Here is a 115343-nt window from a genome sequence, read left to right on the forward strand (position 1 = left end):
GATCTTATTCACTGGATCTGTGATCAATTGCTGGTGATCTGACTTATCAACAGGTAAAATTAACGGTCATTTCATATAACTTAAATAGAGTGGGGCACCGTGTCATCTTCGCTTTGGTTGCAATGCTTGCAACAGCTTCAAGAAGAATTACCAGCTACAGAATTCAGTATGTGGGTACGTCCGTTACAAGCGGAGCTCAATGGTAATACTCTAACTCTATTTGCACCAAACCGATTTGTACTCGATTGGGTGCGCGATAAGTACCTAAATAGCATTAACCGTTTGCTACAAGAATATTGTGGTAATGATATTCCACATCTTCATTTTGAGATTGGAAGTAAACGAGTTACTGCTCCAAAATCTGAGACTATCGCCCCAGCTCGTACCCGTACAGCAGCCGATGTAGCCGCTGAGTCATCTGCACCTGCGCAATTGCAGGCTCGCAAGCCTGTCCACAATATCTGGCGTGATGAAGAACCTGTAGCGGTTGACCTTAACCACCGTTCAAACGTCAACCCAAAACACAAGTTCAATAACTTTGTTGAAGGTAAGTCGAACCAACTGGGTTTGGCTGCGGCTCGTCAGGTTTCTGACAATCCAGGAACAGCCTACAACCCGTTATTCCTATACGGCGGCACTGGTTTAGGTAAAACGCACTTGTTGCATGCGGTGGGTAACGCCATTGTTGATAATAAGCCGAATGCGAAAGTGGTTTATATGCACTCAGAGCGTTTTGTTCAGGATATGGTAAAGGCACTGCAAAACAACGCGATTGAAGAGTTTAAGCGTTACTACCGTAGTGTTGATGCATTGCTTATCGATGACATCCAATTCTTTGCGAATAAAGAGCGTTCTCAAGAAGAGTTTTTCCACACATTTAATGCGCTGCTTGAAGGCAACCAACAGATCATCCTAACGTCTGACCGTTATCCCAAAGAGATCAACGGGGTAGAAGATCGTCTGAAATCTCGCTTCGGTTGGGGTTTGACGGTTGCGATTGAGCCGCCAGAGCTTGAGACTCGTGTTGCGATCTTAATGAAGAAAGCAGAAGACCACCAAATTCACCTTGCGGATGAAGTGGCATTCTTTATTGCTAAGCGTTTACGCTCTAACGTTCGTGAGCTAGAAGGCGCATTGAACCGTGTTATCGCGAATGCAAATTTCACTGGTCGTCCGATCACGATCGATTTCGTGCGTGAAGCTCTGCGTGACTTACTTGCACTGCAAGAAAAGCTGGTCACCATTGATAACATTCAAAAGACAGTCGCTGAATACTACAAAATCAAAGTTGCTGATCTATTATCTAAACGTCGTTCTCGTTCTGTTGCTCGTCCACGCCAACTGGCGATGGCACTGGCTAAAGAGTTAACTAACCACAGCTTGCCTGAGATTGGCGATGCATTCGGTGGCCGTGACCACACGACCGTACTGCATGCTTGTCGTAAGATTGCTCAGCTGCGTGAAGAGAGCCACGACATTAAAGAAGATTATTCGAACTTGATTCGTACCCTTTCTTCTTAATACACAGTATTCTTAACCTTAATAAGCAGAATCTTGGCCACGTACTATTACGCAGTGCCATTTAGACCGTAAGAGCAAGATATGAAATTTACCATTGAACGTAGTCACCTGATTAAGCCATTACAACAAGTCTCTGGCGCACTCGGTGGCAGGCCAACGCTTCCAATTCTAGGAAATCTACTGATTAAAGTAGAAGATAACGTGTTGTCGATGACAGCAACGGATCTAGAAGTTGAACTGATCAGCCGTGTAACGCTTGAAGGTGATTTCGAAGCGGGCAGCATTACCGTACCTTCACGTAAGTTCCTAGATATCTGTCGCGGTTTGCCTGATAGCTCAGTGATCACCGTGGTCTTGGATGGTGACCGTGTTCAGGTTCGTTCTGGTCGTAGCCGTTTCTCATTAGCAACATTACCTGCGGCAGATTTTCCAAACATTGAAGATTGGAGCAGTGAAGTTGAAGTGTCAGTGACACAAGCTGAATTGCGCGGTCTTATCGAGAAAACCCAATTCTCAATGGCGAACCAAGACGTTCGTTACTACCTCAACGGTATGTTGTTTGAGATTGAAGGTTCTATCTTACGTAGTGTTGCAACTGATGGTCACCGTATGGCGGTATCTCAAGCGCAACTGGGTGCCGATTTTGCTCAGAAGCAGATCATTGTTCCTCGTAAAGGTGTGCAAGAGCTAGTGAAGCTACTGGATGCACCAGAGCAACCGGTAACGCTTCAAATTGGTAACTCTAATGTGCGTGCTGAAGTGAACAACTATGTCTTCACTTCTAAGCTGGTTGATGGTCGTTTCCCTGATTATCGCCGCGTAATGCCGCAAAATACCACCAAGACATTAGAAGCTGGCTGTGATGAGTTACGTTCAGCGTTTTCTCGTGCTGCGATTCTGTCGAATGAAAAATTCCGTGGTGTTCGCGTTAATCTTGTAGATAGCGAGATGCGCATTACCGCGAATAACCCAGAGCAAGAAGAAGCGGAAGAAGTGCTAGACGTAACCTTTGATGGTGACGCACTAGAGATTGGCTTCAACGTAAGCTACGTATTGGATGTATTGAATACGCTGCGTTGTGAACAAGTTCGCATCTCAATGTCAGACGCCAATGCGAGTGCTCTTATCGAGAACGCTCAAGACGACAGCGCGATGTACGTTGTTATGCCTATTCGCTTATAAGCTGTCATATGTTGACCTATCGAGTCGTGATTGAAGATTAATATGAAGACGTTATGCCTTTATCGCGCTTAATCGTTAAGCAGTTTAGAAATATAGAAGCCTGTGACATTCAACCGTCATCAGGCTTTAACTTTCTTATAGGGGCTAACGGAAGCGGCAAAACCAGCGTCCTTGAAGCGGTGTATCTGCTCGGACATGGTCGCTCATTTAAGAGTTCACTCACCGGTCGTATCATACAAAACGAGTGCAGTGAGCTGTTTGTCCATGGCCGTTTTATGACCTCGGATCAATTTGAGCTGCCAATTGGCATTAATAAGCAGCGCGATGGCACAACAGAGGTTAAAATAAGCGGTCAAACTGGGCAAAAATTGGCTCAGTTAGCTCAGGTTTTACCTTTGCAGTTGATTCACCCGGAAGGGTTTGATTTACTAACCGATGGACCTAAGCATCGCCGCGCATTCATTGATTGGGGAGTCTTCCACAGTGAGTCGGGTTTTTATGATGCATGGGGTAGGGTGAAGCGCCTCAATAAGCAGCGAAACGCCTTATTGAAAACGGCAACACACTATCAAGAGCTGAGCTATTGGGATCAAGAGTTGGCCCGTTTAGCTGAAAGCATCAGCCAGTGGCGTGCCACTTACGTTGAACAGCTTAAAGAAGTCGCCGAAGAAATCTGTGCGACCTTCTTACCTGAGTTTGAGATAAAGATTAACTATTATCGAGGTTGGGACAAAGACACCCCATACGCCGAGATATTAGAAAAGAATTTTGAAAGGGATCAGCAGCTTGGTTACACCTTTAGTGGGCCAAACAAAGCAGATCTAAAGATAAAAGTGAACGGCACTCCAGTGGAAGATGTCTTGTCACGAGGTCAGTTGAAGTTGATGGTGTGCGCGCTACGAGTAGCACAAGGGCAACACCTCACTCAAATGACAGGTAAGCAATGCATCTATTTGATAGATGACTTCGCTTCCGAATTAGATAGCCAACGCCGAGCACGTCTTGCTGAGTGTTTAAAGGCGACCAAGGCTCAAGTTTTTGTAAGCTCTATTACCGCTGATCAGATTGCAGATATGCATGACGAAAATAGCAGGATGTTTCATGTGGAACATGGCAAAATAGAGCAAGGATAATTAGTCAGAGAGTAACTATGTCAGATAATTACGATTCATCGAGTATTAAAGTACTGAAGGGTCTGGATGCGGTACGTAAGCGTCCTGGAATGTACATTGGCGACACGGATGATGGTACCGGTCTGCACCACATGGTTTTTGAGGTGGTAGATAACTCTATTGATGAAGCACTCGCTGGTCACTGTAATGACATCATCGTAACTATCCATGAAGATAGTTCTGTGTCAGTAAGCGATGACGGCCGTGGTATTCCAACTGAATTGCACCCAGAAGAAAAAGTATCAGCAGCAGAAGTAATCATGACGGTTCTTCACGCTGGTGGTAAGTTCGATGATAACTCGTACAAAGTATCTGGTGGTCTGCACGGTGTTGGTGTTTCAGTAGTTAACGCACTTTCTAAGCAAGTTACTCTTACTATCCATCGCGGTGGCAAAATCCACACTCAAACATACTGCCACGGTGAGCCTCAAGCGCCACTAGCGGTTATCGGTGACACGGATAAAACAGGTACAGAGATTCGTTTCTGGCCGAGTGAAGAAACCTTCACTAACATCGAGTTCCATTACGACATTTTAGCTAAGCGTCTACGTGAGCTATCATTCTTGAACTCAGGTGTATCAATTAAGCTAATTGATAAGCGCGAAGAAGATAAAATGGATCACTTCGAATACGAAGGCGGTATCCAAGCGTTTGTTGAGCACTTAAACACCAACAAAACACCGATTATCCAGAAAATATTCCATTTCGATCATGAGCGTGAAGACGGTATTACCGTTGAAGTTGCGATGCAATGGAATGACGGTTACCAAGAAAATATTTATTGTTTCACCAACAACATCCCTCAACGTGATGGTGGTGCTCACTTAGCGGGTTTCCGTGGTGCACTAACACGTACATTGAACAGCTTCATGGATAAAGAAGGCTTCTCGAAGAAAGCGAAGACTTCAACATCAGGTGATGATGCTCGTGAAGGTTTGACAGCGATTGTTTCGGTGAAAGTGCCAGATCCTAAGTTCTCAAGCCAAACTAAAGACAAGCTAGTTTCTTCAGAAGTGAAATCTGCCGTTGAGTCTACAATGGGTGAGAAACTGTCTGAGTTCCTAATTGAGAACCCAGGTGAAGCGAAAATCGTTTGTTCTAAAATTATCGATGCAGCGCGTGCTCGTGATGCAGCGCGTAAAGCTCGTGAGATGACACGTCGTAAAGGCGCATTAGATTTAGCGGGTCTTCCAGGTAAACTTGCTGACTGTCAGGAAAAAGATCCTGCACTGTCTGAACTATACATTGTGGAAGGAGACTCTGCTGGCGGATCAGCTAAGCAGGGGCGTAACCGTAAGAACCAAGCAATCCTACCGCTTAAAGGTAAAATCCTTAACGTAGAGAAAGCACGTTTCGATAAAATGCTGTCTTCTCAAGAAGTTGCAACGCTCATCACAGCACTTGGTTGTGGTATTGGTCGTGACGAATACAACCCAGATAAACTGCGTTACCACAACATCATCATCATGACCGATGCCGATGTCGATGGTTCTCACATCCGTACTCTGCTACTGACATTCTTCTACCGTCAAATGCCAGAGTTGATTGAACGTGGTTACATCTACATTGCTCAGCCACCACTTTACAAAGTGAAGAAGGGTAAGCAAGAGCAGTACATCAAAGATGAAGATGCGATGAACCAGTATCAAGTATCTTTGGCTTTGGACAATGCAGAATTGCACGTAAACCCTGAAGCACCTGCGTTTGCTGGTGAAGGCTTAGAGAAGCTTGTTCATCAATACAATGCAGGTATTAAGCTGGTTGATCGTATGAGCCGTCGTTACCCACGAGCATTGCTTCACGAACTGATTTATGTACCTCGCCTAACCGCTGAGCAGTGTCATGATGAAGCGGCAGTTGAAGCTTGGGGTAAGCAGCTTGTAGAGCAGCTAAACGGCAAAGAAGCGGGTGCGAGCCAATACTCTCTTGAAGTTGAAAAACACGAAGAGCTAGGTTTAAGCGTTCCTAAGATTGTAGTACGTACACACGGTGTTACTCACGAACATGTACTCAGCATTGACCTTATCAACTCGAAAGAGTTTGGTAAGCTAGCAGACCTTTCTGAAGCGCTTGACGGCTTGATTGAAGAAGGCGCTTACATCAAGCGTGGTGAGCGTACTCAAGCGGTTTCTAGCTTTGTTGAAGCTCTGAACTGGTTAGTGAAAGAGTCTCGTCGTGGCCTGAGCCTACAACGATACAAAGGTCTAGGTGAGATGAACCCTGATCAGCTTTGGGAAACAACGATGGATCCTGAAACTCGTCGTATGATGCAAGTAACGATTGAAGATGCTGTTGGTGCTGATCTGTTGTTCACAACGTTGATGGGCGACCAAGTAGAACCGCGTCGTAACTTCATCGAAGAGAATGCATTGAAAGTAGCAAACCTAGACGTTTAGTATCTTTGATACTTCGCTCTTTCGCTTAATTTCTGTGTCAGAGGTGCTCACATACATTCGTATGCTACGCGCCTCTTCCTTGAACTAAAACGAAATAGCTTCGTCTCAAAAAACTAAATTTATAATTAAAAAGACTGCCAGAAATGGCGGTCTTTTTGTTTTTAAGTTACTGAAAAATATTGAGTTGAAAAAATAATTGAAAATAATCCCTTGAAACTATTTTGCTCAATCCACATATCTAGTTGTGAAGAGGATGACTGTCTTGCTCTACAAGAGAAGAAACAGAACCTTCATAACCGTTGCTAGAGTATCGCTCAATAGAGGATAACTTTGGCAGCACACAATTTAAAAATTGATTCATTGTCATGTCCCAGCGTTGTCGCCAAAAGAGGCGAAACCCGAGGAATGCAAACTGAATCCCTTAGCTGTTTACTGGGTCACTCACAAGTTCGATCTTAGTAAAAATCACAGCTAAGACTATTGCTTACTAAAAGGATAGCATTATGAGAACTGTAGACTTCACTCCACTTTACCGCAACGCAATCGGCTTCGATCGTCTATTCAACATGATGGAAGCGAACACATCGAAAAATACTTCTGGCGGTTACCCTCCTTATAACATCGAGCAAAAAGACGAGAATAACTACCGTATTACTATGGCAGTCGCTGGCTTTGCAGATGACCAATTAGATCTGACTCAAAAAGAGAATACGCTAATTGTGAAAGGTGAGCGTAAAGAAGAAGTAGAGAAAACCTTCGTATATCAAGGTATTGCAGAGCGCGATTTCGAACGTAAATTCCAACTGGCTGACTATGTAAAAGTGGTAGGCGCAAGCATGGAAAATGGTCTCCTTCACATCGACCTAGAACGCGAGATCCCAGAAGCGATGCAACCGCGTAAGATTGCTATCAACGGTAATAGCCTACTAGAAGGCTAATACCCGTCATACTTGAAGCTACAGCGTTGTTGACGTCGTAAATTCCCCCTAATTACATAGGTTCCCTATGCTCATAGGGCTGAATTTTCTAGTCGCCTAGCTGAACCCCCAATTATTTAGGGTATTCAAGTGACAAACATTATCGGGAAGTAAAAGTGAAAGAGCACCAGTACCTTGAAGAAGGTCGGTGCTCTTTTTTGTTTGTCCTATCACCGTCATTCCATAGAGGGAGGAACGACCGAGTAGGGAATCTCTATTTACTTTCGCTGTAAGCCTTTTTCACTTCTTCAGCGATGATAGTGATACCTTTCTGCATCGCTTCATCATCTTGTACGTAGTTCATACGCAAGCACTGATGAGCATGATCCCACTCGTCTTCTTGACCGATAAAGAAGTATTCACCCGGAACAATTAATACGCCACGAGCTTTGAGTCGGTTGTACAGCTCCATGGTGGTAATCGGTAGCTCATCAAACCATAGCCATAAGAAAATCGCGCCTTCAGGCTTATGGATACGGAAACGTGGATCATCAATAGCGTCTTGAAGCAGCTCAACCGCACGTAGAGATTTGTCTTTATAGAAAGGTTTGATTACCTCGCTGCTTAAGCGTAGTAAATCGCCTTTTTCAATCATGTGGTTAGCAATCGCAGGGCCAACACTATTGGGTGCCAAGCTGATAATGCCATTCATGTTGGTCAATGCTTGTGTTACTTCTTCGCTCGCAATCACGATACCGCAACGCACACCCGGCAAGCCGAGTTTAGATAGGCTCATGCACAGAATCGAATTTTCATTCCAGAACGGTTCCACATCTTCAAAGATGATGTTTGGAAATGGTAGGCCGTAGGCATTATCGATCAGTAGCGGGATGTTGTTTTCACGCGCCAGCTTATCCAGTTTACGCACTTCTTCGTCGGTCAGTACGTTACCCGTTGGGTTGGTTGGACGAGAGGCACAGATAGCCGCAACTGAGTCATCAACTTTTAGCTGTTCAAAATCGACGTGGTATTTGAACTGTCTGTTTTCAAGCAGCTCGATCTCTGGGTGGTAAGAGATAAAGATATCGTCGTCAATGCCCGCATCGCCGTAGCCAATGTATTCCGGCGCGATCGGTAGCAAGATTTTCTTATGTGAGCCATCAGGCTGTTGGCCTGCTAGTAGGTTGAATAGGTAGAAGAAGCCACTTTGGCTGCCATTAGTTAGGCTAATGTTCTTCTCACTGATGTCCCAGCCGTAAGTATCTTTTAGCATTGTAGCTAACGACTTGATGAAGCTGTCTTTGCCTTGCGGACCATCGTAGTTGGCGAGGGCGGCGATGAGTTCTCCACTGGCGAGCATGTCGGCACTGGCTTGGTTAAAGTAATCGAGCATGGCTGGGATAGCGGCTGGGTTACCACCACCGAGCATGATTGCACCAGGAGTGCGCAGGCCATCATTCAAATCATCCATTAAACGAGTGATTCCAGAGTATCGATTAAACTTTTCACCAAACTTTGAGAATTGCATTGCTTCGTATACCTAATTCATTGTGATTATTATTCGTAGATTATGATCAATCTTATGAACCCGAGCGTGGCGGGTTACAGTGGGTAATATTCGAACATACCGCAATGTTTTTGCGGCGCAAAGCACGAATTGCCCTCACACGAAAAAAAACTCAACAATGTTTATCTAATTACTTACCGATTTCTTATTGAATGCGCTTTGATAATAACGAAGATGCTTTATATTTTTGTTTAGTTTCTGCTGTTTCAATCATTGAGCGCTTACTTCGAGTTCGTATAAATAACCAATATCTGTCTCAAAAAATGCTTGGTTAACAAAAACAAAAAGGGAAGCTTTCGCTTCCCTTTGGGTATTTACCTAAGTCGTACTAACCAATCGGAAGAACAACTTCTTTCTGCAATATTGCTTATTTATGTAAAAGAGAAATATCAGCAATCTGTAGGAACAGGTTACGTAGGTTGTTCAGTAGCGTTAGACGGTTCTTCTTAAGCGCTTCGTCATCAGCCATAACCATTACGTTGTCGAAGAATGCATCAACGGGTTCACGTAGATCAGCAAGTTTACTTAGGGCTTCTTGGTAGTTGCCTGTCGCGAATGCTGGTTCTAATGCTTCTGTCATTACTTCAACGTTTTCAGCCAGAGCTTTCTCTGCGTCTTCTTGAAGCAGAGCAAGATCGATTTCAGCTGGTAGCTCGCCATCGAATTTCGCAAGGATGTTACCTACACGCTTGTTCGCTGCTGCTAGTGCTTCTGCTGCTTCCAATTCACGGAAGTGAGAAACGGCTTTAACACGTTGGTCAAAGTCAGCTGGCTTAGTTGGACGACGTGCTAGTACCGCTTGGATGATATCAACGCTGAAACCAGCATCTTGGTACCATGCGCGGAAACGACCTAGCATGAAGTCGATAACGTCAGCTTCAACGTTGTCGTTAGTTAGCTTGTCGCCTAGTAGCTCTTTCGCTTTACCTATTAGATCGGTTAGGTCTAGGTTGTAGCCGTTTTCAACGATGATACGTAGCACACCCAGTGATGCACGACGTAGAGCGAATGGGTCAGAACCTTTTGGAGCTTGGCCAATACCGAAGATACCTACGATAGTGTCTAGCTTGTCTGCCATTGCTACTGCAGAAGAGATACCAGTGCTTGGCAGTGTGTCACCTGCGAAACGAGGCATGTACTGCTCGTAAAGTGCTAGTGCTACTTGCTCGTCTTCACCATCGTGAGTCGCGTAGTGCATGCCCATCACACCTTGAGTATCCGTAAATTCGAATACCATAGATGTCATTAGGTCACACTTAGCCAGTAGGCCTGCACGCTTAGATTTTTCAACGTCAGCATCGATTTGCTCAGCAATGTAGCCAGCAAGTTCTGTGATGCGGTCTGTTTTGTCTTTGATTGTACCAAGTTGCTTTTGGAAGATAGCTTGGTCTAGTTCAGCAAGACGGTCGATAAGCGGACGCTTACGGTCTGTGTTGAAGAAGAACTCAGCATCAGCAAGACGTGGACGTACAACCTTCTCGTTACCTTCGATTACGTGACGAGGCTCTTTAGACTCGATGTTCGAAACGAAGATAAAGTTCGGTAGTAGGCTTCTTTCAGCGTCACCAATCTCATGCGAATAAACAGGGAAGTACTTCTGGTCGCCTTTCATGGTGTAAACCAAAGCTTCAGAAGGCACTTTTAGGAACTCTTGCTCAAACTTAGCTGTAAGCACTACTGGCCATTCAACCAAAGACGTCACTTCTTCAACAAGGTCGTCTTCTAGGTCAGCAATACCGCCAACAGCTTCCGCTGCCTTTTTAGCATCAGCAAGAATGATCGCTTTACGCGCATCGTAATCTGCCATTACTTTACCGCGCTCTTCTAAGATCGCAGGGTATTGGTCAGCAGAGTCGATTGTGAACTCTTGTTCGCCCATGAAACGGTGACCACGGATAGTACGAGCAGAAGCTACGCCTAGGATTTTGCCTTCAACAAGCTCATCGCCTAGTAGTACTGTCAGTGTTTTCACTGGACGGATAAATTGAATGTCTGAGTTACCCCAGCGCATTGCTTTAGGAATTGGTAGGCCAGCCAGTGCTTTCGCAGCGATGTCCATCACCAATTCTTGAACAGGTTTGCCAACTACTTCTTGTTTGAAAAGAAGCCACTCGCCTTTGTCTGTTTTCAGGCGGTCAGCTTGCTCAACAGTAATACCGTTACCACGAGCCCAACCTTGTGCAGCTTTAGTCGCGTTGCCTTCCGCATCGAATGCGACAGAAATTGCAGGACCGCGCTTCTCAACGACTTTGTCTGCTTGGCCTTCAGCCAGTGCCGTCACTTTTAGTGCTAGACGACGAGGTGCTGCGTACCACTTGATGCCTTCGTGAGAAAGCTCAGCCGTTTTAAGACCCGCTTCAAAGTTAGAAGCAAAGGCTTCAGCTAGAGAACGAAGTGCCGTTGGTGGAAGCTCTTCCGTACCCAGTTCAATTAGAAAATTCTTCGCCATGATTATTTACCTTCCTTTTCTTCTACAGATCGGCACATTGGGAAGCCAAGTGCTTCACGTGACGCGTAGTACGCTTCTGCAACAGCTTTAGTCAGGTTGCGGATACGAAGGATGTAACGTTGACGCTCTGTTACAGAGATAGCTTTGCGCGCATCAAGGATGTTGAATGCGTGGCCTGCTTTTAGAATGCGCTCGTAAGCTGGAAGCGGCAGTGGCTTCTCAAGCTCAAGTAGCTCTTTACACTCTTTTTCGCACTGGTCGAAGAAAGTGAATAGGAAATCTACGTCTGCGTGCTCGAAGTTGTATGTTGATTGCTCAACTTCGTTTTGGTGGAAGATGTCACCGTAAGTCACGTTAGAACCGTCTGGTGCTACGTTCCATACAAGGTCGTAAACAGAGTCTACTTCCTGGATGTACATTGCTAGACGCTCGATACCGTAAGTGATCTCACCCGTTACTGGCTTACACTCAAGACCGCCAACTTGTTGGAAGTAAGTGAATTGAGTCACTTCCATGCCGTTTAGCCATACTTCCCAACCAAGACCCCATGCGCCTAGCGTTGGGTTTTCCCAGTTGTCTTCTACGAAACGAATATCGTGAACAAGTGGGTCGACACCAAGAACTTCAAGCGAGCCTAAGTACAACTCCTGGATGTTATCTGGAGAAGGTTTTAGAGCTACTTGGAATTGATAGTAGTGCTGCAGGCGGTTCGGGTTTTCACCGTAACGACCATCGGTCGGACGACGAGAAGGTTGAACGTATGCCGTAGACATTGGCTCTGGGCCAAGTGCACGTAGACATGTCATTGGGTGAGAGGTGCCAGCACCTACTTCCATATCTAGTGGTTGAACAATGGTACAACCGTTTTGTGCCCAGTAATCCTGCAGCGCGAGGATCATTCCCTGGAAGGTTTTGATATCGTATTTTTGCATAGTCAGGTTCGCGCGATTCTTTTAAATGAATGATAAAAATAACCTCTGAGTATACCGAGATATTGGTAAAGCGAGTAGGGGTAATCTTGTTTAATTAGTGGTCTAAAATGTCGTTTAGTGGATTTTTTTGCCTTTAATGTTTGTTTTTCGGCACAAGTGGATATTTTGATAACTTTGACACTTGTGTTTGAAAGCGTGGGTGATTAAAATCTCGCGGTCTTTGGGGAGTAGCTTACTTATTCATATCCTATTGAATGAGTTCGTCCGTCAACATAATTGATGCAAAATCATCATGGCGTTCGAGGCAACCACCACCTTGGTGGCGCTTAGCAAGACCTTAGACAAGCATCGTGAACCGGGATGGGGCGCGAGGTTTGTCTTTGGTTAAATATAATAATCTCCGTCCCAAATGAGCATGTCGTGAGCGTTTTAGCAATTTCAATTACAACTGTCGCCTTAGCCGAGATCGGTGATAAGACTCAGTTGCTATCCCTTTTATTAGCCAGTCGATATCGAAAACCGATACCTATCATCGCGGCTATCTTCTTTGCCACTATTGCCAATCATGCCCTTGCCGCATGGCTTGGAGTTGTGGTCGCGGATTATTTATCTCCTGAAGTGTTGAAATGGGTGCTGGTGGTCAGTTTCATTGCGATGGCAGGCTGGATTCTGATTCCTGATAAATTAGACGATGATGAGCAGATCTCGAATCGAGGCCCATTTGTCGCCAGTTTTATTGCTTTCTTCATTGCTGAGATTGGCGATAAGACTCAGATTGCGACCTCCATTCTAGGGGCTCAATACTCTGATGCATTAACGTGGGTGATTCTAGGTACTACGATCGGTATGTTGCTGGCGAATGTGCCAGTGGTGATCATCGGTAAGCTTTCTGCGGATAAGATGCCTCTTGATCTGATTCGTAAGATCACTGCTTTGTTATTTGTGGGTTTGGCTATCGGAGCTGCTTTCTATTAAGCGGTGGTATTGAGTCTTATTATACTCAACCAGTAGAGTAATGTGTTGTAGGTCATACTCTTACAGTATTGTGGGGTTTATCGAGCGAATGGACATATAACTGTCATACTTGTCATGATATTTTAATCTTGTGAGTTAAGAACACGAGGGCATGATTATGTTGACGCGTTATATGGGTATTACTCCACAAAGCCAAAGCTATCTATTTACCTTTGGTCTTGCACTTACACTATTAGGCATGGTGTTGACGGACATGTGGTTACCGATGGTGGCCGGTTCGATGATCATGACTGGGCTTGCGGTAGAGGCTTGGATTCGGGTCGCGCATATTATTCCGATGCGCAAAGATATTCGAGAAATTCAGCATCAGCTTGAGCATCTGCAAAACAAGTCTAGAAACGAATAAACAAAAAGCCGCTCGTACTCTGAGTTCTGTTTAAGAACATCAGGTACGAGCGGCTTTTTTGATGCTTGATATTTAGGTGGGGCGTTACGCCTCCAATCCCTTTCTGATCAAATACTGGTAAGGTAAGGTTTCTGTCGCTTGGCCTACCAACTGATGATCCATGAATCGACAAAAGCTCGGAATATCACGAGTTGTCGAAGGGTCGTCAGCTTTTACCAGTAACACATCGCCATCCTGCATGTTTCTAATTGTCTTCCTGACCATCATTACTGGTTCTGGGCAACGCAGGCCTTCAGCTTCTAAAGTATGGGTTGCCAGTTCAGGTTTGAATGTCATGGTTTGTATCTCTATATCTATCTAACCTGTGAATAATACGTCTGCAGAAAAAATATGCAATAAGTGCTTGGCAAGTGGAGTCATTTCCTATAACTTAATTAACAAGTTGATAACAACCCGAAACAAAGGCAACTAGCTAAGGAGTGGCGATGTTGACAGGATTAGATAGATTAACAATTTATTCAGTTCTCTGTTTTATTTCTTTTTGTGCGTTAGTACTACGCTCATCGACAGAGACCTCACTGATGCCAATATTTGGCATAATAGCAACGATTATTGGTATTTGGGTAGAGATGCGCCGTTGGCAAGGCATAGCCGAAGAGCAAGAGCAAGAACACTAACCCGAATACAACAGCGAATTCCGATACGACAACATTCCGACACTATCCCCAGATTTTCTTGGGCTTCCCCGCATAATTGCGGGATTTTTTTTATCTAAAGCATGCTATAAACAACTTAGTAACTAATGACAGTTGTATACAACTAGGTAAGTGGCGTGGAATTAGAAGACATCTATCGTAGAGACCTTAATTTATTGGTCGCCTTAAAAGTATTGATTGAAGAGGGCAGTGTTAGCCAGGCTGCGCTTCGTCTTAACTTAAGTCAATCCGCAACCAGTCGAGTGTTAGGGCGCTTAAGAGAACTACTCAACGATCCCCTGTTTACACGTCAAGGTCAGCACCTTATTCCCACCAAGAAAGCACTCGAGATCAGCCAGCGTATTGATCAACCGTTAGAGTCTTTCCGTCAACTGCTTAGCCCTAGCGATTTTGACCCTTACTATTGCAGTGAGCGTTTTTTAATTGCGACCACTGACTACGCGATGCAAACCATCTTGCCTTATGCGTTGCCTAAGATTTATGAACAAGCGCCGAACATCTCTTTGGAGTTTGCGCCACTGCAGCATGAGCATTTGTTTAAACAACTCAGTACCGAACGTGTTGATATGGCGATCTGTCGACCGAGTAGCAGCGTTGCTCCACTTCATCAAGAGGTATTGGGGCCAGTCGGCGTATCATGTTTGTTATCTAAAAATCATCCGTTAGCCGATCGATCGTTAAGTCTCGAAGATTATGTTTCGTTGCCTCACGCGATGATTGCGATCAGTGATGGTGTTAAGGCTTTACTCGATAACGCTTTAGCTAATCAACAACCTCGTAAAATGGTGCTGCGTGCTTATCACCTTGAAGCCGCATTGGCGATTGTCGATAGAATGCCGTTGGTGATCACAGTACCTGCTGATTTAGCTTACTTGGTGGCTGAGCGTTATGACTTAGTCGTTAAACCGCTGCCATTCGAGTTTATGCCGTTTGATTACTCACTGATTTGGCACTCGCGCTGCGATTCTTCTGCCTCGCAACAATGGTTAAGAAGGGTGGTTAAAGAGGAGTGTGGCGAATTGATTCAAAAGCGTATTGCGGATGTTGGCTTAGGTTAACTGGGACTTAGCTTTGGTTTACTCGATCCTAATGACAAAAACACAAAAGGGCTGATTACTATCAGCCCTTTGTTATTTTGGGTTATCCAAATCTAAAGCTGTTGCTTAAGGTTTGATAACTTTATGTTTGAGAATCTATAGTTTAATGACTACGCGACCAGTGATTTGACCGTTAGTGATGTCTTCTGCTGCTTGAATTGCACCGTCTAAAGACACTTCTTTGGTTGCTTGCGCGTAGAAAGATTCAGGTAGCAATTCCGCTAGTTGTTCCCACGCTTTAATACGTTTTTCACGAGGGCACATTACCGAGTCCACACCCTGTAGGCGAACGTTACGCAGAATGAATGGCATTACCGTGGTTGGTAAGTCAAAACCGCCTGCTAGACCACACATTGCAACCGCACCGTTGTAGTCAATTTGCGCCAATACTTTTGCAAGTACTTTGCTACCTACAGTATCGATAGCACCAGCCCACAGTTGTTTTTCTAGTGGCTTAGCTGGTTCTTCAAGTTCAGCACGCTCTACAATGCGTGTAGCACCTAGTGATTTAAGTAGTTCACCGTTTGCAGAAGCACGGCCAGTAACCGCTGCTACTTTGTAGCCTAGTTGGTTTAGTAGCGTAATAGACACGCTGCCTACGCCGCCACTTGCACCTGTTACTAGGATTTCACCGTCTTCTGGTTTGATGCCTGCATCTACGATAGCTTGCACACAAAGCATTGCTGTGAAACCTGCTGTACCGATCGCCATTACTTTCTTAGCGTCTAGACCCGCTGGCATTGGCACTAACCAATCACCGTTTAGGCTCGCTTTCTCAGCCATGCCGCCCCAGTGACCTTCACCCACACCCCAACCCGTTAGAACAACTTCGTCGCCCGCTTTGTAGCGTGGGTCATCAGATTGTGAAACCACACCTGAAAGGTCGATACCAGGAACCATAGGGAAGTTACGAACAATGCGCCCTTTACCTGTAATCGCCAAACCATCTTTGTAGTTCAAAGAAGAGTAGCTCACATCAACCTTCACGTTACCTTCTGGTAATTGAGATTCATCAATTTGAGATACTGATGCGATAGTTTTTTTATCTTCTTGGTTTAGTACAAGTGCTTTAAACATGATCTGCTCCGTGGGAGGAATATTAGGAAACTGAAGTAACTTTAGTTGAATCATCGAAGAAAAAATAATGAAACATCAACATTGAATCTATGCGTTTTGTGCATAGATGTGAGTGGTGCTTTTTCTCTCGCTAAGTTCGCTGAACGAATCGATACATTATTGGACGCCGAGCAATAAAAAGTGCAGCTATATAAATATAGCTGCACAAAATATTACTTTACAAGTATTACAACCAACGACCGCTATGGGCGTTCAAATACCGTTGCAATACCTTGGCCTAAACCAATACACATGGTCGCTAAACCGTATTTCACGTCTTGTGCTTCCATCAGGTTGATTAGGGTCGTCGAGATACGAGAACCAGAACAGCCCAGTGGGTGACCAAGAGCAATCGCACCGCCGTTAAGGTTTACTTTCTCGTCAACTACATCCAGTAGACCTAGGTCTTTCGCACATGGAAGAGATTGAGCCGCAAACGCTTCGTTGAGTTCAATCACACCCATATCTTCAATGTTCAGACCTGCACGTTTAAGTGCTTTCTTGGTTGCTGGTACTGGGCCGTAACCCATGATAGAAGGGTCGCAACCTGCAATAGCCATAGACTTCACGCGAGCACGAATCTTAAGGCCAAGCGCGTTGGCTTTCTCTTCGCTCATGATCAGCATTGCCGATGCACCATCAGACAATGCTGATGAAGTACCTGCTGTTACCGTTCCGTTTGCTGGGTCAAATACCGGGCGAAGCTGAGACAGGCCTTCAACCGTAGTTTCTGGACGAATGACTTCATCGTAATCCAGAGTGAACAGTGAACCGTCTGCCGCGTGAGCTTCTGTTGGCAGGATTTCGTTTTTGAAACGACCTTCAACTGTTGCTGCTTGAGCTCGAGCATGTGAGCGTGCTGCGAATGCATCTTGGTCTTCACGGCTAATGCCGTGCATTTTACCTAGCATTTCAGCGGTTAGACCCATCATACCCGCTGCTTTTGCTACGTGCTTAGACATGCCAGGGTGAAAATCAACACCGTGGTTCATTGGTACATGGCCCATGTGTTCTACACCACCGATCAGGCAGATTTCAGCATCGCCAACCATGATAGAGCGAGTCGCATCATGCAGAGCTTGCATAGATGAACCACATAAACGGTTGACCGTTACCGCACCAATCTCAATCGGGAGACCAGCAAGCAAAGCAGCGTTACGTGCGACGTTGAAGCCTTGCTCTAGCGTTTGTTGTACACAACCCCAGTAAATGTCTTCAATTTCGACAGGGTTTACTTCTGGGTTGCGCTCTAAAATGCCTTTCATCAAATGTGCCGACAGATCTTCAGCACGAGTGTGACGGAAAGCTCCACCTTTGGAACGTCCCATTGGGGTACGAAGGCAATCAACAACAACTACATTATTCATTTTGCTATTCCTTTTCCAAATGTGGGTTACAGAGAACTGGCTTGTTGGCCGTCGTAAAAGCTTTCGCCTTTCGCTGCCATATCAAGCAATAGTTGAGGAACTTGGTACATTGCACCTAAGTCTTGGTAGCTCTTCGCCATTTCAACGAAGTTACCAATACCCACACTGTCTAAGTAGCGGAATACGCCGCCTCTGAATGGAGGGAAGCCTAAACCGTAAACCAGTGCCATATCCGCTTCTTGTGGTGTCGCGATGATGCCTTCTTCTAAACAAAGCACCACTTCGTTGATCATAGGAATCATCACACGTTGGATAATTGTCTGGTCATCAAAGTCTTGTGGCTGTTGGCATACGTCAGCCAAGATAGGAAGAATGTCTTCAGAGAAGGTTTTCTTCGGACGACCGCGTTTGTCTACGCTGTACGTGTAGAAACCGCTGCCGTTCTTCTGGCCGTATTTTTCAGCGACGTAAAGTGCGTCAATCGCATCACGACCTTCTTTACCCATGCGCTCAGGGAAACCTTGCGCCATTACTGCTTGTGCATGGTGTGCTGTGTCTAAACCTACAACGTCTAGCAAGTAAGCTGGGCCCATTGGCCAACCGAACTTGCGTTCCATGACTTTATCGATCTTAGTGAAATCAGCACCGTCACGTAGCAACATGCTGAAACCGCCAAAGTAAGGGAAAAGTACACGGTTAACGAAGAAGCCTGGACAGTCGTTAACAACGATAGGGGATTTACCCATCTTCGCTGCGTAAGCAACCACGCGATTAATAGTTTCTTCTGAAGTATGCTCGCCACGGATGATCTCAACCAAAGGCATGCGGTGTACTGGGTTAAAGAAGTGCATGCCACAGAAGTTCTCTGGGCGCTTCAAAGATTTCGCTAACAGGTTAATCGGAATCGTTGAGGTATTTGATGTTAGAACCGTGTCTTCACCAACTAGGCCTTCAACTTCACTCAGTACTGCTGCTTTTACTTTCGGGTTTTCTACAACCGCTTCCACAATCACATCAGATTGTTCAACACCAGCATAATGCAAGCTTGGAGTAATAGAAGACAGAATACCTGCCATCTTGAACCCATCTAGGCGACCGCGTGATAAGCGTTTATTCAACAGCTTAGAAGCTTCGTTCATACCAAGATCAAGAGACGCTTGTGCGATGTCTTTCATCATCACTGGCACGCCTTTCAATGCTGACTGGTAAGCAATACCGCCACCCATGATGCCAGCGCCAAGTACTGCTGCGCGTTCAGTTGCTTTATTCGCAGACTTACCAGCTTGTTTTGCTAAGCCTTTAATGTATTGGTCATTCAAGAATAAACCGACAAGGGCTTTCGCTTCTTCAGATTTTGCTAGCTTAACGAAGTGTTTGCGTTCGATGTCTAACGCCGCATCGCGATCGCTGCGCGCTGCTTCTTCGATAGCAATCACCGAAGTGATGGGTGCTGGGTAATGAGGTCCTGCTTTTTGAGCCACTAAGCCCTTAGCCATGGTAAAGCTCATCATCGCTTCTAGTTTGCTTAGTGAAAGCGCTGACGTTTTTTGTTTGCGGCGTAGCTGCCAATCAAGTTTCTCATTGGCTGCCAAAGAAACAGTGTTGATCGCTGATTCTAGTAGTTGGTCTGTTTCAACAATCGCATCTAACAAGCCAACTTTAAGCGCTTCATCTGCACGGCATGCTTTGCCTTGAGTGATAATTTCCATCGCGCTGTCAGCACCGATAACACGTGGCAGGCGCACACAACCACCAAAGCCAGGCATGATGCCAAGTTTGGTTTCTGGTAGACCTATGCTAGTGGTCTTGTCACCGATACGGAAATCGGTAGCGAGTACACATTCACAGCCGCCACCAAGGGCATGGCCACGCATCATTGAAAGAGTTGGGACAGGAAGGTCTTCGAGCTTGCTGAAGATTGAATTAGCGAATCTTAACCATTCATCAAGTTCTGCTTCTGGCTTAGCAAATAGGCCAAGAAATTCAGTGATGTCTGCGCCTACGATGAACGCGTCTTTGTTTGAAGTTAAGATTAAACCACGTAATCCAGCGTGAGCATTAAGAGCATCTAACGCTTTATCCAGTGATTCTAAAGTAGCAAGGTCGAGTTTGTTTACAGAGGCCGGAGCACAGAAGCTAAGTTCTGCAATACCATCTTGTAATTCCTTTACCTGTAAGGTGTTAGCTTGGTAAATCATTGTCTATCTCCATGACATACAATCCACGATTGTTTGAGAGAATCTTGTTATCTTTCTATTATTGTAGAGCACCTGGTAAGACCAGTTATTCTAGTCTGTACCTCTGCTTGATTAATTTCAATACATTTTTTAAACAATTGTTTAACATTGTGCGACAGCACAGATCCTCTAACCCTTATTATTCACGCGTGATACACTTCGCCGCTCTTAATAATTAAGTTAACGATATGAATGAACAGCCCTATTTAATACCGTCAGCGTCGGCTCTGTTTGAAGAAGAGATAAAAAAGAGCGTTTTTATTACTCATCTTGCTCATACTCCAAGTGTAGAAGCTGCTAAGCAGTTCGTTGAACAGGTAAAAAAAGAGCATTCTTCAGCGCGACATAACTGTTGGGGCTTTGCTGCAGGGCGACCGGAAGACTCGATGAAATGGGGTTTTAGTGATGATGGCGAACCCTCGGGTACTGCTGGAAAGCCTATCTTGGCGCAACTGTCTGGTTCGGGTGTTGGCGAGTTAACGGCTGTAGTCACTCGCTATTCAGGCGGAATCAAGCTCGGTACTGGTGGTTTAGTTAAGGCTTATGGTGGTGGAGTACAACAAGCTCTCAAGCTGCTTCAAACTATCGAGAAAAAAATAACCACAAAATTACGGCTAGAGTTAGACTATGGCTTTGTGCCGATTGCACAATCCATCATGGCTCAGCATCAGGCTGTTGAAGTCCAAGCGGATTATGGTGTTCAAGTTGAGCTTATTATTGAAATAGAGCTCCTTCAGGTAGATTCGTTTACCCAAACCATGATCAATAAAAGCGGTGCTAAGGCACTGGTAACGAAAGTCAAAGACAACTAGGAAGTGTGAAGCATTTCGCTTCGTTCAATAGCTCATGCAATTTCGCTCAATTATTCGAATCGTCGGATTATTATTAGCACTTTTTAGTGTATCAATGCTCGCACCTGCTCTCGTCGCTCTGATCTATCGAGATGGTGCGGGTGTGCCATTTGTGACGACCTTTTTTGTTCTCTTATTCTGTGGAGCAACCTGCTGGTTTCCAAACCGACGTTATAAGCATGAATTGAAAGCGCGTGATGGCTTCTTGATTGTTGTTTTATTCTGGACGGTAATCGGCAGTGCTGGTGCGCTGCCGTTTTTGATCGCCGATAACCCCAATGTATCGGTAACCGATGCTTTCTTCGAATCCTTCTCTGCATTAACAACCACGGGCGCGACCGTTATTGTTGGTCTCGATGATCTGCCTAAGGCGATTCTGTTTTACCGCCAGTTCCTGCAATGGTTTGGTGGTATGGGTATCATCGTATTGGCGGTAGCCATCCTTCCGGTTCTGGGCATCGGTGGTATGCAGCTATATCGTGCAGAAATCCCGGGCCCTGTAAAAGACAGTAAGATGACTCCGCGTATTGCTGAAACGGCAAAAGCGCTTTGGTACATCTATCTGAGCCTAACGATTGCTTGTGCGGTGGCGTTTTGGCTTGCAGGCATGAGCTTCTTTGATGCTATCAGTCATAGCTTCTCTACTATTGCGATTGGTGGTTTCTCGACTCACGATGCGAGTATGGGCTATTTCAATAGTCCGGCTATCAACATGATTACGGTCGTGTTCCTTCTTATCTCTGCGTGTAACTATTCGCTTCACTTTGCTGCATTTGCTTCGGGTGGTGTGCATCCTAAGTATTATTGGAAAGATCCTGAATTCCGCGCCTTTATCTTTATTCAAGCGGTTTTGTTCTTAGTTTGTTTCTTATTACTGCTTAATCACCACTCTTATGACTCGTATTACGATGCCTTTGATCAGGCCTTGTTCCAGACGGTATCTATTTCAACAACCGCAGGCTTCACTACCACTGGTTTTTCTGAGTGGCCATTGTTCTTACCTGTTCTGCTTCTGTTCTCTTCTTTTATAGGGGGCTGTGCAGGTTCAACGGGCGGTGGTATGAAAGTTATTCGAATCTTATTGCTTACTTTGCAAGGTGCTCGTGAAATGAAGCGCCTTGTCCACCCGCGTGCTGTCTATACCATCAAGGTTGGAGGTTCTGCGTTACCACAACGTGTTGTTGATGCGGTTTGGGGCTTCTTCTCTGCATACGCATTGGTTTTTGTGGTTTGTATGTTGGCTCTTATTGCTACTGGGATGGATGAGCTGAGTGCTTTCTCTGCCGTAGCGGCAACATTGAATAACCTTGGCCCTGGCTTAGGTGAAGTGGCAATGCACTTCGGCGATGTGAATGATAAGGCCAAATGGGTGTTGATCGTATCTATGCTGTTTGGTCGTTTAGAGATATTCACCTTATTAATTTTATTGACCCCTACGTTTTGGCGTAGCTAAGGACAACATTGTGGCAAAAGCTCTATTTTTGTATTCAAGCCGTGAAGGGCAAACCAAGAAGATCTTGAACTATATAAAAGAAGAAATGAATGAGTTCGAATGTGAGCTTCAAGATCTGCACACTATTAGTAATGTCGACTTTGCTCAATATGACAGAGTGTTGATTGGTGCATCTATTCGTTACGGCCACCTTAATAAGAAGCTATATAAGTTCATTGATGCCAACCTTGCTCAGTTGCAATCCAATAAGGTTGCCTTCTTCTGCGTTAACTTAACGGCTCGTAAAGAAGACCAAGGCAAAGACACCCCTGAAGGTAGTGCCTATATTAAGAAGTTTCTTCTTAAGTCACCATGGCAGCCGACTCTAATCGGTGTATTCGCTGGTGCCCTCTATTACCCACGTTATAACTGGTTCGATAAAACCATGATTCGCTTCATTATGAATATGACAGGCGGAGAAACGGACACAACCAAGGAAGTTGAGTATACGAACTGGGAAAAAGTCTCTTTATTCTCTAAGAAATTGCAAGAGATGTAAGAGAAAAGCCTACTTTTGAGGCGTTTTGTGCTCTTTTTAATCGAACGAATAAAAAAACGAGAAAAACTTCAAAAAGGGCTTGCCAGTGTGATCGAAATCTCTATAATGCGACCTCGTTGAAACGGGAAGGCTTCGTAAGAAACCAAAACGAATCAGCAGGTCAAATTAGCCAAGCTAAGCGCTTGAAAAAAGTTTTGAAAATAGTGGTTGACACTAAAACTTAAATCGCTAAAATGGCCGTCCGATTTGAGCGAAGCTCAAAAAGGAAAAGCTCTTTAACAATTTAAACCTATCAATCTGTGTGGGCACTCGTTGATGAATATCAAAACGTTATTGGTTCTTTTTCGAAAGAGCGTAATAACAGTTACTTCGGTAACAAACTTGATTTCAATGAACTGAGTGACCAATACGTTTAACTACTTGTAGTTATTCGGCACAGTCAATTTATTACCATTCTGTTGGAATGGTAATAGCTTTAAAATTACACTCTTTATTTATAAAGAATAGTTTTGAAGTCAGTATTCGTTGAGTCACAAAATCTTAAATTGAAGAGTTTGATCATGGCTCAGATTGAACGCTGGCGGCAGGCCTAACACATGCAAGTCGAGCGGAAACGACACTAACAATCCTTCGGGTGCGTTAATGGGCGTCGAGCGGCGGACGGGTGAGTAATGCCTAGGAAATTGCCTTGATGTGGGGGATAACCATTGGAAACGATGGCTAATACCGCATAATGCCTACGGGCCAAAGAGGGGGACCTTCGGGCCTCTCGCGTCAAGATATGCCTAGGTGGGATTAGCTAGTTGGTGAGGTAATGGCTCACCAAGGCGACGATCCCTAGCTGGTCTGAGAGGATGATCAGCCACACTGGAACTGAGACACGGTCCAGACTCCTACGGGAGGCAGCAGTGGGGAATATTGCACAATGGGCGCAAGCCTGATGCAGCCATGCCGCGTGTATGAAGAAGGCCTTCGGGTTGTAAAGTACTTTCAGTTGTGAGGAAGGGTGTGTAGTTAATAGCTGCGCATCTTGACGTTAGCAACAGAAGAAGCACCGGCTAACTCCGTGCCAGCAGCCGCGGTAATACGGAGGGTGCGAGCGTTAATCGGAATTACTGGGCGTAAAGCGCATGCAGGTGGTTCATTAAGTCAGATGTGAAAGCCCGGGGCTCAACCTCGGAACTGCATTTGAAACTGGTGAACTAGAGTGCTGTAGAGGGGGGTAGAATTTCAGGTGTAGCGGTGAAATGCGTAGAGATCTGAAGGAATACCAGTGGCGAAGGCGGCCCCCTGGACAGACACTGACACTCAGATGCGAAAGCGTGGGGAGCAAACAGGATTAGATACCCTGGTAGTCCACGCCGTAAACGATGTCTACTTGGAGGTTGTGGCCTTGAGCCGTGGCTTTCGGAGCTAACGCGTTAAGTAGACCGCCTGGGGAGTACGGTCGCAAGATTAAAACTCAAATGAATTGACGGGGGCCCGCACAAGCGGTGGAGCATGTGGTTTAATTCGATGCAACGCGAAGAACCTTACCTACTCTTGACATCCAGAGAAGCCAGCGGAGACGCAGGTGTGCCTTCGGGAACTCTGAGACAGGTGCTGCATGGCTGTCGTCAGCTCGTGTTGTGAAATGTTGGGTTAAGTCCCGCAACGAGCGCAACCCTTATCCTTGTTTGCCAGCGAGTAATGTCGGGAACTCCAGGGAGACTGCCGGTGATAAACCGGAGGAAGGTGGGGACGACGTCAAGTCATCATGGCCCTTACGAGTAGGGCTACACACGTGCTACAATGGCGCATACAGAGGGTAGCAAGCTAGCGATAGTGAGCGAATCCCAAAAAGTGCGTCGTAGTCCGGATTGGAGTCTGCAACTCGACTCCATGAAGTCGGAATCGCTAGTAATCGTGAATCAGAATGTCACGGTGAATACGTTCCCGGGCCTTGTACACACCGCCCGTCACACCATGGGAGTGGGCTGCAAAAGAAGTGGGTAGTTTAACCTTTCGGGGAGGACGCTCACCACTTTGTGGTTCATGACTGGGGTGAAGTCGTAACAAGGTAGCCCTAGGGGAACCTGGGGCTGGATCACCTCCTTATACGAAGATAGTCACGATGAGTGTCCACACAGATTGATTAGGTTTAGAAAAGCAAAGAGATGAAGAACTCCCAAGTTCTTCGAAGTTTGTTTCTACTTTTTAACATAGAGATAAATTAGCAGTGTCCCGTTCGTCTAGAGGCCTAGGACACCGCCCTTTCACGGCGGTAACAGGGGTTCGACTCCCCTACGGGATACCATTGGGTCGTTAGCTCAGTTGGTAGAGCAGTTGACTTTTAATCAATTGGTCGCAGGTTCGAATCCTGCACGACCCACCATTCTTTCTCCGCGAAGGAATTAAAACTTTTAGTGGGCGATTAGCTCAGTTGGGAGAGCACCTGCCTTACAAGCAGGGGGTCACTGGTTCGAGCCCGGTATCGCCCACCATTCTCTAAAAATTCTTGGTTATCATCATATCCAAACCACTTCTTTTGTCGTTGGTTGGTATGTTTGACCCTGAGAGTCTTTAGAAAATGTGAATTTTAGAACACTGGTTCTTAAAGTCTCATGCTCTTTAACAATTTGGAAAGCTGACTGATTGATTACTTACGAGTAATTCAATCAAATTTAAAAGTTCTCAATGTTTATCTTTCATTAGATAAACACAACAAACACATTCAAGTGTCTTGTATTCGAATCAAACTTAGTTTGATTCACAATTGAGTCCGGCAAACAGTCATCAAGAATTAACCCTTCTTGATGACAACCAAAAACCTTGGTTAGTTGCCATACGCTTATTTGTCTTCACTTTTTAAAGTGAAAGCAAATAGAAACCCTTTCGGGTTGTATGGTTAAGTGACTAAGCGTACACGGTGGATGCCTTGGCAGTCAGAGGCGATGAAAGGCGTAATAACTTGCGATAAGCCCAGATTAGGTAGTAATAACCTTTTGAGTCTGGGATTCCTGAATGGGGAAACCCACTTACATAAGTAAGTATCCTGTTGTGAATACATAGCAACAGGAGGCAAACCGGGGGAACTGAAACATCTAAGTACCCCGAGGAAGAGAAATCAACCGAGATTCCGAAAGTAGCGGCGAGCGAAATTGGATTAGCCCTTAAGCTTTTAATGATGCAGGTGAAGAGTCTGGAAAGTCTCGCAATAAAGGGTGATAGCCCCGTAACCGACACATCATAATCAGTGAAAACGAGTAGGGCGGGACACGTGATATCCTGTCTGAATATGGGGGGACCATCCTCCAAGGCTAAATACTACTGACTGACCGATAGTGAACCAGTACCGTGAGGGAAAGGCGAAAAGAACCCCTGTGAGGGGAGTGAAATAGAACCTGAAACCGTGTACGTACAAGCAGTAGGAGCACCTTCGTGGTGTGACTGCGTACCTTTTGTATAATGGGTCAGCGACTTAATTTTAGTAGCAAGGTTAACCGTTTAGGGGAGCCGTAGGGAAACCGAGTCTTAACTGGGCGTACAGTTGCTAGGATTAGACCCGAAACCAGGTGATCTAGCCATGGGCAGGTTGAAGGTTGAGTAACATCAACTGGAGGACCGAACCGACTAATGTTGAAAAATTAGCGGATGACTTGTGGCTAGGGGTGAAAGGCCAATCAAACCTGGAGATAGCTGGTTCTCCCCGAAAGCTATTTAGGTAGCGCCTCGGACGAATACTACTGGGGGTAGAGCACTGTTAAGGCTAGGGGGTCATCCCGACTTACCAACCCTTTGCAAACTCCGAATACCAGTAAGTACTATCCGGGAGACACACGGCGGGTGCTAACGTCCGTCGTGGAGAGGGAAACAACCCAGACCGCCAGCTAAGGTCCCAAAGTATAGCTAAGTGGGAAACGATGTGGGAAGGCTCAGACAGCCAGGATGTTGGCTTAGAAGCAGCCATCATTTAAAGAAAGCGTAATAGCTCACTGGTCGAGTCGGCCTGCGCGGAAGATGTAACGGGGCTAAGCTATACACCGAAGCTGCGGCTACGTATCTTAGGATATGTGGGGTAGGGGAGCGTTCTGTAAGCCGTTGAAGGTGGTCTGTAAGGGCTGCTGGAGGTATCAGAAGTGCGAATGCTGACATGAGTAACGATAAAGGGAGTGAAAAACTCCCTCGCCGGAAGACCAAGGGTTCCTGTCCAACGTTAATCGGGGCAGGGTAAGTCGACTCCTAAGGCGAGGCCGAAAGGCGTAGTCGATGGGAAACGGGTTAATATTCCCGTACTTCTTACAATTGCGATGGGGGGACGGAGAAGGCTAGGTGGGCCTGGCGACGGTTGTCCAGGTTCAAGTATGTAGGCGGGTGGTTTAGGTAAATCCGGACCACTACTAACGCTGAGATACGATGTCGAGCTACTACGGTAGTGAAGTCATTGATGCCATGCTTCCAGGAAAAGCCTCTAAGCTTCAGATTGTAAGGAATCGTACCCCAAACCGACACAGGTGGTCGGGTAGAGAATACCAAGGCGCTTGAGAGAACTCGGGTGAAGGAACTAGGCAAAATGGTACCGTAACTTCGGGAGAAGGTACGCTCTTATCAGTGAAGTCCCTTGCGGATGGAGCAGACGAGAGTCGCAGATACCAGGTGGCTGCAACTGTTTATTAAAAACACAGCACTGTGCAAAATCGTAAGATGACGTATACGGTGTGACGCCTGCCCGGTGCCGGAAGGTTAATTGATGGGGTTAGACTTCGGTCGAAGCTCTTGATCGAAGCCCCGGTAAACGGCGGCCGTAACTATAACGGTCCTAAGGTAGCGAAATTCCTTGTCGGGTAAGTTCCGACCTGCACGAATGGCGTAATGATGGCCACGCTGTCTCCACCCGAGACTCAGTGAAATTGAAATCGCTGTGAAGATGCAGTGTACCCGCGGCTAGACGGAAAGACCCCGTGAACCTTTACTACAGCTTGGCACTGAACATTGAACCTACATGTGTAGGATAGGTGGGAGACTATGAAACCGCGTCGCTAGATGTGGTGGAGTCGTCCTTGAAATACCACCCTTGTAGTTTTGATGTTCTAACGTTGGTCCCTGAATCGGGATTACGGACAGTGCCTGGTGGGTAGTTTGACTGGGGCGGTCTCCTCCCAAAGAGTAACGGAGGAGCACGAAGGTGGGCTAAACACGGTTGGACATCGTGTGGTTAGTGCAATGGCATAAGCCCGCTTGACTGCGAGAATGACAATTCGAGCAGGTGCGAAAGCAGGTCATAGTGATCCGGTGGTTCTGAATGGAAGGGCCATCGCTCAACGGATAAAAGGTACTCCGGGGATAACAGGCTGATACCGCCCAAGAGTTCATATCGACGGCGGTGTTTGGCACCTCGATGTCGGCTCATCACATCCTGGGGCTGAAGTCGGTCCCAAGGGTATGGCTGTTCGCCATTTAAAGTGGTACGCGAGCTGGGTTTAGAACGTCGTGAGACAGTTCGGTCCCTATCTGCCGTGGGCGTTGGAAAATTGAAAGGGGCTGCTCCTAGTACGAGAGGACCGGAGTGGACGAACCTCTGGTGTTCGGGTTGTCATGCCAATGGCATTGCCCGGTAGCTAAGTTCGGAATCGATAACCGCTGAAAGCATCTAAGCGGGAAGCGAGCCTTGAGATGAGTTTTCCCTGGCACTATAAGTGTCCTAAAGGGTTGTCGTAGACTACGACGTTGATAGGCAGGGTGTGTAAGTGCTGCGAGGCATTGAGCTAACCTGTACTAATTGCCCGTGAGGCTTAACCATACAACACCCAAGGGGTTTTGTGGACTCAATAGAAAGACAGACCTTGAATGCGTTTGAAGAGACTTTTAAATCAGTTTTCCGAATTATTAATTGCCGCTAATGCGTCAATTAAACAAAATTTGCTTGGCGACCATAGCATTGTGGACCCACCTGATTCCATGCCGAACTCAGAAGTGAAACACAATAGCGCCGATGGTAGTGTGGGGTTTCCCCATGTGAGAGTAGGACATCGCCAGGCTTTAAATTTGAACACTTGTCAGCGACGATAAGTATTCCACTGCGGAGTGGTAGTTCAGTTGGTTAGAATACCGGCCTGTCACGCCGGGGGTCGCGGGTTCGAGTCCCGTCCACTCCGCCACTTATTCGATAACCTCGCCTAGTGCGAGGTTTTTTCGAATCTGAAGTGATAAAAAGTTTTAGGGGTGTAGCTCCAATTGGCAGAGCAGCGGATTCCAAATCCGCGTGTTGGGAGTTCGAATCTCTCCACCCCTGCCATATTTAAGGCTCTAGCAGAAATGCTAGGGCCTTTTTGCTTTCTGAATCATACCAATCCGGAAAATTAACTGATCAGGTTTATCCAATCCCTTCTGCTCATTTTTGTGACACGATCTTTGCACTCAAGAAATTCATTCCAAGCGCGACAAACCTTGGAAACAATGTCGTTATAATCCGTGAAACTTTGATTCGCTAGATAATGTTGTCGCAACCAACTCCAAACTTGCTCTATAGGGTTAAGCTCTGGCGAGTAGGGAGGAAGCTTAATAGTACTGACGTTATTAAATTCTCTCGCAATATCATCGGTATGCCAGCCTGCACCATCCATTATAACGACAGCATGACGTCCTTTTTCTGTAGCCTTAGATATCAGCTCTAAGTGATTTGTCATTATGTCCTTGTTAACCCAAGGAACCACTATGGCTTCGCCAATTCCTCTTTCAGGGCATACCGAACCAAACAAATAAGCGTATTCAAATTGCTGTTGTTTTACCACGCGAGGCCTCGTTCCACGAGTCGCCCAAAGACGTGTCGTTGTGTTCTGCTGACCAAACCTAGCTTCATCTTGAAACCAGACATCAACACTCTCTAGCCCGATATGGCCGGGGATCTTAAGGATCGTTTCTATTTTGAATTTTTTTAAAATCGTCTTGGATTTGCTGTGATTGTTTAGGGTGTTTGGAGCGAGAAGTTATCCAAGAGAAGCCCATGTGGTCGAGGAGATAATAGATAGAATTAGGGTGGTAGTATTTATCAAAGTTTTTCACGATGTAGTCATGTATATCGCTCCCGACAAGGCGCCCGCCTGAAGGGGACTCTGCTTCTTTCTTAATGAATGCACTGAGTTGTTTTCGTTGTTCTGCATTGAGGTATGCAGGTCTGCCTGTGCGAGGTTTTTCTTGAAGCCCTTCCAATCCTTCTTCAAGAAATACTTGAACCCATTTGTTTACACTAGTTCGACTGACTTTAAGGTATTTGGCAATTTGAGTGCGCGAGTGACCTTCTTTGAAGTGGGCTAGTGCTAGCAAGCGAACCTTCATTTGAATGGTTTTTTGTTGGCTTGCTAGCTTTTTAAAATCAGTATTATTAAGGCTATCCATGACGATTTTCTGTAAGAGTTCGACGGCCTTAATTAGATCACATTTTTACTTTAATTGGTATTACCTACCTTGAATAGAATATTGTCTTAGAAATGTAAGTGCTTACTTATCTCAGTCTCTTTTATAATCAATTAACAACACAATCCACACTTCTTTATGAGAATTATTCTCAATATTTTGTTACATTTTGGTCGTTATTACTAAAAGGCAACAAATATGGATATCTCCCGTCGTAAGTTTATTCAATCATCTATCGCTATATCTGCACTCACTGTACTGCCCGCTTGCTCAATGAAACGGTCGACTGATGAGCAAGGAAAGTATGTTTATGACTTAACTGCTGAGCCTTCAACAGCTGAGTTAGTCGCGGGACTTGATACTAATGTTTTGGCCTTTAATGGACAGATCCCTGCTCCGACAATTCGATGTCGACAGGGTGAAAAGGTCACAATTCGTTTTACTAATAAGCTATCAGAGCCGACGACTATTCATTGGCACGGTCTAAGGATTCCTATCGGAATGGATGGAGTACCTTTCTTAAGCCAACCACCGATCATGCCTGGTGAAACATTCATTTATGAATTTACGCCACCAGATGCTGGTACGTTTTGGTATCACCCACATATGAACAGCGTTAAGCAGCTTGGTATGGGCTTGGTTGGTCTTATTATCGTAGAGGAGAGTATTCCAGTGCAGTTTGATGAAGAACACGCACTGATGCTTAAGCATTGGCACATCGATAAACAGGGTCAATGGAAAGACTTAATGATTCCACGACTAAGTGCTCGTATGGGTACTCCAGGAGAGTGGAGTAGCGTCAATGGTGTTCATGAACCTGTATACCAATTAAAGCAGCACGCAACGACTCGACTGCGTATCGCGAATGTCGATAATACGATCACTTATCCTATTGCTGTCGAAGGGGCTGAGGCATGGGTGATTGCCATTGATGGTAATCCTGTAAAGACGCCATATAAACTGACTCAACATAAAATCGGCCCAGGGATGCGCGTGGATATTGGACTGATAGCGCCCAAAGTAGGCGAGCGAGTTAATGTTCTTCAAATGAAGGGCCGCTTTCCTTTCTCTTTATGTGAGTTCGAGGTAGTAGATTCCCCCCTTACTGAAGGGCGTTTATTGCCATTGTTGCCTCTTAACCCTGTACCTAATCTAGATCTTGCTAATGCTGAAGAGATCGATTTTGTGTTCGAGTGGGAAGGTGCGGTATCACCAGTTTCTAAAGATGGGAAATCGATGCCTAAGTTTTGGCTTACTAATAAAAGAGCATGGGAAGGAATGAGCAAAGACAATATTCCTGAACCGTTGACGACTTTAGAGTTAGGTAAGACTTACATATTCGATCTAAAGAACGTCACCCAATACCATCACCCGATCCATATTCACGGTCATACATTCACTGTATTGGAACTTGATGGTAAAAAAATTCAAGAACCTTTCCATACCGATACCGTGCTACTTGGAAAAAACGGCCGAGCGAAAGCCGCATTTGTTGCAGACAACCCTGGCCGCTGGATGTACCACTGTCATGTTATAGAACACATGAAAACGGGTTTAATGGGATATATTGAAGTTAAGTGACACCTGTAACGTTTAATATTTGCGCATGCATTCTTAGTTTCTACCCTCGCTTTTATCGGTGGTAAAGCTAGAATATAGGGACTATTGTTTGGGAGGATTCATGGGTCAGTTATCTATTTTAGGTTTTATTGCCATTGGTGGCGCGTTTGGTGCTTGTTCACGTTACTTGATTTCAGAGTTATGCGTTGTGATGTTAGGACGTGGTTTTCCTTACGGTACGTTGACCGTTAACGTGATTGGTTCTTTGATTATGGGATTGCTCATCGCCGCGTTTGAAAACGAGATGGTCGCGACGGAACCGTGGAGGCAAATTATCGGTCTTGGTTTCCTAGGAGCACTGACTACATTTTCTACATTTTCGATGGATAACGTACTTCTTATGCAGCAGGGCGCTTTCTTTAAGATGGGACTCAATGTGCTACTCAACGTGGTACTCAGTATTTCAGCCGCATGGATCGGCTTCCAACTTTTGATAAAGTCTTAAAACTTTCTTATGATTTGTTAACAACTCGGCTTGGTTTATCCAAGCCGTTTTTATATACTCGATCGAACTTGTCGGAGTGCCATATGGCTGAGACCGTTAACTCGGGATCCGTTGAACCTGATCAGGCTAATACCTGCGAAGGGAACAAGAGTAGATATCTAACTAGAATCCTTCTAGAGATCTATCTCCAGATCACAACTGTATTTCTTACCGTGATCCCTCTTGTAGCATCTAATCCGTCAAGCATTTTTATCCCTATAAATAATGGCTAAAAGCCAAGGAAAAATGCTATGTCGACTCGTAAACAAGCAAGACTGGAAGCGAAGAATTTCATTGATTCTTTATCCGTACAACCCTATCCAAACTCAAAGAAAGCTTACATCCAAGGATCTCGAGAGGACATTCAAGTCCCTGTCCGAGAAATATCACTCGCTGATAGCCTTGTTGGTGGTAGCAAAAAAGAGCCTGTATTCGAACCTAATGTACCCATTCAAGTTTACGATACCTCAGGTGTTTATACAGACCCTACACATCAAATAGACCTGTATAGCGGTCTTCCTAAGTTGCGAGAGCAATGGATTGAAGAGCGTGGTGATACGGAACTGTTAGACGACGTAAGCTCTGTTTACACCAAAGAACGTTTAGAAGATGAAACTCTAGACGACCTTCGCTACGGCAACCTGCCTAGAATTCGTCGCGCGACAGACAACCAATGTGTTACTCAGCTGCACTATGCTCGTCAGGGTATTATCACACCTGAAATGGAGTACATTGCCATACGTGAGAACATGGGACGTCAGAAGTTCGCTGATGAGCAGCTTAACCATCAACATCCTGGCCATAACTTTGGTGCAAATCTGCCGAAAGAAATTACTCCTGAGTTCGTGCGTAAAGAGGTTGCTGAAGGTCGAGCTATTATCCCTTCAAACATCAACCACCCAGAATCAGAACCGATGATTATTGGTCGAAACTTCTTAGTGAAGGTGAACGCTAATATCGGTAACTCTTCAGTAAGCTCTTCGATTGAAGAAGAAGTTGAGAAGCTAGTATGGTCGACTCGCTGGGGTGGCGATACCGTGATGGACCTTTCTACTGGTCGTAATATTCACGAGACTCGCGAATGGATCCTACGTAATAGCCCAGTACCAATTGGTACGGTTCCTATGTATCAAGCGCTTGAAAAAGTGAATGGCGTTGCGGAAGACCTTAACTGGGAAGTGATGCGCGATACCTTGATTGAACAAGCAGAGCAGGGTGTTGATTACTTTACTATCCACGCAGGCTTATTGCTTCGCTACGTTCCTATGACCGCTAAACGTGTGACTGGTATTGTCTCTCGTGGCGGCTCCATCATCGCGAAATGGTGTCTTGCACATCACCAAGAGAGCTTCCTATATACACACTTCCGCGAGATCTGTGAGATCTGTGCGAAGTACGACGTTGCCCTGTCATTGGGTGATGGCCTACGCCCGGGTTCTATTGCAGATGCCAATGATGAGGCTCAATTCTCGGAGTTACGTACTTTAGGTGAGTTGACTAAGGTCGCTTGGGAATACGACGTGCAGGTGATCATTGAAGGCCCAGGACATGTGCCAATGCACCTAATCAAAGAGAACATGGACGAGCAGTTAGAACACTGCCATGAAGCGCCTTTTTATACTTTAGGTCCATTGACGACAGATATTGCCCCTGGTTACGACCATATTACCTCTGGTATTGGCGCGGCTATGATTGGTTGGTACGGTTGCGCGATGCTCTGTTATGTAACCCCTAAAGAACATTTAGGTTTGCCAAACAAAGAAGATGTAAAGACCGGCCTGATTACTTACAAGCTGGCTGCACACGCTGCAGACTTGGCAAAAGGACACCCAGGCGCACAAATCCGAGATAATGCATTATCTAAAGCACGTTTTGAGTTCCGTTGGGAAGACCAATTTAATCTAGCTTTAGACCCTGAAACAGCACGTTCTTTCCATGATGAAACTCTGCCACAAGAATCCGGTAAGGTTGCTCACTTCTGCTCAATGTGTGGACCTAAATTCTGTTCGATGAAGATTTCTCAAGAAGTTCGAGAGTATGCGAAAGACACCGAACAAGTAGCCGCGGATCAGGCTATCGAGATTAAGATGCTAGATAACCCGTTGGAAGGGATGCGTCAAAAATCACAAGAGTTCCGTGATACTGGCTCTGAACTTTACCACCCTGCAGTAGGTGCAAAAGAAGCTCAATTAGAGGAATAATGACAGTGAAGATTCTCATCCCATCTCAAAATATTGAGTTAACGGGAGAGGTGCAGAACTGTCTATTGGTTGCTAATCGACAAGGCTTGGCAACAGATGCAGTTGAGTTGGGCGTAAGTCCAACTCAATACTTCTCTATCGTTGATTCTCAGCAGGCGTTATCTATTGGCTTCGCTCATGATCTTGATTCATTGACGGTGTGTCAGCTAGCAGAACTGAACCATGTTGTTGATTACAGCAATTCAGTCGCGCTAGCTGACGTTTGTGATGCCTTTACACAAACTCCGAATGTCATCTATATCGGTGTTTCAGATGATTCAGCTGTACTGGATATCTGGTCACACCTGGATGCTAATCGTGCTATCAAGAGTGACACAACAGCTCATCAGGAGTTAGATAATCGCGGCCACTTTGCTTGGTTACTTACTTTGTTGGCGCTGGAATTCCCATTAGAGGACGCATTGGTTTTAGCTCGCGCATCGTCCAATGTTTCACGTGGAACATGGCCAGCACATTACCAAAACTTTCCAATTCCAACTCTTGAAGATCAACGATTGAATATAAGCGTTGGTTGGGCTAATCAAGGGACAGTGCTTTCTTTTCCTGAGCTGAGTAAGAATAGTCTAGGTTTATACCCAGTGGTTGATGATGTTGAGTGGATCGAAAGGTTGCTCAAGCTTGGAATCAACACTGTTCAACTACGTATTAAAAACCCGCAGCAAGAGGACTTAGAACAACAAGTTGCGCGATCAATCGAGCTTGGTCGAGAGCATAACGCTCAGGTTTTTATCAATGATTATTGGCAGCTTGCACTCAAGCATGACGCGTTTGGTGTTCATTTGGGGCAAGAGGATATTGAAGAATCAAACCTCTCACAGTTGAGCCAAGCAGGTATTAAGATCGGTCTCTCGACTCATGGCTATTACGAGTTGCTACGCATTGTTCAAATCAACCCAAGCTATATTGCGCTAGGGCATATCTTCCCAACAACAACTAAACAGATGCCATCGAAACCTCAGGGTTTAGTTCGTTTATCTCTGTATCAACAGCTGATTGATACTATCCCATACACAGAACAACTTATCGGTTATCCGACGGTTGCTATTGGCGGTATTGACCAATCGACAGCTGAGCAGGTGTGGGAGTGTGGGGTATCGAGTTTGGCGGTGGTACGTGCGATTACATTGGCGGAAGACCCACAGAAAGTGATCGAATTTTTCGAAAAACTGATGGTACCTAAATCTCCAACTATCAAGGAAGAGGTTATACAGGAGCCTAGCTATGTTGAGTGACTTTGAGTTTATTCGTTATCAACGACAAATTGCGTTACCTGAAGTGGGTGAGCAAGGGCAACGCAACCTACTAAATAGTCATGTGTTGATCATCGGTTGTGGTGGCTTAGGTAATGCTGCGGCTCTTTACCTGGCTGCTTCTGGTGTTGGAAAGATCGTGCTGGTCGATGATGATTGTGTCGATTCATCGAACCTGCAACGACAGGTCGCGTTCAGGGAAAATCAGTTAGGTTCGCCTAAGGTTGAAGCGTTGAAGCAACAACTGAGTGAGCTCAATGGTCGCAGCCAAGTAAGAACCATCAATCAACGAATGAGTGAAAGTCAGCTTGAGCTTGAAGTGATGCTAGCTGACTTAGTGTTGGATTGTACTGACAACTTCGAGTCACGCCAGCAGGTTAACCAAGCATGTTTCAGCACGAAGACCCCTTTGATTTCTGGTTCTGCAATTGGCTGGAAAGGCCAGTTTATTGTATTTGATTATCAGAATCAGAAAGGGTGCTATCACTGCTTGTTCCCGTTTAGACATCATCCACAAACGACTCGTTGTAGCGATAGCGGCATCATAGGCCCAGTTGTTGGCACTATAGGTAACCTTCAAGCTTTGGCTGCTATTCAACGTCTAACTCGTGGTGAGTTTCAAGTCGCAACACACCAGCTCAAACTGTTCGATGGCCAAACGATGAACTGGCAAAACTTAATGGTCACTCAAGATAGTGAATGTTCCGTGTGCAGTGCGTCTGCAATTAAGCATTTAGAAGAAGAAATCCAATGAGTCATATAACGATCTCTATAAACGAGCAACCAGAACAGGTAGCGCACTCGTCGTCTCTAGCGGACATTATCCAATCTCTATCATTACCTGATCTAGGTTGTGTATTTGCAATCAATAATGCGGTTGTACCGCGCAGCCAGTGGCAACAAACGGTCGTTAATGAAGGCGACGCTATTTCTCTTTTCCAAGCCATTGCAGGAGGCTAACCATGTTAACTATCGCTGATAAAACGTTTCAATCTCGACTCTTTACTGGTACTGGTAAGTTTGCCAATAAGCATTTGATGGCGAGTGCAATCGAGGCTTCAGGTTCGCAACTGGCAACCATGGCGCTGAAGAGAGTTGATATTCGCTCTGAACAAGACGATATCCTACAACCGATCATGGATGCTGGCGTGAATTTATTGCCGAATACCTCTGGTGCGAAGAACGCGAAGGATGCCATCTTTGCTGCACATTTGGCTCGTGAAGCGCTAGGCACAAATTGGCTCAAACTGGAAATTCACCCAGATCCAAAGTACTTGATGCCAGACCCTATTGAAACGCTTAAAGCCGCTGAGCAACTGGTCAAAGATGGCTTTGTTGTGTTGCCTTATTGCCACGCCGACCCAGTTTTGTGTAAGCGCTTGGAAGAGGTGGGTTGTGCTGCAGTTATGCCGTTGGGTGCGCCGATTGGTTCAAATAAGGGTATTGCGTCTGCAGACTTCTTAGAGATCATTATCGACCAAGCGAATGTCCCTGTGATTGTTGATGCGGGCATTGGTGCGCCATCTCATGCTACTCGTGCAATGGAAATGGGCGCAGACGCTGTGTTAGTGAATACGGCGATTGCGGCTTCTAAACAACCCGTTGATATGGCGATTGCCTTTAAGCTGGCAGTTGAAGCGGGTCGTATGGCTTACCTTGCTGGGCTTGCAGGAAAAGTATCTCACGCGGTTGCTTCGAGCCCGTTAACTTCATTTCTAGACGAGTAGTGTCCCTATGACGTTTGTTGATCGATTTAAACAGCTCAACTGGGATGACATTGGTATGTCTATCTTCAGTAAAACGGCAGCGGATGTTGAACGTGCTCTGAGTAAACCCAAACGTGACTTAGAAGACTTTAAGGCTCTGATCTCTCCGGCGGCAAAACCTTACTTAGAGCAGATGGCACAACAGTCGTTGGCGCTAACTCGTAAGCGATTTGGCAATACAATGTCGCTTTACATTCCTTTGTACCTCTCGAATCTATGCGCTAATGCATGCACGTATTGTGGCTTCTCAATGGAGAACCGTATCAAACGTCGCACGCTTACTTTGGATGAAATTGATGCCGAAAGTGCGGCTATCAAAAAGATGAAGTTCGATAGCGTTTTGTTAGTCACCGGTGAACATGAAACTAAGGTCGGGATGAATTACTTTCGACAGGTGCTCCCGAATATCAAAAAGCAATTCAACTACCTTGCGATGGAAGTGCAGCCACTTGATCAACAAGATTACGCCGAACTTAAAACTCTCGGTTTAGATGCGGTGATGGTTTATCAAGAGACCTATCAACCAAGGACCTACGCTGAGCACCATCTACGTGGCAATAAAATGGATTTTGAATATCGTCTTGAAACTCCTGATCGCTTGGCAAAGGCGGGTATTGATAAGATAGGTATAGGTGCTTTGATTGGTTTGGAAGATTGGCGAACCGACTGCTTCTTTGTTGCTGCTCACTTAGATTACTTAGAGCGTACTTATTGGCAAACACGTTACTCGATTTCATTCCCACGTCTTCGCCCGTGTGAAGGTGGGGAGTCTAGTGGAGGATTACAGCCTAAATCAGTCATGAGCGATAAACAATTGGTTCAGCTTATCTGCGCATATCGACTCTTGAATCCTGAAGTCGAGCTATCTCTATCTACTCGTGAGTCTGCAACCTTCCGCGACAATGTGTTGCCATTGGGTATCACGAGTATGTCGGCGGCTTCTAAAACCCAGCCTGGTGGTTATGCTTCCGGTGAAGAAGAACTTGAGCAGTTTGAGATCAGTGACGAGAGAACTGCTGCTGATGTCGAGTCAATGATTCGTCAGCGAGGTTTCGATCCAGTGTGGCGAGACTGGCACAGTGCCTATTCTGGTTAATCAATGTTTGGTTTATGTTCCACGTGAAACATCTTAATGATGCAGGCAAATAAAAACGGCTACCTTTGGGTAGCCGTTTTGCTATTTAACTTATTAACCTAGCAAGCTCGTTTTGGTTCAGTTAATAGCTTAACGAAGCATTATGCGTGAGCTAATGGTGTGGTTGATTGGCGTAGCCATTCCAGCGTATCACCTTCAACTAATGGGCTAACATCGTTCCATACTTTCTGATGGTAGTCGTTCAGCCACGCCAGTTCAGGTCGTGTTAGCAAATCAACATTGATGTTGCGCTTATCGATAGGGCAACGTGTTAGCGATTCAAACGTCAATACTGCGAAGTCACCTTGAGTTGGAAGTTCAACAACCAGTTCTAGGTTCTCGATACGGATACCAAATTCATCAGCACGGTAGTAACCCGGCTCGTTTGATAACACCATACCTTCAACTAGAGGTACGTCGATCAGCTTCTTAGAGATACTTTGTGGGCCTTCATGAACACTTAGGAAATGACCAACACCGTGACCAGTACCGTGGTCATAGTCGAAGCCTTCTGCCCATAAGTGCTGACGCGCTAGGATATCAAGTTGGAAACCACGAGTGCCCTGTGGGAAACGCGCACGTGCAATGCCGATGTGACCTTTAAGCGCTAACGTGAACTGCTGGATCATTTCGTCGCTTGGCTGACCAATTGCGATAGTACGAGTGATGTCGGTTGTACCATCTAAATACTGGCCGCCTGAATCGACTAGGTAAAGAGTATTCATCTCTAACTGACCGGGTTCAGGTTGGTTCTCGTGGTTGTAGTGACACATAGCTGCGTTACCGCCTGCAGCTGAAATCGTATCAAAACTTAGATCCATCAGTGTTGGGTCTTGTTCACGGAATGATTGTACTTTGTCAGCCAATACTGCTTCGTTGTGTAGGTTGCCTTGCGCGACTTCGGCATCAATCCAAGATAAGAACTTCGCCATCGCAACGCCATCACGAATGTGACACGCTTTCATACCTGCAATCTCAGTTGCGTTTTTAGCGGCTTTTGGCATTAGGCATGGGTCTGCTGCTTCAATGATGTGAGCGCCAGCGTTTTGTAGAACAAGCGTGTACCAAGCATTGCTCGTGCCTGAATCGACAGACACATTGTTACCTTCTAGAGACTGAAGGCGCGCTTCAAGCTCTGATGGGTGAGAAACTCGAATGCCATTACCAACGTGAGCGTCAAAGCCTGCTGGGATGCGTGCTGGGTCTAGGAAGAAATCGACACTTTCATCGGCGTGGATTATCGCATTGGATAACACAACAGGTAGGCGAGATACGTCCAAGCCACGAATGTTAAGCAACCAACAGATTGAGTCTAGCTCGGTAAGGATAGCGGCGTCCGCACCTTTTACTTTTAGTAAGCCAGCAATCTCCGCGCGTTTGCTCTCGCTTGATTGACCAACGGCGTCTGTTGCCATTAGGCGAACATCAGACACGACAGGCTCAGGGCGATCAGACCAAAGCTCATCAATTGGATTAGAAGAGAGTGTCGTTAGCTCAACTTTCTCTGCCAGTTTTGCTTGTGCGCCTTTCAACCAAGCTGCTGTGTGCATGCGTGGGTCGAATGCAACCTTACTGCCTTGTGGCAATGAATTGATGATCCAATCTAAAGCCGGTTCTTCAATAAGGTGGCGATACTCAAATAACTCTGCTGGTACCTGCTTACGAACCTGAACGGTGTAGCGACCATCGACAAAAATAGCAGCAGTATCACGAGTGATAACAGCGGCACCTGCAGAGCCAGTGAAACCTGTTAACCAGTGAAGTCGCTCGTTATGAGCTGGAACGTATTCACCTAGGTACTCATCTTCATGTGGAATGATAACGGCATCTAGGTTATTTGTTTCAAGCCAAGCTCGAACCGCAGCAACGCGTTCAGCAGTGATATTGTGCATCTGTGTTTATCCTTATTGTTAGGGTCCTTGTTAACACTCACAGTCGATATACATGCGAGGGGACTTATTAGGTCAATAAGCTAGCGCTTTTGTTCGTTTGCTGCAAACGCTGTACGCCATTTTTATCTAAGGTGCAGAGTTTTTTCTTTGATGATATCTCGCAACCAAGTTAAGGCTGGGTCATTTTCTCTGTCACGGTGCCAAAACAAAGTGTATGCCATCGGTGGGAATTCCATTGGTAAAGGAACAACCACTAAGTCGAGTTGCTTAGCGACGAGGTAAGTAAAGTGGCTTGGTGCGGTAAACACAAAGTCGGTGTAAGTACACAGGCTTGCGGCGCTATTGAAGTCTGGAACAGAAATCGCGATATCACGTTGGTGACCAAGGTCGGCAAGTTTGTAGTCGAGTAGCCATCGATCATTCCCATCACACCTTACTTGTACATGACGCTGCGCAAGGTAGGTTCCCAAATCCCATTTACCACTTAGAGCAGGGTGGTTACGCCTTAACACACACATCTGTGCATCACGGTAGATCTCTTGTTCGCAGATGTCGTCTGGCGGCAGCATGGTTAAGCGCGCGTCGTTGATGTCGATGTCTTTGCCTGTGAGTCCGATATCTAACTCACCAAGCTGTAGCTTCTTAAAGGTTTGTTCGGTCCACGCGTGGGTGTTGATATTGACCTTAGGTGCTTGTCGAAATATCGCCGGTAAGAAGTGAGGAAGAATCAGCGGGTAAACACTCTCAACGGCAGCAATGTGAAAGCTGTGGTCGCTGTTGTTGGGAATGAATGTCTCAGGCTGAGTGAGAACATCAAGTTGGTTGATCAACGTTTCTAACCGAGGCTTAAGGAAAACAGCTTTCGGTGTTGGACGTAGGCCATGAGCACTTCGTGTGAAAAGGGGGTCATTAAATTGTTCACGAAGCTTGGCTAGCGACTTACTCACGGCCGATTGGCTCAAGCATAATCGATGTGCGGTGCGAGTGACACTCAGCTCTTCCATCAGCACCTGCAAGCAAACCAATAGATTGAGGTCGAGGCGTGATAGTTTCTCGATATTCATGTGAGTTTCCTATTTGGAATAATGCTAATGAGTATATGCCATTTTTGTTCATATCTTTAGTTGGTTATTATGCACCTAAATTAACTCATTCGGAGAATCTTGTGCCTTCTAACGCGCTTCCAACCCCTAGTAAACTGCAGGTTGCTTTATTGGCAATGCTGGTTCTATTTAGCCCTCTGGCTATAGATATTTATCTTCCAGCTCTGCCACAAATTTCAACAGCGTTTCACGTGGAACACGCACTAGCACAAGATACAATTACTTGGTTTTTATTCGCCATGGGTGTCGGGCAGTTATTTGCAGGCCCTTTGGCTGATAAGTTAGGACGTCGAACCGTTGCATTGGGAGGTGTTAGTATCTATGCATTGAGTGCTTGCTTGGCGTGGGCAGCTCAATCGATTGATATGATGCTAATAGCTCGGCTGCTACAAGGCTTAGGAGCTTGTGCGACTTCTGTAGCAGCCTTTGCGACGGTTCGCGATCTATTTGGCCCTGAGAAGAGTGGCCGTATGATCAGTTACCTCAATGGTGCCATTTGCTTTATTCCTGCACTAGCACCGATTCTGGGTGCTTGGTTAACTCAACAGTTTGGCTGGCGCTCGAACTTTAGCTTTATGGCTGTGTTCGCTGTCGTGGTTGGCACCATTTTGTTTTTCCAAATGAAAGAGTCTAATCCGGCGACAGAAAAGGTCGCGGTGTTCAAACTTGAGCGTTACTGGTCGGTATTGAAAACACCATCATTCATCTTCCATGCAACCTTATGCTTGATGGCGATGGCGGTCATTCTTGCTTACGTTACCTCTGCACCTGTTGTGCTGATGGAAAACCTAGGTTTGACGATGAATGAGTTTACGTTCTGGTTTGGCATCAACGCGGTTATCAACATCACGGCTGCATTTACTGCGCCGAAGTTTATGGACCGTTTTGGTACTTACAAAGCATTGGTTGTCGGTATTTCAACGCTTGGATTAGCGGGTGTGGTTATGTTGGTGCTTGCTGAGCATGCTAGCGCGATCGCATTCATGCTGCCGATTTTCCTATCTTCAGTTGGCTTCGCTTGGATTCTTGGTGCTGCAGCCGGTAAGGCACTTGAACCTTTTGGTGACCGTGCGGGTACCGCAGCTGCGTTGCTTGGCTTGTTCCAAATGAGCGGTTCTGGACTGCTTGTTGGTACGATGCAACGTCTTGATTTAACGTCTCAAGTGATGATTGCGCTGCAAATGTTCCTTATTGTTCCTGCATTGTTAGTGCTTGCGAGCAAAGCGGGTAAGTCATGGCACACGACGTTTGCTAAGGCATAAGTCTCAAGGGTGACAAAATATACAAATGGCGGTTTGCGAAACGTTAAAACATGGTATATTTGTCACTCATTGAAACGTTAGTCCCCAACGGAAAATACTGTAATGTCATTAACAACCTACGAAATGGCGCGCATCTTAGAACAAATGGAAGATGCACCTGAAAAGGTCATGTTTGGTAAATTGCTTAAAGAGCTAGGAAACCAAAGTGAAGAGCGTATTCGCAGTGCGGCAAAACAAGTTCCAATTGATACTTTGCGAGATATCATTTACCAATTTCAACGCGTGGTTGAATCTCGTAAAGGTGAACAAGTTCAGCTACTAGCAAAAGAGCTAGCCGAGCAAGGTATCTCTGCTGAAGAGCTACAAGCTTTTCTAAACAAGTAGTTTATTCCAGATAAAAAGAAACCACTCAATTGAGTGGTTTTTTGCGTTTTGGACCTATGTAAATTTAGAGACCATGGAAAAGAGGTTTAGTTTTTGAACTGCGCTTTTAAGATTCTATCCAATGAAAATGGTCCAGCTCCCCATACCACGACGATAAGAATCATTAATCCCCAAAGCTGATGATCATAGAAGCCTTGTGCCCACAATACAGGGTATGACACGACGGCCATGATATTGAAAACGAACAGCACTGCAGCCATTGGTCGGGTTAACAAGCCAAGCGCTAAGAATACCGGCAGAATCAATTCAGCTGCGGTACCCATGTAAGCGGCCAATTCCCAAGGCAAAAGAGGCACTTGGTATTCCAATTCAAACAAGTAAAGGGTGCTATCCCAAGTGGCTATCTTGGTGAGTCCTGAATTAAAGAAGACCCACGCCACCCATAGGCGACAAAACAGAAGTAGTACGGGAACAAAAAGTGCCTGTGATTTCTCAATCAAACTGTCGTATTGAGCCATCATGTTCGTGACTGTGTTGTTATCCATATTATGTCTCCAATTCGGCATTGATTGAAAAGCCTGAGATGACGTTAAGTGCCATGACAGTATTCAGATGTTGTAGTAGTAAAGGGTCTATCGCTGAGAGCGTTTGACCCGATTGCAATTCAGTTAATAGTTGGTGGCATTCTTCTGTCACACAATGGCTCTCAACCTGTGAATTCTCGGCGCGGATTAACACCCCAAATTCAGGTTGGTTGATGTCTAACCCGTCGAATTGTTGCTGATAGATAGCTTGCTCAAGCGCGATCATCGTATAGCTAGAATTGACTAGCGTTATTGAATCTTGGAGATGGAAGACCAAAGCGCCTTGCTGTTCTTGTGGCACATCAGCTAAACAAGAAAGGGGGCGTTGGTCGACATGTGACTCTGAAACGCATCTCATCAAGCTATCTTTTTTCCATTCATACAAAGCCACTTCAGCGAGATAAGGGGCAGCCTCAATAACGGCAGGAAAGGCTTGGATAGTCTGTTCAAAATGTTCTCCGTAACCACTGACATCACCAGAGGTTGATGGATAACTTAAGACATGTCGACGAGCCATCTGTTGGAAGCATTCTTCACCAACCAGCATTTCAGTGAGTGGATACGTAGCAGCCAGTACTTCGCTCAAGCTAATCACAAAGTTATTACGGTAAATTTGAATGCGTTGCTCATCAGTAAAATGGTCGCTCACTATGTCGCAATGCTCACCACTGTTTTGGTAGCGTAGGGCGTTAGCAAACTCCAATTGAACATCTGCTAGGGAGTGGCTCATGATGCGCGACTCCTTTGGTTGAACTTGTCGTGTTGATACAAGATATCACTGGCTTTGGTTGCTTCAGCCAATAAGACTTGTGGTTCTGGGATATCTAGATCCCACTCAATCAAGGTATGGCGCGAACCATGTTGTGCGATCCATTGCGTGTAGAGTTGCCACACTTCGTCACAGACAGGTTTGCTGTGTGTATCTATCCAGATCTCACCTTGTTCAAGCTTCTTTTTGGTAAAACCTGCCAAGTGAATCTCTTCCACTTTGTCTGCATGAATTCCGCTTAAGTACTCTTCACAGCTGAAGCCATGATTAAAAGATGAGACAAAAATATTATTGAAATCGAGTAATAATCGACACTCGGTGCGCTTCTGTACCTCGGCCAAAAATTCCCACTCTGGGATAGTTGAATGCTTGAAGGCAAGGTAACTGGATGGATTCTCAATTAGCATAGGGCGTTGTAAGCTATCTTGAACCTCTAACACGTTACGGCAAAAGACTTCTAACGCCTCTTCGGTATAAGGCAGCGGTAATAAGTCATTGAAGTAATGACCGCCAGTTTGGCTCCAGCTTAGGTGATCAGAAACCAAGAACGGTTCGATGTCATCGATGAGTTCTTTCAACTGCAGCAAGTGATTGGGGTTGATGCGATCAACTGAACCTAGAGACAATCCAACACCGTGACAACTTATGTTGTGGGCGTTACGTATTTCTCTGAGTTGTTGGCGTTGCGGTGATTGAGCTAAAAAGTAGTTCTCGCTGTGAACCTCTAACCAACTCACTAAAGTTGGATTTTGGCTAAAGAAGTCCAAGTGCGGTGTTCTAAGGCCAACCCCTGCATTGGGATGAAGAGTGTCAGTCACAACGGTTCTCCTAATAGGAAGTGGAGGTGAGCTGAATGTCAGCTCACCATACTTAGCAGCTCAATTATGATGATTGAGTGTCACCACCTGATAATTTGCCACACAGTCCTTTAGGAACGACCACGAATGCATCGGATTGGTTGTCTTCTTTTGCTGTACCCGCACATGAGCTTGTTTTGGTTGCACAATCATTTTGGCCAGCTTTTGCCACGCCGTAGCATTTTTCTTTTGCTGCTGCCTCTGCAGGCGCTGATGTAAGAACTGCACCGCCGAACGCTAGTACACTTGTGATTGCAGCTGTAACAGCAAGATTAGAATTTTTCATAGTCATTCCCTCTAGGACTTAATAGTATTTTTATATCGCAGGTTAATAAGTTGTTAACTTGCTTACTAAAAAGGATAGGAAGAACTCGGAAATAATTTCACTGCATTATAAAAAATATCAATATTAATGATGTGTTAGCTATTAAGTTACTGATTGTATGATGTTATTTTTTGATTGTTTTTTCTTCTTATTATCCTAAACGCAGCCTAGTGTTTAGGTTATAATCAGCTTTTATGTATAAATACCCAGTAGTGAGCATATCCAATGATAGATCCTTCGCTTTTACTCGATGGCCTAAACGATAAACAACGTGAGGCGGTCGCAGCACCTTTAGAAAACCTACTTATTCTGGCAGGTGCTGGCAGTGGTAAAACGCGAGTGTTGGTGCATCGCATCGCTTGGCTGCAAAGCGTAGAGCAAGCATCGCCGTTCTCTATCATGTCGGTTACCTTCACCAACAAAGCGGCAGCAGAGATGCGTGGTCGTATTGAAGAGTTGATGATGGGTAGCTCGTCAGGCATGTGGAATGGCACCTTCCATGGTATCTGTCACCGCATCCTTCGTGCTCACTACCTAGATGCAAAACTGCCAGAAGATTTCCAGATTATTGATTCTGATGATCAGATTCGTTTGCTACGTCGCTTAATCAAGGCGCAAAATCTTGATGAAAAGCAGTGGCCTGCCAAGCAAGCTTCTTGGTGGATCAATGGCAAGAAAGACGAGGGATTACGCCCAAATCACATCGACGCCTACCATGATCCAATAACTCAAACGTGGTTAAAGATCTATTCTGCTTACCAAGAAGCATGTGACCGTGCTGGCTTGGTCGACTTTGCGGAAATCTTGTTGAGATCGCATGAACTATTGCGCGATAAGAAACACATCCGAGAGCACTACCAAGCTCGCTTCAAGCATATCCTTGTCGACGAATTTCAAGATACCAACAACATCCAATACGCTTGGTTACGTATGATGGCGGGCCCGGATTGTCGCGTGATGATCGTGGGTGATGATGACCAATCTATCTATGGCTGGCGTGGTGCCAAGATTGAAAATATTCAGAAGTTCTTGGATGAATTCCCAGGTGCTTCAACGGTTCGACTCGAACAAAACTACCGTTCAACCAAAACCATTCTGCAGGCGTCGAATGAGCTTATCTCGAACAACACCGAACGTATGGGTAAAGAGCTTTGGACGGATGGTAATGATGGTGAGCCTATCTCTGTTTACTCAGCTTATAACGAGTTAGATGAAGCGCGTTTCACGGTTAGCAAAATCAAAGAGTGGCAAGAGAAAGGCGGTGCGTTAGAAGATACCGCGATGCTTTATCGTAATAACGCCCAATCGCGTGTGCTTGAAGAAGCTTTGATTCAAGGTGGTCTACCTTACCGAATCTACGGCGGCATGCGATTCTTCGAGCGTCAGGAAATCAGAGATGCCTTGAGCTACCTGCGTTTAATGAGTAACCGCAGCAATGATGCGGCATTCGAACGTGTCGTCAATACGCCAACGCGTGGCCTGGGTGATAAAACGTTAGAAACGATTCGTCTTGCGGCGCGTGACCGTGGTGCAACCATGTGGCAAGCCAGTATTGCTCTGATAGAAGAGCAAGTGCTTCCAGGCCGTGCTGCGGGTGCATTGAGCCGCTTCATCGAGCTTATCAATGCGCTTGAAGATGACACGATAGAACTGAGGCTTCATGAGCAAACCGACCACGTGATCAAATCGTCGGGCTTGTTTGCGATGTACGAGCAAGAGAAGGGCGAGAAGTCGAAGGCACGTATTGAGAACTTGGAAGAATTAGTAACGGCAACGCGTCAGTTTGAAAAACCAGAAGAAGCGGATGAAATGAGCATGCTAACAGCATTCTTAACTCATGCGGCTTTGGAAGCGGGTGAAGGCCAAGCTGATGAGTTTGATGATGCGGTTCAGCTCATGACCCTGCACAGTGCCAAAGGCCTAGAGTTCCCAATGGTCTTCATGGTGGGTGTGGAAGAAGGTATGTTCCCAAGCCAGATGTCAGCAGAAGAAGCAGGGCGCTTAGAAGAAGAGCGTCGCCTGTGTTACGTAGGCATGACGCGTGCGATGGAGAAGCTTTATATCACTTACGCAGAGATGCGTCGTTTGTACGGTCAAGACAAGTATCACAAGCCATCTCGTTTTATTCGTGAGCTACCAGAGACATGTCTGGATGAAGTGCGTATGAAAGCGCAAGTGAGCCGCCCTGCAAGCAGTGGTCGCTTTAGTCAAACCGCCGTGAAAGAGAACTTTAACGAAACAGGCTTTAGCTTAGGTTCTCGCGTTAAGCACCCTAAGTTTGGTGAAGGTACCATCATCAACTTCGAGGGAAGTGGCCCACAGAGTCGAGTTCAAGTTGCGTTTAACGGTGAAGGGATTAAGTGGTTAGTAACGGCTTACGCTCGATTAGAGCAGCTTTAATCTGCTATTTCGGCATCTAAAAATCGTTCATTATTAAAAACAAAAAGAGCAGCCAATGGCTGCTCTTTTTATTGCTATGTACCGACCTAAATTAGGTTAATACGAGCTTAAGGCATTTCTGCATAAAGTGGGACTTACAATGCTGCAAGCGCCGCTTCGTAGTTTGGTTCTTCAGTGATCTCTGCAACTAACTCGCTGTGTGTTACCACACCTTTTTCATCAACAACGACAACTGCGCGTGTTGTTAGGCCTGATAGTGGGCCTTCAGCAATCGCTACGCCGTAGTCTGATGCGAATGCAGGAGAACGGAAAGTTGAGGCGTGTTGAACGCCCTCAATGCCTTCTAGTTCGCAGAAGCGACCCGCCGCAAACGGTAGGTCAGCAGAAATACAAACAACAACTGTGTTCTCAAGATCTGCTGCTTTTGCGTTGAACGTACGTACGCTCGTCGCACACGTTGCTGTGTCGATGCTTGGGAAGATGTTTAGAACCACTTTCTTGCCTTCAAGAGAAGCAAGAGTCAGTTCAGAAAGGTCGCCTGCAGTCAGTGCAAAGCTTGGTGCTTGTTCGCCAGTTTGTGGGAATGTGCCTGTTAGTGGTACAGCAGCGCCTTTGAAGGTAACGTGTGACATGAATTTGTCCTTAGTTTAATTATGGTTATGAAACTAGTTGAGCCTAGTAAGACTTACGTTACTCGGAAGTGGTTAAGAAGTGAATGCTTTAAATGTCAGAATTGTAATTAAAGGTCTTTGATTTATTTGTTTGAGAGAGGAATAAGTGAAACGACAGATAAAGAAAAACCCCGAGAGCTTGCGCTCATCGGGGTCTGTAGTCTTACTCGCAGCAATCCGGCTACTAAGTGTGCTCCATTCATCAAATCCATGATAGTGTGCTGTTATCCTTCAGCGTATTCCTTTCGTCGCCTTCCTAGCGGTGTCCTTGATCTTATCCTGATCTGCCAACAATCCTCGTTAGCGCGCGTCACTTGTTCCTTGAGCGGTGTCCTTTACATCATCCTGATGTTCAGTCCTTTCCTCGTCCAGAGGTGTCCATTGTCTTTCCTTAGTAGCAACCATCCTAGTTACTATTGCGTCCATTCAATGTCCATTTCGCTATCCATGCCGATTATTCATCCTGAGTAATCGAATCTTCATCCTGAAGATAACCAAGTCCTTGGCGTTTCCTGTTCCGTGTCAGCATCCTTCCGACACCATTCATATTACCGATTCCTTATTTATCAGCAATGGTGCATAAGCGAATTTCTATATAATTATTTGAATGATAAATGTACGTATCGTTTTATTTCAATTGGTTACGATATCTAGGTGACTAGTTTCGTCATCAAATATCGATATTTACTCACTGCCTTGTGAGAGATCTCGCACAAGGCAGCGAGTAAAAAGGGAGGATTATTCCCTACTGACCAATGGCTGCACCTTCACGACGAGGGTCTGCAGCGCCTTCTAAACCATCTTTTGTGATGCGAATCGCGTGTAAACCAGAGTTAAGATCGCGAACGTTGACCTCAAATCCCATCTTTTCTAGCTCAGGTTTGAAGTTTTCCGCTGATGTTCCTTTTTCTAAATCTAAGGTACCGAAGCGGTTTAGGAAGTGTGGTTGATTGATGGCTTGCTGAATATCCATGTCCCATTGGGTATGAGCAATGATCGCTTGTGCTACATAACCTATGATACGGCTGCCTCCCGGAGAGCCAATTGCCATGTAAGGTTTATCGTCTTGCATGATGATGGTCGGTGCCATTGAAGAGCGCGGACGCTTACCCGGTTCAAGTCGGTTGGCGATAGGCTTACCATCGTTGTGGGTCTTGAATGAGAAATCCGTCAGTTCATTGTTGAGTAGGAAACCTCTAACCATCAAACGCGAGCCAAAGGCATTCTCAATGGTGGTGGTCATCGAAACGACATTGCCATCGCTATCGACAATATTGAAGTGGCTGGTGGACGGCAATTCAATAGAAACATCTTGGCTTCTCTGCATCGCGTGATCCCACGGCGGTGTGCCTGAAGGTGCGCTTGCCAATGCCTTACCTGCGGTAATTAACTGAGCGCGTTCCTGCAAATAGTCAGTATTCACTAACCCTTGGGTAGGCATTGGCACATAATCTTGATCCGCCATGTACATACCACGGTCTGCAAAAGCTAGGCGAGAAGCGTCTGCTAACACCTGCCAAGACTTCGCATCGTTTGGTCCCCATGATTTGAGGTCAAACTGCTCGGTCATCGCTAAGATCTGCCCAACCGTTAACGCACCAGAGCTTGGTGGCCCCATTCCGCAAATATCGTAGCTTTCATAAGCAGAACAAACCGGTTCGCGCTGCTTGATCGAATAAGCGTCGAAGTCTTTCTGTGCTAATACGCCCGGGTTACCTTTCGCTGCTTGTACTGTGTTAATGATGTCGGTAGAAATCTCACCTTGGTAAAAGGCCTTAGCACCGTTCTTAGAAATAGCGTTTAACGTTGCCGCGTACTCTGGGTTCTTAAGTTGCGTGCCAGCTGTTTTCGGGCTGCCATCGGCATTGAAGAAGTAGGCTTTGGTAGTGGCAAAGCGGCTTAGTCGCTGTTGGTCATTTTCAATCAAGGTGGCTAAACGTGGACTAATAGTAAAACCTTCTTCAGCCAGCTGAGCAATAGGCTTAATCAGTGATGCCCATTCGAGCTTGCCGTACTTCTGGTGAGTGTCCCACAGTAATTGCACCGTGCCTGGTGTCGCAACGGAGCGACCGCCAACAACGGCATCATAAAACTTAAGCGGCTGGCCGTTTTCGTCTTGGAATAGATGTGGTGTGGCGTCAAGTGGCGCAGTTTCACGACCATCGTAGGTTTTGAGTTGCTTGTCCTTGCCATCAAAATAAACAAGGAACGCGCCACCACCAATACCTGATGACTGAGGCTCAACTAAGCCAAGCATAAGCTGGACGGCAACCATGGCATCAATGGCGTTACCACCACGAGCAAGTACATCAGCACCAGCTTGCGTTGCTAATGGGTTGGCTGCGGTGACCATCCAATCATTGGCTTTAACGAGTTGTTTGGTTTCTAAACCACTACTTTGTTCGGGTGCGACGGAATCGGCAGCTTGATTTGCCCAACTGACGTGAGAGGCAAAAAGTAGGGTAGAAGTGGCGAGGGTTGTTAGTTTTGTTTTCCACTGCATGATCTTCTCCTTGTAATATGCAGAGCTAGATTGGCAGTGGAAAGATGAGATAGCCAGAGTGTTGTTAACGAATTGTAATCTTGATTCGAATTTAAGCGATTAAACCGGACAGCGACTGCCAAAGAATACTCACGCCAATAAGGCTGAATACCACGCCACATAAGCCATCGATGTATACCGTTGCTTCGCTGAGTTTCTTTTGCAATGCCTTAGTCGAAAGCATCCACGCCAGTAGTGAGAACCAAAACAGAGACAGACCAAATAGGATGATAAGCGCAAAGCCTTTACCTGATAGAGACATGTCGGCAGGCACTAGGCTCGACATCAAGCTGATAAAGAACACCAAAGCCTTTGGGTTGAGAATATTGGTCGCAAACCCTTTCGAAAATGCCTGACGCTTATTGGTGAGAATCAGATCGTTGGAATTAACGATATCGGCATCATCATCGTGGTTCTGAATGATTTGCCAGGTTGCTTTAAGTGCACCGTAGCCTAAGTACAGCAAGTAGCTACCGCCGGCTAGTTGGATAATGGCAAATAATGTCGGTTGTTGGTGGACTAGGTAACTGATTCCCGTCAGGCTTAGCAATGAGTGCAGCAAGATCCCGCAAGATAAACCAAGCGCAATGTACAAGCCTGTCTGGCGTCCGTGACGCGTCGCATTTTGCACGACTAACGCAAAATCAGGGCCGGGGCTCATCAAAGCGATGAAGTGGATAGAGGCTAGGGTGATCAGTATGGTGACTTCGTTCATCGTCAGTTCTCAATAACGTTGCCGCTATTTTTTAATAAGTAATCGTATTGAGCGTAGCTTACCGTGATTTGAAATCGAGCAATTGTAAATTATCAACACTTAGTTGATTTGTGACGGTGGGACGCCGAACGTGGTTTTGAAAGCCTTAGAGAAGTGTGCTTGATCATAGAAGCCTACTTGATGCGCGACCTTGGTACCGCATATCCCAGACTTAATCAGACGCATGCTCTGTTCCATACGTAAACGGCTCAGCCATGCATAAGGCGTAATGCCCATTCTGTTTTTAAAATGGCGTTGGAATTGAGTCGTGGTTAAACCACACAACTCAGACAATTGTTCTAATCGCACTGGTTGATCCAAGTTTGCCATCAAGTAGTCTTTTAGCGTATCAATCGATTGATTACCCAGTTTGATGTCACTCTTCGATCCAAATTTCGCATAACGATCGACAATCGTCGAGAACCCTTCGAAAGGTAAGCAATCTTGAGCGAGCTGGCTGATGTTTTGATGGATTAATAGGCCGTGTAAGTTGCGCAATTGTGAAAATGCAGCTTGATCGGAGAGGATCAACTCAGAAAAGCCTAATGTGTGACCATTTTGCTTGGGATCGGCAAGATCTTGAAACCATTGGGGAGACACGGCAAACACACTGACTTGATAACCCGAATCGAGCTTGGAGTGCCCATCATGCAACTCATCGGGTGGCATGATAACAACTTGGCCAGCACCAACATTATGGCTCGTCCCTTTATAGACGAATTTCTGCTGTCCTTGGGTAATTAAGCCAATGTGAAAGTCCAAATGATAGTGGCGCTGAAAGGCAAACTCTTGGTACTGAGCTTGGATCAGGCTGATATCTTCTGTTGGGGTAGAGTAGTAGTGGACTTTATCCATGGTACAAAAAAGCTTGGTCAAATAGTCATCAATTCAACCAAGCTTATCTTCGTATTAAGGGATTGTCTTGTAAAAAACGATCAGTGTTATTGCTTAGCGCGTTTGTTCTTCTTGTTGTTACGTAGGCCATCAAAGCTGAAAATCACCAGAGCGCCCCAAATAAAGGCGAAGGTAATCGCTTTATCTGAAGTAAAGGCTTCACCGTAAATCAGAACCGCCAGTAAGAACATTAAGCTTGGGCCGATGTACTGGAAGAAACCGAGTGTCGATAGCTTCAAGCGGGTTGCAGCGCCAGTAAAACAAAGCAGTGGAACCGTGGTGATCACACCTGCTGCAACCAATAATAGATTGAGTTGCATTGGGTTCATCGAGAAATCTGACGTTGCGCTGTCTGCGATAAACAATAAGTACGTTGCAGCGATAGGCAGCATCACCAGCGTCTCAATGAATAAGCCAGTTTGAGCTTCCAAGCTCACCTTTTTACGTAACAAGCCATAGAAACCAAAGCTGAAGGCTAGGGCAATGGCAACGATCGGCACAGAGCCAAACGCGATCAATTGAATTATCACGCCAATCGCAGCAAGACTAACGGCAAACCATTGAAGCTTGCGTAAGCGTTCGCCAAGGAAGAACATCCCGAGCAACACATTAATCAGCGGGTTGATGTAATAGCCTAAGCTGGCATCTAGCATGTGATTGGAGTTCACCGCCCAAATGAAAATAAGCCAGTTGGCGCCCACTAAAATCGAAGTGGCGACTAAATAAAGCATTTTGGGCTTGGAGGTGAGGGTGTCTCGAACCTTACGCCAGCCACGACTCATGTGCAGTAGAAAAGCGAGTAGGAAAAAAGACCATACTACACGGTGGCTAAGAATCTCAAATGGGGATACTTCACTTAAAGATTTGAAATATATGGGAGCGATTCCCCACATGGTGTAAGCGCCGACGGCAAGCAAAATTCCCTGTCGCGTACGTTGTTGTTCTTCCTGTGTCATGTAACTTTCTCTAGCCCTGAGTGCTTATTAATAAGATTTATAAAGAGAGTTGGTCAGTATAGGAGCGTTAACCCTTTTCACCTAACAATTTGCGGTTTAATTCGCCAGCGTTCCCCTCTACAATGTGCGCCTTGCTTGCCAATGCTGCAGGCTGACTTTATACCTTGATTAGGAACCACAATGACCGCCACTCTGATTGCTGAGCAAACACCAACTCCCGCGAATGATGCGCAAACCATCTTGCAAGATGTGTTCGGCTATCAAAGCTTTCGCGATGGTCAGCAAGAGGTCATTGATTTGGCCGTTGAGGGCAAAGACAGCTTGGTGATTATGCCAACCGGTGGCGGTAAATCTCTGTGTTACCAAATCCCGGCTTTGGTTCGTGAAGGGCTGACTCTGGTTATCTCACCGCTGATTTCGTTGATGAAAGACCAGGTTGATCAGCTGAAAGCTAACGGTGTCGCGGCAGAGTGCATTAACTCGTCGATGCCGCGAGAGAGCCTGATCTCGGTCTTTAATCGTATGAACTCAGGTCAGTTGAAAATGGTGTATGTCTCGCCAGAGCGCGTGTTGATGCGTGACTTTATCGAGCGTCTACAAGGTTTACCGCTTTCGATGATTGCGGTCGATGAAGCGCACTGTATCTCTCAGTGGGGACACGATTTCCGCCCTGAATATGCATCATTAGGCCAGCTTAAACAGTATTTTCCGCATGTGCCTTATATGGCGCTAACGGCAACCGCTGATGATGCAACGCGCAAAGATATTATCTCGCGTTTGCAGTTGGTGGATCCGCATACGCATTTAGGTAGCTTCGATCGCCCTAATATTCGTTACAACTTGGTTGAGAAGCATAAGCCCGTGTCACAGGTGGTTCGCTACCTAGAAACACAGAAAGGCAATTGCGGCATCATCTACTGTGGTAGTCGCAAGAAAGTGGAGATGGTGACCGAGAAGCTGTGCAATAACGGTATTCGCGCTGCGGGTTACCATGCTGGCATGGATACCGACGAACGTGCTTACGTTCAAGAAGCTTTCCAACGTGATGATATTCAGATCGTGGTAGCGACTGTGGCCTTCGGTATGGGTATCAATAAACCCAACGTGCGCTTTGTGGTGCACTTTGATATTCCACGCAATATCGAATCTTACTATCAAGAGACTGGCCGTGCGGGTCGTGATGGCTTGCCTGCAGAAGCGATGATGCTGTTTGACCCGGCTGATATGGGTTGGCTACGTCGTATGCTGGATGAGAAAGAAGAAGGTCCGCAGAAACAAGTTGAGATGCATAAACTTAACGCGATGAGCGCCTTTGCCGAAGCGCAAACGTGTCGTCGTCAGGTACTGCTCAACTACTTTGGTGAATATCGTGATAAGCAATGCGGCAACTGTGATATCTGTCTAGATCCCCCCAAGCACTTTGATGCGACCCAAGAGGCGCAGAAGGCGTTGTCTTGTGTGTATCGTGTTAATCAGTCATTTGGTATGGGCTACGTGGTGGAAGTGATGCGTGGTATGCAAAATATCCGCGTCCGAGATAATGGTCACGATAAGTTGTCTACTTACGGTATTGGCCGCGATCATAGTCACGACTACTGGATCAGTATCTTCCGTCAGCTGATTCACAAGGGCTTGTTGTTCCAGAACATCACTCGTAACTCGACGTTACAGTTAACCGAAGAAGCACGTCCGTTACTGCGCGGAGAGATGTCTTTGGAGCTGGCTGTGCCTCGTTTAGATACAGCAGTGCGTAATGCGAAGTCCGATAAACTGAGCAGTAAGAACTACGATAAGAAGCTGTTTGCCAAACTGCGTAAGCTGCGTAAGTCGATTGCTGATGAAGATGGCTTGCCACCTTATGTGGTATTCAGTGATGCGACGCTGATTGATATGGCTGAAATCCTACCCACATCTTATGGTGAGATGCTGGCAGTGAATGGTGTCGGTCAACGCAAACTCGATAAGTACGCTGATCCATTCTTAGATTTGATTCAAGAACACATCACCACACACGGCTAATTGGCTGATTGCTAGTTTTCAGAAGCGTTTAGCTTATAAGAACGGTTAGTTCATAGAAAAAGAATAAGGTTGATAGGGACATGACAACACCAACAGAATTTGGCTTAAGAGAATATTTGGCTGAGGAAGGACGTTTATTGATTACGTCTCCAAGTTTTGATTTTGATTCTTACGAAGTGTTAGGTGAAAAGCTGGTGGCATTGCTGTCCGCTTCTGTTGTTGAAAAACAATGGGACGCTGACATGCACTCTTGGTTGATTGATTTTGAAGACTGTCGAATGTTCTTAAAGTCTGAGCATTACAGCGAATCAATTTGGTTTGAGTCGTTAAACGCTGAAGAAAGCCGAGAAGAGTTCGATTATCTCGCGACGCTTTTCAAGCGTGGCTTCTAACTTCAAGCATGGTTTCTAACGTTTAGCATAGCTTCTAAAAATATCGCTTTAAAAAACAGATCTTCTAGTGTCATTCACTAATTAAAGTGAGGATAAACGTTTGCGTTTGTTCTCACCATTGCAGCCAATAGTGATTAATGTATAATCGCCCGCCGCTCAATAGAGCAAATTATAGAAACATTTTTAATTCACATTATTGGTAAGAGCTTTCTTAGTTTATTTGAAGAAATGACTCGATTTGGGTTCCCTCACCCCCAAACCAAACTAAAAAGGTACAGCATGAGTAATTTTACCCCTGCGCAACAGCGCAAAGCCCTAGCACTATTAGTTTTGTTCCATTTGGTGATTATTGCGTCAAGCAACTATCTGGTTCAGCTACCTTTTACCGTCTTCGGTATGCACACCACTTGGGGTGCTTTCACTTTCCCGTTTATCTTCCTAGCGACCGATCTCACAGTACGCATTTTTGGCGCGCAGCTTGCTCGTAAAATCATTTTCTTAGTGATGTTGCCTGCACTGGCCGTTTCTTATTTATTGTCTGTTGTGTTCTTTGAAGGTTCATTCCAAGGCTTTAGTCAACTAGGCGAGTTCAACCTGTTTGTTGCACGCATCGCAGCGGCAAGCTTCATGGCTTATTTGCTCGGTCAGATTTTGGATGTGCATGTGTTCAACCGCTTACGCCAAATGAAGCAATGGTGGGTTGCGCCAACGTGTTCGACACTTTTTGGTAATGCCATTGATACCATCGCGTTCTTTGCGATTGCCTTCTACCAAAGCCCAGATCCATTCATGGCTGAGCACTGGACTGAGATTGCGTTGGTTGATTACGGATTCAAACTCATCATTAGCTTAGGTTTGTTCGTGCCTATGTACGGTGTGCTTCTTAATTACGTGGTTAAGAAGTTAACCGCAGTGAACCCTGATTTTAAAGCGACAGGTGTTAACGCTTAAGTTTGAGATTTGTAACACAAAGCATTAATGCAGCGATAAGAAAAAGCCCAAGTTAGTCTACTAACTTGGGCTTTTTTAATTTCTAGCATCAGATACTAATATCAGAGGCATTCAATATTCAATGGCCAGCCAATATCGGTTTGGCGGTTCGATTCGATCTCTAGCTCAGCAGCGGTCAGCGGGTTGTCTGCTAGCCATTGCTTAGAAAGCGTTAAGGTCAGGTTGTTACCATCGGTTGCAAGCTTAAATTCAGGCTCTAGCGCTGGATTGCGACGGTGAGTCAGCAAAATAGCTAAGCGCAGGATTCGCAAAATACGCTTGCTACTGGTGCCTGAGACTGCATGTTGCTCAGGCAATGAGGTTAACTGTTCACGGTAGCGGCGAGTTAACTCACCCAAGTAGTGCTTTTGCGCTCGAGTAAAGCCAGGCAGGTCTAAGTTCTGCAGTAGGTAAGCGCTGTGTTCGCCGCCTTTTTTGAAATCAATGGTTAAACCAATCTCATGAAGCTTAGCCGCAGTTTGCAATAGCACACCTGCTTGAGGTTCAAAAACCCATGTTTCGGCGCCCGCTTGCTCTAATAGAGTTTGTGCGACTACAGCAACTTGTTCGCCGTAGCTTACGTCCATTTGATAGCGTGATTGAACACTCTTAATGGTGCGAGCACGAATATCTTCTTGGCGAAGTTCATCCACCATCTCGTAGGCTAGGCCTTCACGGAGTGCACCGCCTGCGAGTGTCATTGAATCGATTTCAAGCAGCTCAAAAATCGCGATAAGAATAGAAAGACCACTTGGGAACACGAGTGCGCGCTCAAGGGTTAAGCCTTCAATCTCAAGCTCTTCTAAGCGCTCGGTAATCATTGCTTGTTTTTGTAGACGCTTAAGTTTGGCATGAGTAATGACTTCATCCATGCCTTGCGCCAACATGATTTCTTGCAGTGCTTGAACGGTACCACTGGCACCAACACACACATCCCATCCGATATCAGTGTAGCTATCTAGGATAGGAGCCAACGTAGACTTAGCCGCTTCAATGGCATTGTTGAAGTTGGTTGCGGTTAATTGGCGATCTTTAAAGTGGCGTTCAAGCCAAGTAACACAACCCATCTTTAGGCTGGTTAAGGCTTTGGCTGAGAAACCTTCACCGATGATCATCTCGGTACTTGCACCACCAATATCAACCACTAGTCGGCGGCCGCTGCCACCAGAAGTGTGTGCTACGCCTTTATAGATAGTCGCAGCTTCTTCTTCACCAGAGATAACATTGATGTCGTAACCAAGGATCTGGTTCGCTTTCTCGAGAAATATATCCACATTGATAGCGGTACGTAGGGTCGCTGTACCAACAATGCGGATATTTTCTTTCGGAATATCTTGCAGTCGCTCTGCAAAGAGACTCAAACAGTCCCAACCGCGCTGCATGGCTTCAGTACTAAGCGCATTATTTTCATCTAAGCCTGCTGCTAAACGCACTTTACGCTTAATCTTAGCCATGGTTTGTACGCTGCCATCGATGTGACGCACAACGAGCATATGAAAACTGTTCGACCCGAGGTCGATTGCAGCATAAAGCGGGGGTGACACTGTTTGACTCATAAGCGACTAAGCTTCCTTGTTATGACGCGGTTGGCGTGGGCGACGGTTCTGGTTTGGTTTACGGTTACCGTTGCGTGGGCCATTGTTGTTCGAGCGGCGTTGTTGAGGGTTACGTGTACGTAAGCGCATCGGTGCTGGCAGATCTTCTAGTAGTGCAGAAGCATCGTAGTCAGACATTGGGATAGCATGCTCAATGTATTCTTCGATTGGTGGCAAGTTGATTGCGTAATCTTCACAAGCAAAGCTGATCGAGTGACCGCTTTCACCAGCACGACCTGTACGACCGATACGGTGAACGTAATCTTCGCAATCATCAGGTAGGTCGAAGTTGAATACGTGTGTTACTTGAGGAATGTGTAGGCCACGAGCTGCAACATCAGTTGCGACAAGAAGGTCAACATCACCTTTGGTGAACTGCTCAAGAATCTTCTCACGTTTCTTCTGAGGAACATCACCAGTTAGCAGGCCTACACGGTGACCATCGGCAGCCAAGTGGCCCCAAACTGATTCACATTTGTGCTTCGTGTTAGCGAAGATGATTGCGCGATCTGGCCATTCTTCTTCGATTAACGTTTGTAGAAGAGCCATCTTATGTTCGTTAGAAGGGTAGAACAGCTCTTCTTGAATGCGGTGACCTGTTTTACGCTCAGGCTCAACAACCACGTGCTCTGGGTTGTGCATGTGCTCGAACGCCAGCTCTTGTACACGGTAAGACAGCGTCGCAGAGAACAGCATGTTCAGGCGATCTTTAGGCTCAGGCATACGGCGGAACAAGAAGCGAATGTCTTTAATAAAGCCCAGATCAAACATACGATCGGCTTCATCAAGCACAACAGCTTGAATGTGGTTAAGGTTAAATACCTTTTGCTTGTAGAAATCGATGATACGGCCAGTAGTACCAATTAAGATATCTGCGCCTTCTTCGATCTTACCTAGCTGCTTGTCGTAGCTTTCGCCACCGTAAGCGAGTGCTGCTTTGATACCCGTGCTTTCAACCAGAGAGTCAGCATCGTTGTAGATCTGAATCGCGAGTTCACGCGTTGGTGCCATAATAATTGCACGTGGTTGGTTAGGCTTACGCCCTTCATGCTCAGGTGTTTTTAGCAGGTGGTTAAAAGTAGCAGTTAGAAACGCAAGCGTTTTACCAGTACCCGTTTGGGCCTGGCCTGCAATGTCTTGGCCGGTGAGCAGTACCGGGATCGCCAAGGCTTGGATAGGGGTACAATAATCGAACCCTTTTTTCTCCAATCCTTCAATGACTTGCGGAAGTAAATCCAAGTCGGCGAACTTTTGCTCTGTGATATGCGTCTTTTTCATTGCTATAGAATATCAGCTTAAGCTTGCAATACGAAAGTAAATACATTCCAATAGGGCATCTATTTACTGGTTATCATCCAACCAGTTCTAAAAAATACATTGGAGTGGAAGATGAGTGATAAGATTTTGCAGCTAACTGATGACGGTTTTGATAACGATGTAATCAATGCTGCAGGCCCTGTTCTTGTTGATTTTTGGGCAGAATGGTGTGGTCCATGTAAAATGATTGCGCCGATTCTTGATGAAATCGCAAACGAGTACGAAGGCAAGCTCACAATCGGTAAATTAAATATTGACCAAAATGCTGGAACTCCACCAAAATTTGGTATTCGTGGCATTCCAACTCTGCTTCTTTTCAAAGATGGCGGCGTAGCAGCAACTAAAGTTGGTGCATTGTCTAAAACTCAACTTAAAGAGTTCCTAGACGCTAACCTATAATCAGGTCAGCATTTGAAAAGAAACCGCGCAGTTAACAAATGCGCGGTTTTGTTTTTTCTAAGCTATGGACTAGTCTTAGTTTTAGTGCTAATTTATCGCACGTTAATTGAACAAATTCTCTTCTTGGTCGAGCCTGTGACCAAATCCTTCTTAACTTAAGAAAACAGATCCTATTTTGACTAAACAAACTTCCACCACTATGAATCTTACTGAACTGAAGAACAGACCTGTGTCTGAACTTGTTAAACTTAGCGAAAGCCTAGGTCTTGAAAATCAAGCTCGCCTAAGAAAACAAGACATTATCTTCTCCATCCTTAAAGCGCATGCAAAAAGTGGTGAGGACATCTTTGGTGATGGTGTTCTAGAAATTCTTCAAGACGGTTTTGGCTTCCTACGTAGCGGCGACAGCTCATACCTTGCTGGCCCTGATGATATTTATGTATCACCGAGCCAGATTCGTCGTTTTAACCTACGTACAGGTGACTCAATTGGCGGTAAAATCCGCCCACCTAAAGATGGCGAACGTTACTTTGCACTGCTTAAAGTAAACACGGTTAACTACGATAAACCTGATAACGCTCGCAACAAGATTCTTTTCGAAAACCTCACTCCTCTTCATGCCAACGAACGTATGGTTATGGAAGCGGGTAATGGTGCAACTGAAGATATCACTGCTCGTATTCTTGACCTTGCTTCTCCAATTGGTAAAGGTCAGCGTGGTCTGATTGTTGCTCCGCCAAAAGCGGGTAAGACAATGCTTCTGCAAAATATTGCTCAAAGCATTGCTCGTAACCATCCTGAGTGTGAACTAATGGTTCTACTTATCGATGAGCGTCCAGAAGAAGTAACAGAAATGCAGCGCCTAGTTAAAGGCGAAGTAATCGCATCGACGTTTGATGAACCAGCATCTCGCCACGTACAAGTAGCAGAAATGGTAATTGAGAAAGCGAAGCGTCTTGTTGAACATAAGAAAGACGTGGTCATCCTGTTGGATTCTATTACTCGTCTAGCTCGTGCTTACAACACTGTTATCCCTTCATCAGGTAAAGTTCTTACTGGTGGTGTTGATGCGAATGCTCTACATCGTCCAAAGCGTTTCTTCGGTGCGGCACGTAACGTAGAAGAAGGCGGTAGCTTAACTATCATCGCAACAGCACTAGTTGATACTGGTTCTAAGATGGATGAAGTTATCTACGAAGAATTCAAAGGTACAGGTAACATGGAACTGCACCTTAACCGTAAGATTGCGGAAAAACGCGTATTCCCAGCGATTGATTTCAACCGCTCAGGTACTCGTCGTGAAGAGCTTCTTACTAAGAGCGATGAACTACAGAAGATGTGGATCCTGCGTAAGATTGTTCACCCTATGGGCGAAACTGATGCAATGGAATTCCTTATCGATAAGTTAGCAATGACTAAAACGAACGATGAGTTCTTTGACGCAATGCGTCGTCAGTAGTCTTGATTAGCTGATAGTTATTAAAAAGCGCTGCCTTCGGGTGGCGCTTTTTATTTGCATTTTATGGCGACAGCTTGCAGAATGAGCAAAAGTGTTAAAAGGAAGTTAAAATGCAACATGGACTGTTGTCATCATTACTCCTGTCTACTTCACTGTTACTTTCCCCGGTCGGTATGAGCTATGCCACCGAGATGTCTCCAATTACAGTAGAGTCTTGGCTTGAGAATGATCAAGTAAAACTGAAAACTGCTGAATTACTCGAATTTGTCGTACGTGACGAAATTAATTCGCTGCGCTTCGCGCTTGAGCGTCTGACATTTCCCCAACAAGAAGTGGCTCGTTACCAACTCTTGAAGAAGCTCGAACAGCAAAAAATTGTCCTCACCCCCAAGATGTCTATCTTCATTGAGCAGCAACTCGCTATCACGCCAACTTACCAAGTTTTAGAGCGTGGAGATGGTTATGAGTTTACGGTACCTGCCTTTAATTACCCTTCGATTGCCAACCGGCTCATCAAACAGTGGCGCCAAGACCAGAAGACGCTGGTGTTTGTGTTAGATGCAGAGAAACAAGAACTCGACCTAAAAGAGTGGTTATCTGGATCTGAGCATCAAGTTCAAACACGAGAAGCATTGTTAATCAGAAAGCTAGACAGTTTGTCTCCTGAAGCGGTTGATTATCTGACTAAGCAACTCACGGCCTCCTCGATTGTTAGCTGGCTACCTTCTACTGAGGTGGTGGTTCGATTAGCGCAAGTGAGCGAAGACCCAGAGGTCTACAAGATTCTATGGCGAATGAAGGCCGATTATCATAGCCAAGCTGAGCTAGTCCGCCTTGCTGAAACCAAACAAGCGTTCGCACTTGAACAAGTAATGGCTGCGACTAAGAACCCTCGTTTGAAAGATGAAGCGATTACTTTGCTTACCAAGGTTAACCCGCTATCAGAAGAGGTGAAGGAGTTTCTTGTCTCTAGGATGGCGATTGCCGATGAAGCGCCATTAGTCGCCCGTGAATTAGCCAAACAAGGTCATACGCGATGGTTGCAAGATCTTGTAAATGATAACCCTCAGGTGAAGAGCTCTTTGATCGAGCAAGCATTACCGTAAAGTGGATTTTGCCTCTCAATAACCACACTAAAAAGGGGGATCTCAGCGTCACCCTTTTTGATATACTGAGCGCAGAATAATCAGCATGTAGAAGTCCTATGAGTTTTAAAGATTTACGTGATTTTATCGACCATCTTGAAAGTATTGGTCAGTTGAAACGCATTTCTCACCCAGTCGATCCAGACTATGAAATGACCGAGATTAGCGACCGTACTCTACGTGCTGGTGGCCCGGCTCTTTTATTTGAAAATCCAATAGGCTATGACATGCCTGTTTTAACCAATCTATTTGGTACACCTAATCGTGTGGCTATTGGTATGGGTCGTCAGGAAGTGAAAGAACTGCGTGAAGTGGGTAAGTTGTTAGCTTACCTAAAGGAACCTGAGCCACCAAAAGGCTTTAAAGACGCTCTCGATAAACTGCCGGTGTTTAAACAAGTCTTAAATATGCCAGCTAAACGTCTTCGTAAAGCGGCATGCCAGCAAGTGGTGTGGCAGGGGGATGACGTCGACCTAGATAAAATCCCCGTGATGAGCTGTTGGGCCGACGATGTCGCGCCATTGCTAACATGGGGATTAACGGTTACTCGCGGTCCTAATAAGAAACGCCAAAACTTAGGCATCTATCGCCAGCAAAAGATCGGTAAGAATAAAGTCATTATGCGTTGGTTAGCCCACCGTGGTGGAGCGCTTGATCTGCGTGATTGGATGGAAACTAACCCAGGTAAACCATTCCCAGTTTCTGTAGCGTTTGGAGCAGACCCTGCCACCATTCTTGGTGCGGTTACGCCAGTGCCGGATACTTTATCGGAATACGCGTTTGCAGGCTTACTACGCGGTAGTAAAACTGAGGTTGTTAAATCAATCAGCAATGATTTAGACGTTCCTGCAAGTGCGGAAATCGTGATGGAAGGTTACATCGACCCGAATGAGTTCGCGGACGAAGGGCCTTACGGAGATCATACTGGTTACTACAACGAGAAAGAAAAGCACCATGTGTTCACTGTTACTCATGTAACCATGCGCGAAAACCCTATCTATCACAGCACCTATACTGGCCGTCCACCTGATGAGCCTGCGGTATTGGGTGTTGCGTTAAATGAAGTGTTTGTTCCTATTCTTCAAAAGCAGTTCCCAGAGATTGAAGATTTCTATCTACCGCCTGAAGGTTGTTCATACCGAATGGCAGTAGTAACCATGAAGAAGCAATACCCAGGTCACGCTAAGCGAGTGATGATGGGTGTATGGTCTTTCTTACGCCAATTCATGTACACCAAGTTTGTATTGGTGTGCGATGAAGATGTGAATGCACGAGACTGGTCTCAAGTGACCGCTGCTATGTGTGAACATATGGAACCGTCACGCGATAGCTTGATGATAGAGCACACGCCAATCGATTCATTGGATTTTGCATCACCCGTGGTTGGGTTAGGCTCTAAGATGGGCTTAGACATCACTAAGAAGTGGGATGCCGAGTTAGCACTATCGCCAGATATCGAATCAGCACCTGTAAATAGTGAACATATAGAGGGCAGCTTAGCTGAGTTAACCAAGACTCAACCTGAAATTATTGATATTCACCTGCAAAACGATAATGCCAACATGGTTGTGGTGTCTATTGATAAGCAAGCTGCAGGTAATGGTAAGAAAATCATGGAAGCGGTTTGGTCTCAATTTGATGAGAACAAGTTTGTTATCGTGTGTGACGGCGATGTCAACGTGAGTGATTGGAATGACATTATTTGGGCGGTGACCACAAGAATGGATCCGGCCAGAGATACGTTGTTCCTACAGAATGAAACAGGACACTCAAAAATGGGTCTAGATGCGACCAATAAGTGGGAAGGCGAATGCCTGCGTGAGTGGGGTGTTCCAATCACAAAAGATCCTGATGTCGTTAAAAAGATTGATAGCATCTGGGAACAGCTAGGAATTTCATGAGCTACCAAGTAGTCTTATACCCAGAAAACATCAGTTTTACCGTAGAAAAAGGGCAAACGGTCTTGGATGCTGCGCTCAACAGCGATATCTATTTCCCAAACCGTTGCCAAGTCGGCGCATGCGCGATGTGTATGTGCAGAAAATTAGAAGGGCAAGTGAGTTACCATCTTGAACCCATGCTCACAGAGAAAGAGCAGCAACAAGGCTGGATTTTTGCTTGCCAAGCATTTGCAGAAAGTAATTTAGTTCTAACCTTTGCCGATTAAGGGTTAGTAAGAGGAAGAACATGACTATTAAATGTAAAGTGAAGTCTATCGAGCCTTTGGCTTGTAATACTTACCAAATCCTACTTCACCCAGAAACACCGGTCGCTTTTAAAGCGGGCCAATATCTGATGGTTGAAATGGGCGAGAAAGATAAGCGTCCATTTTCGATTGCAAGCAGCCCTTGTCGCCATGAAGGCGAGCTTGAGTTACACATTGGTGCAGCTGAGCACAATGCTTACGCATCAGAAGTCGTTGAGGCAATGAAGAAAGCGCAAGCTGAAGATGGCGATATAGCTATTGATGCTCCGCACGGTGATGCGTGGGTTAAAGAAGAAAGCGATCGTCCTCTGTTACTCATTGCTGGTGGTACTGGCTTTAGCTACGTGCGCTCTATTCTCGATCACTGCATCGCGCAGAACAGTAAAAAAGAGATTCATCTATACTGGGGTGCAAAAGATGAGTGTCAGCTGTATGCGAAAGAAGAGCTTGTCGACATTGCAGCAAAACACAGCAATGTGCATTTTGTACCAGTAGTAGAAGAAGCACCTGAAGTTTGGAACGGCCAAACGGGTAATGTATTAGAAGCCATCACGCAAAGTTTCGAATCATTAGCTGATTTCGATATCTACATTGCGGGTCGTTTCGAAATGGCAGGCGCTGCAAGAGACATGTTTACTCAGAATAAAGAAGCAAAGCGTGACCATATGTACGCAGATGCTTACGCATTTATCTAAGAATTCTTTTGGATTTTGAGCAAAAAGAGAGCAGAAATGTTCTCTTTTTTCTGTTTAGGTGAACTATTAGGCAGTTAACCCCTATTTATTCATTTTTTATGAAAAAGTAGTTGCTAAGCTGAGTGGGTTCCCTATAATGCGACACCACTGAGACGGCAGACGCCACAAGGCTTCAGCAACAATCAGTCAGACGGAAAGCGACAAAAAATTAATTTTCAAAAAGTGTTTGACACTGAATGTTAATTCGCTAGAATGGCCGTCCACTTAGAGAGGCTCCTTACTTAAAAGGAACGCTCAACAAGTGAAGCTCTTTAACAATTTAAACCTATCAATCTGTGTGGGCACTCGTTGATGAATATCAAAGCGTTATTGGTTCTTTTTCGAAAGAACGTAATAACAGTTACTTCGGTAACAAACTTGATTTCAATGAACTGAGTGACCAATACGAATAACTTCGGTTATTTGGCACAGTCAATTCATTACCATTCTGTTCCTATTTATTTAAGAAGAGAGGGGTAATAGCTTTAGAATTACATGTTCTTTGTTTATTTTCGAATAGGCGAATGAATATTAGTTTTGAAGTCAGTATTCGTTGAGTCACAAAATCTTAAATTGAAGAGTTTGATCATGGCTCAGATTGAACGCTGGCGGCAGGCCTAACACATGCAAGTCGAGCGGAAACGACAACATTGAATCTTCGGAGGATTTGTTGGGCGTCGAGCGGCGGACGGGTGAGTAATGCCTAGGAAATTGCCTTGATGTGGGGGATAACCATTGGAAACGATGGCTAATACCGCATAATGCCTACGGGCCAAAGAGGGGGATCTTCGGACCTCTCGCGTCAAGATATGCCTAGGTGGGATTAGCTAGTTGGTGAGGTAATGGCTCACCAAGGCGACGATCCCTAGCTGGTCTGAGAGGATGATCAGCCACACTGGAACTGAGACACGGTCCAGACTCCTACGGGAGGCAGCAGTGGGGAATATTGCACAATGGGCGCAAGCCTGATGCAGCCATGCCGCGTGTATGAAGAAGGCCTTCGGGTTGTAAAGTACTTTCAGTTGTGAGGAAGGGTGTGTAGTTAATAGCTGCGCATCTTGACGTTAGCAACAGAAGAAGCACCGGCTAACTCCGTGCCAGCAGCCGCGGTAATACGGAGGGTGCGAGCGTTAATCGGAATTACTGGGCGTAAAGCGCATGCAGGTGGTTCATTAAGTCAGATGTGAAAGCCCGGGGCTCAACCTCGGAACTGCATTTGAAACTGGTGAACTAGAGTGCTGTAGAGGGGGGTAGAATTTCAGGTGTAGCGGTGAAATGCGTAGAGATCTGAAGGAATACCAGTGGCGAAGGCGGCCCCCTGGACAGACACTGACACTCAGATGCGAAAGCGTGGGGAGCAAACAGGATTAGATACCCTGGTAGTCCACGCCGTAAACGATGTCTACTTGGAGGTTGTGGCCTTGAGCCGTGGCTTTCGGAGCTAACGCGTTAAGTAGACCGCCTGGGGAGTACGGTCGCAAGATTAAAACTCAAATGAATTGACGGGGGCCCGCACAAGCGGTGGAGCATGTGGTTTAATTCGATGCAACGCGAAGAACCTTACCTACTCTTGACATCCAGAGAAGCCAGCGGAGACGCAGGTGTGCCTTCGGGAGCTCTGAGACAGGTGCTGCATGGCTGTCGTCAGCTCGTGTTGTGAAATGTTGGGTTAAGTCCCGCAACGAGCGCAACCCTTATCCTTGTTTGCCAGCGAGTAATGTCGGGAACTCCAGGGAGACTGCCGGTGATAAACCGGAGGAAGGTGGGGACGACGTCAAGTCATCATGGCCCTTACGAGTAGGGCTACACACGTGCTACAATGGCGCATACAGAGGGCAGCAAGCTAGCGATAGTGAGCGAATCCCAAAAAGTGCGTCGTAGTCCGGATTGGAGTCTGCAACTCGACTCCATGAAGTCGGAATCGCTAGTAATCGTGAATCAGAATGTCACGGTGAATACGTTCCCGGGCCTTGTACACACCGCCCGTCACACCATGGGAGTGGGCTGCAAAAGAAGTGGGTAGTTTAACCTTTCGGGGAGGACGCTCACCACTTTGTGGTTCATGACTGGGGTGAAGTCGTAACAAGGTAGCCCTAGGGGAACCTGGGGCTGGATCACCTCCTTATACGAAGATACTTACGATGAGTGTCCACACAGATTGATGGTTTAGATTTAGTTAAAGCCAGAGCTTTAATTAATAACGTAAGTTATTGATTAAAGCTTTTTGCTTTATGCTCTTTAACAATTTGGAAAGCTGACTGATTGATTACTTACGAGTAATTCAATCAAATTTAAAAGTTCTCAATGTTTATCTTTCATTAGATAAACACAACAAACACATTCAAGTGTCTTGTATTCGAATCAATGTTTACATTGATTCACAATTGAGTCCGGCAAACAGTTATCAGGAATTAACCCTTCTTGATGACAACCAAAAACCTTGGTTAGTTGCCATACGCTTATTTGTCTTCACTTTTTAAAGTGAAAGCAAATAGAAACCCTTTCGGGTTGTATGGTTAAGTGACTAAGCGTACACGGTGGATGCCTTGGCAGTCAGAGGCGATGAAAGGCGTAATAACTTGCGATAAGCCCAGATTAGGTAGTAATAACCTTTTGAGTCTGGGATTCCTGAATGGGGAAACCCACTTACATAAGTAAGTATCCTGTTGTGAATACATAGCAACAGGAGGCAAACCGGGGGAACTGAAACATCTAAGTACCCCGAGGAAGAGAAATCAACCGAGATTCCGAAAGTAGCGGCGAGCGAAATTGGATTAGCCCTTAAGCTTTTAATGATGCAGGTGAAGAGTCTGGAAAGTCTCGCAATAAAGGGTGATAGCCCCGTAACCGACACATCATAATCAGTGAAAACGAGTAGGGCGGGACACGTGATATCCTGTCTGAATATGGGGGGACCATCCTCCAAGGCTAAATACTACTGACTGACCGATAGTGAACCAGTACCGTGAGGGAAAGGCGAAAAGAACCCCTGTGAGGGGAGTGAAATAGAACCTGAAACCGTGTACGTACAAGCAGTAGGAGCACCTTCGTGGTGTGACTGCGTACCTTTTGTATAATGGGTCAGCGACTTAATTTTAGTAGCAAGGTTAACCGTTTAGGGGAGCCGTAGGGAAACCGAGTCTTAACTGGGCGTACAGTTGCTAGGATTAGACCCGAAACCAGGTGATCTAGCCATGGGCAGGTTGAAGGTTGAGTAACATCAACTGGAGGACCGAACCGACTAATGTTGAAAAATTAGCGGATGACTTGTGGCTAGGGGTGAAAGGCCAATCAAACCTGGAGATAGCTGGTTCTCCCCGAAAGCTATTTAGGTAGCGCCTCGGACGAATACTACTGGGGGTAGAGCACTGTTAAGGCTAGGGGGTCATCCCGACTTACCAACCCTTTGCAAACTCCGAATACCAGTAAGTACTATCCGGGAGACACACGGCGGGTGCTAACGTCCGTCGTGGAGAGGGAAACAACCCAGACCGCCAGCTAAGGTCCCAAAGTATAGCTAAGTGGGAAACGATGTGGGAAGGCTCAGACAGCCAGGATGTTGGCTTAGAAGCAGCCATCATTTAAAGAAAGCGTAATAGCTCACTGGTCGAGTCGGCCTGCGCGGAAGATGTAACGGGGCTAAGCTATACACCGAAGCTGCGGCTACGTATCTTAGGATATGTGGGGTAGGGGAGCGTTCTGTAAGCCGTTGAAGGTGGTCTGTAAGGGCTGCTGGAGGTATCAGAAGTGCGAATGCTGACATGAGTAACGATAAAGGGAGTGAAAAACTCCCTCGCCGGAAGACCAAGGGTTCCTGTCCAACGTTAATCGGGGCAGGGTAAGTCGACTCCTAAGGCGAGGCCGAAAGGCGTAGTCGATGGGAAACGGGTTAATATTCCCGTACTTCTTACAATTGCGATGGGGGGACGGAGAAGGCTAGGTGGGCCTGGCGACGGTTGTCCAGGTTCAAGTATGTAGGCGGGTGGTTTAGGTAAATCCGGACCACTACTAACGCTGAGATACGATGTCGAGCTACTACGGTAGTGAAGTCATTGATGCCATGCTTCCAGGAAAAGCCTCTAAGCTTCAGATTGTAAGGAATCGTACCCCAAACCGACACAGGTGGTCGGGTAGAGAATACCAAGGCGCTTGAGAGAACTCGGGTGAAGGAACTAGGCAAAATGGTACCGTAACTTCGGGAGAAGGTACGCTCTTATCAGTGAAGTCCCTTGCGGATGGAGCAGACGAGAGTCGCAGATACCAGGTGGCTGCAACTGTTTATTAAAAACACAGCACTGTGCAAAATCGTAAGATGACGTATACGGTGTGACGCCTGCCCGGTGCCGGAAGGTTAATTGATGGGGTTAGACTTCGGTCGAAGCTCTTGATCGAAGCCCCGGTAAACGGCGGCCGTAACTATAACGGTCCTAAGGTAGCGAAATTCCTTGTCGGGTAAGTTCCGACCTGCACGAATGGCGTAATGATGGCCACGCTGTCTCCACCCGAGACTCAGTGAAATTGAAATCGCTGTGAAGATGCAGTGTACCCGCGGCTAGACGGAAAGACCCCGTGAACCTTTACTACAGCTTGGCACTGAACATTGAACCTACATGTGTAGGATAGGTGGGAGACTATGAAACCGCGTCGCTAGATGTGGTGGAGTCGTCCTTGAAATACCACCCTTGTAGTTTTGATGTTCTAACGTTGGTCCCTGAATCGGGATTACGGACAGTGCCTGGTGGGTAGTTTGACTGGGGCGGTCTCCTCCCAAAGAGTAACGGAGGAGCACGAAGGTGGGCTAAACACGGTTGGACATCGTGTGGTTAGTGCAATGGCATAAGCCCGCTTGACTGCGAGAATGACAATTCGAGCAGGTGCGAAAGCAGGTCATAGTGATCCGGTGGTTCTGAATGGAAGGGCCATCGCTCAACGGATAAAAGGTACTCCGGGGATAACAGGCTGATACCGCCCAAGAGTTCATATCGACGGCGGTGTTTGGCACCTCGATGTCGGCTCATCACATCCTGGGGCTGAAGTCGGTCCCAAGGGTATGGCTGTTCGCCATTTAAAGTGGTACGCGAGCTGGGTTTAGAACGTCGTGAGACAGTTCGGTCCCTATCTGCCGTGGGCGTTGGAAAATTGAAAGGGGCTGCTCCTAGTACGAGAGGACCGGAGTGGACGAACCTCTGGTGTTCGGGTTGTCATGCCAATGGCATTGCCCGGTAGCTAAGTTCGGAATCGATAACCGCTGAAAGCATCTAAGCGGGAAGCGAGCCTTGAGATGAGTTTTCCCTGGCACTATAAGTGTCCTAAAGGGTTGTCGTAGACTACGACGTTGATAGGCAGGGTGTGTAAGTGCTGCGAGGCATTGAGCTAACCTGTACTAATTGCCCGTGAGGCTTAACCATACAACACCCAAGGGGTTTTGTGGACTCAATAGAAAGACAGACCTTGAATGCGTTTGAAGAGACTTTTAAATCAGTTTTCCGAATTATTAATTGCCGCTAATGCGTCAATTAAACAAAATTTGCTTGGCGACCATAGCATTGTGGACCCACCTGATTCCATGCCGAACTCAGAAGTGAAACACAATAGCGCCGATGGTAGTGTGGGGTTTCCCCATGTGAGAGTAGGACATCGCCAGGCTCCAAATTTATTTTCACTTTTTTAAAAGTGAAGACAAAAGTTCGACTTTGTCTATTTAATAGACAAGTCACCATAGAGTTCTAAGTTTTCTTAGAGCTTTATGTTGACTTTCAAAGTGGAAAGCGTATTATACGCGTCCTGCTTACGTGCTAAGGCACTGAAAGCGTTCTCTTTTTAGAGAACAAGCTCTTTAACAATTTAAACCTATCAATCTGTGTGGGCACTCGTTGATGAATATCAAAGCGTTATTGGTTCTTTTTCGAAAGAACGTAATAACAGTTACTTCGGTAACAAACTTGATTTCAATGAACTGAGTGACCAATACGTTTAACTACTTGTAGTTATTCGGCACAGTCAATTCATTACCATTCTGTTGGAATGGTAATAGCTTTAAAATTACACTCTTTATTTATAAAGAATAGTTTTGAAGTCAGTATTCGTTGAGTCACAAAATCTTAAATTGAAGAGTTTGATCATGGCTCAGATTGAACGCTGGCGGCAGGCCTAACACATGCAAGTCGAGCGGAAACGACACTAACAATCCTTCGGGTGCGTTAATGGGCGTCGAGCGGCGGACGGGTGAGTAATGCCTAGGAAATTGCCTTGATGTGGGGGATAACCATTGGAAACGATGGCTAATACCGCATAATGCCTACGGGCCAAAGAGGGGGACCTTCGGGCCTCTCGCGTCAAGATATGCCTAGGTGGGATTAGCTAGTTGGTGAGGTAATGGCTCACCAAGGCGACGATCCCTAGCTGGTCTGAGAGGATGATCAGCCACACTGGAACTGAGACACGGTCCAGACTCCTACGGGAGGCAGCAGTGGGGAATATTGCACAATGGGCGCAAGCCTGATGCAGCCATGCCGCGTGTATGAAGAAGGCCTTCGGGTTGTAAAGTACTTTCAGTTGTGAGGAAGGGTGTGTAGTTAATAGCTGCGCATCTTGACGTTAGCAACAGAAGAAGCACCGGCTAACTCCGTGCCAGCAGCCGCGGTAATACGGAGGGTGCGAGCGTTAATCGGAATTACTGGGCGTAAAGCGCATGCAGGTGGTTCATTAAGTCAGATGTGAAAGCCCGGGGCTCAACCTCGGAACTGCATTTGAAACTGGTGAACTAGAGTGCTGTAGAGGGGGGTAGAATTTCAGGTGTAGCGGTGAAATGCGTAGAGATCTGAAGGAATACCAGTGGCGAAGGCGGCCCCCTGGACAGACACTGACACTCAGATGCGAAAGCGTGGGGAGCAAACAGGATTAGATACCCTGGTAGTCCACGCCGTAAACGATGTCTACTTGGAGGTTGTGGCCTTGAGCCGTGGCTTTCGGAGCTAACGCGTTAAGTAGACCGCCTGGGGAGTACGGTCGCAAGATTAAAACTCAAATGAATTGACGGGGGCCCGCACAAGCGGTGGAGCATGTGGTTTAATTCGATGCAACGCGAAGAACCTTACCTACTCTTGACATCCAGAGAAGCCAGCGGAGACGCAGGTGTGCCTTCGGGAGCTCTGAGACAGGTGCTGCATGGCTGTCGTCAGCTCGTGTTGTGAAATGTTGGGTTAAGTCCCGCAACGAGCGCAACCCTTATCCTTGTTTGCCAGCGAGTAATGTCGGGAACTCCAGGGAGACTGCCGGTGATAAACCGGAGGAAGGTGGGGACGACGTCAAGTCATCATGGCCCTTACGAGTAGGGCTACACACGTGCTACAATGGCGCATACAGAGGGCAGCAAGCTAGCGATAGTGAGCGAATCCCAAAAAGTGCGTCGTAGTCCGGATTGGAGTCTGCAACTCGACTCCATGAAGTCGGAATCGCTAGTAATCGTGAATCAGAATGTCACGGTGAATACGTTCCCGGGCCTTGTACACACCGCCCGTCACACCATGGGAGTGGGCTGCAAAAGAAGTGGGTAGTTTAACCTTTCGAGGAGGACGCTCACCACTTTGTGGTTCATGACTGGGGTGAAGTCGTAACAAGGTAGCCCTAGGGGAACCTGGGGCTGGATCACCTCCTTATACGAAGATAGTCACGATGAGTGTCCACACAGATTGATTAGGTTTAAAAAGTAAAAGAGACGATATTGGGTCTGTAGCTCAGCTGGTTAGAGCGCTCGCCTGATAAGCGGGAGGTCGGTGGTTCGAGTCCACTCAGACCCACCAATATCGACTAGATACAAAGATGGGGCTATAGCTCAGCTGGGAGAGCGCCTGCCTTGCACGCAGGAGGTCTGCGGTTCGATCCCGCATAGCTCCACCATCTTTAAGTGTTTTTATTTGAAAATATTTAAAAATGGTTCATTAGTTTGAATCAAGCTCTTTAACAATTTGGAAAGCTGACTGATTGATTTACTTACGAGTAATTCAATCAAATTTAAAAGTTCTCAATGTTTATCTTTCATTAGATAAACACAACAAACACATTCAAGTGTCTTGTATTCGAATCAAACTAAGTTTGATTCACAATTGAGTCCGGCAAACAGTCATTGAGAATTAACCCTTCTTGATGACAACCAAAAACCTTGGTTAGTTGCCATACACTTATTTGTCTTCACTTTTTAAAGTGAAAGCAAATAGAAACCCTTTCGGGTTGTATGGTTAAGTGACTAAGCGTACACGGTGGATGCCTTGGCAGTCAGAGGCGATGAAAGGCGTAATAACTTGCGATAAGCCCAGATTAGGTAGTAATAACCTTTTGAGTCTGGGATTCCTGAATGGGGAAACCCACTTACATAAGTAAGTATCCTGTTGTGAATACATAGCAACAGGAGGCAAACCGGGGGAACTGAAACATCTAAGTACCCCGAGGAAGAGAAATCAACCGAGATTCCGAAAGTAGCGGCGAGCGAAATTGGATTAGCCCTTAAGCTTTTAATGATGCAGGTGAAGGCTCTGGAAAGTGCCGCAATAAAGGGTGATAGCCCCGTAACCGACACATCATAATCAGTGAAAACGAGTAGGGCGGGACACGTGATATCCTGTCTGAATATGGGGGGACCATCCTCCAAGGCTAAATACTACTGACTGACCGATAGTGAACCAGTACCGTGAGGGAAAGGCGAAAAGAACCCCTGTGAGGGGAGTGAAATAGAACCTGAAACCGTGTACGTACAAGCAGTAGGAGCACCTTCGTGGTGTGACTGCGTACCTTTTGTATAATGGGTCAGCGACTTAATTTTAGTAGCAAGGTTAACCGTTTAGGGGAGCCGTAGGGAAACCGAGTCTTAACTGGGCGTACAGTTGCTAGGATTAGACCCGAAACCAGGTGATCTAGCCATGGGCAGGTTGAAGGTTGAGTAACATCAACTGGAGGACCGAACCGACTAATGTTGAAAAATTAGCGGATGACTTGTGGCTAGGGGTGAAAGGCCAATCAAACCTGGAGATAGCTGGTTCTCCCCGAAAGCTATTTAGGTAGCGCCTCGGACGAATACTACTGGGGGTAGAGCACTGTTAAGGCTAGGGGGTCATCCCGACTTACCAACCCTTTGCAAACTCCGAATACCAGTAAGTACTATCCGGGAGACACACGGCGGGTGCTAACGTCCGTCGTGGAGAGGGAAACAACCCAGACCGCCAGCTAAGGTCCCAAAGTATAGCTAAGTGGGAAACGATGTGGGAAGGCTCAGACAGCCAGGATGTTGGCTTAGAAGCAGCCATCATTTAAAGAAAGCGTAATAGCTCACTGGTCGAGTCGGCCTGCGCGGAAGATGTAACGGGGCTAAGCTATACACCGAAGCTGCGGCTACGTACCTTAGGGTATGTGGGGTAGGGGAGCGTTCTGTAAGCCGTTGAAGGTGGTCTGTAAGGACTGCTGGAGGTATCAGAAGTGCGAATGCTGACATGAGTAACGATAAAGGGAGTGAAAAACTCCCTCGCCGGAAGACCAAGGGTTCCTGTCCAACGTTAATCGGGGCAGGGTAAGTCGACTCCTAAGGCGAGGCCGAAAGGCGTAGTCGATGGGAAACGGGTTAATATTCCCGTACTTCTTACAATTGCGATGGGGGGACGGAGAAGGCTAGGTGGGCCTGGCGACGGTTGTCCAGGTTCAAGTACGTAGGCGGAAAGTTTAGGTAAATCCGGACTTTCATTAACGCTGAGATACGATGTCGAGCTACTACGGTAGTGAAGTCATTGATGCCATGCTTCCAGGAAAAGCCTCTAAGCTTCAGATTGTAAGGAATCGTACCCCAAACCGACACAGGTGGTCGGGTAGAGAATACCAAGGCGCTTGAGAGAACTCGGGTGAAGGAACTAGGCAAAATGGTACCGTAACTTCGGGAGAAGGTACGCTCTTATCAGTGAAGTCCCTTGCGGATGGAGCAGACGAGAGTCGCAGATACCAGGTGGCTGCAACTGTTTATTAAAAACACAGCACTGTGCAAAATCGTAAGATGACGTATACGGTGTGACGCCTGCCCGGTGCCGGAAGGTTAATTGATGGGGTTAGACTTCGGTCGAAGCTCTTGATCGAAGCCCCGGTAAACGGCGGCCGTAACTATAACGGTCCTAAGGTAGCGAAATTCCTTGTCGGGTAAGTTCCGACCTGCACGAATGGCGTAATGATGGCCACGCTGTCTCCACCCGAGACTCAGTGAAATTGAAATCGCTGTGAAGATGCAGTGTACCCGCGGCTAGACGGAAAGACCCCGTGAACCTTTACTACAGCTTGGCACTGAACATTGAACCTACATGTGTAGGATAGGTGGGAGACTATGAAATTGCGTCGCTAGATGTGATGGAGTCGTCCTTGAAATACCACCCTTGTAGTTTTGATGTTCTAACGTTGGTCCCTGAATCGGGATTACGGACAGTGCCTGGTGGGTAGTTTGACTGGGGCGGTCTCCTCCCAAAGAGTAACGGAGGAGCACGAAGGTGGGCTAAACACGGTTGGACATCGTGTGGTTAGTGCAATGGCATAAGCCCGCTTGACTGCGAGAATGACAATTCGAGCAGGTGCGAAAGCAGGTCATAGTGATCCGGTGGTTCTGAATGGAAGGGCCATCGCTCAACGGATAAAAGGTACTCCGGGGATAACAGGCTGATACCGCCCAAGAGTTCATATCGACGGCGGTGTTTGGCACCTCGATGTCGGCTCATCACATCCTGGGGCTGAAGTCGGTCCCAAGGGTATGGCTGTTCGCCATTTAAAGTGGTACGCGAGCTGGGTTTAGAACGTCGTGAGACAGTTCGGTCCCTATCTGCCGTGGGCGTTGGAAAATTGAAAGGGGCTGCTCCTAGTACGAGAGGACCGGAGTGGACGAACCTCTGGTGTTCGGGTTGTCATGCCAATGGCATTGCCCGGTAGCTAAGTTCGGAATCGATAACCGCTGAAAGCATCTAAGCGGGAAGCGAGCCTTGAGATGAGTTTTCCCTGGCACTATAAGTGTCCTAAAGGGTTGTCGTAGACTACGACGTTGATAGGCAGGGTGTGTAAGTGCTGCGAGGCATTGAGCTAACCTGTACTAATTGCCCGTGAGGCTTAACCATACAACACCCAAGGGGTTTTGTGGACTCAATAGAAAGACAGATCTTGAATGAGTTTGAAGAGATACTTTTAAATCAGTTTTCCGAATTATTAATTGTCGCTAATGCGTCAATTAAACAAAATTTGCTTGGCGACCATAGCATTGTGGACCCACCTGATTCCATGCCGAACTCAGAAGTGAAACACAATAGCGCCGATGGTAGTGTGGGGTTTCCCCATGTGAGAGTAGGACATCGCCAGGTTTTAAATTAAATCTTTAGGTTGACCGACCTGGAGATATGGACGCTCACTTAGTGAGTTGACCACTGCGGAGTGGTAGTTCAGTTGGTTAGAATACCGGCCTGTCACGCCGGGGGTCGCGGGTTCGAGTCCCGTCCACTCCGCCACTTATCAGAAAGCCTAGTCTTACGACTAGGCTTTCGTCGTTTCTAGGGTATGAGTTTTAACTCTTGGTTATGATACCAATCCGGAAAATTAACTGATCAGGTTTATCCAATCCCTTCTGCTCATTTTTGTGACACGATCTTTGCACTCAAGAAATTCATTCCAAGCGCGACAAACCTTGGAAACAATGTCGTTATAATCCGTGAAACTTTGATTCGCTAGATAATGTTGTCGCAACCAACTCCAAACTTGCTCTATAGGGTTAAGCTCTGGCGAGTAGGGAGGAAGCTTAATAGTACTGACGTTATTAAATTCTCTCGCAATATCATCGGTATGCCAGCCTGCACCATCCATTATAACGACAGCATGACGTCCTTTTTCTGTAGCCTTAGATATCTGCTCTAAGTGATTTGTCATTATGTCCTTGTTAACCCAAGGAACCACTATGGCTTCGCCAATTCCTCTTTCAGGGCATACCGAACCAAACAAATAAGCGTATTCAAATTGCTGTTGTTTTACCACGCGAGGCCTCGTTCCACGAGTCGCCCAAAGACGTGTCGTTGTGTTCTGCTGACCAAACCTAGCTTCATCTTGAAACCAGACATCAACACTCTCTAGCCCGATATGGCCGGGGATCTTAAGGATCGTTTCTATTTTGAATTTTTTTAAAATCGTCTTGGATTTGCTGTGATTGTTTAGGGTGTTTGGAGCGAGAAGTTATCCAAGAGAAGCCCATGTGGTCGAGGAGATAATAGATAGAATTAGGGTGGTAGTATTTATCAAAGTTTTTCACGATGTAATCATGTATATCGCTCCCGACAAGGCGCCCGCCTGAAGGGGACTCTGCTTCTTTCTTAATGAATGCACTGAGTTGTTTTCGTTGTTCTGCATTGAGGTATGCAGGTCTGCCTGTGCGAGGTTTTTCTTGAAGCCCTTCCAATCCTTCTTCAAGAAATACTTGAACCCATTTGTTTACACTAGTTCGACTGACTTTAAGGTATTTGGCAATTTGAGTGCGCGAGTGACCTTCTTTGAAGTGGGCTAGTGCTAGCAAGCGAACCTTCATTTGAATGGTTTTTTGTTGGCTTGCTAGCTTTTTAAAATCAGTATTATTAAGGCTATCCATGACGATTTTCTGTAAGAGTTCGACGGCCTTAATTAGATCACATTTTTACTTTAATTGGTATTAATAGTACTGACGTTATTAAATTCTCTCGCAATATCATCGGTATGCCAGCCTGCACCATCCATTATAACGACAGCATGACGTCCTTTTTCTGTAGCCTTAGATATCTGCTCTAAGTGATTTGTCATTATGTCCTTGTTAACCCAAGGAACCACTATGGCTTCGCCAATTCCTCTTTCAGGGCATACCGAACCAAACAAATAAGCGTATTCAAATTGCTGTTGTTTTACCACGCGAGGCCTCGTTCCACGAGTCGCCCAAAGACGTGTCGTTGTGTTCTGCTGACCAAACCTAGCTTCATCTTGAAACCAGACATCAACACTCTCTAGCCCGATATGGCCGGGGATCTTAAGGATCGTTTCTATTTTGAATTTTTTTAAAATCGTCTTGGATTTGCTGTGATTGTTTAGGGTGTTTGGAGCGAGAAGTTATCCAAGAGAAGCCCATGTGGTCGAGGAGATAATAGATAGAATTAGGGTGGTAGTATTTATCAAAGTTTTTCACGATGTAGTCATGTATATCGCTCCCGACAAGGCGCCCGCCTGAAGGGGACTCTGCTTCTTTCTTAATGAATGCACTGAGTTGTTTTCGTTGTTCTGCATTGAGGTATGCAGGTCTGCCTGTGCGAGGTTTTTCTTGAAGCCCTTCCAATCCTTCTTCAAGAAATACTTGAACCCATTTGTTTACACTAGTTCGACTGACTTTAAGGTATTTGGCAATTTGAGTGCGCGAGTGACCTTCTTTGAAGTGGGCTAGTGCTAGCAAGCGAACCTTCATTTGAATGGTTTTTTGTTGGCTTGCTAGCTTTTTAAAATCAGTATTATTAAGGCTATCCATGACGATTTTCTGTAAGAGTTCGACGGCCTTAATTAGATCACATTTTTACTTTAATTGGTATGACTTCCTTAAAGGTTGTTTATGACCAGTAAGCCCCGAATCAAACATTGATTAGAAAGCTGTGCTAGGAATAGTAGGGCTTTTTACGTTTCTAGGCCGTCTTAACCTAAAATGTTTTACACATTGAAACGCTTATGAAAATTCCAAATTAGCTCTACATTAAGCGCACTCTGTGTAATGACTAAGCCGCGCTTTAAACTTCGGAGTTTTGCTGTGTCTCAGAATTGATTTCGTCTAGAGTCTGAATACATTTACTTCTTCAATCTTAAACCAATAGGTTGGTTACGGAGGTAGGTCGGGTTTACGATCTCTAACGCTTTGAGGTACATTACTGAAATGTAATTTTCATCTAATGATTCCAGTTGCTAAGCCCACTGTAATCTAGAGCTAATCTCTATCAAATGACAACTACTGCGAAACGTCTTTTCTTTCGGTACAAATCCAACCAAGTTATCTGATCGTTATTCCTTCAAAAATATATATAAAGGTTGTCAGTCAGCTCAAATGGATTCTAAACAGCTTGTTTTATAATTGGCTAAAACTACATACGGATAGATCTAACGTATCCCTCAGTGTTTTTTAGGAAACCTTGCGGGGGATTTCATGAGGATTTAACCTCATGACTTAAAATCAGTACTTATAAAGCATTAATAGCATTTGAAAACCCATGATCAAGATGTGTGACTCTAGGTAGGTCTTATTAAAAATGGAAGGTGCTTCGGTCAGCAATAAACTGGGTGTGGAGAAGGGATTTGGATGGAAGACTTTTACTAGCATCTCTAGTGTTCGCTTATTAGTACTTAGGAAGTTACCTAAGGCAAACAGCAGATACAAAAAAGCCGATGTTAGACATCGGCCTAGTTTGAGTCGTTTTGAATTACGCTGGTTGAACGAGAGCGAGTGCCTTACGAGAAACTTCGTGAGCTGCTTTGGTCAGGTTCTGCTTCTCTAGTGCATCAGATAGGTATCCGTAATCTGAAACATTAGAGCGAAGTGCTAGTGCTTTCTCGAAGTGGCCTTGTGCTTCTGCCCACTTCTGTTCTCTTAGGTAGAACTGAGCCAGTGCGCTGTGTGCTTCGGCATTGCCACCATCTTTACTGATGGCGCGCTCTAGCATCACAACTACTGGGTGGTGATCGGCAAGGTTAAGCTCTGGAAGCAACATGTAGAGCTCATTTGAACCACTCTTCGCAATGTTCTCTTTGATCACAGTGAAGGCTTCTGAGTCAGCTTTACGAGCGATCAGTTGCTTCACAAAGCAGGAAACAAGGTGAGAGCTTTGTTTCTGCTTTCTTGAAAGCTTGTTCCAATGGCTGATTAAACCTTCGCTACCTTGCTGCTGTGCCACATCGTGAAGCAAGCCACATTGTGCTTTTTGTTCTAACTCAACTTGCTCATCAGCTGTAAGAAGCTTGTTTTTAGCTAGTTTAGGCGTTAACTCTAGTAATGGCTGCCAGAGTTTAAGCTGCGTGTAGGTGGCTTTTAGTAGGCCAAGTACGGCGGTGTTATTAGGGTATGTACCTTTTAAGGTCGAAAGTGTATCGAATGCGGCTTCGTAGTTCGACTCACTGATCTGTTGTTTTGCTTTAGTTAGCTCAACGGCCAGTAGAGAGTTCTCTTGTTGGCTAGCAAGCTCGATGTACTTATCACGCTCACTCGTATTACCTTGTTCATGAGCTGCTTGAGAAGCGACTAAATAACAAAGTAGAGGCATGTCATGGTGGTTAGCCCAACGAGTTACTTTCTTTTCTGCGCCTTTCCAATCACCTTCAAGCAGCTTTATGATGCCTTCATTGGTATAACGACGAGAGCGTTTTAGTTTACGAACACTGAACCAGTTCCAAGTAGTTGAGCTTGCGTACATAAGCTTTTTAAATAGGTACTCTAAGCCGAATAGAGCCGCTAGAAGAGCAATGACAAAAATAACCAGTGTTGTCACGCTCATTTCAATGGTCTTATTTGCTATCGAGATCAGGACATAACCTTGTTGACCTGAGAACTGAGTTCCAACAATTAACCCAGCACCTAGAACGAGAAAAAGAAAAATCCAACGAATCATTATTTCTCCTCCGTGGTCATAACGGTGACTTCACGACGTAGGCGCTCACGTATCACATCTGACAACTCATTTTGAGACTCAAGTTTTACAGGGTATTTCACAGAGATGTTTTGTTCACTTAACTGTTTAACCGCTTTCTCAAATTCAATCACTGAGTTGTTATCTTGGTTTAGGTACGCTTTTGACCACTCGTTAGCGGTATTAAGTGCTGCACTGTAGATATCACCTTGCTCTTTGTAGACAGCGCGAATTGCGGTCTCTAATTTGCCCTTGATATTCTCACGTAGGTAGAAGTGTTGCTCGGGAGAGAGTAGAGGGATGACTTCACCATCACGACTACGGAAGGTGATGAAGTTTTCTGAGAAGTCTTTCATCGACGTCATCAGGTTGTTCTGCCAATCATTAATATCTTTCGATACCGCTTTTTTCTCAACAACTGCAGCTTCTGGAAGAATTGCATTGGCAAGCGGTAGCGTATCGACTTGCTGTTGCAGACTTGTGATGCGTAGAACTAAGCCATCGCGGTCGATAAGAGGGATAGTGCGAAGCTTAGTAATGTCATTGGTCATTGATTGGCGCAGTGATACTAAGCTTGGGTCATTTAGTGCTGCGATACGTTGATCGGCGTTTTCCATTAGTTTGGTTGCGCTAACGGCATCATGCTCAAGGAATAGTTTACGACCTGCTAGTTTTACTAGGTAATCGGCTTCAGCAAGCAACCAGTCATTCGGTCGACGGCCTTTAACGTCAGCTACTGCTAACTGCAGGCTTTGAATACTCTTTTGTTGCTGGGATTGTACGACCTGAGTTTTCTCCACTGCGTGAGAAGCTTCTTGGATAGTCTCTTGCTTGATGGTTTGCAGGTCTTTATTTACTGCAGATTGGGTATTTTTCAGTTGTGTTTGAAGAGCAGCGATTTGAGTTGAATACTCAGCGCTCTTTTGCTGCATTTGAAATGCGATACCGCCACTGAAAATAATAGAAATAGCGATCGCAATAGCGCCTAGTTTGACACCGCGCTTACCTTGCTTTTCTGCTTTCTCGATTTGCTCTTTATGCTCAGCTTGAGGCTGTTCACTTTGAACCGTATTTGACGCAGAGGCATCAAGTTTTTTTTCAGGCTGTTTTGTCTCTGTAGATTCAGCTTTTTCGTTTTCAACAACTACTGGCTGAGTGTCTTGTTTCTTTTCAGGTTCAATATGCTCATTATTTTTTTTGCTTGTCATGCTTATTTCCTGTTTCTAGCTAGGGCCGGAGAGCAGCCAGTAATATTTGGTTCGTAGCACTGTGAGTATTGGTCACGTTCGAGAAACCGAGTTGTTGTGCTCGTTCTACTATGCGTTGGCTTGGGACAAATAGTTGTCTTGTTGAAAGCCAAGCCAAATACTCATCAGGGGTAATTGAGCAGAGATACTCCAATTGTTCCTGACTAGTGATGACAACTTTGGACGTTTTTTTGTTTATCCATGTTTGATAGATATTGTGATCGTTAATGGGAATATATTCTCTACGGTAGGTCTCACAATAAGAGACTTGTGCACCTCGATTGAGTAAATAATCTCGAATGAGCTCACGCCCACCATTTCCACGCAGTATCAAAATGGATTTATTATCTACGCCATTAAGTTCAGTAAGTTTGAGAAGATGTTCACTATCACTCACTTGGGGATAGTTTACTTTTTGTTTACTAACTTTGCTTAAAACGTGCGCAGTTTTTTGACCAACGCCAAGATAAAGCGGCGAAGTTGGCCAAATAGATGAAGTTTTCGAAAGGATGCTTTGGGCAGCGGTCACAGCGTGGTGACTGACTGCAATAATGATATCGCTGTTATTAAGCTGGGTGCTTAAATCCGATGAGTGTGGATTATCAACGATACGAATAAGCGGATGATGGATTGCTTGAATCCCTTCATCCGCTAGTTGTTGGCAAAGCGATTGTCCCTCTGAGCCGGGACGTGTCACCAACACTGTCATGATTATTCTTGGTCAGCGTAGAGCTTGGTTAAGATTTCTCTCGCGCCATCATCCAGCAACTGATTTGCCAGAGTAACGCCAAGCGCTTCTGCATCTTTGCGAAGGCCAGAGATCTCACCACGAACCATTTTAGAACCATCTGGTTCGCCTACTAATGCACGTAGCCAGATATTATCGCCATCTAATAATGAGTAGCTGCCGATAGGCACCTGACAACCACCTTCTAGGGTAAGGTTCATTGCACGTTCGCACAGTACACGATCAGCCGTGTCTTTATGATTCAGTGGTTCAAGGAGTTTAATCAGACGCTCGTCATCAAGGCGACACTCAATACCAACAGCGCCTTGGCCAACAGCAGGGAGAGACTGCTCTGGTTCGATGAAGCTACGAATACGCTCTTCTAGCTCTAGACGTTTAAGACCTGCAGCAGCGAGTACGATCGCATCGTATTGACCATCATCGAGTTTACCTAGACGAGTACCAACATTGCCGCGCAGTTCTTTGATGATCAGATCTGGGCGGTATTCTAGCAACTGACATTGACGACGCAGGCTACACGTACCCACGACAGCACCTTGTGGTAGCTCGTCGATGTTGTTGTAAGTGTTTGAAACGAAAGCATCACGAGGATCTTCGCGTTCACAGATAGTTACTAGACCTAGACCTTCAGGGAAGTCGACCGGTACATCTTTCATTGAGTGAACGGCTAGGTCAGCACGACCTTCTAGCATGGCTACTTCGAGTTCTTTAACGAACAACCCTTTACCACCCACTTTAGCCAGCGGGGTATCTAGGATGATGTCACCTTTGGTCACCATAGTTACCAACTCAACCTCTAAACCAGGGTGAGCAGCTTGCAGCGCATCCCTTACAAAGTATGCCTGCCAAAGGGCAAGAGGGCTTTTTCTGGTCGCGATACGGATTGGTGCTGAATTTGTCATGGTGTTTCCGATATAGGTTCTGTAATAGGCTAATCCTACCATTGTGAGGCGAAAATTCTTACTGTTTGATCATTCCATGCTTTGATAGCTGAGGGATTTTCATGAGTTCACCAAAATAGTGTGATTGGTATCTCATTTGAAACATGGGCTATTATTAGAAATAGGTAATAAAGAGGACACTACGGCGCCGTGAGTTTAACTTTTTGTCATCAAGGCATTGGCCAGTATGACAGGTTCCTTTGCTTTACCATTAAGGGTAAAAGTGTTAAATTGATCACGTTTTGTTGTTCCTTTCGTTCAGTAACTAAACAGAAGTGCATTTAATCTCAAACCAAGGACTTACCTTGCAGGCTTACACTCAGACTTTGATTCAACGATTAGACAATCTTAATCAGCAGCGCATTGATCGTGCGTTGGCGTTGATGAATGTCCAAGGCCAGCGAGTTTTCAACCTTATTCCTGCACTACTTCACTTCAATCATCCCATGATGCCTGGTTATTATGATCAACAAGTTCCTTTTGGAATTCGTAGCTTCACGCCTAATGAATTCCAAAAGCAATTTGTCTCTGATACCGAATTAACGCTGGGTGGAAAACTCACCGAGGCTGCTGAACCGGCAATCCTGGGCTTGTACACCATGGGCAGTACTTCTTCTATTGGCCAAAGCACTTCAAGTGACCTCGATATCTGGGTGTGTGTTTCTCCGGATATGGATGGCGCATCTCGCGACAGCCTGACCAACAAATGTCTGTTGATTACCGACTGGGCTGAAACCTTAGGGGTTGAAGCTAACTTCTTCTTGATGGATGAACAGCGTTTCCGCTCAAACCATTCTGAAGAGATGACCGGTGATAACTGTGGCTCTTCACAGCACTTATTACTGCTTGATGAGTTCTATCGCTCTGCCGTTCGTTTGGCTGGCCAGCGTTTGTTGTGGCAAATAATTCCGCCAGAAATGGAAGAGTGTTACGACGAGTATGTCCAAGGCCTGTGTCAGGATGGTTATCTTGATTGCTCGCAGTGGATCGATTTCGGCAAGCTGAACCGCATCCCTGCTGAAGAGTACTTTGGTTCAAACCTATGGCAGCTCTATAAGAGTATCGACTCACCGTATAAATCGGTTTTGAAGGCGATCCTGTTAGAAGCTTATTCATGGGAATACCCAAACACCCAACTGCTTAGTATTGATACCAAGCGTCGCTTCTTCGCGGATGAACCGGATCTGTATGGCATGGATAGCTACTATCTGATGCTCGAGAAGGTAACGCGCTATCTAGAACGCATTAACGACCACACTCGATTGGACTTGGTGAGACGCTGTTTCTACCTTAAGACCCACGAGAAGTTGTCACGAGATGCGGGCATTGGTTCTGTTGCGTGGCGTCGTGAAGCCTTAACTGAGATGACTAAGTCTTGGAATTGGGGACATGAAACCATTGCTGAGCTCGATAACCGCCGTAACTGGAAGGTAGAGCAAGTTAAAGTGGTACACCATGCATTACTTGATGCCTTGATGCTGAGCTACCGCAATCTGATTCAATTTGCGCGTCGTAACGACATCACTTCGGCAATCAGCCCACAAGATATCAGTATCTTGGCTCGTAAGCTTTACGCTGCGTTTGAGGTGTTGCCGGGTAAAGTGACACTACTGAACCCACAAATCTCTCCTGATCTGCATGAACCAGACTTGAGCTTCATCGAAGTTCGTCAGGGTCAGTCGAATAAAGCCGGTTGGTACTTGTATAAGCAGCCACTGGTAGCGCATCGTATTCTTGGTCAGCCTTCTCTGGAACACCATGAGTACTTGAGTAAGTTGGTTGCTTGGTCGTTTTTTAATGGCTTGATTACCGAGTCGACGCGTTTGCACTCTGTGGTACGTGACGCTCAGATTGATATCGATAAGTTCTACCAAATGGTGAGCGACCTGCGTAATACGTTTTCTTTGCGTAAGCGCCGCCCGAGTATGCAAGCTCTGGCGAGCCCGTGTGAAATAAGCCAACTGGCGATGTTCATCAACTTTGAAAGTGACCCAACTTCTGAATTAAGTGGTCGTGCGTTGAAGGTTGATCTTAAGAACGCCGATATCTTCAGTTTTGGTGAAGAGGGTAAGAGTTTAGTCGGCAGTGTTGATCTGGTTTATCGTAACTCTTGGCATGAAGTACGTACGCTTCATTTCCAAGGTGATACTGCAATGCTCGACGCGTTGAAGACGGTACTTGGTAAAATGCACCAAGATGCTTTACCGCCAGAATCGGTCGATGTGTTCTGTTACAGCAAAAACCTGCGTGGTGTGATGCGTAATATGGTGTATCAACTGCTTGCTGAGTGTATCGACTTACGATTGAAACCGATTGAGCCGGAGAAGCGCCGCCGCTTCAAGGCTATTCGTCTGGCAAACAAGATGTTTGGCCTGTTCTTTGAACGTCGTGGTGTTTCGGTGCAGATGCTGGAAAACTCGGTCGATTTCTATCGTAGTATCTCGACGAATAAGCTGAAGGGCTCACCTTTACTGATGCTCGATAAAGAGCAAGAGTATCAGTTACCAGAAGTGGTTGATGGTTTTGCGAGTGAAGGTTTAATTCAGTTTTTCTTTGAGGATACCGACAAAGGTTTCAATATTTATGTATTGGACGAGTCGAATCAAGTTGAGGTGTATCACCAATACAGCGGTGAAAAAGATGAGATGATCGCGAGCGTGAATTCTTTCTACACTTCAGTAAAAGATGAGTCGAAGGTGTCGTCTAAGTTGATTAATTTCAATCTACCTCAGTACTACCAAATTGTTCATCCTGAAGAAGGTCACTCTTACGTGGTGCCTTACCGTAACGATGCGACTTTAGCTTCTCGGAGCTCAAAGATAGTCAACATCTAGGCTTATTCTCGATAATTGATATTAAGAAAGGAGTGATTGATTCACTCCTTTTTGTTTTTTTACCAATAATTAGACCCAATTGATCTCTTCATCTGCGTGCTTTTCGCATTCTTCTTTGACCATCTCAAACAATTCCATACCCGTCTTTGAGCATGTCCATTTGTCATCAACTAGCTTGAAGTGAAAGCCACCAGATTTAGATGCTAACCAGATCTCACGCATTGGTTCTTGGCGGTTGATGATAATTTGGCTGCGGTTTTCAAACTCCAGCGTCATCACGTTACCAGTCACTTCGTAATCAACATCTGCCTCTGATTCATCGATAGCTTCTTCGATGTTTTGCATCTGTATATCGACCAGTTGATGAAATTCCGTATCGTTCATCCTTTCTATCCTATTGCTTTTCTTGAGTGTGGTGCGATTATAGGGGGCATTGAGTCAATAATCACGATATGCAAAATGAAAAAATTAATTACCGCTCTGTTTATAGTGTCCGTTATTGGACTTTCTGGTTGTGGTCAAACAGGTCCGTTGTACGATCCTGATGCAGTACAGCAAACTGAACAATCAGAATAAGTGAAAACACGCAGAAATCGTTATTTATAAGGGATAAGAACTTTGGATTACTTCAACTATCAGGAAGATGGCCAGCTTTGGGCTGAGGACGTCGCACTTTCACAACTAGCAGAGCAATATGGTACTCCGTTGTACGTATATTCTCGTGCAACATTAGAACGCCACTGGAATGCGTTTGATTCATCGGTTGGTGAGTATCCACACTTGGTGTGTTATGCCGTTAAAGCTAACTCGAACCTTGGCGTGTTGAATACTTTGGCTCGCATGGGCTCAGGTTTCGACATCGTTTCTGGCGGTGAGCTAGAGCGTGTGGTTGCTGCAGGTGGCGATCCGGCTAAAGTTGTGTTTTCTGGTGTCGGCAAAACAGCCGCTGAAATGAAGCGTGCGCTTGAGTTGAACATAAAATGTTTCAACGTAGAGTCTGAGCCAGAACTGGAGCGACTGAATAAAGTGGCTGGTGAGCTTGGTGTTAAAGCGCCGATTTCACTGCGTATCAACCCAGATGTTGATGCGAACACTCACCCTTACATTTCTACGGGTCTGCGTGATAACAAGTTCGGCATTGCCTTCGACCGCGCTCCTGCTGTCTATGAGTTTGCAAAAACACTCGATAACTTGTCTATCCATGGTATTGATTGCCACATCGGTTCTCAGTTAACGGATATCGAACCTTTCATTGATGCCACTGATCGTCTGCTTGCACTGATCGACCAACTACGTGCCAATGATATCAACATCAAGCACCTTGATGTTGGTGGCGGTTTGGGCGTGGTTTACCGAGATGAATTACCACCACAACCTTCCGATTACGCGAAGGCTTTGTTAGCTCGTCTAGACAATCATTCTGATCTAGAGTTGATTTTCGAGCCTGGAAGAGCGATTGCTGCGAACGCTGGTGTATTATTAACGAAAGTTGAGTTCCTGAAGCCAACAGAGCATAAAAACTTTGCCATCATCGATGCGGCAATGAACGATCTAATGCGCCCGGCACTTTACCAAGCTTGGCAGGATATTGTGCCAGTGAGCCCGCGTCAGGGTGAAGCGGTGACTTACGACTTGGTTGGCCCTATCTGTGAGACGGGTGACTTCCTAGGTAAAGACCGTGACCTTGTTCTTGAAGAAGGCGACCTATTGGCCGTTCGTTCTGCAGGTGCTTATGGCTTTGCTATGTCATCTAACTACAACACTCGTTCGCGTGCGGCTGAAGTGATGGTTGATGGCGATAAAACTCATTTGGTTCGTCAGCGTGAAGAGCTTACGAGTCTGTGGGAACTTGAAAACATTCTTCCGGAGTAATTTTAAGCGTTATGCACTTCCACTTTTCTAAAATGCATGGTTTGGGCAATGATTTCATGGTCGTGGACTGCATTACTCAAAATATTTTCTTTTCTCCAGATTTGATTCGTCGTTTGGCGGATCGTCACACTGGTGTGGGTTTCGATCAGCTACTTGTCGTTGAAGCTCCCTATGACCCTGAAACTGACTTCCATTACCGCATATTTAATGCAGATGGCAGTGAAGTGGAGCAGTGTGGTAATGGTGCGCGTTGTTTTGCTCGATTTGTTCGTATGAAAGGCTTAACGAATAAGTACAGTATCAACGTGAGCACCAAGAAAGGAAAAATGGTTCTCAAAATTGAAGAGAATGATTTAATCACTGTCAATATGGGTATTCCTGAGTTCGAACCGGGCAAGATTCCATTTAAGGCGAAGCAGCCAGAAAAGACGTATATCCTAAGAACGGATGTACACACCTTGTTCTGTGGTGCTGTTAGCATGGGTAACCCACATGTGGTTACCGTGGTTGATGACGTCGATACCGCAGATGTGGATACCTTAGGTCCACTGCTTGAATCTCATGAACGTTTTCCTGAACGTGTTAATGCTGGCTTTATGCAGGTGGTTAACCGTGAAGAAGTCCGCTTGCGTGTCTATGAACGCGGTGCGGGTGAAACTCAGGCGTGTGGTAGTGGTGCATGTGGCGCAGTTGCCGTTGGTATTACTCAAGGCTTACTGGCTGAGAATGTGAAGGTTCGTCTACCTGGTGGTGACTTACACATTAGCTGGCAAGGCCCTGGGAAACCTCTGTTTATGACTGGTCCAGCAACGCATGTGTTTGATGGTCAACTTTCTTGCTAATAACGATATAACAAATAGATTTATAAAAAATAAAGGATAGGTTTTGTCTTACGTTGAAGGCGACACTCTGACTGCAGAAGTGGTTGCGGAATATTTACGTGATAACCCAGATTTCTTTCAAAACAGGAAAGATTTGGTTGATCGCCTTGCTATTAATAATGTTGAGCAGGGCGCTGTTTCTCTAGTTGAGGTTCAGCTTAAACGCCAGCGTCATAGAATCGAAGAGCTGGAAGAAGAGATCACTGGCCTGATGTCACTAGCGGCGAATAACGATAAAACTTTCTATGAATTCATGGATCTGCAAACTCAAGTGTTGAAGTGCAGTGACTTCATTCAGGTTATCAAGGCTGTTGAACAAAAAGCGTTGGAACTAGGGCTTAAGGCTCATGTACGAGTTCTCTCACAATTAGGCTTTTATCAGCTGAATGAAGAGCGTTACTCGAAATTTTCACTTAACCATTTCAATGGCAAAGATGCTTATCTAGGGCGATTGAGAAAGGCAGACAGGCACGATTTGTTTGGTGATTATCCAGTTCCAGAGCTAGGCTCTTATGTAGTGCTACCCCTTGCTAAGCGATCTCCACTGGGTGTACTCGCTTTTTCTAGTGAAGATGGCGGACACTTCCAGCCTCATATGGACACGCTCTTTTTACGCCATTTAGCACTTGTTGTCGCTCATTTGGCGGACACCTTACCTTGGCAGATAAATAATGAGCCTAGAGCCCAAAATACCTCTTCCTAATAGCCTTCAAAAGCCGCTTTCTCGCTTCTATGAATATCTTAGAAGTGAGAAGGGACTCAGCTTACACACCCAACGTAACTACAAACAACAACTTGAAACCATGGCCGCTCATTTAGTCACTCTTGGACTAAAGGATTGGTCTCAAGTCGATGCGGCGTGGGTAAGACAACTTGCCAGTAAAGGCATGCGCGAAGGAATGAAAGCGAGCAGTATTGCGACTCGCTTATCGTCACTGCGCAGCTTCTTTGATTTCCTTGTCTTGCGTGGCGAAATGACCGCCAATCCAGCCAAAGGGGTTTCAGCACCTCGTAAACAACGTCCTTTGCCTAAAAACCTCGATGTTGATGAAGTCGGTCAGTTGCTTGATGTGAATGAGGACGACCCACTGTCAATTCGCGACCGAGCGATGATGGAAGTGATGTATGGTGCTGGATTACGTTTGGCTGAGCTGGTCGGTATCAATCTTAAAGATGTATTGGGTCGACAAGGCGAAATCCGAGTGATTGGTAAAGGCGACAAAGAACGCAAAGCGCCTTTTTCTGGTTTAGCGAAAGAGTGGGTTGATAAATGGCTCAAAGTTCGTGGTGAACTCGCTTCGCCGGGTGAGCCTGCACTGTTTGTCTCGAAGTTAGGGACTCGTATCTCTCATCGTAGCGTGCAAAAGCGCATGGAAGAGTGGGGCAAGAAGCAATCTGTCGCGAGTCACATCAGCCCGCATAAACTGCGTCACTCGTTTGCAACGCATGTGCTTGAATCAAGCCAAAACCTTCGTGCGGTTCAAGAGTTGCTCGGGCATGAAAACATCTCGACAACCCAAGTGTACACTCACTTAGATTTCCAACATTTAGCACAAGCTTATGACCAAGCTCATCCAAGAGCGCGTAAGAAGAATAAAGATTAGATTAAAGGTTTAACTATGCGAATTTATCGAGGGTTAAAGCCCATCAAAGCCATGACCTTTGATTTGGATGATACCTTGTACGACAACTGGCCTGTGATCATGAAAGTTGAGAAAGAGATGGCGCAGTGGCTTTATCAAAAGCATCCTGTGTCTGCTTCTCTTTCGTTAGAAGAGTGGCAAGGTATCAAACAGCAAGTCGCCTCTGAAAACCCAGCGTTAAAGCATGATGTCACCGTGTGGCGAGAAACACAGATTAAGCGTGGTTTGTTACAACTGGGGTATTCTCAGCAGCAAGCAGAACAAGCGGCTCGTGAAGGCATAGAACACGCCTTGTGGCTGCGTAATCAGGTGGATGTGCCACAAGAAACGCATCGAGTGATGGCTGAGCTGAGCCAACGTATTCCTTTAGTTGCGATTACTAATGGCAATGTCGACCCACATAAAATTGGCTTGGGGCAGTACTTCCAATTAATCCTTAAAGCCGGTCCTGACGGCAGAGCAAAACCCTACCCTGATATGTTTGATAAAGCTCAGCAATACCTAAATTGTGACGCTGAGAATATTCTCCATGTTGGTGACCATCTTAGAACCGATGTCTATGGAGCTAAGACAAATGGTTTCCAAGCATGCTGGTTTAATGATACTGGTTCCAATTTATATGATTCCCCGAAGGCAACAGTGCTGCCTGATGTTGAAATAGAGCAACTTAGTGATCTTATGCGATTAACTTAATGGCCGTAGTAAGCTTAATGTGTCGCATTTATGATATTGAATTGTTACATTAGTCACAATTAAATGCCTGTTTAGGCTAGGATAATTGGCGACTACTTTTGATCGAAATTTTTGATTCATAGTAGTGCGGGTTCTCATTTCACTCGATTTCGAACAAGGGTTGGCATGCAAACATTTACATTTCTCGCAAATACTGAGGAGTTATTTAAGTCTCAATTTGATCAGCGAGAGTGGTGTGACAGCAAACAGTACCTTATTCAAATTTTCTCTGCTCAGTCCTCTGATATCGCTCGTCGAATTGCCAATGCAGCCCTCAATCGTATAGGGCATGCGACGTTAATCGGTCAGAGCGCCCGTTATGTTATCTGTGATAACAGCCTGAAGCATGAATGTACCTTAGTCGTCGTCAGTGAATTTAACGATACCCATTTAACGTCTACAGTTCAGACGTTTACCGGAAACCCAAATCAAGACAGCCAAGATCTCGCTTCTCAATTAAACCTTACAGAAGAAACCAAAACGGTTATCAGCTTGTGCGATCAGGTTGAAGGGCGTGACTATCCTATTTATAGCGCCTTTGAGAGTTTACCTTACGCATTACCAGTTGCTGGTGGGCTGTGCCACGAGAATGAATATGGCCGTTGGGTTATGCATAATGAGCAAACCTACCAACATGCTTGTGTTGCGGTTGCATTGACTAACCCTAGCTTAAAGATTTGGTCGGATGCGTATTCTGAGTGGAATCCTATTGGGATGAAATTGCGAGTGACACACGCAGTTGGAAATCGTTTATATGCGTTGAATGACAAGCCGGCTATCGAGGTGTTCAAACATTACCTTGCTGATGGTAAAGATCTCCCTTTTAGTCAGTTGATGAGCTTCCCCCTGTATCGAGAGCTCGGCAGAAAGAAGTGCATCTCGACGCCTCTACGTATTAATGATGATGGTAGTATTGAGTTTGATAGCCCTTGGCATGTCGGCGAAGAGGCCCAGTTTTGTTATAACCATCCTTCTTTGACCGCAGAAAAAGTGCGTCACGGCGCTGAGATGCTTGCCGTGCATCAGCCTGAATCTGTGATCATCTATAACTGTGTATCTCGACTAGAATTTATCGACAGTAAACTTGAGCTCAAACCATTTGAAGGGATAGTAAACGCGTGTGGTGCATACTGCATGGGAGAACTATATCGCAACGACGATCGCCAAGAGATACTGCATCACAGCCTTACCTATATTGCGATGAGAGAGTCGGACGAGATTAATGAGTTTCGTTGCGAAGATTTCAAGCGAGACTCAACGGTATCGCCACTACTCAACTTAGTCAGAAATGCGGTCGCAGACCTCGACAGTATGAACACTCAGATGGAGAACAAACTCCATCAACAAGCACGTCGCTTAACTGAAAGCTACCGTATTGACTCTCGCACTGGGCTACCTAACCGTATTGTATTAAAGGAACGCCTCAATACGATTTTATTCAATGAACATCTGTTGACGCTGAAGCTGACTAATTTTCATCAAGTTAACGAAAAATACGGTTATCAAGTGGGTGACCAATTACTGCTTGATCTGTCGAATCATTTTGTCGACCGATTGCACCTTAGTGTGGCTAAGGAATCCAAGGTAAAGGTTGAACTGTTCAGTATTGGTGTCGGTGAGTGGGCAATTATCTTTAACGCGAGTGTCGATAGCGTGAAGATAGAGCAACGTTTCGTCGAGTTTGCTGATGGTATTGAGCATATTAATTTTGAGCCATATGGATTAACCGACATAGACTACCTTTCGGTTTCTCTGTGTGGTGGTTTCGCTAGTCGCTGTGATTTCTTAGCTGATAGCGGTGATGAGATCTTGTTGAAAGCGATTGAAGCTCGACGCTACGGGGTGCGGAACAATACTCACATTACTAATGCTAAAAATATTCAGGTGAGTGAGGAAGATCGTAAAGAACAACTAGGCTGGTTGAGCTGTGTAAGCCGTGCAATCTTAGATCAGAACATCATCACTTACTCACAACCGATTGTGGCGTCTGGTTCTCACGAAATGATTGGCCAAGAGTGCTTGGTTAGAATCATGGAGTCAGACGGTACTATTGTGCCACCAGGTAAGTTCTTACCTATCATTGCTGACACACATCTCTATACGCGCCTTAGCCGACACATGATTAGAAACACCATTGGCTACATGGCAAATAAACAAAGCTCTTTTTCAATCAACCTATCCCCACAAGATTTGCTGAGTGACAAGACGCTTGAAGTTCTTGAGTCCGCGATCAGTGGTATGAGCGATCCTACTCGACTTGGCCTAGAGGTTCTTGAGTCAGAACAGATCAAAGATTATGGTCGCATGATAGAAGTGTGTGATCACTTCCGTGCTCTCGGGGCGAGAATCATTGTTGATGACTTTGGCTCTGGTTATTCTAATATTGATGAGATCATTAAGCTTGAACCGCAGATTATTAAGCTCGACGGCAGCCTGATTCGCAATATCGACAAGGACCATAAGCAAAGAAATATAGCCTCTCAGTTAGTACGCTTGTGTCAGGTGTTTAACGCCAAAACAGTTGCCGAATTTGTCCATAACCAACAGGTTTGTGAAATTGCAGAGCAAATGGGTGTCGATTATCTACAGGGTTATTACTTTGGTGAGCCTAAGCGACTGTTTTAGTTATTAAAGCCATCAAGACCTTAACGTTACTTGCTTTTAAAGTGCTTCACTGGCACAGATGATGGCTCTTTAGTGAAATGAATGATGTCTAACTAACGTCACATTATTTATAAGACGATTGTAAGTATTCCGTGCAAGCTTTATCTATAATAAGCACAATAACAAATCATTAACGTAACGATTAATGTGAATATGCAATCGACCTCTTTCCAGATACAAGACATTAAGCACACCCAGCGTGAATTGGAAAAGATAGATTTTCATCAACATGACAATCTACTGATTCAGGTGTTTTCTTCTTTCGAGAAAGATTCGGTGTTGGCTGCCTGCCAAGTAATTCAGTCGAATTTCCCCAATGCTAAATTGATTGGTTGTAGTGCTAATCACTACATCAGCCAAGGTGAAATCCTACATCAAGGTCTCTATGTTATTATTACTCGCTTCGAGGCGACATCTTACACTTGTGGTGTTGTCGAATATAGCGAGCAGCCTCGACGAGATAGCCAAGCGATGTGGCAGCAGCTTGAATGTAATGCTGATACTCAAAGCATCATCTGTTTCGCCGATCGCTTACAGATAAATAACCAAGATCTGTTTTCAGCGTTTGAGCAGTCGATATATTCATTACCTATTTGTGGTGGTGCATCGACTATCACAGATCATGGGCGATGGGTGATGCTAGACGGTATTTGCTATGAAAATGCCTATGTCATGTTGGCGCTGCACAGTGTTGATCTCGCAATTTGTAAAGGTTATTACTGCGAATGGAACCCGATCGGCCGTACCTTCCGAGTGACTGGTGCTCAAGATAATCGGCTTGCTGAATTGGACGGTATGCCAGTCCGAGAAGTCTATAACCGCTATCTCGCTGATGGTCTCGAAATTCCTTTTGAGCAACTGTATAACTTCCCCTTGATGGTTGGCGATCCAAAGGACCAGAACACTTACTTACCGCTCAAGGTGACAGAGTGTGGAGAGATAGAATTCAGTGGGTCGTTTCAGATTGGTGATGAGGTCCGGTTTTGTTATGACCACCCGTCATTGACCCTAGAGCAAGTCCGATTGGGCGTTCAACAGGTTGCTTCCCATAAACCACAACAGTTTTTTATCTACAACTGTACCTCTCGTATTGATTTCATTGATGGCAACCAAGAGGTTGAGGTTTTCCAAACATTGGCGGACACACATGGTGTGTATTGTATGGGAGAGCTTTATCAAGATAATGGCCAGCAACGAATCTTGCATCATAGCCTCACATATCTTGCACTTAGGGAAGGTGTAGGCAAGGCTGCATTGCCATTAGAGACACAACCCGCGACCAATATTTCTCCTCTGTTTTCATTGATACGAAATGCTCTGCTTGATGTTGATGACATGAACAACAGTATGGCGAGTAAGATTCAACACCAAGCAACGGCATTGACTGCGAGCTACCGAATTGATCACCGTACTGGTTTACCTAACCGAAGCGTACTGCGTGAAAAACTGTCAAAAATGAGTACCGATAGTCATTTGTTGGCTTTGAAAGTCACCACATTTGGCCAAATCAATGAGAAGTATGGCTATCGAGTCGGTGACAAGCTTCTGCATGATTTAAGCGAGTATTTTCAAAAGGCGTTGTGGCAGTTCTTTGATGAGGGGTGCCAGCTCTATAGCATTGGTATTGGTGAGTGGGCGGTGGTGTTTGATAGCTGGGCGAGCCAAGAACATATTCATCAGCGATTCTCGGAATTTGCCGATCAAACCGAACATGTGAATTTTGAACCAACGGGATTACCGGATATCGATTATCTTTCGGTTTCGGTTTGTGCAGGTATTGCCTGCCGTCGAGATTTCCCTACGACCTCTATTGATGACTTATTGTTAAAGGCGATTGATGCAAGGCGCAGTGCCGTGAGTCAGAATAAGCATCTAGTGAGTGCCAAGACGCTCATTCAATTGGAGAAGCATCGCCAAGAGCAGCTTGGTTGGCTGTCGTGTGTCAGTCGCGCGGTGCTCAATCAGAATATTGTGGCGTGTTCCCAACCTATTGTCTCAGCGCACAGTCATCAGGTAGAAAGCTATGAGTGCTTAGTTCGAATTGAAGAGGATGGTCAGTTGATTGCGCCGGGTAAGTTCTTGCCAATCATTGAAGGTACCCATCTTTATACGCGTCTGAGTCGTCAGATGATAACGCGCACCTTTGATTTCATGAGTCAGCGAACCGATTCGTTCTCAATTAATTTAGCGCCACAAGACTTCAGCAATGAGAAAACCATTCTTCACCTTGAACAAGCCATCAAAAAAATCAGCCACCCACAGCGTATTGGTTTAGAGGTGTTGGAAACCGAACAAATTCAGGATTACGGTCGCTTGATCGAGGTGTGTAATCACTTCCGAGATCTTGGTGTGAATATTATTGTCGATGACTTTGGGTCGGGCTACTCGAACATTGATGAGATATTGAAACTGGAACCACAAGTGATAAAGCTCGATGGTAGCTTGATTCGAAATATCGATAAGGATAAAAAGCAACGTAAGATCGCTCAGCAACTGGTGAGTTTATGTCAGATTCTGAATGCTAAGACGGTGGCTGAATTTGTTCATAACGAGCAGGTGTGTCGAATCGCAGAGGATATGGGTGTCGATTATCTGCAAGGTTACTACTTTGGTCAGCCTCAACGCTTATTCTGATAGGGAGAGTAAAGTCTCTTTTCAGCGAACAGCCAGAGTGTGCGTTTCACGTGAAACACTAAATGGTTCAATAGATTAAAGTACGATGTAAAAAGGGTGAGCTTATGGTTCCCCCTTTTTGTTTTCAGTATTTGTCCCGTCCTGAAATGTGTCTATTGTCTTCCCGCGCTCTTGCTTGATCTATTTGAGAGCATGGCCACACTTGTCAGCGTGGAAGACTTTTAGATACTGTTGGTAATAGTCATCAATGAGCTTGGCAGGTTCACTTTCACCTAAAGATTTGAGCAATTCAATGCCCACTTCGCAAGTGCACAAATGGCCACTGTCTTGATTGCGGCGCAAGGTGTAAGAGGATTCGCTGGTGATGTCGAGGTGAACTTGTGGGACAGCTTGCAACCACGAGCTCTTGTTAAGCATCTTCTTCGCTTCTTGCCATGTACCATCCAAGATAATGAATAGCGGCTTTCGACTCATGGCTTGGGTCATCACTGCTTGCTGACACTCGATGCTTTTATCACTCGGGAATAAAAGAAACGGTTGTCGTGTTTCATCTTCAAGCAGTGCCATTAGCTCTGCTGGTGGTGTTTTCCTTTGCCATACCAAGGACTGACACTGCTCAAGGGATTGCTGAAGTAACTTTCCGGTGTTGGTGTCTCGTAACAGCTCATTCTCATGAGTTAATAGTACAATATCGGTTTGGCTTTCGACCGTCGGTATTAGATGACAAACGCACTGGTGAGTGAAGCCACAACCATGGCAAGCTTGTTGGTTACTCATGTTTACAGCTTCACTCCACTTTGTGCGGGTGAGATACCATCAGCAAACAAAACCACATCGCTGATATCAGCATCATTTGCAATTGGAGCAACACTCGGGTTTAGCGGGTAGCTGACACCAGAGTAGGACAATGTGTGTTTCGCAGGTGTTGTACCGCCGCCGCTGACATTGAAGATCAGATCTTGCCATCCGTGGTTTTGCGATTTACCTAAGCGTATGTCGTCCTTAACCAGTGTCACTCGGCTATTGAAGCGCCAGTTATCTTGATGGTTTTCGAAAATCAGCAGTGTACAGCCACCAGAACCACACCAATCTAGTTGTGCAAACAGCTCTTCTTTGCCGTCACCGTTGAGGTCGTAGGTTAACCAGCGGTACTTAGCATTGTCTGGTGAGGTGTTATTGATCTTAAAGTATTCGCGGATCGCTTGGTCGACTTTTGGATCAAGTTGATCGCTGGAGTTCACCTGTTTTGCGTTTAGATCAACGTTAGCGGTGGTGTTTACTTGCGCTTGTACACTTTTGGCTTCGAATAGCACCAGACCGCCATTGGCAATCGGGTAGACGACGTTACCCACTTTCTCTTTTTTAGTAACCAGTTTGCCGTTATCGAGTGTGAAGATGCGCTCTGAGATCAGGTATTGCTGCTGGTGGCGAGTCATAACCACTTGTACCTGATTTTGGTTCAGTTGCTGCCAGAAGCCTTGTTCAACAATCGAAGGGTCTCCATTGCTGTACGAGTATGTCGTAATGGCGCTATGGTCATCGTTGAGCTCAAGGTTGATAGAGAATCCAGTGTTCTGCGTTGAGCTAGCGAAGTAGAGTCCGCTCCAGTCCAATGTTGGATCTTGGTTAGAGACTGTTGCACAGCCATTATAGTTACTGTCATTGAGGTTAAGCTTGGCATGCCATCCATAGATAGAATCACTCATGCCGTCGCTACAACTCTCTTTGGTAAGGTTGAGTTTGCCTTGCGCTGCTTTACCTTCTAATTGGTAATCACGACTGCTTGGTGTGGTGCGGCTTGATTCAATATCGAGGTTCTGTGGCTGTTCGCCCATCTTGGTGTATTTCAGCTGATCTTTATCGAAGGTTGCTGACCAGAAGGGTTCATTACCGAATACTCGTGTTGAACGCAGTGGTTGGTCACAACGATTAGGGTTTTCTGCGGTTAGGATATTCACTTGATCAACCACGAAACGTGCCGTGAAATCTGCGTTATAACCCGTTTGGCTCGGCACTGTTAGGTGTCCAATCAGCTCGCCATATAAGGCTTGGTAAGGTCGGGTTGCTAAGCCTTGTGCTTCCAGCGCTAACTCTGGAGATAAGTCTAACCAGTATTGTTGCTGGCTGCCGCAAGGAGTGAAGGTTCGGCTTTCATGACCAACCACCACCTGACCACGCATGATGAAGGTTTGCGGTTGAATGCTCAGTGGCTCATCCAAGGTTGCTGGGGGCAATTCAGGTTGTTGCGGCGTATCAGGTGCCGTAACACAGCCTTGTAGAGCGAACGCGACTAGCCATGTCACTGGGTTTTTCATTACCTTCATGTTATATCTTCCTCGGAGCAACCGTTAATTGGATTTATTATGGCATATTGGTTATTTAAAACAGAACCCGACACCTTTTCTATTCAAACTCTGAGAGTACAAAAAACCTCTTGTTGGGAGGGTGTACGCAACTATCAGGCTCGAAACATGATGCGTGATGACGTCAAGCTTGGAGATTTAGTGATGGTATACCACTCATCATGTAAAAAAGTTGGCGTAGCGGGGATCGCCCAAGTAACCAGAGAAGCCTACCCAGACCACTTTCAGTTCGACCCAGAGAGTGATTACTACGATCCTAAGTCTTCGCCTGATAACCCACGCTGGATTATGGTGGATGTCGAGTTTGTGCGAGTGACTGAGCGCTTGATTCCTTTGGCAACGCTTAAAGCGATGCCTGAACTGTCAGAAATGCCACTGGTAAAACGGGGCAACCGATTATCGATCATGCCGGTTACCGAACAAGAGTGGCAGGCTATATTAAGCAAAGAAGTACTGGGTTCTCGATAGCGTTAGAGAGAGCTTTTTACGTAAGGTTCAAAAAAGGCAGCCAGTTGGCTGCCATTTTATTTATTTAGATCTCTTCGACGAGACAAGACAAGATTATAGCAGGTGCTTTTCTAGGTAGTGAGCAACGGCGTCGTCTGCGTTGCTGCCAATTACTTCATTGTGTGGCAAGGCTTTGAGGACTTTCTCATGCGATGTACCCATCACTAAGCCTTTTCCGGCCATTGAAAGGAGTTCGACATCGTTCATACCATCACCAAAGGCAATACAGTTCTCAAGTTCTAGGTCTATAGATTGTGCAACGGCTTGTAGCGCATCACCCTTAGACACTTCTGCTGCCATTACTTCTAAACACCAAGGCGTTGAGAAGGCGATATTCAGTTTGTCACCAAACTGCTCGTTCAATTTATCTTCGAACGGAACAAGGTGTTCATGTTTTTGATTTGGGTGAGTACAGAAGATTTTAGCAATGCCTTCGGTCGGCGCATTGTCGACGTCATACAGTCGGTATGTAAAACCAGTTTGATCGTGGAAATTCTTCATGGTTTCGTCTTCACGGTTTAGTAACCATTCGTCGTTCATGTAGATATGAATAAAGATCTCAGGGTCTTGTTTGAGAACATCAACTACGCTTTGTACAAGATCCACTGGCAGGTTTTTGGCATACATCAGGTTGTCGTTTTGATCATGCACACGCGCGCCGTTCGAGGTGATCATGTAAGCGGGGATGCCTGTCTGTTTACGAATGCCTGCAACATCAACATGGTGTCGGCCAGTAGCGAAGATAAAGGTATAACCTTGTCCATGTAACTTCGTGAGTGTCTGCTTAGTAAAGTCGCTGAGCTGATGGTTTGGCGCTAACAGCGTACCATCTAAATCGGAGGCAACAATTTTCACGGAATCTTTTAGTGCAGGAATAGTCATTTAACCCTCATTGCAAAATGCTTAACTAAAATCGACACTAGCCAACGCTAGCATTCTCTTTAACTACAATATCTTTACTTGGAAATTGTATGCCAAATTTGCGTAAGAAAAGAGGGCAAAGCTCGCTTACTTCTCTTCCTCTTTAGCGCTTATCTTCTTGGTCGGTTACTCAGCTTATTAGATCTAGGCAAAAAACTGATTAATAGCATCCAGTGTTTGATTGCGATATTCATCTTGCTCAAACAGCACCTCATGTCGAGAGCCCTCAATCACCTTAAACAGGCAATCCGAGTTGGTTTTTTTCAGCTTATTGATGAACTTCACTTGAGCATCGTTACTCACAATCTTCTCTTCCCCAGCTTGAATCAATAGCAGAGGGATTTTGATTTGACGAGTTTGTTGTATCGCTTGCTTAGCGGCCATTAACCCTTGCCACACCCAACGCGTGCTTGGTCCGCCAACCTGCAAAGAAGGGGAACCGTCATATAAGCAACGGAACCACTGATAACGCACCTTGCTGTGGCTTAGTAAGTTATTTTCGAAGGGCTTCGAGTAGTACGCCTGTTGCCCGGGGGCATAAGTCGGCTTGGCATAGAAAGCGGTGAGTGCTTGCCCAACAAGCATTGCGATAGGCTTGAAGTACCATTCAGTATTGATCCCAAACATAGGAGCGCACAGGGTGACTTTGTCAAACTGATGGTTGGGATGAGTTTGCAAGTAGCGAGTGGCTATGGTGCTGCCCATTGAGTGTGCCAGCAGGTAGCGATTGGAATACTTACTTAGATCAAAACTGGCAATGACGTCAGACATATCTGAAACGTAATCATCAAACTCATGAATGTGACCAATATCAGAGTCTGATACCATACGTTCCGACTGGCCTTGACCTTGGTGGTCAAATGAATAAACGTCATAACCTTGCTGATAGAAATCATAAAAGAGCTCTTGGTACTTTAAGCAACACTCGATGCGACCATTTGAAATAACAATGGCCTTAGTGTGCGCCGGAGAAGTTAGGCTACACCAGTACAGCTTCTTTTTACCGGATGATGTTACATACCCATCTTTTCGTTGTTGCCAAAGAGTGGGGATCGGGTGTTTAATCGCTTGCTCGAATTGAGGTTCTTGCGTGTACGAAATCGGGGCGCCGCTGTGGTTTTCCATGGGAAATTACCTGAACTGATGCGTGTGAGAGCTTTATTGCTATTAATATTGTTAGATTAAAGAACTAGTAAGGAAATGCAAATGGATACTCATGTTTGGCTTGCTTATGTCGTCACTGCGATTTTGTTTAGTTTGGCACCGGGCTCAGGAACGGTTAACTCAATCAGCAATGGGCTAAGTTATGGTACTAAGAAGTCACTTGCGTCGATCGTAGGCTTACAGCTCGGTCTTGCATTTCATATTATGCTGGTGGGCGCGGGTATTGGTGCACTAGTGGCAAAATCCGCCTTGGCATTCACCATCATCAAATGGGTGGGCGTGGTTTATCTTCTATGGTTAGGCATTCAAAAGTGGCGTGATAAGTCTAGCTTGGTGGCTTCAGAAGAAAAATCAACGCTATCGAGTGGCAAGCTGCTCAGAAATGCAGTGCTTATCAATTTGACTAACCCAAAATCTATCGTGTTCTTAGTTGCTCTGTTTCCGCAATTTATCGATCCGACACAACCGCAAGCACCGCAGTTGTTGGTGCTCGGAGTGACCACTGTATTTATTGATAGCGTGGTTATGTTGGGTTACACCTCATTAGCTTCACAAATGGGACGTTTTATTCGCTCAGATCGCATAATGGGTAAGATAAATAAAATATTTGGTGGTATGTTCATGGGCTGCGGCGCTTTGCTGGCTGCTGCCAAAGCTTAATGAAAGTAACAGAGTTATAGTTAAATCAATTAGAGTTATCAATAAATGACCGCTACGTACGTTGCTCGACAACCTATCTTAAACCGTAACAAGAACACGCTTGGTTATGAGCTGCTGTTTCGTGACGGTGATAGGAATGCCTACCCCGCGCATATTGAGTCTAATCGAGCAACGTATCGCCTGATCGTTGAAAACTTCTTGTCCGTTGGGCTTAACCCTTCGATCCCATCTTCACGCTGCTTTATTAATTTTCCGTATCAAAGCTTGATTCGTCGTCTTCCAATGAGCTTACCGAAAGATAAGGTCGTAGTTGAGATTCTTGAAACTTGCCAACCGACCGATGAGCTATTAGAGGTAATTAAAGAGCTTTATCAAGCAGGGTATATGATTGCCCTAGATGACTTTACTTCGACACCTGAGTGGGAACGTTTCCTTCAATATACGCATATTGTTAAGCTTGATATCATGCAGATGGGGTTGGATGCGGCGTGTGAGTTAGTCAAAAAGCACGAAGGGAAGAAGTATAGTTTTCTTGCTGAGCGGGTTGAAACGGAACAAGAGTTCCAACAAGCGAAAGAAGCAGGTTTTAAGTTTTTCCAAGGCTATTTCTTTAGTAAGCCAGAAATCATAAAGACTAAGTATATTAGCCCAGAGCAAGTGATAGCGATGGAGCTATTCCAGGAAGTCTGTAAGCCTGATGTCGACTTCCAACGTGTCGAAAGCATCGTCGCGAAAGACATTGCCTTATCTTATAAACTACTGCGCTTTGTGAACACTATGTCACCCCGCCTTGAGGTCACCATCTCTTCATTTCGTCAGGCCTTGGTTTATTTAGGGCAAGAGAAACTGAAAATGTTTGTCTCGCTAGCAGTAGCGTCTTATGTCTCTGATAAAAAGCCCAAAGAACTGTATGGCCTGTCTTTGCAGCGTGCACAGTTTTGCCAGCGCATGTCTCGTTACCAGGTATTTGCAGGGCACACTGAGCAGGCGTTTATGATTGGTTTGTTCTCGTTGCTTGATGCGCTGCTCGACTTGTCGTTAGAGAATTTAGTTGAGCAACTGCCTTTGTGTAAAAGTATCAAGGTGGCTCTGCTACGTAGAGAAGGGCCATATGGAACCTTGCTGGCCCTTGAAGAGAGCTTTGAACATGCCGATTGGCAGCAGATGGATGAGCACTGTGCTCATTTAGGATTGAGTGTGGAACAGGTTAAAACTGAGCTCACCGAAGCTCGACGCTGGAGTCATAACGTAACCAATCAGCTCTGATTTATCTTCGTTAAACTTTTATGACAATGAAAACGCACGCCTTGACGTGCGTTTTTTTACATCTAATATATATGCATATCCATATATGAGTATGTATTTATGCTTCCTCACCAATTTTTTAAATTACTGTCCGATGAAACGCGAGTGCGTTGCTTAATGTTGATCGTTCGCAATGAGTGCTTATCGGTTGGTGAGTTGACTCAGGCATTGCAAGAAAGTCAGCCAAAGGTTTCACGCCATCTTGCGCAGTTGCGTTCAAACGGCATTTTGACTGATGTTCGCCAGGGGCAGTGGGTGTTTTACCGCCTGTCACAAGATTTACCAGGTTGGATGCTAAAGTTAATTGATGACCTTATCGCATCGAACTGTTTGAAAACTGAATACCAACAAGACACTGAGCGCTTAGAAGCCATGACTTCACGCCCTCAATGTTGCGTTTAATTGAATATTTTTAGATTCACCACGAGCTGAGAGAATAGAAAATGACAGTCAAAGTAGGTATCAATGGTTTTGGTCGTATCGGCCGTTTAGCACTTCGCGCAGCATTCGATTGGGCTGAGCTAGAGTTTGTTCAGATTAACGATGTGGCTGGCGATACAGCGACACTGGCTCACTTGCTTGAGTTCGATTCTGTTCAAGGTCGCTGGAATCACGAAGTCGCAGTTGAAGGCGATGAGATGATCATCAACGGTCAACGCATTAGAACTACGCAAGAGCGCGACATCGATGCGATCGATTGGTCTGGTTGCGATGTTGTTCTTGAAGCGACCGGTGTTCACCGTAAGGCATCTTTCCTAAATAAATACCTTGAGCAAGGTGTGAAGCGCGTTGTGGTATCGGCGCCAGTGAAAGAAGAAGGCATTGCAAACATCGTTGTCGGTGTGAATGACGCTATCTTCGATCCAGCGGTACATAAAATCGTAACCGCAGCATCTTGTACAACCAACTGTCTCGCGCCAGTGGTTAAAGTGATCAACGAGAACCTGGGTATCGAAAATGCAGCTTTCACCACTATTCACGATCTAACCAATACGCAAACTATTCTTGATGCGCCCCATAAAGACTTACGTCGTGCTCGTGCATGTGGCATGAGCCTTATCCCAACAACGACAGGCAGCGCTAAAGCGATTGTTGAAATCTTCCCAGAGCTTGAAAACCGTATCAACGGCCACGCGGTTCGTGTACCACTAGCGAATGCTTCTCTGACCGACATCATCTTCGAAGTGAAACAAGACACCACAGCAGAAGAAGTTAACGCGATGCTCAAAGAAGCGTCTGAGAATGAATTGAAAGGCATTCTTGGCTTTGAAGAGCGTCCATTGGTTTCTATCGATTATAAAGGCGATCAACGCTCAACTATCGTGGATGCACTATCAACCATGCTAGTCGGTAAGCGTATGGTTAAGATCTACGCTTGGTACGACAACGAGATGGGTTACGCAACGCGTACCGCTGAGCTAGTACGTACAGTCGGCCTTGCATAAGCCTGCGTGCTTAATAAATAGTAGAATCTGGAGAATACATAATGACACACCCAACATGGCAACTAGATTTAGACACTGGTGCGTTAGTGCTTACTCCGTGCCCAGGCACTAAGGAAGCTGACTTAGATGCATCTCTAGCGCAACTTAAAGCGCAAGGCGTGGAAGCGATTGTGACAGCTTTAGACAGTGAAGAACTGGCGAGCAAGAACGTATCTGAGCTAGGCGAGAAAGCGCAAGCACTAGGCATGCAGTGGTTCCAAATCGAAATCGAAGACGATTGTGCACCAGGTACTGATTTTGCTGCGAAATGGCAAGCGGCGAGCCCTGCGCTACACCAAGTTGTGGATAACGGCGGCAAGGTAGCGATGCACTGCATGGGCGGTTCTGGTCGCACTGGCTTATTGGCTGCACACCTACTGCTAGAGAAGAGCTGGGACATGAGCAAGATTGTTCAAGAAGTGCAGGCACTGCGTCCGGGCGCATTTACTAAGCCTATTCAGGTTGAGTATATCAACGGCGTAGCTTCTGCGTAGCTCTTCATACTTGAACCTGCAGCGTTGTTAACTGCGCAAGTTCATCCTTATCACATAGATCACCTATGCTGATAGGGCTGAACTTCATTCCTTTGTAGGGAAAAGGTTACCTAGCTGCAACTCCAATTATTTTGAGTATAAGTTAAGTGGAAAGTAAGAATTAGAGCTTTTGGACACCTATGATCTAAAAGCTCTTTTTGTTTAGATTGCAGAGATAGCGTTATGTTTTCAAATCTAAGTAAGAGCGTTCGCCAATACATGTTGGTGACCTTCAACTACTGGAATTTCACCATTACGGATGGTGCACTTCGTATGCTGGTGGTTTTGTATTTTTACGATCTTGGCTACAGTTCGTTCGAAATCGCTTCACTGTTCCTTTTCTATGAATTCTTTGGTGTGGTGACTAACCTAATCGGTGGTTGGTTAGGGGCGCGTCTTGGCCTCAATAAGACCATGAATATCGGTTTAGGGATGCAAGTTGTCGCCTTGGGCATGCTGGCGGTGCCAACCGCAATGTTGACCATTCCTTGGGTAATGGCGGCGCAGGCCTTGTCTGGTATCGCTAAAGATCTCAATAAGATGAGTGCTAAAAGCTCGATTAAAACCTTAGTCCCAGATGAGCAGCAAGGTGCGCTTTATAAGTGGATTGCGATTCTAACCGGATCTAAGAATGCACTGAAAGGTGCAGGGTTCTTTATCGGTGGCTTACTGCTTTCGACGATTGGTTTCCAATACGCAGTGCTCGCGATGGCTGCTGTGCTGACATTGGTGTTCATTGGCAGTTTAGTGAGCTTAGAAGCAGACATGGGCAAAGCGAAAACCAAGCCTAAGTTCAAACAGATCTTCTCTAAGTCTGAATCCATCAATATCTTGTCGGCTGCGCGTATGTTCCTGTTTGGTGCTCGTGATGTTTGGTTTGTGATTGCTTTGCCAATTTATCTAGGCAGTGTGTTTGGTTGGGACCACTCATGGGTGGGTGGCTTCTTAGCGGCTTGGACCATTGCATACGGTTTTGTGCAGGGCATTGCGCCTAAGATTACTGGTAAAGCACAAGGTAAGGTGCCTGATGGTCATGCAGCGCTACTATGGGCGGGTGCATTGGCTATTGTGACTGCCGGTATCGCCTATGCGGTGCAAATTGGCTGGCAACCAGAGCTAGTTATCATCGGTGGATTGATGGTATTTGGTGCTATCTTTGCGGTGAACTCATCACTTCACTCATACCTGATTGTGAGTTATGCGAAAGGAGATGGGGTGTCTCTTGATGTCGGTTTCTACTACATGGCAAACGCGATGGGCCGTTTGATTGGTACGATATTATCAGGCTTGGTCTTCCAAATAGCCGGTTTGTCTGCGTGTTTGTGGGTCTCCTTCGCGTTCTTAGCGATCACGACGGTGATCTCTTTGCGGTTACCGAAAGTGCCGCAAACGTCAGCGGCATAAGCTTCAGCCGCATAAGCCTCATTTGTAAGAGTCAAAGTCGCATAAGCTTTAAGTCGTATAACCTAGAGACGAATGAGCTTAATTCGCGATAAGTCTCTCCTTTAACAGTAAGCTGACTTGGTATTTATTCCGGTCAGCTTTTTTATTGCTATAGTAGAATGATTGAAAATTAATCAGGCATTTACATGAAGCAGCGAATTCTCTTTTTTGACTTAGCACGATGTGTCGCGGCCATAGCCGTTATCGCGATTCATGTTTTGGCGCCTTATCGCAATGAATTAAGCACCATTCCTTTCGGTGAGTGGCTGACCGCTATTACGGTGAATGGTTTCAGTCGCTGGGCGGTGCCGGTGTTCATCTTGATTACTGGTGCTCTGATGCTAAGTGATCAGCGCCCGTTTGATGCCAAGTATTACCTTAAGCGCCGTCTGGGCAAGGTACTGATCCCATTCATTGTTTGGTCGCTTTTCTATACCTACCTATCAGGTTGGTCGCTAATGGGCTTCGATGCTGCCGTCAGTTGGGATGTGCTACTCAATAGCTATCATCACTATACCTACTATCACCTTGGTTTTTTCTATTACTTCATCCCACTCTACTTTGTGATTCCTTTTTTACAGATCATGGTCAGAAAGTACGGTGATAGATCTGTCTATGCCTTTACGGCGGTATGGTTGTTCACAACGTTATTGTTCTTATTGAAAATCGATGGCCCTTGGAGTCACGAATTGTGGTTGTACACCGGGTACTTACCGTTGGGCTACTTGCTGTATAAGATTGTTCCACTTAACAAGATGACAGTTGGCGTGAGTGTGTTACTTGGTGGATTAGCGTTACTGACCACGGTTTACATGGTGGTTGATGCAAGCTTGGTCGCAGAAGAGTACACGGTAGGGCGTTGGTTATCTTACAAGACGTTGAATACGGTATTAGCAGCGAGCATGGTGTTCATGGTGTGCCGTTACTATGGTGAAGGCTTGTCTGAGAAGAGCAATCAAGTGGTTGGTTTTATCAGTAAACACAGCTTAGGTATTTATCTGCTGCACCCGATTTTCTTGTGGCCAATGAAAGAGTTCGGTTGGTACCAAGGACATCCAGCCTGGGTTATTCCTCTATGGATTGTGATCAGCGGAGCTGGCGCGTTATGGATGAGCTGGTTGGTCTCTAAGTCAGAGAAAACACGTTGGTTATTGCCTTAGTGGTGGGTGCTAAGGCTTTCTGATGGATTACTTAGAAGAGGCAGTTGAGGCGGCTAGGGTTAGCGCTTCAACGCAAAGTGTAAGAACTTATCGCCTTGGTAAGTTAAGGTTCCTTTGTCGCCAGGATTAAGGGCGTGGAAGTAGTGGATACCGACTTGGAATTCTCGTTTTGGACCAACCACACCACGTTGAACGTAAATCCAGTACTCTTGATCTTCTTGACCTGGTTCTGCATCAGGAAGGTCGATGGATTGTTTGTCTAATACCGTAACGTTCACTTTCTTTTCTGGCGCATTTTCACCTTGTGAGTGCTTTCGATAGAAACCAAGAAATACCCAAGCCGCTAGACCGGCGAGTGCAAATATGGCAAAAAAAAGTGAATTAGGCATGTAACCTCCATGTAGTCGTGATGGCTATTCTAATCTTTCAATCAATAGGGAGATGTGTTTAAAGCCGTTATTCGTGAACTGTTGTAAGCCAAGCTGATTATTTTTCGGCAGACATCACATTTAGAGGTCAGTTTTGGATAAAGCATTGTTATTTATTGTCTCTTTCTCTCGTAAATAACAGTGATTTTGTATAAGAATAAGGAAATGCTCGACTAGAATTATAGTGTGGAGTGGGAGGGCTAATATGACCGATATTGAAAAAGTGGTGACAAGAACTCGTAATATTGAGAAATTATTGAGACTTCAATATCATGCCGAAGGCGAAGGATTGCATGAGCTTGTAACAAGCTGTGAAGAAAGGCTACCGCACGATATGGTGAGCAAACTGCGTTATATCGCAACGTGTCGTAATAAGGTAGTCAATGAGCATGAGGCTAAGTTGGAAGACCAACAGAAGTTCATCATGATGTGTAACGATTGTGAGAAGGCGTTGACTCCACGTAGTGGTCGTTTTATCTGGCGAGTTGCGATCTTACTGATGATGGCAATGACTTTAGCTGCCGCAGGTTTCTATTATGTGAACTGGGATGTGCTAACACTGCATCTGTTTTCGAAGTGAAAAAATTGAACAAAAAAAGGGACGCTCATGGCGTCCCTTTTTTTATCTGTAACTTGCTTAGTACATCATCGGTAGTGTCATTAGACCTACAACTACCGCGATCATTACAAGTCCTTGTCTTTGCGAAGATGAAATCATAACACTACTCCTAAATTTGGTTGTCTCTCGCTATGTTTCAAAGAATAGCACTACTTATGGCTTTAGATCAAGAATTACTTTCGAAACCTTTAAAAGTGATAGAAAACTATTGGGTTTTATATCAATTTCGCTATGTTTACTGTGTGTTTTGGTGTGTTCTTATTTTGTTCGCTATGATTTTTTTTTGTTCTTATTTGATTTAAGTTGTTGTTTTGTAATGGGTGTTTTGTGTAATTTATATTGTTAAAGGTTGTTAAACTGTATTAATAGGGCTTGGTGGTGTCTGGGTTTGTTTTCTTGGGTTTTGTGGGTTTTAGGTTTGATTATTGTGATGGTTTTTTGACAGGAAGCTTGGCGAAACCTGACAAAGTGGGTTTTAGAAAAGTAATTTACGTACTTTGTAAGTCTAGGTTTGCCTAGTGTTGGAAATTTCCGAATAAGTCTATTTTTCGATTTTAAGTCATTGTTTTTAATGATTTTTTTATACTTATTTTAAACTTTTAGTTGTGTGGTATTTACATAATATGACGACATATTGTGGATGTGACAAGCTAGAAGTGGTTGTAATTGAAGTTTGAGTTCTCTAGCGTCAATTTATATGAGTTTTCCGATTAATGAGTCTATTTTTAAAAGAATAATCACTATCGCTGCGGGAATTATGACGACTTCAATTTAAAGACGCTCTTTTTAGTGGAAGCGTAATCAAGATCCAATTTTGAAGGACTGAGGCTTTACATCAACACCCGTGTGCCTAGACTGGCGACGATTAAAAGCAATAGGGCAAATGGTATGTGGAGTTGGTTGGCGGTTTCCTTGTCTGGTATTGGAGTAATAACAGGAACGAAACATGGGCATATCGGTCAGGCTTTATTGTATAAGGTCTTTACCTTTGTATTATTGGCGACTATTGCTCTAACTCAATCTGTTGTCGTTGATTTTACTTATTGGGTAGTGGCTGGGTTAGCGATCTCCGCGATCGCAGATGTGCTTCATACTGTTACTCAAAAACGTCTTCTACATTTTGTTTGTTTCCTGTTGGCTCAACTTTGTTACAGCAAAGCATTTTGGTTACAGCTATCGGGGGAAATGGTCTGGTGGTTGTTCGCGCTGCTGTTAGCTGCATGTATCGTTGCTTTCTTCCTATTACTCCCTCGTTTAGACAAACTCGTTTTTCCAGTGGTTATAATGGGTATTGTGCTCATTCAGCTTGCTTGGGCTTCTGGTGAAGTCTGGTTACTTGAGCCTCAGCTATCACATGCTGTTGGTTTTGTTGGTTGCTGCGTGCTGCTGCTTTCTGCATTGGCGTACGCCCTAAATTTCTATCGCAGCCCAATAAAGGGCGCTTACTTTTGGATAACGGGCAGTTATTTTCTTGCACACGCTCTCATCGTTGCTTCCCTCACCATTTAGGGTAGAGCTCGCTTAATTCTGAGCTACATCAAGGCAGCCTTGTTGAAAGTCGGTACTCTACGCTTAATTCATTAAACATGAGATAGAGTTATGACCACTGAAATCCACGCACACAACGTTTTAAACCTACTGAGTGAAAAGCCGCTGACTCGTGAAGAGTTGACGCAAGAGCTTGCTCAAACCTATGGCGCTGAAGCTCGCTTTCATACGTGTAAGCTGAACGGTTTGGATTTGGATGGCCTACTGAAGTTTTTCCTGAAGATGGAAAAGGTCGAGATCATTGATGACAAGCTTTGCACTAATCGCGAACGTGTTTGCAACCACTGATCTTGAATGACCATCAGTTCTTGTCGCCAGTGAACAGTGAACAGTGAACAGTGAACTGTGATTAGCGAGTGGATGCGATATTCTCGCTCCACTCCGACTATTTCTCCCTCGTTTGGCTCTCATTAATACCTTTCCAATAACGTAAATTCCTAAGTTTGTTACTGTGTTCGAAAATCAATCTTGAGGCTGCTATACTCCGCGCACTTACGCTTTCGAGACAAATTTATGGAAATTTTATCTGCAGCAACCATGCTGTTTCTTATTATGGATCCCCTTGGTAATCTACCAATCGTGCTCTCTATCCTTAAGCATATTGATCCGAAGCGTCGCCGTATTGTTCTTGTTCGTGAGCTGATGTTTGCGCTGATTATCTTGCTGTTGTTCTTGTTTGCTGGTCAAAGCATCATGAACTTTCTGCACGTGCAGCCTGAAACCTTGAGCATCTCTGGCGGTATTATTCTGTTCATCATCGCGATTAAGATGATTTTCCCAAGTGCGGGCAGTATTACCGGCCTCGCGGCGGGTGAAGAACCGTTTATCGTGCCTATGGCGATCCCTATGATTGCAGGCCCGTCGGTGATTGCGGCATTGATTCTGTTGTCGACCCAGCACCCTGACAACATGTTAGAGCTCTCAGCTGCTGTGATGCTGGCTTGGGGCGCGACCTTCTTTATTCTGATGTTTAATGGCTTCTTCCTACGAGTACTGGGTGAGAGAGGCCTTAAAGCCATCGAGCGCTTGATGGGCTTGTTGCTGGTTATGCTGTCGACGCAAATGTTCCTAGATGGTGTAAAGGGCTACATGGGCTAACATCAGTATCAACGATGAATAAAAAAACGCCGCTCAAATGAGCGGCGCTTTTGTATCTACTGTTTCTGTCATGATGTTTTCTGTAGTTCAGTATTTTGTATCTGAGCTTACGTTTTATTACATCATGTGTTTGCGTCGGATATCGAGTAGGGCAAAGACTCCGAAAATCAGTATTGACCATTTCTCCCAACGTGACATTTCGATCTTATCGCCAAAAGCACCGATGAAAATCAGCATCTGCAGGCCGTGCATGAAGAACAAGAATGCTGTCATGATATAAAGCGCAATCGCAGCATTACCAGGGAATGGGTAGAAAATATTGGCGATTAAGATAAACCAAACAAAGGCGATGGCTGCTTTTGCTAGTGGAAGCAAGAACTTCATTCAATAACTCCTATTCTTCAGTGATTCGATTGAACAGTCGGTAGCTCGACTGGCCAGTGGTCTTATCGCGATGTAATTCCCAGTTTTCTGGCATAGCTTCGAGTTTTAGCTCTTTCTCTGTCTCAACGTAAATGATGGCGTTGTCTGCAAGCCAACCGTTGCTCTCAAGCAGTTGTACTGTTTCTGCGAGTAAGCCTTTACGAAATGGAGGATCGAGAAAGACCATATCGTAAGGAGTGCCTGGCTTCTTAAGGAAAGAGATAGCGTCAGTATTTACCACATTAATGTTGTCTGCTTTGAGCTCTTTCGCGTTATCAGAAAGCTGTTTAGCCGCCTTTTGATTCATTTCGAGCAGTGTCACCATTTTGGCTTGGCGAGAAGCTGCTTCAAAACCTAGACCGCCAGAACCGGCAAATACATCCAAGCAAGTTGAATGTGGGATATCTTGAGCCACCCAGTTAAAGAGTGTCTCTTTTACTCGGTCAATGGTTGGGCGTAACCCTTCTAAATCATGAACAGGCAGTTTTCTACCTCTCCATGAGCCACTAATAATTCGAACAAAGCCTCCGGATGGCTTTTTTTGTGATGTGTTTTGCTGGCGACGTCTTACCATAGATTTTTTGACCGCTAATAAAGTGATACTATACCGAGCCCAATTTAAGTGGGTTCGTGTATTAAATAAATTTACAATGACAAAGTGTATCAAGCTAAAAGCAAACTTATCACTGCTTTGTCATTTTTCTTTACTATTCGTTTGTACAAGCTTGTATTGTATAACAATAGCAAAGAGTCGACGTGTATTAAGTCAATACAGCTAATTAGTAGATCTAGGAAACTCCTCTGATGACGGAAAAAAAGAAGCGCGGATTATTATCGTGGCTTGGTTTTGGTGAAGAAGAACAAAGCCCAAAAACTCAGAATGAAGCGAACGTAGAAAACGTTGAAGATCAAACTGAAGTTGAATCACAAGTCGAGGCTGAAGCTGAAGTAGTTAAGTCAACTGAATCAAAGTCAGTTGAATCTGAGCTTGCTGAATCAGATCAAGCGCTTGAAGAAACTCAACAAGAGCAACAACCTGTCCCAGCAGAAGCAGAAGCAGAGCAGGAAGCAGTGATTGCTCCTCAAGCTAAGATTGAAGAAGTTCAAGAGAAGCCGACAGAAAGCTTCTTTGCACGACTTAAGCGTAGCCTAAGCCGTACTAAAGCAAACATTGGTGCTGGCTTCTTTGGTTTGTTCAAAGGCAAGCAAATCGATGAAGACCTGTTTGAAGAACTAGAAGAGCAACTTCTGATCGCCGACGTGGGTATGAATACCACCGTTAAGATCATTGAAAACCTAACAGAAAAAGCATCCCGTAATGACCTAAAAGACGGTGAAGCGCTTTATGGTCTGCTTAAAGAAGAGATGTCA

General features: G+C 45.5%; 90 protein-coding genes, 8 tRNA genes, 9 rRNA genes and 2 riboswitches (1 of these 109 running past the window's edge). Of the genes, 71 read left to right on the forward strand and 36 right to left on the reverse strand.

Annotated elements, in window-relative coordinates:
- The first annotated feature begins 99 nt into the window (after positions 1 to 99).
- The 5 genes from dnaA to K08M4_RS00025 all read left to right on the forward strand — a co-directional run bounded on the left by dnaA (position 100) and on the right by K08M4_RS00025 (position 7209).
- The gene (gene dnaA / locus K08M4_RS00005; protein ID WP_065111976.1) at positions 100 to 1521 is read left to right on the forward strand and encodes a chromosomal replication initiator protein DnaA; all 1422 of its coding nucleotides are present in this window, start codon (positions 100 to 102) and stop codon (positions 1519 to 1521) included.
- A gap of 81 nt (positions 1522 to 1602) precedes the next feature.
- A complete protein-coding gene (dnaN, locus tag K08M4_RS00010; protein WP_017107516.1) occupies positions 1603 to 2703 on the forward strand; it encodes a DNA polymerase III subunit beta in 1101 nt (366 codons plus the stop codon).
- A 53-nt stretch (positions 2704 to 2756) separates the two neighbouring features.
- A complete protein-coding gene (recF, locus tag K08M4_RS00015; protein WP_086048497.1) occupies positions 2757 to 3836 on the forward strand; it encodes a DNA replication/repair protein RecF in 1080 nt (359 codons plus the stop codon).
- Between the two features lie 17 nt (positions 3837 to 3853).
- Entirely contained in the window at positions 3854 to 6271 is a 2418-nt protein-coding gene (gene gyrB / locus K08M4_RS00020) for a DNA topoisomerase (ATP-hydrolyzing) subunit B (RefSeq protein WP_086048498.1), read from the forward strand.
- A gap of 503 nt (positions 6272 to 6774) precedes the next feature.
- Positions 6775 to 7209, forward strand: a complete 435-nt coding sequence (locus K08M4_RS00025; protein WP_010433156.1) for an Hsp20 family protein — start codon at positions 6775 to 6777, stop codon at positions 7207 to 7209.
- 253 nt (positions 7210 to 7462) lie between these two features.
- Here the strand turns inward: K08M4_RS00025 and K08M4_RS00030 are convergent, their stop codons facing one another.
- The 3 genes from K08M4_RS00030 to glyQ form a co-directional block, all read right to left on the reverse strand.
- The gene (locus K08M4_RS00030; protein ID WP_086048499.1) at positions 7463 to 8716 is read right to left on the reverse strand and encodes a valine--pyruvate transaminase; all 1254 of its coding nucleotides are present in this window, start codon (positions 8714 to 8716) and stop codon (positions 7463 to 7465) included.
- Between the two features lie 406 nt (positions 8717 to 9122).
- Positions 9123 to 11204 carry a glycine--tRNA ligase subunit beta gene (gene glyS / locus K08M4_RS00035; RefSeq protein ID WP_086048500.1) on the reverse strand — a complete coding sequence of 694 codons (2082 nt, stop codon included), beginning with the start codon at positions 11202 to 11204 and terminating at the stop codon, positions 9123 to 9125.
- 2 nt (positions 11205 to 11206) lie between these two features.
- Complete coding sequence (gene glyQ / locus K08M4_RS00040) at positions 11207 to 12136, reverse strand: glycine--tRNA ligase subunit alpha (RefSeq protein ID WP_004736678.1); 930 nt, start codon at positions 12134 to 12136, stop codon at positions 11207 to 11209.
- 210 nt (positions 12137 to 12346) lie between these two features.
- A riboswitch (yybP-ykoY riboswitch) is annotated at positions 12347 to 12522 on the forward strand.
- Between the two features lie 34 nt (positions 12523 to 12556).
- Between glyQ and K08M4_RS00045 the strand changes: the two genes are divergently transcribed.
- Both K08M4_RS00045 and K08M4_RS00050 read left to right on the forward strand, forming a co-directional pair.
- Positions 12557 to 13111, forward strand: a complete 555-nt coding sequence (locus tag K08M4_RS00045; protein WP_086048501.1) for a TMEM165/GDT1 family protein — start codon at positions 12557 to 12559, stop codon at positions 13109 to 13111.
- A gap of 151 nt (positions 13112 to 13262) precedes the next feature.
- Positions 13263 to 13517, forward strand: a complete 255-nt coding sequence (locus K08M4_RS00050; RefSeq protein ID WP_004736676.1) for a hypothetical protein — start codon at positions 13263 to 13265, stop codon at positions 13515 to 13517.
- Positions 13518 to 13601: 84 nt separating this feature from the next.
- Here the strand turns inward: K08M4_RS00050 and tusA are convergent, their stop codons facing one another.
- The gene (tusA, locus tag K08M4_RS00055; protein WP_004736675.1) at positions 13602 to 13853 is read right to left on the reverse strand and encodes a sulfurtransferase TusA; all 252 of its coding nucleotides are present in this window, start codon (positions 13851 to 13853) and stop codon (positions 13602 to 13604) included.
- Between the two features lie 149 nt (positions 13854 to 14002).
- On the opposite strand from tusA, the gene K08M4_RS00060 reads away from it, so the two are divergent.
- Both K08M4_RS00060 and K08M4_RS00065 read left to right on the forward strand, forming a co-directional pair.
- A complete protein-coding gene (locus tag K08M4_RS00060; RefSeq protein ID WP_086048502.1) occupies positions 14003 to 14194 on the forward strand; it encodes a hypothetical protein in 192 nt (63 codons plus the stop codon).
- Positions 14195 to 14349: 155 nt separating this feature from the next.
- Positions 14350 to 15291, forward strand: coding sequence for a LysR family transcriptional regulator (locus tag K08M4_RS00065; RefSeq protein ID WP_086048503.1), 942 nt, complete (start codon positions 14350 to 14352; stop codon positions 15289 to 15291).
- 135 nt (positions 15292 to 15426) lie between these two features.
- Here K08M4_RS00065 and acuI read toward each other — a convergent pair whose 3' ends face one another.
- The 3 genes from acuI to fadB form a co-directional block, all read right to left on the reverse strand.
- Complete coding sequence (gene acuI / locus K08M4_RS00070) at positions 15427 to 16407, reverse strand: acrylyl-CoA reductase (NADPH) (protein ID WP_061025200.1); 981 nt, start codon at positions 16405 to 16407, stop codon at positions 15427 to 15429.
- 242 nt (positions 16408 to 16649) lie between these two features.
- On the reverse strand, positions 16650 to 17813 hold the full coding sequence (gene fadA / locus K08M4_RS00075; RefSeq protein WP_086048504.1) for an acetyl-CoA C-acyltransferase FadA: 1164 nt from the start codon (positions 17811 to 17813) through the stop codon (positions 16650 to 16652).
- Positions 17814 to 17839: 26 nt separating this feature from the next.
- A complete protein-coding gene (fadB, locus tag K08M4_RS00080; protein WP_009848167.1) occupies positions 17840 to 20011 on the reverse strand; it encodes a fatty acid oxidation complex subunit alpha FadB in 2172 nt (723 codons plus the stop codon).
- 227 nt (positions 20012 to 20238) lie between these two features.
- Here fadB and K08M4_RS00085 point away from each other — a divergent pair, with 227 nt between their 5' ends.
- From K08M4_RS00085 to K08M4_RS00135, 11 genes are all read left to right on the forward strand, one after another.
- Complete coding sequence (locus K08M4_RS00085; protein WP_004736669.1) at positions 20239 to 20862, forward strand: YigZ family protein; 624 nt, start codon at positions 20239 to 20241, stop codon at positions 20860 to 20862.
- 34 nt (positions 20863 to 20896) lie between these two features.
- Positions 20897 to 22354 carry a TrkH family potassium uptake protein gene (locus K08M4_RS00090; RefSeq protein WP_017077285.1) on the forward strand — a complete coding sequence of 486 codons (1458 nt, stop codon included), beginning with the start codon at positions 20897 to 20899 and terminating at the stop codon, positions 22352 to 22354.
- A 10-nt stretch (positions 22355 to 22364) separates the two neighbouring features.
- On the forward strand, positions 22365 to 22892 hold the full coding sequence (hemG, locus tag K08M4_RS00095) for a menaquinone-dependent protoporphyrinogen IX dehydrogenase (RefSeq protein WP_004736667.1): 528 nt from the start codon (positions 22365 to 22367) through the stop codon (positions 22890 to 22892).
- 542 nt (positions 22893 to 23434) lie between these two features.
- A 16S ribosomal RNA gene (locus tag K08M4_RS00100) occupies positions 23435 to 24989 on the forward strand.
- A gap of 123 nt (positions 24990 to 25112) precedes the next feature.
- Positions 25113 to 25188 (forward strand) — tRNA-Glu (locus K08M4_RS00105).
- A 2-nt stretch (positions 25189 to 25190) separates the two neighbouring features.
- A tRNA-Lys gene (locus K08M4_RS00110) sits at positions 25191 to 25266 on the forward strand.
- A gap of 33 nt (positions 25267 to 25299) precedes the next feature.
- A tRNA-Val gene (locus K08M4_RS00115) sits at positions 25300 to 25375 on the forward strand.
- Positions 25376 to 25777: 402 nt separating this feature from the next.
- A 23S ribosomal RNA gene (locus K08M4_RS00120) occupies positions 25778 to 28671 on the forward strand.
- A gap of 122 nt (positions 28672 to 28793) precedes the next feature.
- Positions 28794 to 28909: ribosomal RNA gene (gene rrf, locus K08M4_RS00125) — 5S ribosomal RNA — on the forward strand.
- The 16S, 23S and 5S rRNA genes sit together here with 5 tRNA genes alongside, the layout of an rRNA operon.
- A gap of 43 nt (positions 28910 to 28952) precedes the next feature.
- Positions 28953 to 29029 (forward strand) — tRNA-Asp (locus K08M4_RS00130).
- A gap of 60 nt (positions 29030 to 29089) precedes the next feature.
- A tRNA-Trp gene (locus tag K08M4_RS00135) sits at positions 29090 to 29166 on the forward strand.
- 64 nt (positions 29167 to 29230) lie between these two features.
- On the opposite strand, the gene K08M4_RS21895 is transcribed toward K08M4_RS00135, so the two are convergent.
- A protein-coding gene (locus tag K08M4_RS21895) for an IS630 family transposase (protein ID WP_157665724.1) occupies positions 29231 to 30266 on the reverse strand; the annotation gives its coding sequence in 2 pieces (ribosomal slippage) (positions 29231 to 29806 and positions 29808 to 30266; 1035 coding nt in all).
- A gap of 216 nt (positions 30267 to 30482) precedes the next feature.
- Here K08M4_RS21895 and K08M4_RS00150 point away from each other — a divergent pair.
- From K08M4_RS00150 to thiH, 8 genes are all read left to right on the forward strand, one after another.
- Positions 30483 to 31865 (forward strand): multicopper oxidase family protein, encoded by a 1383-nt coding sequence (locus K08M4_RS00150; RefSeq protein WP_086048507.1) that lies wholly within the window; start codon positions 30483 to 30485, stop codon positions 31863 to 31865.
- Between the two features lie 100 nt (positions 31866 to 31965).
- Positions 31966 to 32349: a fluoride efflux transporter CrcB gene (gene crcB, locus K08M4_RS00155; protein WP_004736665.1), complete on the forward strand. Its 384-nt coding sequence runs from the start codon at positions 31966 to 31968 to the stop codon at positions 32347 to 32349.
- A 62-nt stretch (positions 32350 to 32411) separates the two neighbouring features.
- A riboswitch (TPP riboswitch) is annotated at positions 32412 to 32510 on the forward strand.
- Positions 32511 to 32639: 129 nt separating this feature from the next.
- Positions 32640 to 34589, forward strand: coding sequence for a phosphomethylpyrimidine synthase ThiC (gene thiC / locus K08M4_RS00160; RefSeq protein ID WP_017085667.1), 1950 nt, complete (start codon positions 32640 to 32642; stop codon positions 34587 to 34589).
- On the forward strand, positions 34589 to 35881 hold the full coding sequence (locus tag K08M4_RS00165) for a thiamine phosphate synthase (protein WP_086048508.1): 1293 nt from the start codon (positions 34589 to 34591) through the stop codon (positions 35879 to 35881). The genes thiC and K08M4_RS00165 overlap by 1 nt, the downstream gene beginning before the upstream one ends.
- Positions 35871 to 36653, forward strand: coding sequence for a HesA/MoeB/ThiF family protein (locus K08M4_RS00170; protein WP_086048509.1), 783 nt, complete (start codon positions 35871 to 35873; stop codon positions 36651 to 36653). The genes K08M4_RS00165 and K08M4_RS00170 overlap by 11 nt, the downstream gene beginning before the upstream one ends.
- Entirely contained in the window at positions 36650 to 36859 is a 210-nt protein-coding gene (gene thiS, locus K08M4_RS00175) for a sulfur carrier protein ThiS (RefSeq protein WP_086048510.1), read from the forward strand. The genes K08M4_RS00170 and thiS overlap by 4 nt, the downstream gene beginning before the upstream one ends.
- A 2-nt stretch (positions 36860 to 36861) precedes the next feature.
- Positions 36862 to 37626 carry a thiazole synthase gene (locus K08M4_RS00180; protein ID WP_086048511.1) on the forward strand — a complete coding sequence of 255 codons (765 nt, stop codon included), beginning with the start codon at positions 36862 to 36864 and terminating at the stop codon, positions 37624 to 37626.
- A gap of 7 nt (positions 37627 to 37633) precedes the next feature.
- Complete coding sequence (gene thiH / locus K08M4_RS00185) at positions 37634 to 38761, forward strand: 2-iminoacetate synthase ThiH (RefSeq protein ID WP_086048512.1); 1128 nt, start codon at positions 37634 to 37636, stop codon at positions 38759 to 38761.
- 140 nt (positions 38762 to 38901) lie between these two features.
- Here thiH and K08M4_RS00190 read toward each other — a convergent pair whose 3' ends face one another.
- Positions 38902 to 40692: an aminopeptidase P family protein gene (locus tag K08M4_RS00190; RefSeq protein WP_086048513.1), complete on the reverse strand. Its 1791-nt coding sequence runs from the start codon at positions 40690 to 40692 to the stop codon at positions 38902 to 38904.
- Positions 40693 to 40814: 122 nt separating this feature from the next.
- Positions 40815 to 41756 (reverse strand): LysR substrate-binding domain-containing protein, encoded by a 942-nt coding sequence (locus tag K08M4_RS00195; protein WP_004736656.1) that lies wholly within the window; start codon positions 41754 to 41756, stop codon positions 40815 to 40817.
- A 101-nt stretch (positions 41757 to 41857) separates the two neighbouring features.
- On the opposite strand from K08M4_RS00195, the gene K08M4_RS00200 reads away from it, so the two are divergent.
- On the forward strand, positions 41858 to 43057 hold the full coding sequence (locus K08M4_RS00200; RefSeq protein WP_029222012.1) for a multidrug effflux MFS transporter: 1200 nt from the start codon (positions 41858 to 41860) through the stop codon (positions 43055 to 43057).
- A gap of 102 nt (positions 43058 to 43159) precedes the next feature.
- A complete protein-coding gene (tsrA, locus tag K08M4_RS00205; RefSeq protein WP_004736654.1) occupies positions 43160 to 43441 on the forward strand; it encodes an H-NS-like global regulator TsrA in 282 nt (93 codons plus the stop codon).
- An 86-nt stretch (positions 43442 to 43527) separates the two neighbouring features.
- On the opposite strand, the gene K08M4_RS00210 is transcribed toward tsrA, so the two are convergent.
- The 4 genes from K08M4_RS00210 to K08M4_RS00225 all read right to left on the reverse strand — a co-directional run bounded on the left by K08M4_RS00210 (position 43528) and on the right by K08M4_RS00225 (position 45937).
- Positions 43528 to 43986 carry a DoxX family protein gene (locus K08M4_RS00210; RefSeq protein ID WP_004736653.1) on the reverse strand — a complete coding sequence of 153 codons (459 nt, stop codon included), beginning with the start codon at positions 43984 to 43986 and terminating at the stop codon, positions 43528 to 43530.
- Position 43987: 1 nt separating this feature from the next.
- On the reverse strand, positions 43988 to 44755 hold the full coding sequence (locus K08M4_RS00215) for an HvfC/BufC N-terminal domain-containing protein (RefSeq protein WP_086048514.1): 768 nt from the start codon (positions 44753 to 44755) through the stop codon (positions 43988 to 43990).
- Positions 44752 to 45612 (reverse strand): MNIO family bufferin maturase, encoded by an 861-nt coding sequence (bufB, locus tag K08M4_RS00220; RefSeq protein WP_086048515.1) that lies wholly within the window; start codon positions 45610 to 45612, stop codon positions 44752 to 44754. Before bufB ends, K08M4_RS00215 begins: the two co-directional genes overlap by 4 nt.
- Positions 45613 to 45676: 64 nt before the next feature.
- The gene (locus K08M4_RS00225; protein ID WP_016783738.1) at positions 45677 to 45937 is read right to left on the reverse strand and encodes a BufA1 family periplasmic bufferin-type metallophore; all 261 of its coding nucleotides are present in this window, start codon (positions 45935 to 45937) and stop codon (positions 45677 to 45679) included.
- Positions 45938 to 46201: 264 nt separating this feature from the next.
- On the opposite strand from K08M4_RS00225, the gene uvrD reads away from it, so the two are divergent.
- On the forward strand, positions 46202 to 48376 hold the full coding sequence (uvrD, locus tag K08M4_RS00230) for a DNA helicase II (RefSeq protein ID WP_017077758.1): 2175 nt from the start codon (positions 46202 to 46204) through the stop codon (positions 48374 to 48376).
- Between the two features lie 134 nt (positions 48377 to 48510).
- Here the strand turns inward: uvrD and tpx are convergent, their stop codons facing one another.
- The 5 genes from tpx to rarD form a co-directional block, all read right to left on the reverse strand.
- Entirely contained in the window at positions 48511 to 49008 is a 498-nt protein-coding gene (tpx, locus tag K08M4_RS00235; RefSeq protein WP_086048516.1) for a thiol peroxidase, read from the reverse strand.
- 784 nt (positions 49009 to 49792) lie between these two features.
- On the reverse strand, positions 49793 to 51550 hold the full coding sequence (gene ggt, locus K08M4_RS00240) for a gamma-glutamyltransferase (RefSeq protein ID WP_086048517.1): 1758 nt from the start codon (positions 51548 to 51550) through the stop codon (positions 49793 to 49795).
- 91 nt (positions 51551 to 51641) lie between these two features.
- Entirely contained in the window at positions 51642 to 52304 is a 663-nt protein-coding gene (locus K08M4_RS00245; protein WP_054548411.1) for a LysE family translocator, read from the reverse strand.
- A 99-nt stretch (positions 52305 to 52403) separates the two neighbouring features.
- A complete protein-coding gene (locus tag K08M4_RS00250; RefSeq protein ID WP_017081539.1) occupies positions 52404 to 53198 on the reverse strand; it encodes a helix-turn-helix transcriptional regulator in 795 nt (264 codons plus the stop codon).
- Positions 53199 to 53284: 86 nt separating this feature from the next.
- Positions 53285 to 54193: an EamA family transporter RarD gene (gene rarD / locus K08M4_RS00255; protein ID WP_086048518.1), complete on the reverse strand. Its 909-nt coding sequence runs from the start codon at positions 54191 to 54193 to the stop codon at positions 53285 to 53287.
- A gap of 180 nt (positions 54194 to 54373) precedes the next feature.
- Here rarD and recQ point away from each other — a divergent pair, with 180 nt between their 5' ends.
- The 3 genes from recQ (at position 54374) to K08M4_RS00270 (ending at position 57555) form a co-directional block, all read left to right on the forward strand.
- Positions 54374 to 56212, forward strand: coding sequence for an ATP-dependent DNA helicase RecQ (recQ, locus tag K08M4_RS00260; RefSeq protein WP_086048519.1), 1839 nt, complete (start codon positions 54374 to 54376; stop codon positions 56210 to 56212).
- A gap of 80 nt (positions 56213 to 56292) precedes the next feature.
- Positions 56293 to 56604: a DUF3630 family protein gene (locus K08M4_RS00265; protein ID WP_009848192.1), complete on the forward strand. Its 312-nt coding sequence runs from the start codon at positions 56293 to 56295 to the stop codon at positions 56602 to 56604.
- Between the two features lie 279 nt (positions 56605 to 56883).
- A complete protein-coding gene (locus tag K08M4_RS00270) occupies positions 56884 to 57555 on the forward strand; it encodes a 7-cyano-7-deazaguanine/7-aminomethyl-7-deazaguanine transporter (RefSeq protein WP_004736638.1) in 672 nt (223 codons plus the stop codon).
- Between the two features lie 101 nt (positions 57556 to 57656).
- Here the strand turns inward: K08M4_RS00270 and gppA are convergent, their stop codons facing one another.
- Entirely contained in the window at positions 57657 to 59150 is a 1494-nt protein-coding gene (gene gppA / locus K08M4_RS00275; RefSeq protein WP_086048520.1) for a guanosine-5'-triphosphate,3'-diphosphate diphosphatase, read from the reverse strand.
- Between the two features lie 6 nt (positions 59151 to 59156).
- Positions 59157 to 60467 carry an ATP-dependent RNA helicase RhlB gene (rhlB, locus tag K08M4_RS00280; RefSeq protein ID WP_086048521.1) on the reverse strand — a complete coding sequence of 437 codons (1311 nt, stop codon included), beginning with the start codon at positions 60465 to 60467 and terminating at the stop codon, positions 59157 to 59159.
- 111 nt (positions 60468 to 60578) lie between these two features.
- Here rhlB and trxA point away from each other — a divergent pair, with 111 nt between their 5' ends.
- The 15 genes from trxA to K08M4_RS00360 all read left to right on the forward strand — a co-directional run bounded on the left by trxA (position 60579) and on the right by K08M4_RS00360 (position 77962).
- Complete coding sequence (gene trxA / locus K08M4_RS00285) at positions 60579 to 60905, forward strand: thioredoxin TrxA (protein WP_004736635.1); 327 nt, start codon at positions 60579 to 60581, stop codon at positions 60903 to 60905.
- Between the two features lie 199 nt (positions 60906 to 61104).
- The gene (gene rho / locus K08M4_RS00290; protein WP_029222011.1) at positions 61105 to 62364 is read left to right on the forward strand and encodes a transcription termination factor Rho; all 1260 of its coding nucleotides are present in this window, start codon (positions 61105 to 61107) and stop codon (positions 62362 to 62364) included.
- A 110-nt stretch (positions 62365 to 62474) separates the two neighbouring features.
- On the forward strand, positions 62475 to 63470 hold the full coding sequence (locus K08M4_RS00295; RefSeq protein ID WP_086048522.1) for a hypothetical protein: 996 nt from the start codon (positions 62475 to 62477) through the stop codon (positions 63468 to 63470).
- A 98-nt stretch (positions 63471 to 63568) separates the two neighbouring features.
- A complete protein-coding gene (ubiD, locus tag K08M4_RS00300) occupies positions 63569 to 65410 on the forward strand; it encodes a 4-hydroxy-3-polyprenylbenzoate decarboxylase (protein WP_086048523.1) in 1842 nt (613 codons plus the stop codon).
- Complete coding sequence (locus K08M4_RS00305; protein WP_017081534.1) at positions 65407 to 65676, forward strand: 2Fe-2S iron-sulfur cluster-binding protein; 270 nt, start codon at positions 65407 to 65409, stop codon at positions 65674 to 65676. Before ubiD ends, K08M4_RS00305 begins: the two co-directional genes overlap by 4 nt.
- A 20-nt stretch (positions 65677 to 65696) precedes the next feature.
- The gene (gene fre / locus K08M4_RS00310) at positions 65697 to 66410 is read left to right on the forward strand and encodes an NAD(P)H-flavin reductase (protein ID WP_004736628.1); all 714 of its coding nucleotides are present in this window, start codon (positions 65697 to 65699) and stop codon (positions 66408 to 66410) included.
- A gap of 609 nt (positions 66411 to 67019) precedes the next feature.
- Positions 67020 to 68574: ribosomal RNA gene (locus K08M4_RS00315) — 16S ribosomal RNA — on the forward strand.
- Between the two features lie 389 nt (positions 68575 to 68963).
- Positions 68964 to 71857, forward strand: a 23S ribosomal RNA gene (locus K08M4_RS00325).
- 122 nt (positions 71858 to 71979) lie between these two features.
- A 5S ribosomal RNA gene (rrf, locus tag K08M4_RS00330) occupies positions 71980 to 72095 on the forward strand.
- Positions 72096 to 72552: 457 nt separating this feature from the next.
- Positions 72553 to 74107 (forward strand): 16S ribosomal RNA (locus K08M4_RS00335).
- A 67-nt stretch (positions 74108 to 74174) separates the two neighbouring features.
- Positions 74175 to 74251 (forward strand) — tRNA-Ile (locus K08M4_RS00340).
- Between the two features lie 21 nt (positions 74252 to 74272).
- A tRNA-Ala gene (locus tag K08M4_RS00345) sits at positions 74273 to 74348 on the forward strand.
- Between the two features lie 336 nt (positions 74349 to 74684).
- Positions 74685 to 77578, forward strand: a 23S ribosomal RNA gene (locus K08M4_RS00350).
- 124 nt (positions 77579 to 77702) lie between these two features.
- A 5S ribosomal RNA gene (rrf, locus tag K08M4_RS00355) occupies positions 77703 to 77818 on the forward strand.
- Positions 77819 to 77885: 67 nt separating this feature from the next.
- Positions 77886 to 77962: transfer RNA gene (locus K08M4_RS00360), tRNA-Asp, on the forward strand.
- Between the two features lie 88 nt (positions 77963 to 78050).
- On the opposite strand, the gene K08M4_RS21905 is transcribed toward K08M4_RS00360, so the two are convergent.
- From K08M4_RS21905 to hemC, 7 genes are all read right to left on the reverse strand, one after another.
- A protein-coding gene (locus K08M4_RS21905; protein WP_157665725.1) for an IS630 family transposase occupies positions 78051 to 79086 on the reverse strand; the annotation gives its coding sequence in 2 pieces (ribosomal slippage) (positions 78051 to 78626 and positions 78628 to 79086; 1035 coding nt in all).
- 50 nt (positions 79087 to 79136) lie between these two features.
- Positions 79137 to 79529, reverse strand: a complete 393-nt coding sequence (locus tag K08M4_RS00375; protein WP_086048525.1) for a transposase — start codon at positions 79527 to 79529, stop codon at positions 79137 to 79139.
- A complete protein-coding gene (locus K08M4_RS00380) occupies positions 79495 to 79923 on the reverse strand; it encodes a helix-turn-helix domain-containing protein (protein ID WP_435532559.1) in 429 nt (142 codons plus the stop codon). The genes K08M4_RS00375 and K08M4_RS00380 overlap by 35 nt, the downstream gene beginning before the upstream one ends.
- A 997-nt stretch (positions 79924 to 80920) precedes the next feature.
- On the reverse strand, positions 80921 to 82102 hold the full coding sequence (locus K08M4_RS00385) for a heme biosynthesis protein HemY (RefSeq protein ID WP_086048526.1): 1182 nt from the start codon (positions 82100 to 82102) through the stop codon (positions 80921 to 80923).
- Positions 82102 to 83328: a uroporphyrinogen-III C-methyltransferase gene (locus tag K08M4_RS00390; protein ID WP_086048527.1), complete on the reverse strand. Its 1227-nt coding sequence runs from the start codon at positions 83326 to 83328 to the stop codon at positions 82102 to 82104. The genes K08M4_RS00385 and K08M4_RS00390 overlap by 1 nt, the downstream gene beginning before the upstream one ends.
- Before the next feature lie 19 nt (positions 83329 to 83347).
- On the reverse strand, positions 83348 to 84076 hold the full coding sequence (locus K08M4_RS00395; protein ID WP_086048528.1) for a uroporphyrinogen-III synthase: 729 nt from the start codon (positions 84074 to 84076) through the stop codon (positions 83348 to 83350).
- A gap of 2 nt (positions 84077 to 84078) precedes the next feature.
- Positions 84079 to 85017: a hydroxymethylbilane synthase gene (gene hemC / locus K08M4_RS00400; protein WP_009848205.1), complete on the reverse strand. Its 939-nt coding sequence runs from the start codon at positions 85015 to 85017 to the stop codon at positions 84079 to 84081.
- Between the two features lie 344 nt (positions 85018 to 85361).
- Here hemC and K08M4_RS00405 point away from each other — a divergent pair, with 344 nt between their 5' ends.
- The gene (locus tag K08M4_RS00405) at positions 85362 to 87890 is read left to right on the forward strand and encodes a class I adenylate cyclase (RefSeq protein WP_017079844.1); all 2529 of its coding nucleotides are present in this window, start codon (positions 85362 to 85364) and stop codon (positions 87888 to 87890) included.
- A 69-nt stretch (positions 87891 to 87959) separates the two neighbouring features.
- On the opposite strand, the gene cyaY is transcribed toward K08M4_RS00405, so the two are convergent.
- Positions 87960 to 88274: an iron donor protein CyaY gene (cyaY, locus tag K08M4_RS00410; RefSeq protein ID WP_004736618.1), complete on the reverse strand. Its 315-nt coding sequence runs from the start codon at positions 88272 to 88274 to the stop codon at positions 87960 to 87962.
- A gap of 75 nt (positions 88275 to 88349) precedes the next feature.
- Here cyaY and lptM point away from each other — a divergent pair, with 75 nt between their 5' ends.
- The 8 genes from lptM to K08M4_RS00450 all read left to right on the forward strand — a co-directional run bounded on the left by lptM (position 88350) and on the right by K08M4_RS00450 (position 98316).
- On the forward strand, positions 88350 to 88466 hold the full coding sequence (gene lptM / locus K08M4_RS22505; RefSeq protein WP_407830041.1) for an LPS translocon maturation chaperone LptM: 117 nt from the start codon (positions 88350 to 88352) through the stop codon (positions 88464 to 88466).
- Positions 88467 to 88508: 42 nt separating this feature from the next.
- Entirely contained in the window at positions 88509 to 89762 is a 1254-nt protein-coding gene (lysA, locus tag K08M4_RS00420) for a diaminopimelate decarboxylase (RefSeq protein ID WP_086048529.1), read from the forward strand.
- Positions 89763 to 89773: 11 nt separating this feature from the next.
- Positions 89774 to 90604 (forward strand): diaminopimelate epimerase, encoded by an 831-nt coding sequence (gene dapF / locus K08M4_RS00425; protein WP_017061013.1) that lies wholly within the window; start codon positions 89774 to 89776, stop codon positions 90602 to 90604.
- Positions 90605 to 90647: 43 nt separating this feature from the next.
- Positions 90648 to 91346: a DUF484 family protein gene (locus tag K08M4_RS00430; protein ID WP_086048530.1), complete on the forward strand. Its 699-nt coding sequence runs from the start codon at positions 90648 to 90650 to the stop codon at positions 91344 to 91346.
- Positions 91315 to 92247 (forward strand): tyrosine recombinase XerC, encoded by a 933-nt coding sequence (gene xerC / locus K08M4_RS00435; protein WP_086048531.1) that lies wholly within the window; start codon positions 91315 to 91317, stop codon positions 92245 to 92247. Before K08M4_RS00430 ends, xerC begins: the two co-directional genes overlap by 32 nt.
- Before the next feature lie 15 nt (positions 92248 to 92262).
- Complete coding sequence (gene yigB / locus K08M4_RS00440) at positions 92263 to 92979, forward strand: 5-amino-6-(5-phospho-D-ribitylamino)uracil phosphatase YigB (RefSeq protein ID WP_017103560.1); 717 nt, start codon at positions 92263 to 92265, stop codon at positions 92977 to 92979.
- 165 nt (positions 92980 to 93144) lie between these two features.
- Positions 93145 to 95643, forward strand: a complete 2499-nt coding sequence (locus K08M4_RS00445; RefSeq protein ID WP_086048532.1) for a bifunctional diguanylate cyclase/phosphodiesterase — start codon at positions 93145 to 93147, stop codon at positions 95641 to 95643.
- A 192-nt stretch (positions 95644 to 95835) separates the two neighbouring features.
- Complete coding sequence (locus K08M4_RS00450; protein WP_086048533.1) at positions 95836 to 98316, forward strand: bifunctional diguanylate cyclase/phosphodiesterase; 2481 nt, start codon at positions 95836 to 95838, stop codon at positions 98314 to 98316.
- Between the two features lie 180 nt (positions 98317 to 98496).
- Here K08M4_RS00450 and K08M4_RS00455 read toward each other — a convergent pair whose 3' ends face one another.
- Both K08M4_RS00455 and K08M4_RS00460 read right to left on the reverse strand, forming a co-directional pair.
- Positions 98497 to 99093, reverse strand: a complete 597-nt coding sequence (locus K08M4_RS00455; protein ID WP_086048534.1) for a tRNA-uridine aminocarboxypropyltransferase — start codon at positions 99091 to 99093, stop codon at positions 98497 to 98499.
- 2 nt (positions 99094 to 99095) lie between these two features.
- Complete coding sequence (locus K08M4_RS00460) at positions 99096 to 100640, reverse strand: COG3650 family protein (protein WP_086048535.1); 1545 nt, start codon at positions 100638 to 100640, stop codon at positions 99096 to 99098.
- Positions 100641 to 100679: 39 nt separating this feature from the next.
- Between K08M4_RS00460 and K08M4_RS00465 the strand changes: the two genes are divergently transcribed.
- Positions 100680 to 101147, forward strand: coding sequence for an EVE domain-containing protein (locus K08M4_RS00465; RefSeq protein ID WP_086048536.1), 468 nt, complete (start codon positions 100680 to 100682; stop codon positions 101145 to 101147).
- Positions 101148 to 101240: 93 nt separating this feature from the next.
- On the opposite strand, the gene K08M4_RS00470 is transcribed toward K08M4_RS00465, so the two are convergent.
- Both K08M4_RS00470 and K08M4_RS00475 read right to left on the reverse strand, forming a co-directional pair.
- Positions 101241 to 102068: a Cof-type HAD-IIB family hydrolase gene (locus K08M4_RS00470; protein ID WP_086048537.1), complete on the reverse strand. Its 828-nt coding sequence runs from the start codon at positions 102066 to 102068 to the stop codon at positions 101241 to 101243.
- A 183-nt stretch (positions 102069 to 102251) separates the two neighbouring features.
- Entirely contained in the window at positions 102252 to 103232 is a 981-nt protein-coding gene (locus tag K08M4_RS00475; RefSeq protein WP_086048538.1) for an alpha/beta fold hydrolase, read from the reverse strand.
- Positions 103233 to 103313: 81 nt separating this feature from the next.
- Between K08M4_RS00475 and rhtB the strand changes: the two genes are divergently transcribed.
- The 7 genes from rhtB to K08M4_RS00510 all read left to right on the forward strand — a co-directional run bounded on the left by rhtB (position 103314) and on the right by K08M4_RS00510 (position 109856).
- Positions 103314 to 103931: a homoserine/homoserine lactone efflux protein gene (rhtB, locus tag K08M4_RS00480; RefSeq protein WP_009848221.1), complete on the forward strand. Its 618-nt coding sequence runs from the start codon at positions 103314 to 103316 to the stop codon at positions 103929 to 103931.
- Positions 103932 to 103976: 45 nt separating this feature from the next.
- Positions 103977 to 105197 (forward strand): EAL and HDOD domain-containing protein, encoded by a 1221-nt coding sequence (locus tag K08M4_RS00485; protein WP_086048539.1) that lies wholly within the window; start codon positions 103977 to 103979, stop codon positions 105195 to 105197.
- Between the two features lie 99 nt (positions 105198 to 105296).
- Entirely contained in the window at positions 105297 to 105638 is a 342-nt protein-coding gene (locus tag K08M4_RS00490; RefSeq protein ID WP_086048540.1) for a metalloregulator ArsR/SmtB family transcription factor, read from the forward strand.
- A gap of 41 nt (positions 105639 to 105679) precedes the next feature.
- Positions 105680 to 106681 carry an ArsJ-associated glyceraldehyde-3-phosphate dehydrogenase gene (locus tag K08M4_RS00495; protein ID WP_086048541.1) on the forward strand — a complete coding sequence of 334 codons (1002 nt, stop codon included), beginning with the start codon at positions 105680 to 105682 and terminating at the stop codon, positions 106679 to 106681.
- Positions 106682 to 106722: 41 nt separating this feature from the next.
- Positions 106723 to 107214 (forward strand): cyclin-dependent kinase inhibitor 3 family protein, encoded by a 492-nt coding sequence (locus tag K08M4_RS00500; protein ID WP_086048542.1) that lies wholly within the window; start codon positions 106723 to 106725, stop codon positions 107212 to 107214.
- A gap of 222 nt (positions 107215 to 107436) precedes the next feature.
- Positions 107437 to 108657, forward strand: a complete 1221-nt coding sequence (gene arsJ / locus K08M4_RS00505) for an organoarsenical effux MFS transporter ArsJ (RefSeq protein WP_086048543.1) — start codon at positions 107437 to 107439, stop codon at positions 108655 to 108657.
- Positions 108658 to 108842: 185 nt separating this feature from the next.
- Positions 108843 to 109856, forward strand: coding sequence for an acyltransferase (locus tag K08M4_RS00510; RefSeq protein WP_086048544.1), 1014 nt, complete (start codon positions 108843 to 108845; stop codon positions 109854 to 109856).
- Positions 109857 to 109915: 59 nt separating this feature from the next.
- On the opposite strand, the gene K08M4_RS00515 is transcribed toward K08M4_RS00510, so the two are convergent.
- Positions 109916 to 110245 carry a DUF2500 domain-containing protein gene (locus K08M4_RS00515; protein ID WP_009848228.1) on the reverse strand — a complete coding sequence of 110 codons (330 nt, stop codon included), beginning with the start codon at positions 110243 to 110245 and terminating at the stop codon, positions 109916 to 109918.
- 244 nt (positions 110246 to 110489) lie between these two features.
- On the opposite strand from K08M4_RS00515, the gene K08M4_RS00520 reads away from it, so the two are divergent.
- The 4 genes from K08M4_RS00520 (at position 110490) to K08M4_RS00540 (ending at position 113549) form a co-directional block, all read left to right on the forward strand.
- A complete protein-coding gene (locus K08M4_RS00520; protein WP_086048545.1) occupies positions 110490 to 110864 on the forward strand; it encodes a DUF4145 domain-containing protein in 375 nt (124 codons plus the stop codon).
- A 927-nt stretch (positions 110865 to 111791) separates the two neighbouring features.
- The gene (locus K08M4_RS00530) at positions 111792 to 112412 is read left to right on the forward strand and encodes a lysoplasmalogenase (RefSeq protein ID WP_086048546.1); all 621 of its coding nucleotides are present in this window, start codon (positions 111792 to 111794) and stop codon (positions 112410 to 112412) included.
- Positions 112413 to 112502: 90 nt separating this feature from the next.
- Positions 112503 to 112739, forward strand: a complete 237-nt coding sequence (locus K08M4_RS00535; protein WP_086048547.1) for a YecH family metal-binding protein — start codon at positions 112503 to 112505, stop codon at positions 112737 to 112739.
- Between the two features lie 225 nt (positions 112740 to 112964).
- Complete coding sequence (locus K08M4_RS00540; protein ID WP_048658880.1) at positions 112965 to 113549, forward strand: YhgN family NAAT transporter; 585 nt, start codon at positions 112965 to 112967, stop codon at positions 113547 to 113549.
- Between the two features lie 117 nt (positions 113550 to 113666).
- Here the strand turns inward: K08M4_RS00540 and K08M4_RS00545 are convergent, their stop codons facing one another.
- Both K08M4_RS00545 and rsmD read right to left on the reverse strand, forming a co-directional pair.
- Entirely contained in the window at positions 113667 to 113933 is a 267-nt protein-coding gene (locus K08M4_RS00545) for a DUF1145 domain-containing protein (protein WP_009848233.1), read from the reverse strand.
- Positions 113934 to 113943: 10 nt separating this feature from the next.
- Complete coding sequence (rsmD, locus tag K08M4_RS00550; protein WP_017061036.1) at positions 113944 to 114546, reverse strand: 16S rRNA (guanine(966)-N(2))-methyltransferase RsmD; 603 nt, start codon at positions 114544 to 114546, stop codon at positions 113944 to 113946.
- Between the two features lie 230 nt (positions 114547 to 114776).
- Here rsmD and ftsY point away from each other — a divergent pair, with 230 nt between their 5' ends.
- Positions 114777 to 115343, forward strand: partial view of a signal recognition particle-docking protein FtsY gene (gene ftsY / locus K08M4_RS00555; protein WP_086048548.1) — the start only. 669 nt of this gene lie beyond the right edge of the window; only the first 567 of its 1236 coding nucleotides appear in the window; the start codon lies at positions 114777 to 114779; the stop codon falls past the right edge of the window.

This window comes from Vibrio syngnathi (genome assembly GCF_002119525.1).
Taxonomy (GTDB): Bacteria; Pseudomonadota; Gammaproteobacteria; order Enterobacterales; family Vibrionaceae; genus Vibrio; species Vibrio syngnathi.

Excerpts from the sequence above, each read along its gene's own strand:
- dnaN (WP_017107516.1), top strand. The coding sequence starts at position 1,603 with ATGAAATTTACCATTGAACGTAGTCACCTGATTAAGCCATTACAACAA.
- recF (WP_086048497.1), top strand. The coding sequence starts at position 2,757 with ATGCCTTTATCGCGCTTAATCGTTAAGCAGTTTAGAAATATAGAAGCC.
- gyrB (WP_086048498.1), top strand. The coding sequence starts at position 3,854 with ATGTCAGATAATTACGATTCATCGAGTATTAAAGTACTGAAGGGTCTG.
- K08M4_RS00025 (WP_010433156.1), top strand. The coding sequence starts at position 6,775 with ATGAGAACTGTAGACTTCACTCCACTTTACCGCAACGCAATCGGCTTC.
- K08M4_RS00030 (WP_086048499.1), bottom strand. The coding sequence starts at position 8,716 with ATGCAATTCTCAAAGTTTGGTGAAAAGTTTAATCGATACTCTGGAATC.
- glyS (WP_086048500.1), bottom strand. The coding sequence starts at position 11,204 with ATGGCGAAGAATTTTCTAATTGAACTGGGTACGGAAGAGCTTCCACCA.
- glyQ (WP_004736678.1), bottom strand. The coding sequence starts at position 12,136 with ATGCAAAAATACGATATCAAAACCTTCCAGGGAATGATCCTCGCGCTG.
- K08M4_RS00050 (WP_004736676.1), top strand. The coding sequence starts at position 13,263 with ATGATTATGTTGACGCGTTATATGGGTATTACTCCACAAAGCCAAAGC.
- tusA (WP_004736675.1), bottom strand. The coding sequence starts at position 13,853 with ATGACATTCAAACCTGAACTGGCAACCCATACTTTAGAAGCTGAAGGC.
- K08M4_RS00060 (WP_086048502.1), top strand. The coding sequence starts at position 14,003 with ATGTTGACAGGATTAGATAGATTAACAATTTATTCAGTTCTCTGTTTT.
- acuI (WP_061025200.1), bottom strand. The coding sequence starts at position 16,407 with ATGTTTAAAGCACTTGTACTAAACCAAGAAGATAAAAAAACTATCGCA.
- fadA (WP_086048504.1), bottom strand. The coding sequence starts at position 17,813 with ATGAATAATGTAGTTGTTGTTGATTGCCTTCGTACCCCAATGGGACGT.
- fadB (WP_009848167.1), bottom strand. The coding sequence starts at position 20,011 with ATGATTTACCAAGCTAACACCTTACAGGTAAAGGAATTACAAGATGGT.
- K08M4_RS00085 (WP_004736669.1), top strand. The coding sequence starts at position 20,239 with ATGAATGAACAGCCCTATTTAATACCGTCAGCGTCGGCTCTGTTTGAA.
- K08M4_RS00090 (WP_017077285.1), top strand. The coding sequence starts at position 20,897 with ATGCAATTTCGCTCAATTATTCGAATCGTCGGATTATTATTAGCACTT.
- K08M4_RS00150 (WP_086048507.1), top strand. The coding sequence starts at position 30,483 with ATGGATATCTCCCGTCGTAAGTTTATTCAATCATCTATCGCTATATCT.
- crcB (WP_004736665.1), top strand. The coding sequence starts at position 31,966 with ATGGGTCAGTTATCTATTTTAGGTTTTATTGCCATTGGTGGCGCGTTT.
- thiC (WP_017085667.1), top strand. The coding sequence starts at position 32,640 with ATGTCGACTCGTAAACAAGCAAGACTGGAAGCGAAGAATTTCATTGAT.
- K08M4_RS00165 (WP_086048508.1), top strand. The coding sequence starts at position 34,589 with ATGACAGTGAAGATTCTCATCCCATCTCAAAATATTGAGTTAACGGGA.
- K08M4_RS00170 (WP_086048509.1), top strand. The coding sequence starts at position 35,871 with ATGTTGAGTGACTTTGAGTTTATTCGTTATCAACGACAAATTGCGTTA.
- thiS (WP_086048510.1), top strand. The coding sequence starts at position 36,650 with ATGAGTCATATAACGATCTCTATAAACGAGCAACCAGAACAGGTAGCG.
- K08M4_RS00180 (WP_086048511.1), top strand. The coding sequence starts at position 36,862 with ATGTTAACTATCGCTGATAAAACGTTTCAATCTCGACTCTTTACTGGT.
- thiH (WP_086048512.1), top strand. The coding sequence starts at position 37,634 with ATGACGTTTGTTGATCGATTTAAACAGCTCAACTGGGATGACATTGGT.
- K08M4_RS00190 (WP_086048513.1), bottom strand. The coding sequence starts at position 40,692 with ATGCACAATATCACTGCTGAACGCGTTGCTGCGGTTCGAGCTTGGCTT.
- K08M4_RS00195 (WP_004736656.1), bottom strand. The coding sequence starts at position 41,756 with ATGAATATCGAGAAACTATCACGCCTCGACCTCAATCTATTGGTTTGC.
- tsrA (WP_004736654.1), top strand. The coding sequence starts at position 43,160 with ATGTCATTAACAACCTACGAAATGGCGCGCATCTTAGAACAAATGGAA.
- K08M4_RS00210 (WP_004736653.1), bottom strand. The coding sequence starts at position 43,986 with ATGGATAACAACACAGTCACGAACATGATGGCTCAATACGACAGTTTG.
- K08M4_RS00215 (WP_086048514.1), bottom strand. The coding sequence starts at position 44,755 with ATGAGCCACTCCCTAGCAGATGTTCAATTGGAGTTTGCTAACGCCCTA.
- K08M4_RS00225 (WP_016783738.1), bottom strand. The coding sequence starts at position 45,937 with ATGAAAAATTCTAATCTTGCTGTTACAGCTGCAATCACAAGTGTACTA.
- uvrD (WP_017077758.1), top strand. The coding sequence starts at position 46,202 with ATGATAGATCCTTCGCTTTTACTCGATGGCCTAAACGATAAACAACGT.
- tpx (WP_086048516.1), bottom strand. The coding sequence starts at position 49,008 with ATGTCACACGTTACCTTCAAAGGCGCTGCTGTACCACTAACAGGCACA.
- ggt (WP_086048517.1), bottom strand. The coding sequence starts at position 51,550 with ATGCAGTGGAAAACAAAACTAACAACCCTCGCCACTTCTACCCTACTT.
- K08M4_RS00245 (WP_054548411.1), bottom strand. The coding sequence starts at position 52,304 with ATGAACGAAGTCACCATACTGATCACCCTAGCCTCTATCCACTTCATC.
- K08M4_RS00250 (WP_017081539.1), bottom strand. The coding sequence starts at position 53,198 with ATGGATAAAGTCCACTACTACTCTACCCCAACAGAAGATATCAGCCTG.
- rarD (WP_086048518.1), bottom strand. The coding sequence starts at position 54,193 with ATGACACAGGAAGAACAACAACGTACGCGACAGGGAATTTTGCTTGCC.
- recQ (WP_086048519.1), top strand. The coding sequence starts at position 54,374 with ATGACCGCCACTCTGATTGCTGAGCAAACACCAACTCCCGCGAATGAT.
- K08M4_RS00265 (WP_009848192.1), top strand. The coding sequence starts at position 56,293 with ATGACAACACCAACAGAATTTGGCTTAAGAGAATATTTGGCTGAGGAA.
- K08M4_RS00270 (WP_004736638.1), top strand. The coding sequence starts at position 56,884 with ATGAGTAATTTTACCCCTGCGCAACAGCGCAAAGCCCTAGCACTATTA.
- gppA (WP_086048520.1), bottom strand. The coding sequence starts at position 59,150 with ATGAGTCAAACAGTGTCACCCCCGCTTTATGCTGCAATCGACCTCGGG.
- rhlB (WP_086048521.1), bottom strand. The coding sequence starts at position 60,467 with ATGAAAAAGACGCATATCACAGAGCAAAAGTTCGCCGACTTGGATTTA.
- trxA (WP_004736635.1), top strand. The coding sequence starts at position 60,579 with ATGAGTGATAAGATTTTGCAGCTAACTGATGACGGTTTTGATAACGAT.
- rho (WP_029222011.1), top strand. The coding sequence starts at position 61,105 with ATGAATCTTACTGAACTGAAGAACAGACCTGTGTCTGAACTTGTTAAA.
- K08M4_RS00295 (WP_086048522.1), top strand. The coding sequence starts at position 62,475 with ATGCAACATGGACTGTTGTCATCATTACTCCTGTCTACTTCACTGTTA.
- ubiD (WP_086048523.1), top strand. The coding sequence starts at position 63,569 with ATGAGTTTTAAAGATTTACGTGATTTTATCGACCATCTTGAAAGTATT.
- K08M4_RS00305 (WP_017081534.1), top strand. The coding sequence starts at position 65,407 with ATGAGCTACCAAGTAGTCTTATACCCAGAAAACATCAGTTTTACCGTA.
- fre (WP_004736628.1), top strand. The coding sequence starts at position 65,697 with ATGACTATTAAATGTAAAGTGAAGTCTATCGAGCCTTTGGCTTGTAAT.
- K08M4_RS00380 (WP_435532559.1), bottom strand. The coding sequence starts at position 79,923 with ATGAAGGTTCGCTTGCTAGCACTAGCCCACTTCAAAGAAGGTCACTCG.
- K08M4_RS00385 (WP_086048526.1), bottom strand. The coding sequence starts at position 82,102 with ATGATTCGTTGGATTTTTCTTTTTCTCGTTCTAGGTGCTGGGTTAATT.
- K08M4_RS00390 (WP_086048527.1), bottom strand. The coding sequence starts at position 83,328 with ATGACAAGCAAAAAAAATAATGAGCATATTGAACCTGAAAAGAAACAA.
- K08M4_RS00395 (WP_086048528.1), bottom strand. The coding sequence starts at position 84,076 with ATGACAGTGTTGGTGACACGTCCCGGCTCAGAGGGACAATCGCTTTGC.
- hemC (WP_009848205.1), bottom strand. The coding sequence starts at position 85,017 with ATGACAAATTCAGCACCAATCCGTATCGCGACCAGAAAAAGCCCTCTT.
- cyaY (WP_004736618.1), bottom strand. The coding sequence starts at position 88,274 with ATGAACGATACGGAATTTCATCAACTGGTCGATATACAGATGCAAAAC.
- lptM (WP_407830041.1), top strand. The coding sequence starts at position 88,350 with ATGAAAAAATTAATTACCGCTCTGTTTATAGTGTCCGTTATTGGACTT.
- dapF (WP_017061013.1), top strand. The coding sequence starts at position 89,774 with ATGCACTTCCACTTTTCTAAAATGCATGGTTTGGGCAATGATTTCATG.
- xerC (WP_086048531.1), top strand. The coding sequence starts at position 91,315 with ATGAGCCTAGAGCCCAAAATACCTCTTCCTAATAGCCTTCAAAAGCCG.
- yigB (WP_017103560.1), top strand. The coding sequence starts at position 92,263 with ATGCGAATTTATCGAGGGTTAAAGCCCATCAAAGCCATGACCTTTGAT.
- K08M4_RS00445 (WP_086048532.1), top strand. The coding sequence starts at position 93,145 with ATGCAAACATTTACATTTCTCGCAAATACTGAGGAGTTATTTAAGTCT.
- K08M4_RS00450 (WP_086048533.1), top strand. The coding sequence starts at position 95,836 with ATGCAATCGACCTCTTTCCAGATACAAGACATTAAGCACACCCAGCGT.
- K08M4_RS00455 (WP_086048534.1), bottom strand. The coding sequence starts at position 99,093 with ATGAGTAACCAACAAGCTTGCCATGGTTGTGGCTTCACTCACCAGTGC.
- K08M4_RS00460 (WP_086048535.1), bottom strand. The coding sequence starts at position 100,640 with ATGAAGGTAATGAAAAACCCAGTGACATGGCTAGTCGCGTTCGCTCTA.
- K08M4_RS00465 (WP_086048536.1), top strand. The coding sequence starts at position 100,680 with ATGGCATATTGGTTATTTAAAACAGAACCCGACACCTTTTCTATTCAA.
- K08M4_RS00470 (WP_086048537.1), bottom strand. The coding sequence starts at position 102,068 with ATGACTATTCCTGCACTAAAAGATTCCGTGAAAATTGTTGCCTCCGAT.
- K08M4_RS00475 (WP_086048538.1), bottom strand. The coding sequence starts at position 103,232 with ATGGAAAACCACAGCGGCGCCCCGATTTCGTACACGCAAGAACCTCAA.
- rhtB (WP_009848221.1), top strand. The coding sequence starts at position 103,314 with ATGGATACTCATGTTTGGCTTGCTTATGTCGTCACTGCGATTTTGTTT.
- K08M4_RS00485 (WP_086048539.1), top strand. The coding sequence starts at position 103,977 with ATGACCGCTACGTACGTTGCTCGACAACCTATCTTAAACCGTAACAAG.
- K08M4_RS00490 (WP_086048540.1), top strand. The coding sequence starts at position 105,297 with ATGCTTCCTCACCAATTTTTTAAATTACTGTCCGATGAAACGCGAGTG.
- K08M4_RS00495 (WP_086048541.1), top strand. The coding sequence starts at position 105,680 with ATGACAGTCAAAGTAGGTATCAATGGTTTTGGTCGTATCGGCCGTTTA.
- K08M4_RS00500 (WP_086048542.1), top strand. The coding sequence starts at position 106,723 with ATGACACACCCAACATGGCAACTAGATTTAGACACTGGTGCGTTAGTG.
- arsJ (WP_086048543.1), top strand. The coding sequence starts at position 107,437 with ATGTTTTCAAATCTAAGTAAGAGCGTTCGCCAATACATGTTGGTGACC.
- K08M4_RS00510 (WP_086048544.1), top strand. The coding sequence starts at position 108,843 with ATGAAGCAGCGAATTCTCTTTTTTGACTTAGCACGATGTGTCGCGGCC.
- K08M4_RS00515 (WP_009848228.1), bottom strand. The coding sequence starts at position 110,245 with ATGCCTAATTCACTTTTTTTTGCCATATTTGCACTCGCCGGTCTAGCG.
- K08M4_RS00520 (WP_086048545.1), top strand. The coding sequence starts at position 110,490 with ATGACCGATATTGAAAAAGTGGTGACAAGAACTCGTAATATTGAGAAA.
- K08M4_RS00530 (WP_086048546.1), top strand. The coding sequence starts at position 111,792 with ATGTGGAGTTGGTTGGCGGTTTCCTTGTCTGGTATTGGAGTAATAACA.
- K08M4_RS00535 (WP_086048547.1), top strand. The coding sequence starts at position 112,503 with ATGACCACTGAAATCCACGCACACAACGTTTTAAACCTACTGAGTGAA.
- K08M4_RS00540 (WP_048658880.1), top strand. The coding sequence starts at position 112,965 with ATGGAAATTTTATCTGCAGCAACCATGCTGTTTCTTATTATGGATCCC.
- K08M4_RS00545 (WP_009848233.1), bottom strand. The coding sequence starts at position 113,933 with ATGAAGTTCTTGCTTCCACTAGCAAAAGCAGCCATCGCCTTTGTTTGG.
- rsmD (WP_017061036.1), bottom strand. The coding sequence starts at position 114,546 with ATGGTAAGACGTCGCCAGCAAAACACATCACAAAAAAAGCCATCCGGA.